Consider the following 115343-nt stretch of genomic DNA (forward strand, 5'->3'; position numbering starts at 1 on the left):
AAAAATACTTTCAAGTGATTACTTTTCACCCAAAACTGCACTTTAACCTCGTTTTATGCTGCTTTAATAAACAGAAATGGGCCAAAGGCCCATTTCTGTTGCTTGCGTCAATTATTGATGGGCGACGATAACGCCGTCCTCGACATCCATTTCTATGGTTTTGCCCGGAACCAGCGCACCAGACAGGATCTGCTGAGCCAGCGGGTTTTCTATCTGCTGCTGAATAGCGCGTTTCAGCGGCCTTGCCCCATAGACCGGGTCATAACCATTTTCGCCCAGTTTCTTCAGCGCCTCTTCGGAGATATGCAGAGCATAGCCACGATCTTCCAGTCGCTGATACAGGCGAGCCAGCTGGATGCGGGCAATAGAAGCAATATGCTGTTCACCCAGCGGATGGAACACCACCAGCTCATCAATACGGTTGATAAACTCCGGACGGAAGTTCTGACTGACGACTGACAGCACCATCTCTTTCATATCGCCGTAGCTCAACGCACCGAAGCGCTCCTGGATTAAGTCTGAACCCAGGTTCGAGGTCATTATCACGACCGTATTACGGAAGTCGACCGTTCTGCCCTGCCCGTCAGTAAGACGACCATCGTCCAGCACCTGCAGCAGGATGTTAAACACATCCGGATGCGCCTTCTCTACCTCATCCAGCAGGATGACAGAATAAGGGCGACGGCGAACCGCCTCAGTCAGATAACCGCCTTCTTCATATCCGACATAGCCAGGAGGAGCCCCGACAAGACGCGATACCGAATGTTTTTCCATAAATTCGGACATGTCGATACGCACCATCGCGTCGTCACTGTCGAACATAAAGTTAGCCAGCGCTTTACAGAGCTCTGTTTTACCCACCCCCGTCGGGCCGAGGAACAGGAATGACCCAATCGGGCGGTTAGGATCGGCCAGTCCGGCACGGCTGCGGCGAATCGCATTCGATACCGCTTCCACCGCTTCATTCTGCCCAATCACCCGGGTGTGCAGCTCCTCCTCCATACGCAGTAGTTTGTCGCGCTCACCTTCCATCATCCGGTCGACAGGGATCCCAGTCCAGCGCGCCAGCACACCGGCAATCTCGACGTCCGTTACGCGGTTACGCAGCAGTCGCATCGTCTTGCCTTCATTCTGCGTGGCAGCCGCCAGCTGTTTTTCCAGCTCCGGAATTTTTCCGTACTGCAGCTCAGACATCTGCCCGAGATCGCCCTGACGACGCGCCTGTTCCATTGCCAGCTTCGCCTGCTCCAGCTCGGCTTTAATATGCTGGGTGCCAGACAGTTCCGCTTTTTCTGCTTTCCACTCTTCTTCCAGCTCAGAGTATTCACGCTCTTTCTGGTTCAGTTCGGTTTCCAGCATCTCCAGCCGTTTGATACTCGCATCGTCAGACTCTTTCTTCAGCGCCTGCTGTTCCAGCTTCAGCTGAATAATACGACGCTCTAATCTGTCCAGTGATTCCGGCTTCGAGTCAATCTGCATACGAATGCTGGACGCGGCCTCATCAATCAGGTCAATCGCCTTGTCCGGTAACTTACGGTCGGCAATGTAGCGGTGAGAGAGCGTCGCCGCCGCCACAATCGCCGGGTCAGTGATCTGCACATGGTGATGCAGCTCATAACGTTCTTTTAAGCCACGCAGGATCGCGATGGTATCTTCCACAGTCGGTTCAGCAACGAAGACCTTTTGGAAACGCCGCTCCAGCGCAGCATCCTTCTCTATATACTGACGATACTCATCCAGCGTGGTCGCGCCCACACAGTGCAGCTCTCCTCGCGCCAGCGCTGGCTTCAGCATATTACCGGCATCCATTGCCCCATCGGCCTTACCTGCACCGACCATTGTATGCAGCTCGTCAATAAACAGAATGACGTTGCCTTCCTGCTTAGACAGGTCGCTCAGCACCCCTTTCAGGCGCTCTTCAAATTCACCGCGATATTTCGCCCCGGCGACCAGCGCCCCCATATCAAGCGCCAGCACACGACGGCCTTTCAGCCCTTCAGGCACTTCTCCGTTGATGATGCGCTGCGCGAGGCCTTCGACAATGGCCGTTTTACCCACGCCAGGCTCACCGATCAGTACCGGGTTGTTTTTAGTACGGCGTTGCAGCACCTGAATGGTACGGCGGATCTCTTCGTCACGCCCGATGACCGGGTCCAGCTTACCCAGCTCCGCCCGTTCAGTCAGATCGATGGTGTATTTTTTCAGTGCCTGCCGCTGATCTTCTGCTCCCTGGTCGTTCACGCTGTCTCCTCCCCGCATCTGCTCAATGGCTTTGCTCAGTTTGTCACTGGTGGCACCGGCAAACTTTAACAGGTCAGCCAGCGAACCACGGGAGTCGAGCGCCGCCAGAACGAACAGTTCTGATGAAATAAAATTATCGCCCCGCTTTTGGGCCAGCTTGTCGCACAGGTTAAGTACCCGCACTAAGTCGGCAGAAGGCTGAACATCGCCATCGCTGCCTTCCACCTGCGGTAAACGGCTCAGGGCCTGTTCAATGCCGGTGCGCAGTGATGCAACGTCAAGGCCTGCGGTCGTGAGTAATGGACGAACGGATCCGCCTTCCTGATTAAGCAGTGCGCTCATCAGATGCAGAGGTTCGATAAATTGGTTGTCGCGGCCAAGAGCCAGTGACTGAGCGTCGGCGAGTGCCAGTTGGAATTTGTTAGTAAGACGATCCAGACGCATAATTTCCCCCTATCAGGTCAAATTGCTACTGGAGATTAAATGAGGTCATCCCTCAAATTTTTCAAGGTTAATGGCCTGACATTTTGGAGAAAAAAACATCAATCCGGACCGTCTTATGGCGCTAGGTTATATCAGCCAGATCAAACTTGCCATACGGCCAGTGACGCCATCGCGTCGGAAGGAGAAAAATTGCTCAGGCTGTGTATAGGTACACTGGCCAGCATCCCAGACGTGACGCACTCCGCAGGCCTGAAGACGATGTTTTGCCAACAGCGATAAATCGGCATAAAACTTTTCACCCGCCGGGCGGAAAGCCACTGAGTCGCCTGGATTTTGTGCGATAAAGGCCTCGCGGACTTCCTGTCCGACCTCAAATGCTTCTGCGCCTATTGCGGGGCCCAGCCAGGCAAAAATCTGTGAGGGAGGGGCAGAAAAAGCATTTAATGTCTCTTCGAGTACCCCATTACACAGCCCCCGCCAGCCGGCATGAGCAGCGGCGACTTCCTGACCGTCCTGGGAACAGAACAATACCGGAAGACAGTCGGCGGTCATCACGGCGCAAACCACACCCGGCGTCCGGCTATAAGCCGCATCCGCCCGCAGTGATGGCGGGACCTTCCAGTCCAGTGTCAGCACCTCTGTGCCATGTACCTGCTCCAGCCACTGCGGCATGGAGGGCAGATCGCCAAGCTCCAGCAGGCGCTGACGGTTGGTCTGCACATGCTGCTCGTCGTCGCCCACGTGCGCGCCGAGGTTGAGGCTGTCCCAGGGAGCCTGGCTTACGCCCCCCTGACGCGTGCTGCTGCACGCTCGCACGCTGGCCGGAACCTGCCAGCCGGGAATAATCAGACTCATTACCAGTCCAGCTGCTCTTTGAACTCTTCGGTATCGGCCTTCAGGGCATTGATCAACTCAACCATGTCCTGAGGCAGAGGCGCATGCCATTCCATCTCAATCCCGGTGATCGGGTGATAGAGACGCAGCATCGTGGCATGTAAAGCCTGACGGTCGAAACCACGCAAAGTGCTGATAAAGGCTTCGGAGGCCCCTTTTGGTGGGCGAGGACGGCCGCCATAAAGCGGGTCACCCACCAGCGGATGATTGATATGCGACATATGCACACGGATCTGGTGCGTACGTCCGGTTTCCAGCCGCAGACGCAGCCGCGTATGGGCACGGAAGTGCTCCATAATACGGTAGTGCGTGGTGGCCGGTTTGCCCATCGGGTGTACTGCCATGTGAGTACGCTTCGTCGAATGGCGGCTGATGGGCTGATCGACCGTACCGCCCGCCGTCATGCGACCAATAGCAACGGCTTCATATTCACGGGTAAACTCGCGCAGCTGCAGCGACTCCACCAGGTGCGTCTGAGCCGGCACCGTTTTTGCCACTACCATCAGGCCCGTGGTGTCTTTATCCAGACGGTGCACAATACCGGCACGAGGCACATCGGCAATCGCCGGGAAATGGTGCAGCAGTGCATTCAGCACCGTGCCGTCAGGATTACCGGCCCCCGGATGTACGACCAGGTCGCGCGGTTTATTGATCACCAGAATATCGTCATCTTCGTAGACGATATTCAGGGCAATGTCCTGGGCTTCCCAGCGGGCTTCTTCATCAATTTCCGCATCGAGAGTAATTTGCTCACCGCCGAGCACTGTTTCTTTCGGTTTGTCGATTATTGCACCATTGACGGTGATGCGGCGGTCGAGGATCCATTCTTTTATGCGAGAACGGGAATAATCAGGGAACAATTCGGCCAAAGCCTGATCTAACCGTTGTCCGAGTTGCGATTCGGATACCGTTGCATTGAGTTTTACTTGTTGTGCCATAAATAAACAGCTTCTTCGTTAACGTTGGGTTTTCACGGCGATGCCGTTTAATATAATGTGCTATCGTACCTGGTCACTACCGGAAGCTTAACGGACAGCTTCCTGAATAACACTCTGAGGATAAGCAAATCGTCATGACGCGTATGAAATATCTGGTGGCTGCAGCCACGTTGAGCCTGGCATTAGCTGGATGTTCCGGCTCCAAGGATGTGGTGCCTGACAGCCCGCCTTCCGAGATCTATGCCACTGCCCAGCAAAAACTGCAGGACGGTAACTTTAAAGGAGCAATAACGCAACTGGAAGCGCTCGATAACCGCTATCCATTCGGCCCTTACTCCCAGCAAGTTCAGCTAGACCTGATCTACGCTTACTATAAAAATGCCGATTTGCCACTGGCGCAAGCCGCCATTGACCGCTTTATGCGTCTGAATCCTACGCATCCAAACGTGGACTACGTAATCTATATGCGTGGTCTGACGGATATGGCGCTGGATGACAGTGCACTGCAGGGCTTTTTTGGTATAGACCGTTCAGACCGCGATCCCACCCATGCGCGTGATGCCTTTAAAGACTTCTCGCAGCTGCTGCGTGGCTATCCAAACAGCCAGTATGCGACGGATGCACGCAAACGCCTGGTGTTCCTGAAAGATCGTCTGGCGAAATACGAACTGTCTGTGGCGGAATTCTACACTAAACGTGAGGCATATGTCGCTGTGGTTAACCGCGTGGAACAAATGCTGAAAGATTACCCGGATACACAGGCTACACGAAACGCACTGCCACTGATGGAAAATGCTTACCGTCAGCTGCAGTTAAATGCTGAGGCCGATCGCGTGGCAAAAATCATCGCCGCCAATCAGGCTTAAGTCTGAAGTCATAAAAAAGGCAGCCTGCGGGCTGCCTTTTTTTGGCCTGGAAACGGATGTGGCCCTCCATTTCCAGTCAGTTCAACCGGTCAACAATGCCATTGAAAACGCCCCCCGACAACCCTCAGAGTCCGATTTATCCTTCCGCCTCACACTTTTCTTGTCCTTGACAAAAAGTGACAAAATAACGTGATTTTGATCACACTTTTTTACCCTTTTCGCGGTATGCTGGGTTCACCAAGACGGAAATGACAGAGAGGTAAGCACTATGGTTCTGAACATTACCAGTAAGCAAATGGACATCACTCCGGCTATCCGCCAACATGTCGAAGACCGTCTCGCCAAGCTTGAAAAGTGGCAAACTCATCTGATTAACCCGCACATCGTTCTGTCAAAAGAGCCGAAAGAATTTGTTGCCGATGCCAACATTAACACGCCAAACGGCCCGCTGGTCGCCAGCGCCAAGCATGAAGATATGTACACGGCAATCAACGATCTGATTAACAAACTGGAACGTCAGCTGAACAAGGTTCAGCATAAGGGTGAAGCGCGTCGCGCCTCTGCCAGTGTTAAAGATCTCAGTGTGGTTGAAACTGACGAAGAGTAATCTGCTAAAACAGTGATAACGCGCCTCAGGGCGCGTTTTTTATTGACAGAATGAAATTGCAGCGGTTACTTTATCCCCTCTGACATCATGGATAGCCTAATGAAACAATCTTCGTTTTTCTTCGCATTCTTTTTTACCTTCTTTACCTTCCCCTGACCGGGAGGCTATTCGTCGTGTAAGAAGCAATGCGAAGACGAACAATAAAGCCTCCCCAGCGGGAGGCTTTTTTTTTAGCCACATCTGACAGGTAGCAAATATGAATCCCGAAAATCCTTTGCTGGCTCTGCGCGGTAAGATCAGCGCACTGGACGAAGAGCTGTTGTCACTGCTGGCTCGCCGCCGCGCACTGGCCGTTGAAGTTGCCGAGGCCAAAATGGCCACGCATCGCCCCGTACGCGACATCGACCGGGAACGAGACCTGCTTGAACACCTGATCACGCTGGGTAAAAGCCACAAGCTGGATGCACATTACATCACACGTCTCTTTCAACTAATCATTGAAGACTCCGTGCTGACGCAGCAGGCGCTGCTGCAAAAGCATCTGAACAACACCAACCCTCACTCCGCGCGTATCGCCTTCCTCGGGCCAAAAGGCTCGTATTCGCATCTGGCCTCACGTCACTACGCTGCACGCCATTTTGATAATTTTATTGAGAGTGGCTGCCTGAAGTTTCACGATATCTTTAATCAGGTAGAAACCGGGCTGGCAGACTATGCCGTATTACCCGTAGAGAACACGACTTCGGGATCGATAAACGATGTCTATGACCTGCTGCAGCACACCAGCCTGTCCATTGTCGGCGAGATCACCCTGCCTATCGATCACTGTGTGCTGGTCACCGGTCAAACCACGCTGCAGGAGATTGAAACGGTGTACAGCCATCCGCAGCCGTTCCAGCAGTGCAGCCAGTTTATTAACCGCTACCCGCACTGGAAAATTGAGTACACCGAAAGTACCGCCGCTGCGATGGAAAGAGTGGCGGCGATGAATTCACCGAAGGTGGCCGCACTGGGCAGCGAAGCAGGCGGTGAACTGTACGGTTTGCAGGTGCTGGAACGCAATCTGGCCAATCAGCGTCAGAATATTACCCGCTTCATCGTGCTGGCGCGCAAGCCGGTTGAGGTGTCATTGCAGGTTCCGGCGAAAACCACGCTGATTATGGCCACAGGTCAGCAGGCAGGTGCGCTGGTTGAGGCCCTGCTGGTACTGCGTAAGCACAACCTGACCATGAGTAAACTGGAATCACGTCCGATTAACGGCAATCCGTGGCAGGAGATGTTCTATATCGATTTCCAGGGCAACCTGAATACCGAAGACGTGCAGCAGGCGCTGCGTGAACTGACGCCAATGACCCGTTCCCTCAAAGTACTCGGCTGCTATCCCAGCGAGAATGTTGTCGCAGTCGATCCGCAGTAAGTTTTGTCCGCCAGTGCTTTAACGCTGGCGGTTTTCGCCTTTCCCGCAGAGAAATATTTACGCTGATGCACCTATCGCTATATCATTAGATATATAACGATACTCGGGCAACGCTTATGACCCCCCTCACCCGCTTTTATCCTGCATTACTCCTTAGCGTCTTTATGACCTTTTCCGTCCAGGCTTCCAGGCAGGTGACCGACCAGCTGGGCAGGCAGGTAGCCCTTCCCGATCGGGTCGATCGGGTCGTGGTTCTGCAACATCAGACGTTAAACCTGCTGGTAGAGCTGAATGCGACAGATAAGATAGTGGGTATCCTCAGCAACTGGAAACAACAGCTTGGCGATGACTATAGCCGGCTGGTCCCCGAACTCAATACCCTGCCCACGCTGGGCGATCTTACTCATGTGGATCTGGAAAAGCTGGTAGCCCTGCATCCCCAGGTGGTCTTTGTCACCAATTATGCCCCACAGGAGATGATCGATCAGATCCAGAGCCTGGGCATCGCGGTGGTTGCCATCTCTCTGCGCAGCGATACGCAACAGGCGAGACAGCTCAACCCACAGCTGAAAAACGAAGAGCAAGCCTATAATGAGGGTCTTGCGCAGGGCATTCGTCTGATCGGGGACGTGGTGGGTCAGCAACCGCAGGCAGAAAAACTGATTACCGCCACGTTCAGCCAGCGCCAGCAGGTAGCCCGCCGGCTGCAGGATATCCCCGGCAAAGCACGCGTTCGCGTGTATATGGCCAACCCTGACCTGACGACCTACGGTACCGGTAAATATACCGGTCTGATGATGGCGCATGCTGGCGCGATCAACGTCGCCGCCGCCACGGTCAAAGGCTATAAGCAGGTTTCCATGGAGCAGATTCTGGCATGGAACCCACAGGTCATTTTTGTGCAGGATCGCTATCCACGGGTGATTGACGAGATCGCACAGCAGCCCGCCTGGCAGGCCGTGGATGCCGTTAAAAACCATCGGGTTTATCTGATGCCGGAATATGCTAAGGCCTGGGGATATCCGATGCCGGAAGCCATGGCACTGGGTGAACTGTGGATGGCGAAGAAACTCTATCCGGCGAGATTTGCCGATATTGATATGCAGCAGCAGGCAGACCAGTGGTATCAGCGTTTTTACCGCACACACTATCGCGGCGGCAACTGATGCCCCCTTTACAGGTGCTGGCAGCAGGCAGCCTGCGTGACGTCTGGCCTGCCATCATCAGTGCGTTCCAGCATCATTATCCGGCGGGCATCGTGACGCAGTTTGGTCCGGCAGGTTTACTGCGCCAGCGCATTGAACGGGGTGAACAATGCGATCTTTTCGTCTCCGCCAGCATGATGCACCCGCTGGCGCTAAAGCGGGCCGGGCGGGCACAGGATGTCGGAGTATGTTGCCACAATCTGTTGTGCCTGAGCGTTTCTCACCGCATCCCTCCCGCCCCCTGGCTCGAACTGCTGGGCAACCCGGCGCTGCGCATTGCAACCTCAACGCCGGGATGCGATCCGTGCGGTGATTATACCTGGCTGCTGTTCGATCGTATTGAGCGGCAATATGCCACACTGGGTGAACAGTTAAAGCAACGGGCACTGACGCTTGTTGGGGGAGAAAAGTCATCGCCCGTCCCGCCGGGTAAACGGGCGTCACAGTGGATCATTCAGTCGGGCCAGGCAGATATTTTTATTGGCTATCAAAGCTATGCGCAGATGCTGCAGGCAGCAGACGGCATCAGCACCGTGTTCATCCCTGCTGAATGGCAGACGCGGGCTGACTATGGTTATGCCGTGTGCCGCCCTGCCGGGAAAAAACTGGCCGAGATGTTGTTAACGCATGCGGGGCAAAAGATTTTCGTCGCGGCGGGATTTGGTGCTGTCACGGGCTGACCTTCTGTTTGGGTCAGCCCGTGACAGCTGGGCATACATAACACTTATGCTCTGCTGTCGTTTGCCTGGCGCAGCAGCGTACGGCTTTCTGCCTGGAAACGTTGAGCATGGTCACCAAACCAGTGCTCCACACGGCGGAAGCTGTCGATAAACGCCTGCTTATCGCCCTGCTCAAGCAGCTTAATCGCCTCACCAAAGCGCTGATAGTAGCGTTTGATCAGCGCCAGATTATTTTCTGACGACATGATGATATCCGCATACAGCTGAGGATCCTGTGCAAACAGCCGTCCGACCATTGCCAGCTCCAGCCGGTAGATCGGTGACGAGAGTGCCAGCAGCTGATCGAGCTGTACATTTTCCTCCGCCAGATGCAGGCCATAAGCGAAAGTCGCGAAATGACGCAGCGCCTGAATAAACGCCATGTTCTGATCGTGCTCCACTGCGCTGATGCGGTGCAGGCGTGCGCCCCACACCTGAATCTGCTCCAGGAACCACTGATAGGCTTCCGGCTGACGCCCATCGCACCACACCACAACCTGCTTTGCCAGGCTGCCGCTATCCGGACCGAACATCGGATGTAATCCCAGAACAGGTCCGGCGTGAGCCGCCAGCATCGCCTGCAGCGGTTTGTTTTTTACCGATGCCAGATCAACCAGAATACAGTCCTGCGGCAGCGGCGGCAGCTGACCGATCACCTGCTCGGTCAGATGGATTGGCACACTGATAATCACCATACCCGCGTTGGACAGCATCGCTTCCGCGTTATCCCAGTCCCCTTTATCGAGGATCTGCACCTGATAACCGGACAGCGTGAGCATCTTTTCAAAGAGGCGTCCCATCTGTCCTTTACCGCCTACAATCACCACCGGACGCAGTTCAGGACAAAGCGTTTTAAAGCCTTTATCATTTTCGCTGGTGTAGGATTCCCGCATCACGCGGCGCAGCACATCCTCAATGAGATCCGGGGGGACACCCAGCTTTTCAGCCTCTGCCCGGCGCGATGCCAGCATAGTAGCCTCACGCTCAGGGACGTAAATCGGTAATCCGTAGCGGCTTTTGACTTCGCCCACTTCGGCCACCAGCGCCAGCCGTTTTGCCAGCAGGTCCAGCAGCGCTTTGTCCACTACATCGATTTGATCGCGTAGTGCGGTCAGTTCAGCCACCATAACTCATTAACCCTCTTGCGACAGACGCGCCGCCAGTACCCCGGTCAAATCCTGATGAATATCACGCAGCAGGTGTTCAGTCGTTTCCCAGTTGATGCACGCATCGGTCACGGAAACGCCGTAGCGCATATCACTACGCGGCTGCTCGGAAGACTGGTTGCCTTCGTGGATATTGCTTTCCAGCATCAGGCCAATAATGGAACGGTTACCATCTTTGATCTGCGCTACGGCAGACTCAGCCACGCCGGACTGGCGACGGAAATCTTTGTTAGAATTGCCATGACTGCAATCTATCATCAAGGAAGGACGGAGTCCCGCCTGCTGCATCTCTTTTTCACACTGCGCCACATCGTTCGGGCCGTAATTCGGGCTTTTCCCACCGCGAAGGATCACGTGTCCGTCCGGATTACCCTGTGTTTGCAGCAGGCATACCTGCCCTGCCTGGTTAATCCCCACAAAACGGTGCGGCATTGCTGCTGCGCGCATCGCGTTGATCGCGGTGCCCAGGCTGCCATCGGTACCGTTTTTGAAGCCCACCGGCATAGACAGACCGGAAGCCATTTCACGGTGTGTCTGCGATTCCGTTGTCCGCGCACCAATCGCTGACCAGCTGAACAGGTCGCCAAGGTATTGCGGGCTGTTAGGATCCAGCGCCTCTGTAGCCAGGGGCAGTCCCATTTCGACCAGGTTCAACAGTAGCTGACGCGCCATATGCAGACCGGCTTCCATATCGAAGGTGTTATCCATATGTGGATCGTTGATCAGCCCTTTCCAGCCCACCGTCGTCCGTGGCTTTTCAAAATAGACGCGCATCACGATGTAAAGCTGATCGTCAACCTGGTCCGCAAGGGCTTTTAAATCGCGGGCATAAGCGAGCGCGGCCTCAGGATCGTGAATTGAGCAGGGACCGCAGACCACCAGCAGACGATGGTCTTTACCGCTGATAATGTCAGAAATGGTCTGGCGTGAAGCGGCAATCTGCCCTTCCAGTACGCTGTTCAACGGAAACTGTTTTTTCAGCTCTTCCGGAGTAATCAGAATCTGTTCGTCAGCGATATGAACGTTATTCAGCGCATCTTTTTGCATGATCGTTATCCTGGGTGATTCGTTTGAAAGGGATCCTCATTGAGGTTGCTGATAACTGTACCAGAATACGTACATAACACAATCATACGTTGTACACATTTATTACCACCAAAATTTACAACCGATAAAATATCGATTAATTACATAAAAAACATGTATATAATAAAAAATAACACAACAACATCATAAGCAAAAGTGTAAACATATAATTACACTTAATATCACCTCTGGCTTCACTTACCCAGTTAGCACTGCCTGAAGTGCCGGAACGATCTATAATTCCGGCCTGTGAACTGCCACCGGAGAGAGCAATGGAAATCATCGTACGACCTTTTGAACATGCCGATGCCGTGCCCTTTGCTCACGCCGTGCAGGAATCCGTGGAAAGTCTGAAACCCTGGATGGTCTGGGCCCATGAGGATTATACCCCGGACGAAGCCCGTCGGTGGTTCAGCTACACGCACTGGCAGCGTCGTCAGGGGGTCGCCAGTGAGTCAGGCCTGTTTGCCGGAGATGGCCATCTGTTGGGCGGGGTAGGTCTGCGCTACAGTACGGGGCCAGGCATTCCGGCCGCACTGGGCTATTGGGTACGCAGCAGCGAACAGCGTAAAGGCATTGCCCGTCAGGCTGTGCGGCAGATCGCTGAAGAAGCCTTTAAACAGCCTGACATCGATGTTATCGAAATTCTGGCGGCAGAGAGTAATATCGCCAGTCGTGCGGTGGCCACCAGCGTTGGCGCAGAGCTGGCGGCCCTTCGTTACGGCCTGATTGTATTAGACAGCGGGCCGGTCAATACCGCCATCTACCGGCTTCAGCGCCCGCATCAGGGTTCCCAGTGACTGGCGCTGCTGTCCGCTGGCATCGATATTCTCCGCAGACAGCCACCGGGTGAGCGCCTGGTTAACCGCCGGCCATTCGCTGTCGATGATAGAAAACCAGTGGGAATCCCGTGAACGTCCCTTACGCACCATCACCTGACGGAAGGTTCCCTCGTAAGTAAAGCCGAGACGGAGTGCCGCCTGCCGCGAAGGCGCATTGAGAGCATCACACTTCCATTCACAGCGGCGATAGCCAAGGGTAAAGGTATTATTGAGCATCAGCCACAGGGCCTCGGTGCCTGTTACCGTGCGTTTCATCAGGGGAGACCAGGTCACTCCGCCGATCTCCAGCGATCCATTGGCCGGATCAATCCGTAAATACGACACCAGCCCAACCGGTTTATTGCGCTTTGCACAGATAATGGTAAAGGTCACAAACCCGGGCTCTGCCGCACGCTGACTGAGCCAGACCTGAAAGGCAGGCAGTGAGGCGGGACGGTCTTCCGTCAGCCATGTCCAGTCACTGTCGTCGGGTGCAGAGGCAAAGGCGGTATACAGATCTTCGCCGTGTCGTGCGGTATCAAGAGGTTCCAGCCGGCAATAAAGCCCGACCATCATGGTAGCTTGCGGGACAGGAACAGGCTGCCAGTAAGGCAATGGCTCGCCGACGGGTTGGCCGTACTGATTGGTTCTCTGCGTCACATCGTTCTCCTTGCAGTGGCAATTTTCCAGCATACGAATAACGCTGGCGTCTTGCCAGCATTGCCGCAGTGCAGTAGCATCCTTTTTTACCTGCACAGGACATACCCATGGTTCGTTTAGCTCTGGTTGGTGACTACCGCGCCGATGCCGTTTCGCATCAGGCCATCCCTAAAGCCATCACGCTTGCTGCACATTTCCTAAACCTTGATGTCACGCCACACTGGCTGCCGACCGCAGCGATTACCGACCGTCACGCTTTGCTGGATTATGATGCTTTCTGGCTGATCCCCGGCAGCCCTTATAACAATGATGACGGGGCCTTCCTTACCCTTCGCTACGCCCGTGAAAACAATATCCCGTTTCTGGGCTCCTGTGGCGGGTTCCAGTACGCCATTGTGGAATATGCACGCAATGTGATGGGCTGGAGCGATGCCGGACATGCTGAAACTGACAGCGGTGGCCGCCTGGTGATTGCGCCATTAACCTGTTCACTGGTTGAAAAAAACGGCGATATCGTCATTGAGCCGGACACGCTGCTGGCGCGGGCTTACGGAAGGACGGAGATCAGTGAAGGATATCACTGTAACTATGGGGTGAATGCGGATTTTGTGGCCGACCTTAAACGTTATCCGCTGCGGATCACCGCTTACGATCGGGAGGGGGATGTCCGGGCAGTTGAACTGCCAGATCACAAATTTTATGCTGCCACCCTGTTCCAGTCCGAACGGGCTGCCTTACGCAACGAACTTTCCCCGCTGGTCGTCGAACTGCTCCGCGCCGCTAGCTAATCATCCCGCTCGCCGGCGTATCCGGTCAGCCAGCGAACGGCATGACAACGTCAGCGTCAGGGAGCGCTGATAACCACCGCGACCCGACGGTTTTCCGCACGGCCCTGCGAGGTCTTATTGCTTTGCACCGGATCACGGGCACCCAGGCCGCGCGTGGTGATATTGCTGCGCGGCACGCCGGCCCCGCTGGCCCATGCATCGGCCACCGCATTGGCCCGCTTCAGCGAAAGTGCCTCATTGTACTTCTCGTCACCATAGTTATCGGTATGGCCATCAAGACGGGCATGATGCAGGCCACTGGCAGACAGCATTTTTGCCATGTGCTGAACGGTTGCCACACTTTCCGGCGTCAGTTCAGCCTTGTTTTTACCAAACAGAATTTTTTCCGAGATCCCCAGCATCCACCCCTCCGGGACTTCGGTAAAGCCCTGGGCGCGCATAGCGCTGATCTGATCTGCCGTAAATTTACCCGGCGGCGCAGTCTGGCACCCCGCCAGCACCAGCGCCAACAGCACGCCGGCCATCATGCGTAATATCTTCATCGTCTTTCTCCTGATTCTTATTAGCCAGCCGCACGCTGATGGTGCTGCTGTTTTTCCAGATACATGCTGCGATCGGCTGCGTCCATAATGTCTTCTGCCGTTGCCGCCTGACTGGCCACCGCGTAACCAATACTTAACGTCATATCGACAGACTCACCGGAGTTAAGAACGATTGGCTCGTCCATCCGCATATTGATGGTATCAATCACCTTCTCTATATCCTCATGGTGATTCACCTCATCGAGGATCATGGCAAACTCATCTCCACCAAAGCGGCATACCAGATAGGTATTAGCCGCGCACTCAAGCAGCCGCCCTGCTATCGCCATCAACACTTCATCCCCGGCAGCGTGCCCCCAGGTGTCGTTGATGTCTTTGAAATTATCGCCATCCATAAACAGCAGTGCGGTATGCGTTTTGCGCTCACTGTCACTGAGCACGCTGTCCAGCGCGCTGCGGAAAGCTGAGCGATTTGCCAATCCGGTAAGGGGGTCGTGTAACGCACGTTTCAGCAGTGAGTCGCGCTCCTTTTTCTCACGCCGCTGCCATTTTTCAATCTCATTTAACAGGCTGTTAAAATCCTCACCAAAAACGTGCAGCTCATCGATTTTTGACGGGGGAACCCGTTGAGAGAAATTACGCGTCGCACGAATGTCATGCACCACGCCCGTCATGTTTCTTAGGGCGGCGATAAGGCCACTGAACAGATGACGGGTCAGCAGAAATGCCACTACCGAGGCGAGCAGCAGGCAGAGGGTCAGTACGCTTAGGGAACGATAAACAAAATCGGTCACGGTGGCGTCTTCTCCGGTCAGCGTGATAGTGCCGATTTCCGCCCCGTTATGCAGGATCGGTTGCTGAACGGGTTTCGGGAACAGCCAGCCAGAGACCAGCCGGGCCAGCGGATCGGCACGCAGCGAGTGCTCATTATCCTGCCCCCAGTGCGCCAGTACCTTACCTTTACTGTCTGCCACAATAGCCGAAGAGAACTGTCCCTGCTTACCCAGTTCCACCAGCGTTTCCATCGCCGCGTTGCCATCACCAAAGACGACCGCAGCTTCCAGACTGTGGCTGACGGTGTAGGCCAGCAGCTGCAGGTTCTTGTCGGCGTACTGGCGAAACGACAGCATTGAGGTGGCAGAGATGAACAGCCACGCGACAATCATCGTCGTCACTGCGCTGATCACGCTGATACGTGCCAGCATTTTACGAAAGCTGGGCCTGCTCTTCTCTGCTGAAAATTTATCCATGTCTTTCACTCCCTGAAGAGGCCAGCATTAATACATCGGGATGCACCCGAACGCCGCTTCGACCCAGTGAGTCGAGATTGACCGAGAAACTGACGCGGTGGTTAATAAACTTGAGGCAGAATGCGCTACCGACTGCGCAATCAGGGGTTTGTTCGGCAATGGTCAGCAGGGGACGTGGCTGATAGCTGTTAATCAGTTCAACCTGCTGATGTGAGGATTCACGACCAAAATAGAGGACATCACACTGTGAGGTCAGCGCCTGCTGAACATCATCGACCTGAACCGCATTCCATACAGCGGGGGGATGCTGGACAGAGGCGCTGATCAGCACTGAAGCATAGTGAGCGGAACGGAAAACACATAACCGGGGTAAGCCGTTCAGGTGGGGCCAGCGGGTATAACTGATCATCCCCGCTACCGTCTGGCGTACGTCAGACGCAGAAGCCCCCTCTGGCTTTACAGACGACATTTCACTTCTTAGCGGTAAACTGATGACACCCAGCAGGATCGACAGTAGCAGTACATATCTTTTCGCCATGAAACCTCTGCAGCCCCGGCCCCCACTCTGGCCCTGTCATCCGGGTATTCCCTCTCTTAAGTTAAGAAATATCCTAACATCCTGTGAAACATTCGTCATCATGTTGAAAAAAGTAATAATGCCGGCCTCATGGCCAGCCCCGCCTTATCGCTATTGATGCAGGTCGTTAGCCGCTGACATTCAACGGCGTGATCGCCCGACGCTGACGCCGTTCAAAATACATTGAGATGATACCGCCGGTAACCACCAGACCTGCGCCAATTATGGTGGCAGACTCCGGCAGCGTATCCCAGAACAGATAACCGATAAACACTGACCAGAGCAGCGTACTGTAGTCAAACGGGGCCAGCAGGGAGGCATCTGCGTATTTCAGGCTCAGCGTCAGTAATATCTGGGTGATGCCGCCTAACAGGCCACAGCCCAGCAGTAACAGCAGTTGCCTGCCACTGGGTACTGACCAGCCGAACCACAGCGTGAGCAACGAGGTCAGCGTGGTGGTGATAGCAAACCAGAAGGCAATAGCCCCCGGCTTTTCAATACCGTTGAGATAGCGTATCTGGATGGAGGCTGTGGCAATACAGACTGCTGCCATCAGGGCCAGCACCATGCCCAGCGTCGACAGCCAGCTTATCGTGGTGAAAGCCCCCCCGGAAGAAAAGAACAGCTGGCCGGACAGCATCACCAGGATCCCCGCAAACCCGGCGATTACCGCGACCCAGCGGTGATATTTAACTTTCTCCCGCAGAAAGATCGCCGCCATGATGACGGTAAACAGTGGAGCCGCATAGTTGATTGCCGTGACGTCGGTCAGGGAGATATAGATCAGGGCCAGATAGCTAAAGTACAGCCCGCCCGTCCCCGCCAGCCCGCGTATAAAATGTCCTTTTACGTTACGCGTGCGGATGCCGTCCAGAATATTCCCCTGGCACCACAGCCAGATAAACAGCGGGATGAGTGCCACGAAGGAACGAAAGAAGATCACTTCTCCGACCGGAATACCGCCATCAAGTCCTTTGACACAGGCCATCATCAGCGTTGAGGTCAGGGCACCGGCAATTTTCATCGACACGCCGGTGGAAGGGCTGGGCGAAGAACGCATAGCAAAAAGAACTCCTGGAAAGAGAGGGATGACTCAAACATACGCGGATTTTGTTTTAGATCAGCTTAAAAATCAGCGGCAAACGGCTTTTAATTTTTTTTAGCGGCAGGCAGGAGGCAGGATGTGTCATTCAGGTATGCTGTCGGCCAAAAAAGGATAAAAAAAGGGGCCGACCTGCTGGTCAGCCCCTTTATTGCTATTAACTATCAGATGTCGCTTAAGCGCCCAGACGTTCTTTGATACGTGCAGACTTACCAGTACGCTCACGCAGGTAGTACAGTTTGGCTTTACGCACAGCACCACGACGTTTCACAGTAATCGTGTCGATTACCGGGGAGTGAGTCTGGAATACACGCTCTACGCCTTCGCCGTTAGAAATTTTGCGAACAGTGAATGCAGAGTGCAGACCGCGGTTACGAATAGCGATAACCACGCCCTCGAATGCCTGCAGACGCTTTTTAGCACCTTCAACGACCCATACTTTCACTTCCACGGAATCACCCGGACGGAATGAAGGTACGTCCTGTTTCAACTGTTCTTGTTCGATCTGCTTAATAATGTTGCTCATAATTAAATCTCTTATCCTGGGTAAACTGATAGTTAAGGTGAACTAAGCGCTATGGCCGTTCAACCGTATCATCGTTTTGTTGCCTGGGTGTGTTCCCGTTGGAACTCAGCCAGCAACTTTGCTTGCTCTTCAGTCAGAGCCAGGTTTTCCAGAAGTTCAGGTCTTCTAAGCCAGGTACGGCCCAGCGACTGTTTCAGGCGCCACCGGCGAATATCAGCATGGTTGCCCGACAGTAAAACTGGCGGTACTTCCATCCCTTCTAACACTTCAGGGCGGGTGTAGTGGGGGCAATCCAGCAAACCGTCAGAAAATGAATCTTCTTCGGCTGAGGCCTGTTTTCCCAGTACCCCCGGAATAAACCGGGATACTGAGTCAATCAGCGTCATCGCTGGCAGCTCGCCACCGCTGAGTACGTAATCTCCAATCGACCATTCTTCATCGATTTCGGTTTTGATTACACGCTCATCAATCCCTTCATAGCGACCACAGACCAGAATTAACTTCTGGTGGGTCGCCAGCTCACAAACCCCATCTTGATCGAGTTTGCGCCCCTGAGGTGACAGATAAATCACCCGGGCCCCTTCTCCTGCCGCCGCTTTTGCTGCGTGGATGGCATCCCGTAAGGGTTGAACCATCATTAACATTCCCGGTCCGCCGCCGTAAGGACGTTCATCCACGGTACGGTGCCGGTCATGAGCGAAGTCACGAGGACTCCAGCTCTGAATGTTGAGCAGGCCATTTTTTACTGCCCGACCAGTTACTCCGTATTCGGTAATTGCGCGAAACATTTCAGGAAACAGGCTGATTATGCCAATCCACATACTTTGCGCCGGAGTATTACCGTTTTGTTCGGAGCTCAAAAACCAGGATCCCAATCTACTTTAATGGTACGAGTAGTGAGATCGACATTCTTGATAACCTGTTCATCGAGGAACGGAATTAGCCGCTCCTGCGCACCAAATGCATCCTTCAGGTTTGCCTTCACGACGAGAACGTCGTTCGAACCGGTTTCCATCATATCGATGACTTTACCCAGTTCGTAACCTTCAGTGGTCACCACCTGGCAGCCCATAAGGTCTTTCCAGTAGTAGTCACCGCTATCCAGTTCCGGCAGTTGCTCTGAGCCCACGACAATTTCGCAATTCGTCAGCAGACCCGCAGCATCACGATCGTCAATGCCTTTGACTTTGATGATCATGTCCTGATTGTGGCGCTTCCAGCCTTCCAGCTCGACAAGCTGCCATTGACCCGCCCGCTGGATAAACCACGGCTGATAGTCAAAAATGCTTTCGGCGTCTTCGGTGGAGGAAAACACTTTGAGCCAACCACGAATACCGTAAGCCGAGCCCATCTTCCCCAGAATTAACGGGTTAGCGGGAGGCTGCGAGGTGAGTTGCTTGCTCATGTTGACCACCGTGACAGATTAAGCTGCTTTCTTAGCTTGTTTGATCAGCGCATTAACGCGATCAGACAGAGTAGCGCCCTGGCCAACCCAGTGCTCAATGCGGTCCAGATCCAGACGCAGTGGTTCAGCCTGACCTGAAGCGATCGGGTTGAAGAAACCAACGCGCTCGATGAAGCGACCGTTGCGAGCATTACGGCTGTCGGTTACGACTACCTGATAAAACGGACGCTTTTTAGCGCCGTGACGTGCCAAACGAATTGTTACCATAACATCCTCTTTAGTTAATAAAACAGCCGGGCCCCATTGAGGGAACGGGGCCCGGATGCAATATAAAAAGCCCGAAAATTTTACTCATTTTGGCGCAAAAAGCAATCTAATTCGCCTGAGTGGTTTTCCGGCTGGCTTAACGGCCTGGGAAGCCCGGCGGCATCATACCTTTCATACCGCGCATCATCTTCGCCATACCGCCCTTCTTCATCTTCTTCATCATGCGCTGCATGTCGTCGAACTGCTTCAATAAGCGGTTAACGTCCTGCACCTGCATACCTGAACCTGTGGCAATGCGGCGCTTGCGGGAGCCTTTGATAATCTCAGGTTTTTCGCGCTCTTTACGCGTCATTGAGTTAATCATCGCTTCCATTCGCACCAGCACTTTGTCATCCATCTGCGATTTAACGTTATCCGGCAGTTGCCCCATGCCCGGCAGTTTGCCCATCAGGCTGGCCATACCGCCCATGTTACGCATCTGCTTCAGCTGGTCGAGGAAGTCGTTCAGATCGAAGCCATCCCCCTTCTTCAGCTTGCTGGCCAGCTTTTCTGCCTGAGCACGGTCGACCTTGCTTTCGATATCTTCAATCAGCGACAGCATGTCGCCCATGCCAAGGATACGCGAGGCAATACGGTCCGGATAGAACGGTTCGAGGGCTTCGGTCTTTTCACCGACACCCATAAATTTAATCGGCTTACCGGTAATATGACGAATCGACAGCGCTGCACCACCACGGGCATCACCGTCAACCTTGGTCAGAACCACCCCTGTCAGCGGCAGCGCTTCATTGAACGCTTTCGCCGTATTGGCGGCATCCTGCCCCGTCATGGCATCGACCACAAACAGCGTTTCCACCGGATTAATCGCGGCGTGAATCTGTTTGATCTCGTCCATCATCGCTTCATCAACGTGCAGTCGACCGGCGGTATCCACCAGCAGCACATCGTAGAATTTCAGCTTCGCCTGTTGCAGCGCGCTTTTAACGATATCGACCGGCTTCTGGCTGAGGTCTGACGGACAAAAATCAACCCCTACCTGCTCGGCCAGGGTTTCCAGCTGTTTAATCGCCGCCGGGCGATAGACGTCGGCGGACACCACCAGCACTTTTTTCTTGTGCTTTTCACGCAGGAATTTCCCCAGTTTGCCGACGCTGGTAGTTTTACCCGCCCCCTGCAAACCGGCCATCAGCACCACGGCTGGCGGCTGAGCGGCCAGGTTCAGAGTGTTGTTCTCTTCCCCCATCGCGGCAACCAGCTCGTTTTTGACGATCTTGACGAACTCCTGACCTGGGGTCAGACTTTTGTTTACTTCATGACCCACTGCGCGTTCTTTAACGCGCCCAATGAAGTCACGAACGACCGGCAGCGCAACGTCTGCTTCCAGCAACGCCATGCGAACTTCGCGCAGCGTGTCTTTAATATTGTCTTCTGTCAGACGCCCGCGGCCACTGATATTGCGCAGGCTCTGCGACAGTCTGTCGGTTAAATTATCAAACATCGTCTCTCGCTCAACGTAATGAGAGGCCGCCTCAGCGACACAATGGCGCGGATTATAACATAGAGATGGCGGGATCTCAGCCATATGCGATGAGATCGTTTGGAGCCAGCAGCCGCTGGCGCTATACTGACTTTTTTCTCATCTGGTCTGTACCTGACGAAATCTATGTCTGTCATTGCGATTCTGGCGCTACTTGCCTACTCATTCAGCCTTGCACTTATCGTTCCCAGCCTGCTGCGGAAAAACAGCACCTGGCGTCGACTGGCGGTTCTGTCTGCCGTTGTGGCCCTGGTGTGCCATGCGGTGGCGCTGGAACAGCGTATTTTTGGACCGGACGGCGGGCAAAATCTGAGCCTGCTTAACATCGGTTCGCTGGTAAGTCTGCTGATTTGCGCCATTATGACCATCGTTGCCTCGCGCAACCGTGGCTGGATATTGTTACCTGTCGTTTACAGTTTTGCACTGATCAATCTGGCTTTTGCCACGTTCGTACCGAATGCTTTTATCACGCACCTGGAAACCACGCCGGGTATGATGGTGCATATTGGCCTTGCGCTCTTTGCTTATGCCACGCTGATTATTGCCGCGCTGTACGCCTTACAGCTTGCCTGGATTGACTGGCTGTTGAAGAATAAGAAGCTGGCGTTCAACAACGATATCCCTCCGCTGATGACCATTGAACGTAAAATGTTCCATATCACGCAGATAGGCGTCGTACTGCTGACGCTGGTGCTCTGTACCGGCCTGTTCTATATGCAGGATCTGTTCAGTCGTGAGAATATCGACAAAGCCGTGCTCTCTATTCTGGCCTGGTTCCTCTACATTGTGCTGCTGTGGGGCCACTACCATGAAGGCTGGCGCGGTCGCCGCGTGGTGTGGTTTAACTGTGGCGGTGCCTTTTTACTGACCATGGCCTATTTCGGTAGCCGCATGTTGCAGCATTTTCTTTCCTCCTGATTGACCACCACAAGGACCTCCCTTGGAACACGTTTCAACCACGACCCTCATCGTTACGCTGGTCATTATGATTTTGGTGTCAGCGTACTTCTCCGGTTCAGAAACCGGCATGATGACCCTCAATCGCTATAAACTGCGCCACCAGGCCAAAAATGGCGACCGTGCCGCCCGTCGTGTCGAAAAATTACTGCGTCGTCCTGACCGCCTGATTAGCCTGGTGCTGATTGGTAATAACCTGGTCAACATCCTGGCTTCCGCGCTGGGGACCATTGTCGGAATGCGTTTGTATGGCGATGCCGGCGTGGCGATTGCTACCGGCATTCTGACCTTCCTCGTACTGGTGTTCGCTGAGGTACTGCCGAAAACAATTGCCGCACTCTACCCGGAGAAAGTGGCCTTCCCCAGCAGTTTCCTGCTGGGACCGCTGCAGGTGGTGATGATGCCACTTGTGTGGTTGCTGAACACCATTACCCGCATGCTGATGCGCATGGTAGGGATTAGAAGCGATGGCGCAGCCAGTGCCGCATTGAGCAAAGAGGAGCTACGTACGATTGTTTACGAGTCGCGCTCACTGATGTCACGCCGTAATCAGGATATGCTGCTGTCCGTGCTCGACCTGGAAAAAGTCAACGTTGATGACATCATGGTGCCGCGTAACGAAATTGTCGGCATCAACATCAACGACGACTGGAAGTCTATTGTGCGCCAGTTAACTCACTCCCCACACGGCCGCATTGTGCTTTACCGTGACTCTCTCGACAATGCCATGAGTATGCTGCGCGTGCGCGAAGCCTATCGCCTGATGACCGAGAAAAAAGAGTTCACCAAAGAGGTGATGCTGCGGGCGGCAGATGAGATTTACTTCGTGCCTGAAGGGACACCGCTTAACGTGCAACTGGTTAAATTCCAGCGCAATAAGGAAAAAGTGGGCCTGGTGATCGACGAATACGGTGATATTAAAGGGCTGGTAACCATTGAAGATATTCTGGAAGAGATTGTCGGTGATTTTACGACTTCAATGTCCCCTTCGCTGGCTGAAGAGGTGATGCCGCAGAATGACGGTTCGGTGTTAATTGAAGGCAGCGCTAACGTGCGTGAGCTGAACAAAGCCTTTAACTGGACGCTGCCGGAAGAAGAAGCCCGCACCATTAACGGTATGATTCTGGAAGCGTTACAGGATATCCCGCTGGCCAACACCACGGTGCAAATCGATCATTACGCCGTCGACATTCTCGACGTGCAGGACAACATGATTAAGCAGGTTCGCATCACCCCGCAGACGTCGCTGAAGGAATCAGTGGGGTCGTAAGCGGAAAGTGTTCAGAAGGTTAAAAAAAGGCCGGCCCCTGCATACCGTCGGGGCCGGCCTTTTTTCGATCAACCAGACACATCAACTAGATGTGCAGCTCTTTCAGCTTCTCTTTCGGCAGCGCCAGTTCATCGTTACGGTTAACGCGAATGTCGTTGTCGATGATGTTGCGCGCGATATCCTGCGCTTCATCCAGTGAATGCATTTCGCAGGTCCCACACTGATAAATATTCAGCTCGGGGATATCACTCTGGTTTTTTACCTTCAGCACGTCAGCCATCGCGGCCTTCCATGCTTTTGCCACACGCTGCTCGTCCGGCGTACCAATCAGGCTCATATAGAAACCGGTACGGCAGCCCATTGGGGAGATATCAATGATTTCCACGCCGTCACCATTCAGGTGATCGCGCATAAAGCCTGCGAACAGATGCTCCAGCGTATGGATACCACGCTCGGTCAGGATCTCGATATTCGGGCGGCAGAAACGCAGATCGAATACGGTGATGGTATCACCAGCAGGGGTCTTCATGGTTTTGGCTACGCGCACAGCGGGAGCGGCCATGATGGTGTGATCGACGGTAAAGCTATCCAGCAATGGCATACTTGTTACCTCAACTAATGAATTTATTTTTGAACCGATGAAACTTTTTCAAACTCTGTACGTCTGAATATATGAAAGACGCGCATTTGTTATCATCATCTCATCCCTGACAACAGAGATGTAATTTGGGCCACAGTAATGTGGCCTTTTTCTTTTGTGCCGCTTAACGCTTACCTTGCAAAAAGGTTTCCAGGTCAAGCGTATCACTTTCTTCGATATCCTGCTGACTCACCTTAGAACGCTGCGCTTCATCGCTAAACTGCTGTTCCGTCAGCACCTCATAAGACTCTTCGCTTAACTGAGCACGATACTGTTCTGCCAGCGCCAGACCGGCACCACCGATGCCGTTCTCTTTCAGCGTCTGCAGGAATCGCGCAGAGTAGGTCAGGTCGGGATCGTCAAATGACGCCACGAGACGGTCACACACGTCCTGATAATGGTGTTCATCGCTCTGGCTGTCGAGCGTTTCCGCCACACGGCGCAGATCGCTGAACAGGGCCTTGCCCACATCCACCAGCAGATGCTGAGCTTCTTCACATCCCATGCCGATGGTCTGGCCTGGCTTGCGTCCTTCAAGGATCACCCGGTTCCAGTTCTTACGCGTACAGGCCAGCTCTGCACTGTTCATCTCCGGGGCATCCGCCAGCGTACACCAGATCAGGAACAGGTCGAGGAAGCGTACCTGATTGGCATCGACACCAATCGGAGAAAACGGATTAATATCCAGTGAGCGAACTTCGATATATTCAATGCCCCCACGCTGTAACGCGTCAGAAGGCGCTTCCCCGGAACGGGTGACACGCTTGGGCCGGATAGGTGCGTACAGCTCATTCTCAATCTGCAGCACATTCGTATTCAACTGTAACCAGTTCCCCAGCTCATCTTTGACGCCCATTGCCGCAAACTCTTCAGAAGGCGTTTTAATCGCCGCTTTCAGACCGGTAATGTAGTCAGGAAGATTATTGAAGGTAATGCCGAGGTTGCTCTGGGATTTATTGGTATACCCAAGGTCGCTGAGACGTAACGAGGTGGCATAAGGCAGTGATAACATTCCCTTATCGCTACGTTCAAACGGCAGTGCGCTCTCCTTGCCCTGCAGGAAAGAGGAGCAGATGGCCGGAGACGCGCCGAACAGATAAGGGATCACCCAGCCAAAACGATAATAGTTGCGGATCAGGCGCAGATAGCCATCTGAAATGGCCTCTTTACCGCTCTCAGCGTCTTTGACCCCTGCCCACGCCTGCCAGAAAGAGAGCGGAAGCGAGAAGTTGTAGTGTACGCCAGAGATAATCTGCATCAGTGCGCCATAACGGTTTTTCAGCCCCTGGCGATACAACGTCTTCATCTGACCGATATTGGAACGGCCATACTGTGCCAGTTCGATATCCTGATTGGGATCGATCATGCACGGCATGCTCATCGGCCACATACGCTCCTCCCCCAGTTCACGGGCAACGTGGCGGTGGATATCGCGTAAAAATGCCAGCAGATGATCAATATCCTGATCGACCGGTGTGATAAATTCCAGCAGTGCTTCTGCAAAGTCAGTGGTAATCCACTTATGGGTCAAAGCGGAACCAAGAGAAGCCGGGTGTCCGGTAGTGGCAAGGTGCCCATCCGGCATAACGCGCAGCGTTTCGCGCTCTATACCGCGACCAATACCTTTAAGTGCGTCAGGATGAGCTTCCAGCCAGGAAAGCGCCTGTGATACGTCCGGGATCAAATTGACCTCCCGCTCAGAGAAAAATTTATTATTGTTCAGCATAATGTTAATCGCAGCGCCGCCTTAAAGCGAATCAATGCCACCATTCCATGCCCTGTAGTGTTGCGGCTGCCAGCAGCACATAACGCAAGGTTTTACCGATAGCGAGAAAGATCACCGTCGGTAGCCAGGCGAAACGCAGCCAGCCAGCAAGAACGCACAGCAGGTCACCCAACACGGGTAACCAGCTAAAAAGCAGCGCAGCAGGCCCGAATCGGTGCAGCCACGCCGTTGCTGTGTTGTGCCATCGCCCCTGACTTTTTACGGGAAGCAGGCGACCCACTATGATGTTGGTCACACCGCCCAGCGTATTCCCCAGCGCGGCAATCAGGACAACCAAACTGACAGAAACCTTTCCTGCCAGCAGTAATCCCACCAGTAAGGCTTCTGAACTGCCAGGCAATAACGTGGCACTCAGAAAACTACTGGCAAACATCGAACCGTAAGCGAGCCATTCACTCACAGCCGTCTGACATCCACGGCATCCATGCCGGCTGCGCAGGCGGCCTGAAGACCATAGTCAGCATCCTCGAACACCACACAGCGTGCAGGCGTTACGCCGATTAACTCAGCGCAACGCAGGAATGTATCAGGTTCTGGCTTATGACGTTTAACATCATCTGCTGCGACAATGGCATCAAAATAACTGAGGAGCCCAAGGTGCTGTAACAGTCCGACGGCCACTGAATGCTCACTGCCGGTGCCCACCGCCATCGGGCGACGCCCTTTGTACGCTCTGACCACTTCCACCAGCGGGAGCGGCTGCACGCTGTCATACAGCATGGTTTTGAGCAGCGCCGTTTTTTCTTCCGCCAGCCGGTAAGGATCAAGATCGCTTTGATGGCGGTTGATGATCACCTGGGCGATATGCCATGTGGGTGAACCATTTAAGCCCACCATGGCCGCTTCATCGAAGTTCATGCCGTATTTTTCCAGCACCTGATGCCAGGCTTTTCGGTGTGTAGGTTCAGTATCCAGGATGGTGCCATCCATATCGAAGATCAAACCGTCGTAAGCATCGTACATTCATGCATCCATCCTGATCACGGAACGATTACTTTAGCGTAAAGCACCCACATTGTCGCTGCCGGGATGGATCAGCAAATGCCTTGAAATATAGAGGGATTTTGATTATCAGATAAATGCGTGGGATAAAGCGCAGGAAAATTTGCTTTAAAATGATCATTCTTAAGGAGGATGTGCAGAAAACAAGCGAAGAGAATAAGGGGACGAGGGGGAAGTCAGGAAGATGATTCGGCTTCGCCTTACGCGGAAGTCACGTCGCGAAAGCGCTTATTCTTCCTTAGTGCTGGCGGTAAGACAGCTACACAGTGGCCACTCAAAGAGACGTTCACTTGTCAGAATATGGTGCATCCAGGAGGATTCGAACCTCCGACCGCTCGGTTCGTAGCCGAGTACTCTATCCAGCTGAGCTATGGATGCAGGGGTCAAGCATGTTGATTTTACAGACTTCAGAAGCAGGCCACTACAGAGTAGCCTGCCACTTTTCAGAATAGGGCGCATCCAGAAGGATGATTCGGCTTCGCATCACCCTGACGGGCTGTCGCGAGCGACATTATCCTCCTTTGTGCTGGCAGTAAAACACCTACAACATGCCAACGCAAAGAGACGTCCACTTTTCAGAATATGGTGCATCCAGGAGGATTCGAACCTCCGACCGCTCGGTTCGTAGCCGAGTACTCTATCCAGCTGAGCTATGGATGCAAAGGTAAAACGACGCAGTTTTCTGCGGGGTAACACTATCGGGGGAGATAAAGCGACAAACCTGAGGAGATACTGAAGAAAATCACGACCACTCATTAAGAAATGATGTAACCGGGAAGATCATTCGGCTATGACTTAAACCTGATGAGCATCGTGGTTTTCCTTTGCGCTGGCGAAAAACTTTATAACATGCCAGTACACAGGATTTTCACTCTTTAATAAAATGGTGCATCCAGGAGGATTCGAACCTCCGACCGCTCGGTTCGTAGCCGAGTACTCTATCCAGCTGAGCTATGGATGCATTGCTACTTCTTGTATAACGCAGTGTGCTGACTACTCACCGTGATGCAGGGCTGCTAACGCTGCACCAGTACTTCCCAATATTAAAGCCGCACTAAGCCGCTTTAAAAAATGTGGTGCATCCAGGAGGATTCGAACCTCCGACCGCTCGGTTCGTAGCCGAGTACTCTATCCAGCTGAGCTATGGATGCAAAATGGCGGTGAGGCGGGGATTCGAACCCCGGATGCAGCTTTTGACCGCATACTCCCTTAGCAGGGGAGCGCCTTCAGCCTCTCGGCCACCTCACCACTAGCACTCTTTCGAGTTGTGCTTCAGAACGTTGTATCTGCTCATCGGCACTGCGTGGCGCACATATTACTTTCTGGGCGTTGTAAGTCAAACAATTTCTCCCCCTTTTTTCATCACTCGTGTCTGATTGCACAAAAGCCACGCAAACCGGCCATTTTGACGACAAAAAGAGTGATTTATCAACAAAGAAAGCAGCCACAGAGAGAGCGATCACGCACGGATAAAAACAGCAGAGGAGAAAAAACAGGTAATAAAAAACGCGAAGAAGAAGGCGAAGGATAAGGAAAACAACAAAAGGGACGGGGAAAGCGAAAACCGGTAGCGCCTCGCTACTGGAGCGAGGCGCTGGATCCGTTAGTAACTTGTTTGCTGAGTCTTTTCGGCCTGAATGCGCTGATAGATCTCTTCGCGATGCACCGACACTTCTTTAGGGGCGTTCACACCAATACGTACCTGGTTACCTTTAACACCCAGCACAGTTACAGTCACCTCATCACCGATCATGAGGGTTTCACCAACTCGACGAGTTAGAATAAGCATTCTTTGCTCCTTGAAAGATTAAAAGAGTCGGGTTAAGTGCTTCCCGGCATTATCCATCGTATAACGCTAAATGTAGCCTATGACAAATACACCCGTTGTGCACCTGCATACCAATACATTCTGCTGATACTTAGTTTAGCCGAAAACCAGATCATCAACCTGACTTTATGATTACAGGGGTGTATCACTTGAAAAGACGCCCGGACATGCAGCCCTGAGCGTCTTCCCGGCAATACCTTTTTATAGTGTTACAGTTTTGCAGCCACCCATGCCTCAACGCCAGCCAGTGCAGCAGGCAGCGCCTGTGCGTCTGTACCGCCAGCCTGAGCCATATCCGGTCGACCGCCACCCTTACCACCGACCTGCTGGGCCAGTTCGCCCACCAGCTCGCCCGCTTTTACGCGGTCGGTCAGGTCTTTAGTCACCCCGGCAATCAGGGATACTTTGCCATCAGCGACTGTCGCCAGCACGATAACTGCAGAACCAAGCTGGTTTTTCAGGTCATCGACCATCGTACGCAGCATCTTCGGTTCAACATTGCTCAGTTCGCTGACCAGCAGCCTGGTGCCTTTCAGCGCAATGGCTTTACTACTCAGTGATGCACTCTCTTGCGCAGCCTGCTGATCTTTCAGCTGCTGCAATTCTTTTTCCAGCCCGCGCGCATGGTCAATCAACGCCCGCACTTTCTCATTCAGATTACTGTTGTTGGCTTTCACCAGGTGAGCAATATCCAGTAACTGCTCATTCTGACTGTATACCTGTGCCAGTGCGCCCTCTCCGGTCACCGCTTCAATACGGCGTACGCCTGCGGCAGTACCCGACTCAGAGGTGATGCGGAACAGGCCGATATCGCCCGTACGGGAGGCGTGAACGCCACCGCACAGTTCGGTTGAGAAGTCCCCCATGCCGACAACGCGCACGTGGTCATCGTACTTCTCCCCAAACAGTGCCATCGCCCCGTGTGCCTTCGCGGCTTCCAGTTCCATGATATTGGTTTCGACCGGCAGATTGCGACGGATCTGTGCGTTAACGATCTCTTCAACCTGGCGGATCTCCTGTGGCTTCATCGCTTCAAAATGCGAGAAGTCAAAACGCAGGTATTTGTCGTTAACCAGAGAGCCTTTCTGCGCAACGTGATCGCCCAACACCTGTCGCAACGCGGCGTGCAGGAGATGCGTCGCAGAGTGATTGAGGCGAATACGAGCGCGACGTGCTTCGTTAACCTGCGCCGCAAGGCGGTCGCCCACGCGAAGCTGGCCCGATGTCAGGGTACCAATGTGACCGATCGCCTGAGCATACTTCTGCGTGTCATTCACGGTGAAAGTGGCCCCCTGCTCGCTTTTCAGCTCACCGGTATCGCCCACCTGACCACCGGACTCACCGTAGAACGGTGTCTCATCGAGAACGATAACCCCTTCCTGGCCGGCGCTGATCGCCTCCGCTGCCTGGCCATCAACGAAAATAGCAGTCACAGCGGCATTCAGCGCCAGTTCTTCATAGCCTTTGAAGGCTGAGGCCTGGTCAATGCGGATCACATTGTTGTAATCCGTACCGAAGCCGCTGGCATTTCGCGCACGCTGACGCTGCTGCTCCATCGCCTGCTCAAAGCCCGCTTCATCAATTTTCAGATTACGCTCACGGCAAACGTCCGCCGTCAGGTCGGCCGGGAAACCGAAAGTATCGTACAGGCGGAAAACAGTTTCACCATCCAGGGTATCGCCCTGCAGGTTCTCCAGCTCTTCATCCAGCAGCGCCAGACCACGCTCAAGCGTTTTCGCAAACTGCTCTTCTTCACTTTTCAGGATCTGCTCAACCTGCGCCTGCTGACGCTGCAGATCTTCCCCCGCAGCACCCATCACGGCAATCAGCGGAGCGACCAGTTTGTAGAAGAATGTGCCTTCTGCGCCCAGCATGTTGCCATGGCGAACCGCACGGCGAATGATGCGGCGCAGCACATAACCGCGGTTTTCATTCGACGGGATCACTCCATCCGCAATCAGGAAAGCACAGGAACGGATATGGTCGGCAATCACCCGCAGGGATTTATTGCTCAGGTCAGTTGCGCCCGTCACCTCAGCGACCGATGTGATCAACCGCGCAAACAGGTCGATTTCATAGTTGGAGTTCACATGCTGCAGAACGGCACTGATACGCTCCAGCCCCATCCCGGTATCCACGGACGGCTTCGGCAGCGGCAGCATGGTACCGTCTGACTGACGGTTGAACTGCATAAAGACGATATTCCAGATCTCGATATAGCGATCGCCATCTTCTTCCGGGCTACCCGGAGGGCCACCCCAGATATGGTCGCCATGGTCGAAGAAGATCTCGGAGCACGGGCCGCATGGGCCGGTATCACCCATCTGCCAGAAGTTGTCAGAGGCGTACGCGCCACCTTTGTTGTCACCGATGCGGATAATACGTTCGCGCGGTACGCCGATCTCGTTTTCCCAGATGCCGTACGCTTCATCATCGGTCTCGTAAACCGTGACCCACAGTTTCTCTTTTGGCAGGCCGAACCACGCCGGGCTGGTCAGCAGTTCCCAGGCAAAGCCGATCGCTTCTTTCTTGAAGTAATCACCAAAGCTGAAGTTACCCAGCATTTCAAAGAAAGTATGGTGGCGGGCGGTGTAGCCGACGTTTTCAAGATCGTTGTGCTTCCCACCGGCGCGCACGCAGCGCTGCGAGGTCGTGGCACGCGAGTAACTGCGTTTATCCTGACCGAGGAAAACATCTTTAAACTGGTTCATCCCGGCGTTGGTAAATAACAGCGTCGGGTCATTGTTAGGGACGAGGGAGCTACTGGCTACAACCTGATGTCCCTTGCTCTGGAAAAAGTCGAGAAACGCTTGACGAATCTCCGCAGTGCTCTTGCTCATATTTGTCCTGGAATCACGCTAACGAACGTTTCGTGGGTCATGTTACGCCGGATCGGCTTCTGCCTGCGGCGACACACGAACAAAAAGTGGTGAATAAGATAAATTTTCTTCAGAGGGAAGTAAAATCCCATCGACGATCAATCATCAAAATTCTCGAAAATGGCGCGGATATCCTCCATAAAGAAGCCTTTAGCCATCAGAAATCGCTGCACTTTGGCTTTTTCCTTCCATTCCGTGGGCAGTGGCAGTCCAAACTTACGTTCTGCCCGCGCAAATGCTTCCTTTTGCCAGTCAATTTCAGCAGCAAACAGCGCATTATCAATCAGCGTTTTATCAATACCCTTCTGCCCCAGTTCCATACGAATGCGCTGTGGCCCATAGCCTTTACGACTGCGTCCGGCTACGTAGCGCTCTGCAAAGCGCGTATCATCCAGCCAGTTGTGCTGATAGCACCACTCAACAACGCGATCGATCTCTTCAGGGGCCAGCGGTTCCGGCTGCGCGTCGGGTTTAGCCGCCTGCTGTTTCGCGAACTGGGCGGCGCGTTCACTGGAAATCTGCAGCTTACGGCGAAACTCTGCTTCACTGTGATCGCGCATGGCAAGAATACGCATTGCCCGCTCCAGCAGTTTTGCATGCCGGGTTCGTTCAGTGGATTCTGACATAATGATTCATCCGCGTTCAGTCTAAGTAACAGAGAGTCAGGGTAACGCCTGATGGCGATGCTTGCGAGGAAAAAGCGTAGAAAGGAGAGGATAATGGGCGGGTTCAGTCATCTGATACAGACTATTCTGGAATGTCATAAAAAAAGGGAATCGCTTTGGCGATTCCCTTTTTATGTCGCGAACAGAACGCTGTCCGTCCGGCGAGTAACGATTAGATATCTTCGTTAACTTCACTATCGGCTTCATGCGGAGCCGGAACAAAATCAGGCTTATCGTCCGGGCTGTTCAACAGCATTTCACGCAGTTTTGCTTCGATTTCGTTAGCGATAGCCGGGTTCTCTTTCAGGAAGTTACCTGAGTTGGCTTTACCCTGACCAATCTTGTCACCGTTATAGCTGTACCAGGCACCGGCTTTTTCGATCAGCTTGTGCTTCACGCCCAGGTCGACCAGCTCACCGTAAACGTTGATACCTTCGCCGTACATGATCTGGAACTCAGCCTGTTTAAACGGTGCTGCGATTTTGTTTTTCACCACTTTAACGCGGGTTTCGCTACCCACCACTTCATCACCCTCTTTGATCGCGCCGATGCGGCGAATATCCAGACGGACAGAAGCGTAGAATTTCAGAGCGTTACCACCGGTAGTGGTTTCCGGGTTACCGAACATCACGCCAATTTTCATACGGATCTGGTTGATAAAGATCAGCAGCGTACCGGAGTTCTTCAGGTTACCGGCCAGCTTACGCATCGCCTGGCTCATCATACGTGCCGCAAGGCCCATATGAGAGTCACCGATTTCACCTTCGATTTCTGCTTTTGGTGTCAACGCCGCTACGGAGTCGACGATGATGACGTCAACCGCACCGGAACGGGCCAGCGCATCACAGATTTCCAGCGCCTGCTCACCGGTATCCGGCTGAGAACACAGCAAGTTATCGATATCCACGCCCAGTTTTTTAGCGTAGACCGGGTCCAGAGCATGCTCGGCATCGATAAATGCACAGGTTTTCCCTTTACGCTGTGCAGAAGCGATAACCTGCAGCGTCAGGGTGGTTTTACCGGAAGACTCCGGGCCATAGATTTCAACGATACGGCCCATTGGTAAACCACCGGCACCCAGCGCGATATCCAGTGATAAAGAACCGGTTGAGATGGTTTCCACATCCATGGTGCGGTCTTCACCCAGGCGCATGATGGAGCCTTTACCAAACTGCTTTTCAATCTGGCCCAGCGCTGCTGCCAGTGCTTTTTGCTTGTTTTCGTCGATAGCCATTTTTACTCCTAATCATGCGGGTAAAGCACACATAGATGCTGCTTCGTCTCTAAAATATGCGCTGATTATACTGTATGCTCATACAGTATCAAGTTTAATTTTTGAGAAAGTGATCGAGCAGGGTTTGCAGCGCCCAGGCCGTGGCCTGACGGCGTACGGCCTCGCGGTCACCGCTGAAGCGCTGCACCAGGGTCAGTGCTTCACCGCTTTCTGCGGCAAATCCAAACCAGACGGTGCCGACGGGTTTTCCCTCGCTGCCGCCATCCGGCCCGGCAATGCCGCTGACCGAGATCGCATACTGCGCACCGGCTTCACGCAGCGCGCCCAGCGCCATCTCACGCACCACCTCTTCACTCACCGCCCCGAAGTGGGCCAGTGAGGCATCCGACACCCCGATCATCTGCTGCTTGGCATCATTGCTGTAGGTCACAAAGCCGCGCTGAAACCAGGCCGAACTGCCGGCAACATCCGTCAGCACTTTTGCAATCCAGCCCCCGGTGCAGGACTCGGCAGTGGTTACGCAGGCCTGATGGGCCCGCAGACGTTCACCCACGCGCATGCTCAACTGCAGTAATTCGTAATCGGTCATATGGCTCTCCCCTTACCGATGTTCCAGAGCAAAAGAGTAGCACTTTTCACTGGTTCAGACGGCGTCAAAAGCCGTTTTTGCGGCCTGTCATGGCGATTTTCCGTCAGACTTTCTCTGCCACCATAAATAAACGCGGGAAGGCCAGCAGCAGGTTGCCATCCTGCCGTCGCGGATACGCCAGTGCGATCTCTGCCAGATAGTCTGTCAGCCATACAGCCTGTTCAGCCTCATCCAGCGCGGCGAGATAGGGGCGCAACCCGGTCGCCCGCAGCCAGTCAATAATGGCCTGCGGCGAGGGCATGACATGATAGTAGGTGGTCCGCCAGATATCGACCCGGCAGCCTGCGGCTGTCAGCAGGTCATAGTACTGTTCTGTTGACAGCAGAGACGCACGCGACGACGCCTTCGGGTCGATTTTACCACGCCACTCAGGACGCTGTGCCACGTTACGCATCAGACGATGGCTCGGCTCATCAAGGTTATCCGGCATCTGAATGGCCAGTACGCCACCGGTAGCAAGCTGAGATGCCAGGCGGGGTAGCAGGACCGGATGATCGTTCAGCCACTGCAGAGAGGCATTAGCGAAGATCACCTCCTGAGGGGGAGTCGCCAGCCAGTGACGAATATCCGCCTCGTGAAACCCACAGTCCGGCAGACGCGCACGAGCCTGTTCGAGCATCGCCCGCGAACTGTCCAGCCCGGTAATCTGCGCCTCAGGCCAGCGCCGGTGAAGTAATTCGGTACTGTTACCCGGGCCACAGCCAAGGTCGGTAACGTAAGAAGGGGAAGGACATGTGATGCGCTGGAGAAGTTCCTGCGCCGGGCGTGTGCGTTCGGCTTCGAACTGACGGTAAAGATCGGGATTCCAGTCTTTCATTATTCCTCGCTCAGATAAGCAGTGGCAGCCCGATCTCCTGTAAACCTGGCTGCCCCGGCGATAAATAACACTCTGGCTGCAACAATCCAGACGCGATTTAACGCGCCTGCTTCACGGCCAGCCCCAGCTGCCACACGGCCATCGCATAATGATTGCTGTGGTTATAGCGGGTGATAGCGTAGAAATTAGGCAGCCCGTACCAGTACTTATAGCTCTTACCCATATCAAACTTCAGCAGGCTGACCTGCTGATTGTGATCCAGCGGGATAACCGGTGACAGTCCGGCTGCGGCCAGTTGGCCTGCGGTGTAGCGGGTTTTAAAGCCGCTCTCCAGCCCCGGAGCCTGGCCAGTGGCCTCTACCGCTACGGTTCCGTTGGTCAGCCAGCCGTGTGCCTGGAAATAGTGCGCCACGCTGCCAATCGCATCCACCGGATCCCACAGATTAATATGTCCGTCACCGTTGAAGTCCACAGCATACTGTTTAAACGCCGATGGCATAAACTGGCCGTAACCCATTGCCCCGGCAAATGAGCCGCGCAGATCGAGCGGATCATCATCTTCTTCACGGGCCATCAACAGGAAGGTTTCCAGCTCACCGCTGAAGTACTCAGCGCGGCGCGGATAGTTAAATGACAGCGTCGCCAGCGCATCAAGAATGCGTGTTTTGCCCATTACGCGGCCCCAGCGGGTTTCCACGCCGATAATACCCACAATAATTTCCGGCGGTACGCCATAGGTTTTTTCCGCACGCTGCAGCGCATCCTGGTACTGATTCCAGAATGCCACGCCGTTCTGTACGTTATCCGGGGTAATAAACTTACTGCGATAACGGATCCATGCGCCGTTAGGGCCGGTCGGGCCCTGAGCCGTCGTCGACGGGGCCTGGCGATCCATCAGGCGGACAATCCAGTCGAGATTTTTCGCCTGCGCCAGCACATTATGCAGCTGGTCGCGTTCAAAACCGTGCTTTTGCACCATTTTGTCGATAAATGCATTGGCCGCCGGGTTATTGGCGAAATCGCCCCCCAGTACCGTACCGCTGTGCGACGGTTCCAGCAGGAACCCGCCGTTGCCTTTAAACGGATTGCCATGCGGTTCAGCCGGCGCCGACTTCGGCTGGCTGCTACAGGCGGTGAGTAATGCGAGGACAGGGAGGAACAAAGCCAGATAACGCATCAGATATCCATATAACCGTTTAAATTTTTCAGAAACAGATGGTAAAGCATTGATGGTGAGGAGTTAAGCGGATTTACTAAAAGTGAGGAAGGATAGCCATGAAAATCCCCTCTGCCTGACGCGAGAGGGGACGGGGGCACTGAATTATCGTTTGTAGTAGATTTCACCCTGCTTCGCCTGCAGAATTTTGCCGTCAGCATTGGTGATCAGCACATAGTTACCGCCCATGTAGGTCCAGTGACTGTCGGCTTCCGGAGCGGGCAGATGGCGCACCTTCCACTGCACAATTTCATATTTTTTGCTGCGGTAGAGATCGGGCACCACGTCACCAATAGCAAAACGCTTAAAGTCAGCGAAGAAGTATTGCAGATCGTAAGGATCGGCAGGGTTAGCCTGCGGGGCAGCAGCCTGAGGATCCTGCGCCAGTGAGTTCTGACTTTCCGGGGTCTGAACGGCAGGCGCCTGCACTTCATGGGCCGCATCTGCGCTCTGCTCACCTTCCGCCCAGGCGGCAGGGACACAGGATAACGCCGCAGCCGAGAAGAGCGCTGAACAGAATACCACTTTCAACTTACGCATATTTTCTCCAAAATTTAGGCTATCTGGCAGCGATCCGCTGCAAAATCAACGTACATCAATACGACGATAATCAACAATAAGCCGGTTCCATTCACGCCCGGTAAGTCTTAGAGGGCCTGAGGATGAGATGGTTCCGGCACAGTTACCTGAGATAATAAGATGATGTAGCTAAGGGATTGAAGGAATTATTGTTAATAAACATGACCTGCGCTCCCTTCCCCCCTGTTCCGGCTATTTTGGCTGACGCTGTACCTCGCGCCAGACCTTCAGTGCCAGCACCACCAGCCCACCCGCACCGATAATCAACAGCGCCCAGAGCAGCCCTTTCTGCCAGAGTGCGCTTTTTTCTGTTTCAGAGGTCGCGGTTAAACGTTCCCGGCCCCCCAGCGTCTGTATTCCCTCCTGACCGGCATCAGGCAGGCTCAACCATGGATGGGTCTCCTGCGGTATCAGCTGATCCAGACTGATCGCCTGTGTTCCGGCGTTCTTATTGCCCCAGACCAGCATATAAGGTGCGCTGCCCTGCGCGTTAAACACCAGCTTACGCACTTCACGTTCCGCACTTACCAGCGGTGGCGTTCCGCTCCACTGCTGGTGAACCCCTTTTACGCGTATGGCCTGGATTAACGTGCCCTGAAGAATAAGCGGCGCGGAGGCGTTTTCTCCCAGGCTGTAGACCACCTGGTCAGCCAGCGGCTGCCAGACACCCTCCGCGGTGCTGCGATACGCTATCTGCAGCGGTAATACGGCATTAGTCTGGGCGGGCGTAATCTTCAGTCGGATCAGAGGCTGGGGAGTGGGCCAGCTGTATTCCGCTTCGCTTGCTGAGACAGCCTTAACTGACGGCGTCAGACTGATAAAGTGCTGAACCGGGTTTGCCACGGCCTCAATGCCCGTGACGGCACTGAGGTTAAGATTCTCCGGCTGGGCATCATCCTTAAATACCAGCATCAGATAGCGCGAGCGAAGGCCCCGTTCGACGTTGAAATCGACCGTATCCAGCAACAGTCTGCTGTCCCCGGAGGTCAAATCCATCAGCGGAGTGTCATCCGTCACGGCCTCCCAGTCTTTCAAATCGCTGCTGTAGAATACACTGATCCGCGCCTGCCAGTTCTGCGGCAAACGTTCCCAGGTCAGTTTCAATCCACTCAACCTGGGGGAAATGCCCTCCTCCTCCTGCGGTACTTCCAGCAGCAGGCTGCGGCCCAGCGGTTTTTCCCCCTCAACGGGCAGCGTAACCTCAATGCCGCTGGCCGATTTCAGGGTTACCTGTGCACCTTCGCTTGTCTGACGCGGCTGGCTGGCCATGGGAAAAACACGCAATGGCCAGCTCTTCGTTTTGTTTTCGCTTATCTCCGTTGAATAGAGGGCAAAAGGCACCGTTACTCCCTGACTGTTAAACACCCGCAGGTCACGCATATCGGGCCAGGCCGTTTGCTGATAGACCTCTTCCGGCAGTTTTACCCGGTAAAAGGGCTCTGCCCCCGGGGTCATCAACGGCAGGCCGTAAGCATAATCCTTTGGCACCTCGTTCGCGTTCGCTGCTGCGCCGGCCGTCAGACATAGCGTAACCAGCAATAAGGCCTGGCTTAATTTATTGTTCATCTTTTCCCTCAGTGGCGGTGACCGCCTCTTTTTGATGTCCGTTTTTCGGCGGCAGCGGCGAGAAATATCCGGCAATCAGTACCAGAACCGCCACGCCAATAAAGCCCACCGCACGCGCCAGCCCTCCGCCGTGTGCGCTGTCCACCAGCATCAGTTTAATAATGACCACCACAAGCAGGGCTGCGCCCCCGAACCAGGCCTGACGATGGCGGTAGCGGGTTGACCACAGCATCGTCAGCAGTGCAGTCAGCATCCACAGAAGCGTAAAGGTCGTCTGCACCAGGCGCGACGACCAGAGCGCATCGGCCTGCCAGGCGATCCCGGCGTAGTACGACAGAATGCGCATCACCAGACCATTGCCCCACCAGAACAGCAGCGCAATCGCGCCAAGACGCAGGGCAAGATCGCCACCGGGCAGGGCTGCCGCAAACTGCCCGCGCAGTTGCCGGCCCCAGAATAGCAGGGCAAACATCAGCATCAGAGCCCCTTCTTCCAGGGGATTGATCAGCGGCAGGTAGCGCCAGTCGATCATCACACCATCGTGCAGATTACCCAGCAGCAGCACGATCAGTGCACAGGGTGCCAGCGGCAACAGCCCGAGCGACGGATACAACCGCGGGAAAGCCGCGAACGGCCACAGGCCACGGCGCAGCGCCCACAGCGTCAGCAGGATAATGGCTGCAATAAACACCATCAGCGCAGACATGCGCCATTCGTCCATGCCCCATGGCAGCGTATCCGTCACACGCCAGACCTCGGCCCAGGTGGACAACAGCATCCAGAACAGGGATAAATGCAGCCCCTTCTCCAGGTAGGCCGGTCTGACTCTGCCCTGTTCCCGTTTCAACAAGCGGTAAGCCGCGCCCAGCACCGGCAGCCAGACCAGATTCATCCAGCCTGCTGCCAGCAGGGCGTTATCGATCAGCTGCTGATACAGCAGGGCAAGCAGCATGGCGATCCATAGCAGCCACGGCAGGTATCCGAGATCCGTCCAGGCAAGACGGCGACTGGCCTGATGCCACACCAGCGCAGAGAGGGTGATCAGTGCCAACAGCACAAACAGGAGATCCGTGTCATAAAGTGGGCTGGCGGAGACCGCACCACACAGCGCGGCCAGCCAGAACAGCGTGCCGCCACCCAGCAGCGTGCGTGACACCATCAGGTTAACGCTGCGCCACAGCCAGGCCGCCCCCAGCCATGTCAGGGCCAGTACGGCAAAAATCAGGCTGAATGAGAGTGAGGTGATACCGTTATAGCTGGCCATCAGCGCAGAACCCAGCGCCAGCAGCAGCAGTCCGGTACCGCTGTAGCTGACACGCGACTGCCGCTGAGTATGGCCCAGCCACAAAATGCCCAGCCCTTCCAGCGCCCAGGCCATTGACGTCCACTGTGCGGAGAGCGCCAGCGGGATCGCCAGGGTAGTAAACACGGCCCCCAGCGCCAGACCCGCCACCGCCAGCTGGCGCCCCAGTGACGGGTAGCGACGCAGCCCGACCCATGCCAGCAACAGATATGCCAGGCCAAAGCCCAGCGCAGAAAACGCCGGTCCAAACGCCCAGTGCTGCGTAATGTGATACTGCATGCCAAAACCGATCAGCGGAGGGCCGAAGAGCAGCACACCATCGATGACCTTTTCCCCCTTCACCTGACCGCGCAGCGAGAGTCCCAGCGACAGCACGCCGAAAATGACGATATTGGCGATGAGAAACAGCTGGCAGCTCAGATAATACTCTGGCTGATAGCCGTTGAGCCCCCAGAGGCCCGCCACCCCAAAGGAGAAGGCAAAGCCCAGCAGGTTGAGCGGACGCCACGGCTGCCAGACGGTGATGGCCAGAATACCGAGCGACAGCAGCAGATAATAAGAGAAGAGCGCAATGTGACTGCCGCCTCCGGTCGACAGCAGGAGGGGGGAGAGATAGCCGCCAATGCTGGCCAGCATCGCCAGGCTCAGGGCTCGCTGCAGGACGGCAAGTCCGACACTGGCCGCACAGATCACCAGCATCAGGGCAAACGCCAGCAGATGCGGCAACAGGGCATAAAGCCGGAAAGCGCCAAACACAGTGATATAAAGTGCGCCGACTGCCCCGCCCTGCAAAATTAATGCATAGAGCGACTGTTTAGCCCTCAGCCGCCAGCCCAGTCCCAGCATTGCCAGACTGGCCAGTGCCGCTCCGGCCAGGCGCAGCTCAATCGGCAGCATATCGCGCTCAACCGTATATTTCAGCAGATACGCCAGACCGAAGAACATCAGCAGCACGCCAAGCTTCGCCAGCGGGTTACCCTTCATAAACCAGGCCAGCAGGCCAGACAGCAGACCGGTGAACATATCAGGCTGCGGCTTAACTCGCGGCGGCGGCGCAGCGGTTGCCGGTGCAGAAGCAGGCGCCTTTACTGTCGCCGGAGCAGGCTGTGTGCTGAGGCTGACGGCTGGCGCAGCGGTTAACACTTCCGGAGCGCGGGTCCTGTCCGTCCGTTCACTGGCCGCGTTCTCACTGCCTGCGGACCGCGTTTCGCCCCGCTGCCATTTTGCCAGCTGTTGCTGCAGGGTGAGCACGGTCTTTTTAAGCTGCGTCAGCTCGCGTTCATTACGCTTACTGCGTGACAATGCAATAAAGATCATGACCGGCATCACCACCAGCACCAGTATGGCTATCAACCCGGCTGCTATCAGAAGATCATCCATGCCAACGTCCCGTAGGTAAAATAAGAGTTACATATTGACATGAAATCTCATAAACCACTGCAAAATTCAGCGGAGCTGCCCTGAGCGCAGAAAAAAATCTTCTCCCGGGGAAATTAACGCCTTATTACATGACACTGGCAATCCGCAGCCGCAATGACACGCCACCTCCCCCTGTAATGATTACCTCACAGTCCCTGGTCACTCTCGCTGAGTTCAAAAGGGATCTGGGAAATGACGATTTCTTTCCATATTATTTTAATTATAAGACGAAACTGTTAAAATGCGCGGCGAGAAATAAAACCGCTATCCTTATTAACACTTCGGGAATTAATGATAACTTTCTGGAAAATGAAGTTGAAAAATCATGAGTTAATAAGTTAAAAAAGGCAAGCCATTACCATGAAACCTTAACCGATATGAATATTACTGCAATTAAAAAAGGACGTTAAAGCGTAGTATTACGTTCACTTTTCGCAACATTGATTAAACACTCTTTAGCGATCTAAAAACCCTGATGAACACTGACTATAATCCGTAGAATTAAAAAGTCACCACAATGCGACATCAGCAATACGTGGCGCATTAACCACTGAAGAGCGGGGAATCAATTTAAATCATCAGGGATATCCCTGACAGAAACAGACACAAAAACACCGTGCTATTTTTAAAAAAATAAGATGCAGTAAAAACTCAATCTCAGGAGTGGGAATGAGCTATCAGGATGATTACAACAACAGGCATTTTTCTGATTATGGATATTCACAGGAACGCCATTTTGATCAAAACAACCTTACTATTGTTACCAGGATGTCTTCTCTCGACGTCTGTCTGCGCCCTGTCTCTTCAGGAATCATTAATTGCAGCAAACAGTTATAACGCCGAAATGAAAGCGGCCCGAAGTCTGCATGCAGCAGTACAGCAGAAGAAGTATCAGGGATTTGCGGGGCTGTTGCCGGTAGTCACGCTTCAGGGGGGATGGAATAAGACCGACCAGCCGGATGCGACTTATTCTGCCGGGGTCACCCGCCACAATTACAGCGTTAATCTTACCCAACCCATTATTGATGTTGCTAAGTATGCCTCCTGGCGAAAAAGCCTGGTCATCAGCAATGCGGCAGATGTTAAGCTGCTGCTTTCTCAGCAAAAATTAATTTCAGATGTGACAACAGCATTTTACAATGTTGACTATCAGCGCAATGTGTTGCAGACCAACCAGAGAATTCTGACCGCCTTTGCTGCCAGGCTCAAACAGGTTCAGAAGGCACTGGCATTAGGCGATAGCACAAGACTGGATGAAGATGAAGCACAGGCTAACTATGACACAGCTGTCGCTGATAAATTGTCCTCAGAGAACGATCTCGACGATGCCTATATCGCCTTTCATCAGTTAACAGGGTTAGATGCCGAAGGTATTCCCGACAAAAGCCTGAGCTGCGTCAGCGTGAAAGTACCGTTGAAAACAGAGCAGATCGCACGTGATGCGGTATCAAATAATCTGGATGTCCTGGCTGCGATTCAGACGCAGAAAGGCAGTGAAGTCGATATTATTTCCAGCTCATCGAATTATCTCCCGGTAGTCACTTTTCAGGCCAGTTACGGTAAAAACTGGAACCGTGCTGAAAATGCAAACTTCCTCGACTCATTATTTGGCACTACATCTAAAACCGATAACACCGTCGTAGGTGTCAATGTATCCATTCCTATATTTTCAGGAGGCAGCCAGATATCTCAAAGCATAGAGGCCGCGCACCGCTTTGAAGAAAGTAAAGATCTCGTAACAGAAGCGCGCCGTAAAGCGGCACAGCAGGCTCTGCAGGCGGTATCCGGAGTGAAGAGCAGTCAGTCGCGAATTAAAGCCTATGAACGGGCGATTATTTCCGCCAGGAAACGCCTCTCCTCGACACAATATGGACGGGAAATCGGCCAGCGCACGCTGATCGACGAGTTCAATGCAGAGAAAGATTATTACCAGGCGATTCAGCAACTGGCTCAGGCCCGTAACAACCTCATCCAGTCCATCGTCAAATTAAAGTCAGCCACCGGTGCGCTGGATTATGCCGCGATGGAAAGCTTCAACTGCAGGGAGCCCTTCATCATCAACAGGGATATTACTTATGAATAATGACTTATTTCGCCAGGAAGCGCTGGAGGCGAAAAAGACCAAAGTACTGGGTTCGGTGGCACTTTATTGTCCACCGTTTCGCTGGCTGATTATCACCCTGGTGTGTGCCTTAGTCGCAGTGCTCATTACGTTTTGCATTTTTGGCAGCTATACCAAACGTGAAACGGCTAAAGGTGTGCTGGTACCGGAAAATGGCATGATGACCATTACTGCCATGACGGCAGGCACGGTCATTACCCTTCCCGCCCATGAGGGCGATCGTTTAGAAAAAGGCGCCCAGGTCGCCTCCATCTCATCGGAAATCTCCACACGATTTGGTCAGACACGTGAAGCCATCGCCCGCCAGTTGGATCTGCAGCAAGAGGGGCTGAAACAGCAGTTAAGCAATCTTGAGCAATTAAATGCGGAAACCCTGAAATCGTTGCAGGAAAAAGCAAGTCTTTTACAGCAGCAGTCCGTGGAACTGGACACGATTTACCGACAGCGCACAGAGCAGATAGGGCTGGCAAAAAAACAGCTGGATAAAGCCAGAGCGATGCGTGCGGAAGGCTATGCGTCGAATACTGAGGTCGAGAAGCAGCAGAACGACATGCTGGATGCCAGCGTGCGTCTTCAGGATGTGGCACGACAGAGGATTGATGTCCGACAGCAGCTGTCGCAGGCACGCCAACAGCTGCGCGAACAGCCCATCACCTACTCCCAGCAAAAGAACGATATTCAACAAAAACTTTCGGAAATTGCGCAATCGATGATGGAAAACGAGTCGCGCCGATCGGTCGATCTCCGCACGCCTGAAAGGGGCACGGTCAGTGCCGTGCTGGTCAAGCAAGGGCAGATTGTTTCCGCCGGCCAAACGCTGGCCATCATCTTGCCTGACAATGCGCATTTACAGGCTCGCATCATGTTAAGCAGTCGGGCGGTGGGCTTTATCCGTCCCGGCCAGCGAGTCGTACTGCGCTATCAGTCTTTCCCGTGGCAAACATTTGGTCAGCAATACGGCACAGTGAAGGACATTTCCACGTCGGCGCTGTCACCCCAGGAAATATCCACCATCACTGGTGACAGTCAGGTCCAGGAGCCGATGTACCAGGTCAAGGTCGCCGTCGATCACCAGACAGTGCAGGCATATGGCAAAGAAGTCAGCCTGAGGGCCGGTAGTGGCCTGGAAGCCGATTTTATTGTCGACAAACGCCGCATTTATCAATGGGTTCTTGAACCGCTCAATGCGCTGGGCAAGATGACATCAATATAATTATTAATTATCAGGTTTATCATGGATTTATTTCACAAACTTCATTTGTCATTTCGCCCTAAGCTATCGGTACTGCGTCAGACACAGGCGGCGGAGTGTGGGCTGACCTGCGTCGGGATGATTGCCAGCTATTACGGTCATCAGATTGACATGGTGTCATTACGCCAGCGATTTCCAGCATCGCTGAAAGGCAGCACACTGGCTGATGTGATGTCTGTTGCACAGAGTCTGGGCATGGGTAGCCGTGCATTGCGTCTTGACCTGGATGAGTTGCATCAACTCTCGATGCCCTGTGTTTTGCACTGGGAAATGAACCATTTTGTCGTCCTGAAACGCATTGAAAAAAACAAACTTATTATTCACGACCCCGCTCGCGGGGTACGTAAAGTCCCCATGGATGAAGTCTCAACTTCTTTTACAGGAATAGCGCTGGAGCTCTTTCCGGCAGCAACATTTGAGAAGAAAAACGAAAAGAAAAGCATTTCGATGCTCAACCTAATCCGCAACGTTTCCGGGATTGGTTCAGCCTTCTTTCAGGTGGCATGTTTATCTCTGGCGCTGGAATTTTTCGGCATCATTACACCGTTTTATATGCAGTGGGTTATCGATCAGGTTCTGGTCTCTACGGATCGTGAACTGCTTACGCTACTCGGGGTGTCCTTTATCTGCATCACGCTCTTTCAGAATCTGGTTTCGGCTTTGCGCAGTTGGGTGACTACGTGGTTTTCCAGTCTGTTAAGCGTACAGTGGTCAAGTAACCTTTGTGCACACTTGCTTGGGCTGCCAATGCACTATTTTGAGGAGCGTCACGTTGGAGATATTTTGTCTCGCTTTGGCTCCCTCTCGAATATTCAAAGCACGCTAACAGGCCGGTTTATCTCCTCCATCTTCGATGGCGTGATGGCGCTGGTCACTCTGGGCGTGATTTTTACCTACAACGCCACTCTTACCTTTGTGGTCATAGGCCTGTTCCTGCTGTATGCCTTGATACGCTGGATTTCCTTTGAGCCTTTCCGTAGCGCCAATGAAGATCAACTGATGGCGTCAGCCGTTGTGCAGTCGCAACTGCTGGAATCTATCCGCGGTGTACAGGCGATAAAGCTTAACAATAAACAGGATTTACGCGTCTCCACTTATACCAATGAAACAGTGGAATCGACCAATAAGGGAATTAGCATACAAAAACTCTCCATTGGCTTCAGCACGTTACAGGCCAGTATTTCAGGTATCGGTAAAATTGTGCTGATATGGCTGGCCGCTATACAGGTGCTGGATGGCAACTTCACCAGCGGTATGCTGGTGGCGTTCATCTCTTTTTCTGACCAGTTTATCTCGCGTTCTGGTGGGCTCATTAACGCGTTAATTGATTTTCGAATGCTTCGTCTGCACGGCGAACGTCTCGCTGATATCGTGCTGACCGAAAAAGAACCGAACATGGCAAGTAACGTCGCCCTGCCGGATAAAGAGGGGTCGATGAGTCTGGATATTAACGCGCTTACTTTTCGTTATTCCAGCACGGATGCTGATATTTTCACTGACTTCAATCTGGCGATTAAAGCCGGTGAATCAGTGGCCATCATTGGCCCATCCGGGCAGGGGAAAACCACGCTGGCAAAATTATTATTAGGCTTACTTAAACCCGTCGCGGGGACGATTTGCGTTAATGGTATTGATCATACGCAGCTCGGTATGGCCCATTACCGCGATCTGATTGGCAGCGTGATGCAAAACGACATGCTTTTCGCCGGCTCGATAATGGATAATATCAGCTTTTTTGACGCTGACCTCGACAGAGAGCAGGTCGAGCGGGCCGCTCGTGTAGCACAAATTCACGGTGACATTATGTCCATGCCGATGGGATATAACAGTATGGTCGGTGACATGGGGTCATCACTGTCCGGTGGGCAAATACAGCGCGTCATCCTCGCTCGTGCACTCTACCGCAACCCACGCATTTTAATCCTGGATGAGGCCACAAGTCATCTTGACGTTGCCAGAGAAAGCGCTATCAATACAGCGATAAAACAGATGAATATCACTCGCATCATTATTGCACACAGACCCGAAACAATCCTGAGTGCAGACAGGATCATGAATATCAACCGCCAGGGTGCCACAGTGATCACAAAGGAGGATTTTATGCATGTGATGGCGGCTTCCCAGCCTGTCTTGCAAATCAATTAATCTTACCCGTGCTGCCCATTCTGTGGGCAGATATGACTCCATCGAATGAATTCCAATGCCATCTGATTTTTGAAAAAAATGCAGTCCAAAGCTGGAGGATGCCAGATATGGCCTTATCCACTCTGCATCGCCTCTGGCAGGCTACGGCAAGCGAAGTTTGCGCAGCGTCTTCAACTTTTACCTGTGACAGAGGATTGCCCGCTGAGATAATATAGCGGCAGAAAAATGTCCTGATGCCCGTCGCGCTACATCCACGCGTAAGACTCGGTTTTCACCCATGTCAGCCTTATCCTTGCCGCTATGCTGCACTGTGCAGCAACCTTAAGAGGGCAAGGGTTTTCAATGGATTGGAGCATTCAACCCTATGAACAACACCGAAAACTATTCGTCACACACGCCCATGATGCAGCAGTATCTGCGCCTCAAGGCAGATCATCCTGAGATCCTCCTGTTCTATCGCATGGGGGATTTTTATGAGCTGTTCTACGATGATGCGAAACGCGCCTCTCAGTTACTTGAGATCTCCCTGACCAAACGCGGGGCCTCGGCCGGAGAGCCCATTCCCATGGCGGGCGTGCCTTACCATTCGCTGGAAAACTACCTGGCAAAGCTGGTACAGCTGGGCGAGTCGGTGGCGATCTGCGAACAGATTGGTGACCCTGCCTTAAGTAAAGGGCCGGTCGAGCGCAAAGTTGTTCGTATCGTCACCCCCGGCACCATCAGCGATGAAGCGCTGCTGAATGAGCGTCAGGACAATCTGCTGGCGGCCATCTGGCAGAGCCCGCGCGGCTTTGGTTATGCGACGCTGGATATCAGCTCCGGGCGTTTTCGTCTGGCAGAACCGACAGACCAGGAAACCATGGCCGCCGAACTGCAGCGGACTAATCCGGCTGAACTGCTCTACCCGGAAGACTTCGCCGCCATGGCGCTGATTGAAAATCGTCGCGGCCTGCGCCGCCGTCCGCTGTGGGAATACGAGCTGGACACTGCCCGCCAGCAGCTGAACCTGCAGTTCGCCACCCGCGACCTCAGCGGCTTTGGCGTCGAACAGGCTCATCATGCCCTGCGTGCGGCAGGCTGCCTGCTACAGTACGTCAAAGATACCCAGCGCACCTCGCTGCCGCATATCCGGGCGCTGACCATGGAGCGCCAGCAGGATGGCATTATCATGGACGCGGCCACTCGTCGTAATCTGGAGATCACCCAGAATCTCTCCGGGGGTATTGAAAACACGCTGGCCTCGGTGCTGGATAAAACCGTTACGCCGATGGGCAGCAGGATGCTGAAACGCTGGCTGCACATGCCGGTACGTGATACGCAGGTCATCACCCGCCGCCAGGAAAGCATCAGCGCCTTGCAGGATCTTCATGAGTCACTGACGCCGCTGCTACGTCAGGTGGGCGACCTTGAGCGTATCCTCGCTCGTCTGGCACTGCGTACCGCCCGCCCGCGCGATCTGGCGCGCATGCGCCACGCATTCCAGCAGTTGCCGCTGCTGAACGGTGAGCTGGAAGGAAATCAGACTGCGCATCTGCAAACCCTGCGCGGACAGATGGGCGAATTCACCGAACTGCGTGAGCTGCTGGAGCGTGCCATTATTGAAACGCCGCCGGTGCTGGTGCGTGACGGTGGCGTCATCGCCCCCGGCTATAACGCCGAGCTGGACGAGTGGCGGGCGCTGGCTGACGGGGCCACTGATTATCTCGATCGCCTGGAAATCCGCGAACGCGAAAAGCTGGGTCTGGATACCCTGAAGGTCGGCTTTAACGGCGTACATGGCTATTACATCCAGGTCAGCCGTGGACAGAGCCATCTGGTGCCGATCCATTACGTGCGCCGCCAGACCCTGAAAAATGCCGAACGCTATATTATCCCCGAGCTGAAAGAGTACGAAGACAAGGTGCTGACCTCGAAAGGCAAGGCCCTGTCGCTGGAAAAAGCCTTATACGAGCAGCTGTTCGACATGCTGTTACCACATCTGGCGGCCCTGCAGGAAAGTGCGGCGGCGCTGGCAGAACTGGATGTGCTGAGTAACCTGGCCGAACGCGCCTGGACGCTGAACTACAGCTGCCCGACGTTAAGCGATAAAGCGGGGATTAAACTGACGGGTGGACGCCATCCGGTGGTCGAGCAGGTACTGAAAGAACCCTTTATCGCCAATCCTCTGTCACTGTCACCGCAGCGCCGGATGCTGATTGTCACCGGCCCGAACATGGGCGGTAAAAGTACCTATATGCGTCAGGCAGCCCTGATCACCCTGATGGCCTATATCGGCAGTTTCGTCCCGGCGACCCAGGCGGTGATTGGCCCCATAGACCGCATCTTTACCCGCGTTGGCGCGGCCGACGATCTGGCCTCCGGGCGCTCAACCTTTATGGTTGAGATGACCGAAACCGCCAATATTCTGCATAACGCTACCGAGTTCAGCCTGGTGCTGATGGATGAGATTGGCCGGGGTACGTCAACCTATGATGGCCTGTCGCTGGCCTGGGCCTGTGCCGAAAGCCTGGCCAGCCGTATCAAGGCGATGACGCTGTTCGCTACGCACTATTTCGAGCTGACCACGCTGCCCGAACAGATTGAAGGCGTGGCGAACGTGCATCTGGATGCAGTGGAGCACGGCGATACCATCGCCTTTATGCACAGCGTACAGGACGGCGCAGCGAGTAAAAGCTACGGCCTGGCCGTGGCCGCGCTGGCCGGCGTGCCAAAAGACGTGATTAAACGGGCGCGTCAGAAACTGAAAGAGCTGGAAGCGTTGTCGGGCAGCGCGGCGGCCACGAAAGCGGATGGTTCGCAGCTACCGCTGCTGGTGGAGGAAACCTCCCCGGCGATGGAAGCCCTGGAGGCACTGGATCCGGACTCCCTGTCCCCGCGTCAGGCGCTGGAATGGATTTACCGGTTGAAATCACTGGCATAAACAGCGGGCCGATCGTCATACGATCGGCCCTTATTCTGAGGGCGGACCGGCTGTTCCGGTTCGCCCCCGCTTTACAGATTAACGACGGTTACGTACCAGCTGATAGCGACGGGTCAGGTATTCGACCGGTGCGCTCCAGATATGTACCAGCCGGCAGAACGGGAACAGCAGGAACAGCGTCATTCCCAGCACCATATGCAGACGGAAGATAATCGCCACACCGTCAAGATGTGCCGATGCCCCGCCCTGGAACGTCACAATACTCTGCGCCCATCCGGCCAGCTTCAGCATTTCACTGCCATCCAGATGCTGCGCTGAGAACAGGATAGTCGTCAGCCCCAGAGCCGCCTGCAGCACCAGCAACGTCAGGATAAGGATATCGGCAAAGCTGCTGGTCGCCCGCACCCGTTCATTGGTCAGACGACGCTTCAGCAGCAGAGCACCGCCAATCAGCGTCATGGCGCCAAACACCCCGCCGGCTCCCATCGCCAGCAGCTGCTTTTCGCCAGCCGACAGGAAAGGCTCATACACCCAGTGCGGCGTGAGCAGGCCGACGAAATGCCCCAGCAGAATGCCAATGATGCCGATATGAAACAGGTTCGACGCCAGGCGCATCCCTTTTTTACTTAACATCTGACTTGAACCTGCCCGCCAGCTGTACTGCCCGTAGTCATAGCGCAGCCAGCTCCCAACGAGAAATACCGTCCCGGCCAGATAGGGGTAAATATCAAAGAAGAAACGATTCAAAAACTCCATGATTTACTCTCCTTTCGCCGCCATGGTTAATGCTGAAACATCAAGATACTGCGGCATCACTGCCGCAGCCGGATGCGGTTTCTGCGCGGACTCACATCCGCCACCGCCTGGGTTCATCTGCGCGATAAAGGCCACCTGCTCTTCCTCCCAGACGGCATCCAGAGCCGCGGGAGTATCATCGCGCGCTTCCTGAGCCACCTGCGTCTGAAGCGACTGCGGGTCGGCACTGCTGCCGGACAGCGCAAGCAGCAGCGGGAAAAGCGGCGCATAGTCACTCTGCCGCTGCGCCAGACGGGCTGCCAGCAGCGCCAGAATCGGCGCAATATCCTGTAGCCCACGCCGGATGCGGGCCAGGTCGCCCTGCGCCAGATACTCCAGATAAAGCGGTAGAAAATCAGGCAGCTCTTTGGCGTTCAGTTCAAGACCATCGGCACGATACTGTGCCAGCAGATCCACCATCGCCTGACCGCGATCGCGCGACTCGCCGTGCACATGTTCAAAAAGCAGCAGTGACGTCGCCCGGCCGCGATCGAACAGCTCGCTGTATTCCGCCTGTCTGTCCAGCAAAGGCCGGGCAGCGGCCTGCTGAATAAACTGCGCCAGGAACTGGTGCTGGTGTGCATCCAGTTCATCAGCCTCCGCCAGGGCAGCTATCACCTCTTCCTGGTGGTCAACGAAGTCCTGCTGAGGATAGTCCAGCAGACGTGCAATGATGCGCAGCGCAATCATGAGTTTTTCTCCGCGTCCGGCACCGTTTTCTTCGAAACGTCGATGGCATCTATACGTCGGCTGTTGAACAGGTTGAACTTGCCGTCACTGCCATGGCAACCATCGCCAAAGCTGAAGCCGCAGCCTTTGCTTTCCGGGAACGCTTCACGCGCCATTTCACGGTGGCTGCTCGGGATCACAAAGCGATCTTCATAGTTGGCAATCGCCAGGTAGCGATACATCTCCTGTGCCTGTGCTTCCGTCAGCCCGACCTGCTCCAGCGCACGCACGTCATGAACGCCGTCCACCGTTTCAGCACGCTTGTAGTGACGCATGGCCATCAGACGATTCAGGGCCTGCAGTACCGGGGCGGTATCCCCGGCCGTCAGCAGGTTGGCCAGGTATTGCACCGGGATACGCAGGCTCTCCACATCCGGCAGCACGCCGCTGTGGGCAAGCATACCGGCATCCGATACTGACTGGATCGGAGACAACGGCGGCACGTACCACACCATCGGCAGCGTGCGATATTCAGGATGCAGCGGCAGCGCCAGCTTCCAGTCCATTGCCATTTTGTACACCGGGGACTGCTGTGCAGCATCAATCACGCTCTGCGGTATGCCATCCTTCAGCGCCTGCGTAATCACCTGCGGATCGTGCGGATCAAGGAAGACATCCAGCTGGCTCTGATAGAGATCTTTTTCGTTCTCTACCGCCGCCGCCTGTTCAATACGGTCGGCGTCATACAGCAGCACGCCGAGGTAACGAATACGCCCGACGCAGGTTTCTGAGCACACCGTCGGCTGGCCAGCTTCAATGCGCGGATAACAGAAAATACATTTTTCTGACTTGCCGCTTTTCCAGTTGAAGTAGATTTTTTTGTACGGGCAGCCGGTAATACACATCCGCCAGCCGCGGCACTTGTCCTGGTCGATCAGCACGATGCCATCTTCAGCACGCTTGTAGATCGCCCCACTCGGGCAGGTCGCCACGCAGGTTGGGTTCAGACAGTGTTCACACAGACGCGGCAGATACATCATGAAGGTGTTTTCGAACTGTCCGTACATCTCCTTCTGCATATGATCGAAGTTTTTATCCTCAGAGCGCTTTGAGAATTCGCCGCCGAGGATCTCTTCCCAGTTCGGGCCTTTTTCGATCTTTTTCATACGCTGCCCGGTGATCAGCGATCGCGGACGGGCAATGGGCTGATGCTTGCCGGCAGGGGCGTTATGCAGATGCTGATAGTCAAAGTCGAACGGCTCATAATAATCGTCAAGCCCGGGTACATCAGGGTTAGCGAAGATTTTAGACAGAACGCCGACACGGTTACCCATGCGAGGCACCAGCCTGCCGTTGATCTTACGGATCCACCCGCCCTTCCACTTTTCCTGATCTTCCCACGCGTTAGGGAAACCGACACCGGGTTTACTTTCCACGTTGTTAAACCAGGCGTACTCCATACCTTCACGGCTGGTCCAGACGTTTTTACAGGTTACCGAGCAGGTGTGGCAGCCGATACATTTGTCGAGATTCAGAACCATTCCGACCTGAGAGCGAATTTTCATTGGCCTTTCTCCTGCTGGCTTCCCTGGCAATCGTCGTTGCCTTCGCCATCTAACCAGTTAATGTTATTCATTTTTCTCACCACAACGAACTCATCCCGGTTGGAACCGACCGTACCGTAATAGTTGAAGCTGTAAGCCAGTTGCGCATAGCCGCCAATCATATGCGTCGGTTTAGGACACACACGCGTTACCGAGTTATGGATACCTCCACGCTGGCTGGTGATTTCTGAGCCCGGGATATTCACAATGCGCTCCTGCGCGTGGTACATCATCGTCATCCCCGCCGGTACGCGCTGGCTGACAACCGCACGGGCGGTCAGTGCGCCATTGGCGTTAAATGCCTCGATCCAGTCGTTATCTTCAATGCCCAGCACCCTGGCATCCTCTTCACTCAGCCAGACAATCGGCCCACCGCGTGACAGCGTCAGCATTAACAGGTTGTCACTGTAGGTTGAGTGGATCCCCCACTTCTGATGCGGCGTGAGGAAGTTCAGCGCCATCTCCGGATTGCCGTTCGGCTTTTTGTTCAACAGCGGCTGTACCGTGCGGGTATCGATAGGCGGACGGTACACCAGCAGGCTTTCCCCGAAATCACGCATCCACTGATGATCCTGGTAAAGCTGCTGACGGCCGCTAAGGGTACGCCACGGGATCAGCTCATGCACATTGGTGTAACCGGCGTTGTAAGAGACGTGCTCATCTTCCAGGCCAGACCAGGTCGGGCTGGAGATGATTTTGCGCGGCTGCGCCTGAATATCGCGGAAGCGGATCTTTTCATCCTCTTTATTCAGCGCCAGATGGGTGTGATCGCGCCCGGTAAACTCACCCAGCGCCTGCCAGGCTTTAACCGCGACCTGACCATTGGTCTCCGGTGCCAGCGACAGGATCACCTCAGCGGCATCAATCGCACTGTTGATATTTGGGCGACCGGCCGCCGGCCCCTCAGTTTTGACGTAGTTCAGTTTTTTCAGGAAATCGATTTCAGTCTGGGTGTTCCAGCCGATCCCTTTTCCGCCGTTACCCAGCGTGTCCAGCAGCGGCCCCAGCGAGGTAAAGCGCTCCCAGGTGGCCGGGTAGTCACGCTCAACCATCATAATATGCGGTGCCGTTTTCCCCGGGATCAGGTCGCACTCACCCCGGTGCCAGTCCTTAACGTCGAACGGCTGTCCCAGTTCAGCGGCGGAGTCATGCTGGATCGGCTGCAATACCACGTCCGTCTCTTTACCTAAATGCCCCACGCAGAGCTCAGAGAACGTTTTGGCAATCCCCTTATAAATTTCCCAGTCGCTGCGCGATTCCCAGGCCGGGTCAACCGCCGCCGACAGCGGGTGAATAAACGGATGCATATCCGAGGTATTCATGTCGTCTTTTTCATACCAGGTCGCCGTCGGCAGAACGATATCCGAATAGAGACAGGTACTGGACATGCGGAAATCGAGGGTGACGACCAGATCGAGTTTCCCTTCTCCCGGGTTGTCCTGCCACTCCACTTCCTGGGGTTTGACCCCACCCTGCTGACCCAGATCGCCGCCCTGCACGCCGCTTTCGGTCCCCAGCAGATACTTCAACAGATACTCATGCCCCTTACCGGAGGAGCCGAGCAGGTTGGAGCGCCAGACAAACAGATTACGCGGGAAGTTTTCCTGGCTGTCAGGCTGTTCTGCGGCAAAACGCAGGCTGCCATCCTTCAGACCGTCCACGGTAAAGGCCAGTGGTGTCTTGCCAGCCGCCTCTGCCTGGGCGGCAAGGTGCAGCGGGTTGGTATTCAGCTGTGGTGCAGAAGGCAACCACCCCATTCTCTCTGAGCGCACGTTAAAGTCGATCAGGCTGCCGCCGTAGCGTGACTTATCGGCCAGCGGTGACAGCAGCTCATCGGTGCGCAGCGTTTCATAGCGCCACTGGCTGGAGTGGTTATAGAAGAATGAGGTGCCGTTCATCTGGCGCGGCGGACGCTGCCAGTCAAGGCCAAATGCCAGGGGTAACCAGCCCGTTTGCGGACGGAGTTTTTCCTGCCCGACATAGTGTGCCCAGCCACCGCCGCTCTGACCGACGCAGCCGCAGAACACCAGCATGTTGATCAGACCACGGTAGTTCATATCCATGTGATACCAGTGGTTAAGACCGGCACCGACAATAATCATCGAACGACCACGTGTTTTTTCTGCCGTTTCCGCAAACTCGCGCGCAATCCGCACGATGTTCTGCCGCGGTACGCCGGTGATCTGTTCAGCCCAGGCCGGGGAGTAGGCTTTCACTTCATCAAAGCTGGCCGCACAGTTCGCATCATCCAGCCCGCGTTCAATCCCGTAGTTAGCCAGCGTCAGGTCGTACACGCTGGTGACCAGAGCAACAGAACCATCCGCCAGTTGCAGGCGTTTGACCGGCAGTTTGTGCAGCAGGATTTCGTCCAGTTGAACGCTCTTGAAGTTAGGGTTATCTATCGCGCCAAAGTAAGGGAATCCGACGTCGGCGATATCATCATGCTGCCCCAGCAGACTGAGTTGCAGCTCCACTTCCTGCTGATTTTTCCCTTCACGCTGCTCAAGGTTCCATTTGCCTTTTTCACCCCAGCGGTAGCCAATGGAGCCCTGCGGCGCAACCAGTTCGCCATTCTGCTGGTTAATGGCGATGGTCTTCCACTGCGGATTATTTTCCTGACCTAAGCCGTCCACCAGATCGCTGGCGCGCAGCATCCGGCCGGCGGCATAGTACCCGCCCTCACGCTGTTCCAGCAGAACCAGCATTGGCATATCGGTGTACTGGCGCACATAGTTGCGGAAATACTCCACCTCACGCTGCTGGTGGAACTCCGTCAGGATCACATGCCCGAAGGCCAGCGCCAGTGCGCTGTCAGTCCCCTGTTTCGGACTCAGCCACTGATCGCACAATTTGGCGATTTCAGCATAGTCCGGGGTCACCGCCACGGTTTTCGTCCCTTTGTAACGGACTTCAGTGAAGAAGTGCGCATCCGGTGTACGGGTCTGCGGCACGTTACTGCCCCAGGCGATGATATAGGCAGAGTTATACCAGTCGGCGGATTCCGGGACGTCGGTCTGCTCACCCCAGGTCATCGGTGAAGCGGGCGGCAGGTCACAGTACCAGTCATAGAAGCTGAGACAGGTTCCCCCAATCAGCGAAAGATAACGGGAACCCGCTGCATAGGAGACCATCGACATCGCCGGGATCGGTGAAAATCCAATAATGCGGTCAGGCCCGAATGCCTTCGCCGTATAGATATTGGCTGAGGCGATCAGTTCATTCACTTCCTGCCAGTCGGAGCGCACGAAACCACCGCGCCCGCGCGCTTCTTTGTAGCTTTTTGCCTGCTCGGGGTTTTCGACTATCGACTGCCACGCCAGCACCGGGTCACTGTGCTGCGCTTTTGCGGCGCGCCACAGGCTGATTAAACGCTTACGCACCAGCGGATATTTCAGGCGATTTGCGCTGTATAAATACCACGAGTAGCTGGCACCACGCGGGCAGCCGCGCGGCTCATGGTTAGGTAAATCCGGACGGGTACGCGGATAGTCCGTCTGCTGGGTTTCCCAGGTCACCAGACCATTTTTGACGTAAATTTTCCAGCTACAGGATCCCGTGCAGTTCACACCGTGAGTGGAGCGCACAATTTTGTCATGCTGCCAGCGGCTGCGATAACCATCCTCCCAGTCGCGGTTGGTATTCAGCGTCTGTCCGTGCTGGCCAGAAAAGGGTTCGCCGAGTTGTTTGAAATAACGTAACCGATCAAGAAACTTGCTCATTCGACATGCTCCAAAAAAACTAAAAGGGTTCGCGCACTTATTTCATTTTTTTTCGGCCGTAAACCAGCCAGGTAATCGCGATGCAAATCACATAAAACAGCAGGAAGACTTTCATTGCCCCGGCGGGTGAACCACTCAGTGACAGGGACATGCCGAAGGTCTGTGGAATAAAGAAGCCGCCGAGCGCACCGATCGCGGAAATAAAGCCCAGCGCAGCGCTGGTGTCGGTGACGGCCTCGCGCTGCGCGGCTTCATCGCTTCCGCCTGCAGCTTTAACCCGATCTACCGTGATTTTGCGGAAAATGACGGCGATCATCTGGAAGGTCGATCCACTGCCTAATCCCGCCGCGAAGAACAACACCATAAACACACCGTAAAACGCGATAAATGACCCCGACTGACCCTCTCCCGGTAGCGTCAGGAACAGCAGCGCAGTGAAAACCGCCATCAGCACGAAGGTGAACAGGGAAACGCGCACACCCCCGAGGCGATCGGACAGCATACCGCCAGCCGAACGCGCCAGCGCGCCAATAAACGGCCCGAAGAAGGCATAATGCATAATGACCACGTCGGGGAACTGCGTTTTGGACAGCATGGCGAAACCGGCAGAGAAGCCGATAAAGGAACCGAATGTGGCAAGATAGAGCAGCGAAAGGATCCAGAGATGACCGCGCTTCAGCACCGGCAGCTGCTGACGTAAAGAACTTTTCGCCGCGGCCAGATCGTTCATACCGAACCAGGCCGCCAGCGTGGCAATTACCAGCAGCGGCACCCACATCCAGGCGGCATTCTCCAGCCACGGCCCGTTTTCTGCATGAGCAGAAGGTCCGGTAAACCAGGTAAACATCGCGACTGAAATAGCGAGGGGGGCAAACAACTGCATCACGCTGACGCCAAGGTTGCCTAAGCCGCCGTTAATACCCAGCGCGCCACCCTGACGGGCTTTTGGGAAGAAGAAGCTGATATTACCCATGCTGGAGGCGAAATTAGCGCCGGCAAAACCACACAGCAGTGAAATAATCACAAAAACTGCAAAAGGCGTGGCCGGGTTCTGCACAGCGAACCCCAGCCAGATGCAGGGCACGAGCATCAGTGCAGTACTGAATGCCGTCCAGCGACGCCCACCAAACACAGGCACCACAAAGGAGTAAGGCACACGCAGAATAGCCCCGGATACGGACGGGAGTGCCGTCAGCAGGAACAGCTGGTCGGTGGAGAAGTTAAACCCGACCTTATTAAGATTGACGGCAACGGCGCTGAATAACATCCAGACGCAGAAGGCCAGCAACAGACAAAAAACGGATATCCACAGATTGCGGCTGGCAATCCGTTTGCCCGTTTGTTGCCAGAACGCGGTATTTTCAGGCTGCCAGTCCTGGATTACCGCACTATTTTCTTTCCCTGAAGATGAGTTAATTTTCGACATAATTTTCTCAATGACTGTGTAATAACCAGCCTATCCTGAACACCTCCTGCACGGTCTGACTTGACGTGTATCAACCCAGCGGCAGGTGGCACCCAGGCCTCAGGGAGGGGGTACTTCCTAAGTGCGAGTAAAAACCATTAAAATAAACAAGGTAATTCAGTAACTTGAGTTCGTTTTTTTTGCAGGGATAAAGCGGCAGGCTGGGGGTGACTATTCGGTACTACCACAAAATAGGTATGGGCATAACGCCCTGAATCAGTGACAATCCGCGGGTTCAACTTCACCTTGAAAGACGGTATTCCCATCAGCAGGAAGAGAGGATGACAACACAGCTTACGCAGGTACTCTCCACGGAACCGGCCAGTGTTTTATTAATTGACGACCATCCGATGATCCGCAACGGCCTTAAACAGCTTATCGGTCTTGACGCGCGGCTGAAGGTAGTCGCTGAGGCCAGCAATGGTGTGGATGGCGTCAGGCTGGCGGAACAGCATGAGGTTGACCTGATCCTCCTCGATCTGAATATGCCTGGAATGAATGGGCTGGAGACGCTGGAACAACTGAGGGCCACAGATGCCTGCGGCCATATTGTTGTGTTCAGTGTTTCAGACTATGAAGATGATGTGATTAATGCGTTGAAACGCGGAGCCGATGGCTATCTGCTGAAAGATATGGAGCCAGAGGCGCTACTGGAATGCCTGCACCGGGCTGCGGCCGGTGAGCTGGTACTCAGTGACACCCTCCCGCCCGTCCTGGCGGCCAGCCTCCGGCAGCAGCGAACGCCGGTACAGACCGGCACCCCCGAATTCACGACGCGGGAACGGGACGTCCTCAGGCTGATTGCACAGGGGATGAGTAATAAACTTATCGCCCGTCGTTTAGGCATCAGCGAGAGCACGGTGAAAGTACATGTTAAGCATCTGCTGAAAAAGCTGCAGATGAAATCACGCGTTGAAGCCGCAGTATGGGCCCTGCAGTGCGGTGAGGTTGGAAGCTGATTGCAGGCAAAAAAAAACGGTGACCGAAGTCACCGTCTCTGGCATTACTTTTCATCAGGCCGTTGCACGCGGTACCGCACAACAGGATCCGCGTTATTTATTCGCGAAACAGCGCTTCAATATTCAATCCCTGAGCCTGCAGAATCTCACGCAGGCGGCGCAATCCTTCAACCTGAATCTGACGAACACGCTCACGGGTCAGGCCAATTTCACGACCCACATCTTCTAATGTGGCTGCTTCATGTCATCGTCCTGCGTGGTATCTTCCGGGCCGTTATCTTTATCATCGGCCAGGATGTCCAGCAGCGCTTTCTCGGAATCACCGCCCAGTGGCGTATCAACCGAAGTAATGCGTTCGTTGAGGCGCAGCATCCGGCTGACATCATCAACAGGCTTATCTAACTGTTCGGCTATCTCTTCCGCACTCGGCTCATGATCGAGCTTGTGGGAAAGTTCACGCGCGGTACGCAGATAAACATTCAGTTCTTTCACGATATGAATCGGCAGGCGGATGGTACGGGTTTGATTCATAATCGCCCGTTCAATCGTCTGACGAATCCACCATGTGGCATACGTTGAGAAGCGGAACCCTCTTTCCGGGTCAAACTTCTCGACGGCGCGGATCAAGCCGAGGTTACCTTCTTCAATCAGGTCAAGCAGTGCCAGACCACGATTGCTGTAACGACGGGCAATCTTCACGACCAGACGCAGGTTACTTTCGATCATGCGGCGACGCGATGGCACGTCACCACGGAGTGCACGACGAGCAAAGAAAACTTCTTCCTCAGCCGTAAGCAATGGAGAGTAACCAATCTCCCCTAAGTAGAGCTGGGTTGCATCCAGTACGCGCTGGGTTGCGCCCTGTGATAACAGCTCTTCTTCTGCTAAGTCGTTATCACCAGGTTCATTTCCGACAAGTGCCTTCTCGTCAAAAACCTCAGCTCCGTTTTCGTCGAATTCCGCGTCTTCATTTAAATCATTAACTTTCAGCGTATTCTGGCTCATAAGCGGCTCCTACCCGTGATCTCAGGGCAGAACACCAGGGTTCTGCCGGATTAACGTTGCGGTAAATAACGCAACGGATTTACGGATTTCCCCTTGTAACGAATTTCAAAGTGCAATCTAACCGAACTCGTGCCGGTACTACCCATTGTGGCAATCTTCTGGCCCGCTTTAACTTCTTGTTGTTCACGGACCAGCATGGAATCGTTATGGGCATACGCACTCAGGTAGTCATCATTATGTTTGATGATAATCAAATTACCGTAACCGCGCAGAGCGTTACCGGCATACACCACACGACCAGAGGCGGTGGAGATGACGGACTGACCGCGCGAGCCCGCAATATCGATCCCTTTATTGCCCCCTTCGGAAGCAGAGAAGTTATCGATAATTTTACCGTCTGTCGGCCAACGCCAGCTGCCCACGGGCGTGGTGCTGTCTGTTGTACTACTCACGGTCGGGGCGGTAACCGGAACTGTTGTCGTTGCAGCAGTTTTCCCGGACGAAGGCAGCATTTTGCCCTCACTTGGTGTACCTGAATCCTCAGAATACGTAATTACCGGTTGGTGTGCAACCGTTCCGGCAGTCATTTGTGAGCCAGAGGATGCCGTTGTCATTCCCCCTGCGTTCGCATCTGCCGCCGTGACCGCATTACCGCCGGTAATCGGGGTGCCGGAACCATTAGCCACCTGTAATTGCTGGCCAACATTGAGCCCGTAAGGCGCCGCGACATTATTGCGCTGGGCCAAATCACGGAAATCGTTGCCGGTAATCCAGGCAATATAGAAGAGTGTATCACCGCGTTTAACCGTATAGGTGTCTCCGCCATAGCTACCTTTCGGAATATTCCCATAGCTGCGGTTGTACACAATTCGACCATTTTCAGTCACGACATTTTGATTCTGGCCCGCTGAGGATGAAGCCACCATCCCTCCGCCTGAGGCAGGTGGACGCGCAGAAGGCACTAAGCCGCTGTTGCCGCCACCGCCATTGCTGACCATACCTGCGTTACCGGCATTTCCGGCATTTCCGGTATTGCTGCTCATCATGCCGGCATCATTTCCGCCAACTGAGCTGATGGGGGCTTGCGCGTTGTCGCTGCTGGAACAGCCTGCCAGCCAAAATCCTACTAATGAAACGGCCGCAAGACGGCGTAACTTAAATACTGGGCTTCCCGTGCTCATTTAATCCCCCATAACGGCAACACTTTGACGAAAAAAAACTTCATAACAGCAGCACGACTGACGGCAACCGGGCCCGCATGTGCAAATTCAGTCAGATACTAGCAATATCAATGGCAGGGTGCCACGAAACAGTTGTATAGAAATATCCTGGTTGTGGCTCTCAGGCGAGATCCCCCTGCACCAGCGGGACAAAACGGACGGGTTCAACCGTGTCAATAATGAACTCATCACCTTTGCGGCGAATGCGCTGCAGCACCTGGTGCTCTTCTCCTACCGGCAGCACCATCACCCCCCCCTCATCAAGCTGTGACATCAGGGCCTGCGGGATTTCTGGCGGTGCCGCGGTGACGATGATCGCGTCAAACGGCCCCCGTGACGGCCAGCCCAGCCAGCCATCACCGTGCCGGGTCGAGACATTATGCAGGTCGAGCTGCTTCAGACGACGCTTAGCCTGCCACTGTAAGCCTTTGATCCGCTCTACCGAACAGACGTGCCCGACCAGATGCGCCAGTATGGCGGTCTGATAACCGGAGCCGGTACCGATTTCCAGCACACGTGATGTCGGCGTGAGCGCCAGCAGCGAGGTCATTTTTGCCACCATGTAAGGCTGGGAGATGGTCTGCCCGGAACCAATCGGCAGCGCCATATTTTCCCAGGCTTTATGCTCAAAAGCCTCATCAACAAAGCGCTCACGCGGCACCTCTTCAATGGCCTTCAGCAAACGCTCGTCATCAATACCCTGCTGGCGCAGCTGTGCCAGCAACGTCTCTATACGCCCACTCACCATTCGCGGTTGACCTCAACGCTGTCTAACCAGGAAGAGACGACCTCCTGTGCGGCATGAGCAGTCAGGTCAACATGCAAAGCGGTCACGGACACATAGCCTTCATCAATGGCGGCAAAATCGGTATCCGGGCCGGCATCCAGCTTTTCACCCGGTGGGCCAATCCAGTACATCGTATTACCGCGCGGATCCTGCTGCGGGATGGCCTGATCGCTGGGATGGCGGCTGCCACAACGGGTAACGCGAATACCTTTGATTTGGTCGAGCGGCAGGTCCGGCACATTAATATTGAGAATACGCCCCGTACGCAGCGGTTCGCGCTGCAATGCTTTCAGGATTGAGCAGGTAACGGCGGCCGCAGTGTCATAGTGCAGATGCCCGTTGAGAGAGACCGCCAGCGCCGGTAGTCCCAGATGTCGCCCTTCCATAGCAGCGGCCACCGTACCAGAATAAATCACATCATCACCCAGATTAGGGCCAGCATTAATTCCTGAAACCACAATATCGGGCTTAGGCCGCATCAGGGTATTAACGCCCAGATAGACGCAGTCGGTTGGCGTACCCATCTCGACCGCTATATCACCATTGGGATAATTAAAGGTTCGCAGGGGGGTTTCCAGCGTCAGGGAGTTCGATGCCCCGCTACGATTACGGTCCGGAGCAACCAGCTGCACTTCGGCAAATTCACGTAGCGCTTTTGCCAGCGTCTGAATGCCTGGCGCGTGGATACCGTCATCGTTACTCAGCAAAATGCGCATTGTCACCTAACCTGTTGATAAATTTGATCACCTTTCCCGGCAGATCTTGCCGAAAAACCGGGGAGAGGTGTGGCTGAAAACATTTTAGCTGGATGCACGAGGGAGTGGTAGGTGTAAATATCTGGTAAGCCGAAGGATGATGGACGGTTCCTGCCACCTGCCCCGGTCATTTTTCGCCATGGTCATTCCCCAGCAGCTGTAAAAATTGCTGCTGTGAGTTCAGCAGCTGGCGCAGCGTCAGGCACTGATAATCATACCCATAACGCGCTGCAACGGTGGCAATGATCCCGGCCAGCACCGGATAGTGGCGGTGACACCAGTGTGGAAACAGATGGTGCGTCAGATGGAGATTCATCCCCCCCAGCCAGTAGCCCAGCCAGCGTGGCCGGGTCAGCCAGTCGCAGGTCGTGGCGAACAGATGGCTATAGCGACTGTGCGGCAGTTTGCCCTGTTCCGTGGGCAGGTAGCTGTTCCCTTTTGCCCAGTGCGTTCCGAGGATCAGCATGACAAACACCAGCGAAGCCATCATCTGACAGGCCAGATAGACCAGCACAAGGGTACCGATCCCCAGTGACGGCGGCAGCAGCCAGAACGGCAGCGCCAGCACCAGTAAAAAATGGCCCAGTTTAACCAGTAAAAATGCGGCCCAGCCCTTCGCGCCCTGCAGGCGCATTTTGGCACCGACACGCGTCTGACCGGCGCGATCCAGCCAGTCAAACAACCAGATGTAATAGGGGAACGTCAGCGCCGCGACCAGCGGCCAGTAATAGCGCTGATAACGCATTAACGGCCGCAGACGCTGAAAACGTGACTGCCGCAGGATGCCGTTCTCTTCCATATCCGGGTCATAGCCCATGACATTATTCCCGGCATGATGCATCAGCACGTGGCGAACCCGCCAGCACTCCGGATCCAGTCCGAGCGGAATAGCCGCCAGCACGCTAAGCCAGCGGTTGGCGGCCCGCGACCGGAAAAACGCCTGATGCGACGCGTCATGGACCACGTTGATTGCCAGCAGCATAGCAAAGACACTGACACCAAACTGACAGGCGGCCCAGCCCAGCCAGTGCGTCTGTTGCAGCCCCAGCCCGCCACAGGCGGCAGCCAGCAGCGCCAACAGTACCACTTTGGCGATCATCCCGCCGTCGGCGAAGCGGTGCTCACCGTGAGCATCAAGCCAGTTCTGCGTGGCGCGGGTCAGCTCACGGTGAAACTGCAGGTTCTCACGGGCAAAACGCAGCGGTGGAGGCGTCATCGCATCGCCTCCGGCTCACCCATGCGGCGCAGAAATACCTGCTGGCGCCGCAGCAGTTCACGATAGCTAATACAGCGGTACTGCATGCCGTGCTCTGCGGCCAGCCGGGCGATAATCGCCGCCAGCCGGGGATAATGCCGGTGATGCCAGCCCGGGAACAGATGGTGCGTCAGGTGCAGATTCAGCCCGCCGGTAAAATGCCCCAGCCAGGCGGGGGCGGGCAGCCAGTCGCAGGCGGTGGCAAAGTTATGGCGATACCAGCCCTGCGGCAGCGTACCGTCCGGCCCCACCTCATAAAATTCCGTCTCGGCCCAGTGCGTCCCCAGCAGCAGGAATACAACAAACAGGGACGCCACCATCTGGCTGCATAACCAGGCCACCAGCACCACGCCCATGCCAACCCCCTGCTGCTCTGCCGCCCACAGCGGGACAGCCAGCACCAGCAGTAAATGCAGCACCTTAAAGCCGCAGAAGAACAGCCAGCCGCGAGCGCCCGGCATTATGCGTCGCTCTGCCAGCGGCGTTTTTCCACAGCGATCTGCCCAGTCAAACACCCAGGTCAGATAGGGTAACGACAGCGCGGCAATCAGCGGCCAGTAAAGATGCTGCCAGCGCATCCAGGGCCGCCAGCGCTGATAAGGTGTTTGCCGGAAGAAGCCATTCTCCTCGGTATCCAGATCGTAATGTTCAATGTTGGCGTAAGCGTGATGAAAATGGACGTGCCGCACGCGCCAGTAGTCCGGATCCAGCCCGAGCGGCAGCGTCACTACCCGGCTGATAAGACGATTAAGCCGGGGCGAACGGCTGAAGACCCCGTGACTGGCATCGTGATTAACGTTGATGTTGAGCAGCATCGCCATCAGCATAAACAGCATATAGCAGATAAAAAAACCGCTCTGGCTGGACTGAAACAGGCTGAGAAGATAACAGGAGACACAGAGTCCCAGCAGCAGCCCGGCCTTCAGCCACTGCCGGCCTCCGGCAAAGCGATGATCCTGATGCGACGACAGATACTGATGTGCCTCGCGCTGCAATGCCCGGTGGAACGCCTGTTCCCCGTCCGGCGGATAGCGCAGCGGCGGGAGTGAATCAGCCATGTTTCACCTCCGCTTGCAGCGCCTGACGCCCCCAGCCCAGCGCCAGCACCATGCTGTGCAGCGCCACCAGCATGGCTGCGAAAAGCCAGGGTTCAACGGTTTCCCGACACAGCGCAAACCAGAAGGGACAGGCCAGCCCGACCGTCAGCCAGAGTAAGGGGCTCCAGCGCCGCCCTTCTGACAGGCCTCCCAGCGCTACAGCCCCCAGCGCCAGCAGCATAAACAGCGTCACCTGCTCGCCGCTGATGTTCTGGTAACCGTAGCCGTAAATCCACACATAGCTGGCCACCAGCACAAACAGCAGCAGCATGCCGCTGATCAGCGCCCGCGCACGACAGTGGAACGTGGCCGCACCGTTCACCGGCGAAAACGGCAGCTTAAGCAGACGGAACAGCGGCCGGTTGCTGGCCCAGAAGGGATTTTGCGATGCCCGTTCCCCCGCAGTGCCAAAACGGTATTCTGTTTCCGGCAGGCGGGCAAAGGTACCAAACAGCTTGTCCCAGAAAATAAAGCTGCCACCGAAGTTCTTGTCAGAATACGCACGGTCGCAGACGTGATGCACCCGGTGATGGTTTGGCGTCACCAGTACCGACTCCAGCCAGCCCAGCTTCGGGGTCAGCGCATTATGGTTAAACAACTGCACGGTGTAGTGGAAAATAGAGACGGTAACAAAGACCGACAGCGGCACGCCCGCTACCGCCAGCAGCAGGAAGAAGGGGATCGATGTCAGAGAAGAGTACCAGGAGTTACGCACCCCAAGCGACAGATTGAAGTGCTCTCCCTGATGATGCACCACGTGTACCGCCCACAGCAGGCTGAATCGATGATGCAGGCGGTGCAGCCAGTAAAAAGCAAAATCCCAGGCCAGTAGCGCAAACAGCCACAGTCCCCAGGTAGGCAGCGCGTCCAGCCAGTGCTGGCTGAAATGCAGGGCAACATAGCCATAGCAGGTGACTTCCAGCCCGCGGAAGAGCCACAGCATGATGTGGCCGGAGTTGAGGTTAAAGACCACATCATGCCACTGCACCTGTTGTCTGTCCTGACGGTGCAGCACCAGCGCCTCTCCCATGACCAGCAACACCATGGCCACAATTGGCAGTACCAGCTCGCTCATCGCTGCTCTCTCCGTACAAAAGTAAACGCCTGTGCGGCACGCTGGCAGATCCCGCCGCAGAGTAACGCCACGCCAGCGCCGCTCACCAGGTCAATAAACAGGTGACGGCGCAGTTGCAGTATCGATACGGCAATCAGCGCGCCCCACAATAACAGTAGTGCACTGCGCGCAGGCCGGTCCTGACGGTAGAGTGCCCATACCGCCAGCAACGACAGCGCCATATGCAGCGACGGCAAACAGTTCTGCGTCGAATCGGCGGCAGCCAGCTTCGCCAGCAGCTGTGAACTCAGCCCCAGGCCGCCGTCGTGCGGGTAGACCAGCGTGGTCGGCCACAGCAGATAGACAGCACCGCACACCAGCGCCGTCAGGATCATCGAGGCTGTCAGCCAGCGCAGTTTTTCCCTCCGGCAGAACAGATACCCGGCTGGGATCAACAGGAAAAACGAGAGGTAAAGCCAGATCGCATCGGGACTGAAAGGGATCATACGGTCAATGAGACCCGCATGCATCACCGTTCCTGGCCCCTGCCAGCGATCGCTGAAGGTATAAATCACCCCCACGCTGCCCCAGCCCACCAGCATCGCCAGTAAGCGATGTAACCATGTCATACCGCCTCTCCCTTCAGGCGGATAATCCGCCGCCGCTTGCGGTCAAACTGCGGCATCATCGGCTGCACGCTCAGCTCCCAGCGTAACGACGCCGTGGCGATGCCCTGCTGTGCAAACAGCGCAATCAGCGCCTGCTGGCAGGCAATAAGTTGCTGTTCACTGGCATCGCTGATCAGCTGCAGACTCTGCTCTCCCGACTGCACCAGCCGGTAATCACTGGTCAGTGGCAGCGTGCGGGCAATAGCCCGGCTACACACATCGGCAAACACCCCCTGCTCCCCGCCCTTCAGGTTACGCAGCAGAAGCTGGTCATCGCGCCGCCCTTCGATGGCGTCCAGTACGCGGGTCGGCCGCCCACAGGGGCAGGGATCGGCAGCGGCCACCAGCACGTCGTCCAGACGATAGCGGATGACCGGCTGCGTACGTCGGGTAAAGTCGGTGATGACAGGCGTAAATCGGCGCTCGTCAATCCACTCCGGTTCAACGTGTATAAACTCTTCATTAAGATGCAGGCGACCGTGGGAGCAGGTGGCCGCAAGAAATCCTTCGGTGGCCTGATAGACCTCAGCCACATCACCGAACACCTCCGTCAACAGCTGTCGATCCTGAGGCTCCAGCACTTCTGCTACCGAGATCACCCGCCTGACCTTCAGCACCAGCTCTCCGCGCTGTACCGCCAGCGCCAGCGCGCGCAATACCTGCGCCGGGGCCACAATAATCGTCGGCGAAAACTGAGGCAGCGTCTGCAAATGATGCTCAAACGCGGCAAACAGGTCGAAAAATGCCAGACTCAGCCAGCGGGTATTCACACTGTGATACAGATGATTATCCGCGCGCAGGAACAGCGCCACCCGCTCGCCGGAGAGCAGCCCGCGCGGCAGCATTTTTGCCAGCATGCCCCCCGCCCAGATACGCTGCTCCTGTGGGCTGACAACGAACACGCCGCGACGTCCCGAGGTTCCGGACGATAAGCCAACGCTGAAGCGCCCGACTTTCGGCGCAAAATCCCGCTCCCGTTCGCTTTTCAGGGCACACGCAAGCAGCGCGTCAACCGACAGCCCGGCAGTATTCATCCGATCAAAGTCCGCCATCATCAGGGCTTTATCACAGACAGGCCAGGCCGACAGCGGCAGTGACTGATACGGGGCATAAAACGGGCTTTTTGCCATCACCCGTCGTGCAAAGCGCCGGAGCTGCCTCGCCTGCCAGTGTTCCAGCGCAGCGCGGTCGGGGAACGACAGCCTGCGGGCGCGAAAATAGTGCCACAGCATTCTTACCGGGATCATAAGTCCCCCTCATGACACAGGAGAATACGCACCTTACCACCACGCCACAGCTGGTTCAGCCGGTTAAGGGTGGCGTAATAGGCGACGCTGTCATCCATGATCAGGCTGGCCAGCCGGGAAGGACCGCGCAGCTTCTGATAGTTATCCGGACACCAGGCCGCATCACTGGCCAACAGTGTCCAGCCGTCATCCTGGCGCACAAACGCGCCCAGATGTCCGGCGGCGTGCCCCGGCAGGGAAACCAGCAGAATTTCGCCGTGACTGCCAGGCAGCTCCCATCCCTGCTCAAAAGGGTGGAGATCGGCGGGTAATGTCACCACCGGAAAGCGCTCCACAAACTGCACTCTCGCGTCAAAATCAGACGGGATCAGCCCCGGCACAAAAGCCTTTTTTACCGCCCGGAATCCTCGCAGCGGGCGGGTTTTCTGCCAGCCATCCCCAGAACAAATCAACGGTACGCCCGGAAAATCATGCAGCCCGGCAATATGGTCGCCGTGAAAATGAGAAATAATCAGTCCCTGCATATCGCCGGGCTGATACCCGGCCTGGCCCAGCTGTGCCACCAGCGCCTGCTGCGGCGAGAAATACACTGGCGTCAGTTGCTGATACAGGCGGAAAATGCCCTGACGGGTATGGTCGATAAAGTGGCTGGCATAACCGGTATCCCACAGCCAGCGGCGGTTATTTGCCTCCAGCAGCCAGGCCCGGGCGGGGAAGCGGCAGACGCGCAGTCCGGCCCCGCGCAGCGCCATGCAGCCACGGTGCGTGCAGTAACCTACCTCGAACGTTGTCAGCTTAGCCATGGGTGCCGACTCCCTGCTGCCGCCACCATGCACCGGTGAGCGCAATCGCCTCGTCCATGGAATAGTGCGGGCGATAGCCCAGTTCGTCGATTGCCCGCCGCTGGCTGAGTGTCATGTCCACGCTGACGGCCCCCACGCTGTAGCGGGTCAGCATCGGTTCCCGCCGCGTCAGTAGCGCCACCCCCTCCATCAGCGTCGCCACGCCATACAGCAGACCGACGGGCAGTGAGCGGATCGCGCAGGCCAGACCCAGTTGCTGATTGAGCAGCGGGTACAGTGCCTCTGCCAACGTGACCGGCTGCTGGTTAGTGATGTTATACACGGCCCCGGAGGCAAGGCCGGGGACATCGCTGGCCAGCCACATCGCCTGCACGACGTTGAGCACGAATGTCAGATCGAGCAGCGCCTGGCCGCCCCTGGGGAGGCGCAGGATGCCGTTGTCACGCCGCAGCTGGGCCAGCAGCCGTGGCACAATGACCCGGTCGTGAGCGCCAAATATGGCACGGGGCCGGAGCATGACAAAGGTGGTCGCGGGATAGTTGGCTACCCGCTGCAACACCACCTGCTCGGCGGCATATTTGCTGGCGGCGTAGTGGTTGGCAAAGTGCCGGGCGCGAAAGTGCTCCTCAATCTGCAACTGAGGAGAATAATCAAAGTAGAGGGAGGGCGTGGAGATGTGAATAAATCGCTTCACCCCCCGCTGCCCGGCGGCGGCCGTCAGGCGTTCCGTGGCGATAACATTCGCCTGCCAGAATGCTTCACGCCGCCCCCAGGGCGACGATTTGGCGGCGCAGTGCCAGACCGTTTCCGCATCACCTATCAGCGCTGCGCATTCGGCTGCCGTCGCAACAGACAGATCAAGCGCCGTAAAAACCGCACCCGCCTGTCTGAGCTGTTCCCCCACGCTGCGATCGCGTCCGGTGGCATAGACCGTATGTCCGGCGGCAAGTAACCACTCAACGGCATTGCGTCCCAGTCCGCTGGTCGCGCCCGTCACCAGCACCTTCACGGCAGCAGAACCATGCCGCCCAGGGTCAGGCCGGCGGCGGTGCCTATCAGCATCACCGGCCCTTTATCAAAGCGATCGCTGACGATTGCCTCATGCAGGGCGCTGGGGATCGATGCGGCCACCTGATTGCCGCGATAGCGATAGATATCGATCAGCGCGTCGCTGCTGACGTTTAGCCGTTTCCGCATGTGTTCCAGCGACAGGTGGCTGGCCTGATGCGGCACCACGGTGGCCACCTGCGCCAGGGTCAGCCCGGCCATGCCCAGCAACCGCGCCAGGTAATCTTCAATCAGCCCGGATGCCTGGCGGAACAGTTTTTTACCCTGCATGTGGAACAGAAAGTCGCTGTCGGACATGCCGGCACGCGGATTACGGCGTGTGCCTCCGGCGCGGATCTCGCAGAGTTCACTGCCGTCCGGCCAGCTTTCCATCAGGCAGGCGAGAATACCGCTCTGTCCGTCACCGCGTTCAACGATAGCGCAGGCGGCACCGTCCCCGAAGATCAGGGACGACTCCTCATGTTCCCAGTCGATACCGCGCGAGGCCAGTTCCGCAGAGACAATGGCAATCCGCCGGTAGGCACCGCAGTTCACCAGGCCGCCCGCCACCTGCAGGGCAGAAACGAAGCTGACGCAGCTACTGTTAATATCAAATACCGCCGTGCCTGGCGTCAGGCGCGACAGCTTCAGCACCTGAATGGCGCTGCAGGGCAGTGCCTGCACCGCAATGGCGGAAGCAAATATCAGCAGGTCAATACTGTCAGGGTTGATATCCCGCGCACGCAGTGCGGCGTCAAGCGCATCGGCCCCCAGCTGCGCCTGGCACGCCTGATGGTCGGCGTGAAAGCGATGGGTAATCCCGGAACGTTTCTCAACATAGCCGGGCCGGAATCCCAGACGCTCGTCGAGCATCGCGGACGTCACACAGCCGGGTGGCAACGCCACGCCGCTGGCCATTATCTTCAGAGGTACAAAAGCCGTTGTGCGCTCCGGCACAGGCTGATGGGGCTTATTCATCCGTATTCCCATTAACAAAACTGTAAAATTATTGCGCATTGTAACCAAAGTGCGGAACACCGCAAATTGTCAGCAATTGAAGGGGGACGAAGCGGGGAAATACAGAGTGAACTGGCTGACTTAAGGGAGTAAAACAGCAGAGCCTGCTGGGATAGCAGGCTCTGTCACTGGGGCAGATGAAAAAACTACTCGTCAACCTCAGCCGCACTGCCCTGGGTCAGCAGCAGTTCGCGCACCACGCTGGTGGCAAAGCTGCCTGCTGGCAGCCAGAAGGACATCTCCAGCGTGACGTCATCCTGCCAGTTCCACTGCAAATCGCGGGGGATAACCAGCATGGCGCGGCGTGCGGCTTCCACGCGTTCACGATCCATCAGGGCAATCAGCGCACCTTCACCTGACAGGCTGTTTTGCTCAAAGGCCAGTGCTTCATCACGCGTACCCCACTCGCCGCTGCCAGGCAGCGGTGCGGTGATACGCAGTTCACTGGCATCAACACGCTGTTGTAAGGTATCCCGTTCCGCCGCCTCTGCCACAAACCAGCTGCCGCGTCCGGTTAACTGCAGAGCATCGCCCGGCAGGACCCGGGTCAGGGAGCCCTGCTGCGCCAGACGGTCACTCACCACCTGATTAAACATCGCGCTTCGCGCGGCAGAGAGAATGAAACTGCGTTTATTGCGCTCGCGCACGCGGATTTCATCGGCGGCCCAGCGTTGCGCCATTGTCAGGTTATTACCTTCGTGGCCAAAACGCTGGCTGCCAAAATAGTTGGGCACACCGTCACGGGCAATCAGTTGCAGGCGCTGTTCCACCGCATCACGGTCAGAAATCTGGCGCAGTACCAGCGTGAAAGCATTGCCCTGTAGTGCACCGGTCCGCAATTTACGGCGATGGCGGGCGCTTTCCAGCACCTCGACGCCAGTCAATTCAAATGCGGTCAGATCTGGCGTGATTTTGCCCGGTATGCGCAGGCAGAACCACTGTTCGGTCACCGCGTGGCGATCCTTCATCCCGGCAAAACTGACGTCACGTGGATGAATACCGACAAATTTGGCCAGCGCCTCTGCGACAAAGCGGGTATTGCAGCCATTTTTGCGGATGCGTACCAGCAGCTGTTCACCCTCTCCGTCCGGCGCGTAGCCGAGATCTTCAATGACTCTGAAGTCTTCAGCACTGGCCTTCAGCACGCCGCTGGCCACCGGCTGACCGTGCAGCCAGCCCTGTTTGCTTAAATCCATGCGTTACGCCTTTATCAGCAGAGCAACGGCTTCACAGGCAATGCCTTCGCCGCGCCCGGTAAACCCGAGTTTCTCAGTGGTCGTCGCTTTCACGTTGACGTCATCCATATGAATACCGAGATCTTCCGCAATATTGATGCGCATCTGTGGCGAATGGGGCAGCATCTTCGGGGCCTGAGCAATGATCGTGACATCAACGTTACCCACGCGATAGCCTTTTTTAGCAATCTGACGCAGGGCTTCCCGCAGCAGTTCACGGCTGTCTGCGCCTTTATAGGCCTCATCGGTGTCCGGGAACAGTTTGCCGATATCGCCCAGGGCGGCCGCCCCCAGCAACGCATCCGTCAGCGCGTGCAGCGCAACGTCGCCGTCGGAGTGTGCCAGCAGACCTTTCTCGTAAGGAATACGCACGCCACCAATAATCAGCGGGCCTTCGCCGCCAAAGGCATGTACATCAAAACCGTGACCGATACGCATTATGTGTTCTCCTAACTCTGTATTTGGGTCAGATAAAATTGCGCCAGCGCCAGGTCTTCCGGTCGCGTCACCTTCAGGTTATCACTGCGGCCACTGACCAGCTCAGGATGGTAACCGCAATACTCCAGCGCCGAAGCCTCATCAGTGATGGTCGCGCCGTCGTTCAGCGCGCGCAGCAGACAGTCGCGCAGCAGCGCCAGCGGGAAAAGTTGTGGTGTCAGCGCGTGCCACAGGGCTTCACGCTCGACGGTATGCCCGATATCACTGCGGCCAGCAACAGCACGCTTCATGGTATCACGCACCGGCGCGGCAAGAATGCCGCCCACTTTGCTGGTGGCCGTCAGCGCCAGCAGCCGGGTCAAATCACTCAGATGCAGACAGGGGCGCGCAGCGTCATGCACCAGCACCCACTCGGCTCCTTTTGCCGCCTGCAGTCCGGCCAGCACTGAATCCGCCCGCAGGCCGCCACCGGTGACCGTGCTCACGCGCGTATCGTGCGCCAGCGGTAACTGGCAAAAATACGCATCTTCCGGGCTGAGGGCCACAATGACCCGGCTGATGGCCGGATGGGCCAGCAGGGCATCAATGCTGTGTTCCAGAATCGTTTTACTGCCAATGGTGAGGTATTGTTTGGGGCGCTCAGAGAGCATACGGCTGCCGATCCCCGCAGCGGGGACAACAGCGATAATCTCCGGAAAGGACACGGCGCTATTCATGATAGTAATGACGGATGCTCATGGTAATGGCTACTGACGGGTGGTTCGCTGCTGTGCGTTTCGTTTATTTTGGTCCGGCACAAGGCGATAGAAAGTCTCGCCGGGTTTAATCATCCCCAGCTCATTGCGTGCGCGTTCCTCGATCGCTTCCGAACCGCCGTTTAAGTCGTCGATTTCGGCAAAAAGCTGATCGTTTCGCGCTTTAAGCTTGGCGTTATTGGCCTGTTGCACAGCAACATCCTCATTAACGCGTGTGTAATCATGAATGCCGTTCTTGCCCAGCCAGAGCGAATACTGCAGCCAGCCGAGAAGTACAAGTAACAGCAACGTAAGTTTTCCCATCCCCGCCCCCTGAAAAACGGCTCAATCATCCCATAACTTTTAGTACGACTCCACTCTGCCGGTGAAATAGAACCACTTTCTCAGAATAAGGTGCGAATACGCGCTAAAAAACAGCAGGATCGGGGTCCATTGACGCCCCGCATCGATAGATTTTGTAACGTTGCGACGTAATTATAAATATTAACCCAGCCGTTACCAGCCCGTCAGCAGCGTAAACAGCAGCCAGAACAGGGCGACGACCACCAGCACCGTTGCCAGTCCCGCCCAGACAAGGCGCTCCCGCAACAACACAGTGGCAACAATACCCACGATGACCGATACCGGTAAGAGTGCAAGGAAGAAGGGCCAGGTATAGAGGAAGAAGAATAACGTGTTAGAGCCGTAAAGCAGGAACGGAATCGCCAGTGCGACCCACCAGGAAACAAAGCCCATTACGCCACCGGGAACAGCCCATGAAGGCTCTTCCCGATCGCGCTCGTCTTTACGTGCCAGCATGGGGGTGACGTTATGCATAAATATCCCGTTGACGCTCAGGCGGAGGAACAGGAGCGGCCCACCGCCGGGTAACCGTCCGTTTGAACGGACGTTAGCCGAAGCTCTCAGGGTTTGATAATATCCCGCTGACGCAGCAGGTCTAATATCTGGGTGGTTAAATGTGTTACTAATTGTTCGCCATCCAGATGAATATCGGCGGCTTCAGGTGCCTCATACACAGCATCAATACCAGTGAAATTGCGCAACTCCCCGGCACGGGCCTTTTTATACAGCCCTTTCGGATCGCGTGCTTCACAGATGGCCAGCGGCGTATCGACGAAGACTTCAATAAAACGCCCTTCTCCAACCCTTTCACGTACGCTCTGCCGCTCGGCACGGTGAGGCGAGATAAAGGCCGTCAGAACCACCAGACCGGCATCGATCATCAGCTTCGCCACTTCGCCCACGCGACGGATATTTTCTTTGCGATCGGCATCACTGAAGCCGAGATCCCGGCATAAACCATGTCGCACGTTATCCCCGTCCAGCAGATAGCTGCTAACGCCAGCCCGGTGCAGCGCCTGCTCCAGCGCGCCGGCTACCGTGGATTTACCGGAACCTGACAGCCCGGTAAACCACAGCACCACACCCTGATGACCATGCTGCTGTTCGCGCTGCTCGCGGCTGACCGGATGCGCGTGCCACACCACATTCTCATCATGCTGCGCCATCTTACTGACCACCCAGCAGGTCGCGGACATTCCAGTGCGGGAAGTGACGACGCACCAACGCATTCAGCTCAAGCTCAAAGGCGCTGAACTCGCCAGGAACGGGCTGCGCCTCGTCCAGCGGCTGGCGGATCATACCCGCGCCGACGGTGACGTTGCTCAGGCGATCGATAAAGATCATCCCGCCGGTGACCGGGTTCTGCTGATAGGGATCGAGCACCATCGGTTCATCGAAGATCAGATCCACCAGCCCGATGCCGTTCAGCGGCAATGCCTCTACGTCATGCTGCGTCAGATTGTTGATCTCAACCTGATGGCGGATACGTTCCACACGCGCCCGGGTTTTCTTGCCAGCGATTTTAATATCGAAGCTCTGCCCGGGTACCAGGGGCTTTTCCGCCATCCAGACCACATCGACAGCAGCAGCCTGCACGGGCGTGAGATCGGCATCGGCGGCAACCAGCAGATCGCCCCGACTGATATCAATTTCATCTTTCAGCACCAGGGTAATCGCTTCACCGGCCACAGCCTGCTGCAGGTCTCCGTCGAAAGTCACAATACGCGCCACAGCGGACTCAACGCCTGAAGGGAGCACTTTTACCCGCTGGCCGACTTGTACCACGCCGGACGCCAGCGTACCGGCATACCCCCGGAAGTCGAGGTTAGGGCGGTTAACATACTGCACCGGGAAGCGCATGGGCTGCTGTTCAACCACGCGCTGCACATCAACGGTTTCCAGCACATCCAGCAGCGTCGGGCCGCTGTACCAGGACATCGCGGCACTCGGGGATGCGACGTTTTCGCCTTCCAGCGCCGACAGCGGGACAAAGCGAATATCCAGATCGCCCGGCAGCTGTCCGGCAAAGTCCAGATAGTCCTGTTTGATCTGCTCGAAGGTCTCCTGGCTGTAGTCCACCAGATCCATCTTATTGATCGCCACGATCAGATGCTTAATGCCCAGCAAGGTCGAGATAAAGCTGTGGCGGCGGGTTTGATCCAGCACGCCTTTACGCGCATCGATCAACAGGATCGCCAGATCGCAGGTGGAGGCACCGGTGGCCATATTCCGGGTGTACTGCTCGTGCCCCGGGGTATCCGCAATAATAAATTTGCGCTTCTCGGTGGAGAAGTAACGGTACGCCACATCGATGGTGATGCCCTGCTCACGTTCGGCCTGTAAACCGTCCACCAGCAGCGCGAGATCCAGCTTTTCCCCCTGAGTACCATGACGTTTACTGTCGTTGTGCAGGGAAGAGAGCTGATCTTCATAAATCTGGCGCGTGTCGTGCAGCAGGCGACCAATCAGCGTACTTTTACCATCGTCGACGCTGCCGCAGGTCAGGAAACGCAGCAGGCTTTTGTGCTGCTGCGTATGCAGCCACGCTTCCACGCCGCCCTGGTCGGCAATCTGTTGTGCAATTACTGTATTCATGACGATTCCTTAAAAGTAGCCCTGGCGTTTTTTCAGCTCCATTGAGCCGGCCTGATCGCGGTCGATCATGCGACCCTGGCGCTCACTGGTGGTGGACACCAGCATCTCTTCGATGATCCCTGGCAGCGTTTGCGCTTCAGACTCAACCGCGCCGGTCAGCGGCCAGCAGCCCAGGGTACGGAAGCGCACCATGCGTTGCTCGATCACTTCGCCCGGCTGCAGATCGATGCGGTCATCGTCGATCATCATCAGCATGCCGTCACGCTCCAGCACCGGGCGTTCAGCGGCCAGGTACAACGGAACAATCTCGATGTTTTCCAGGAAGATGTACTGCCAGATATCCAGCTCGGTCCAGTTAGAAAGCGGGAATACACGGATACTCTCGCCTTTATTGATCTGGCCGTTGTAGTTATGCCATAGCTCCGGGCGCTGGTTTTTAGGATCCCAGCGGTGGAAGCGGTCGCGGAATGAGTAAATACGCTCTTTAGCACGTGATTTCTCTTCATCGCGACGTGCGCCGCCGAAAGCGGCATCAAAACCGTATTTATTCAGCGCCTGCTTCAGCCCCTCGGTTTTCATAATATCCGTGTGCTTGGCACTGCCGTGTACAAACGGGTTGATGCCCATTGCCACGCCTTCCGGGTTACGGTGAACCAGCAGCTCCGCGCCAATATTTTTCACCATACGATCGCGGAACTCGTACATTTCGCGGAATTTCCAGCCGGTATCAACATGCAGCAGCGGAAACGGCAGGGTTCCCGGATAGAACGCCTTACGCGCCAGGTGCAGCATCACCGATGAGTCTTTTCCGATGGAGTACATCATCACCGGGTTACCGAATTCTGCCGCCACTTCGCGGATAATATGGATGCTTTCCGCCTCCAGTTGACGCAGATGAGTGAGTCGTTTCTGATCCATATCTTTTCCTCAAGCCAAATTCACAACAGGAGACTCTCGTCTGTCCTGCTGCGCTGAATGTTGGAACCATGCCAACTCCTGATGGAGATTGACCACTTCGCCAATCACTAACAGCGCCGGCGTTGGGGCGTTTCGTGCCAGTTCTTCAAGTTGGTCTAATGTACCGATCAGCACCTGCTGATCCTGGCGGGTACCACGGCCAATCACCGCTGCCGGCGTGGCCGGATCGCGCCCATGCGCCATCAGCTGACTGGCAATGTCGCCTGCCGCCATGGTGCCCATATAGATAGCCAGCGTCTGACGCGCCCGGGCCAGCGATGGCCAGTCCGTTCCCTGCCCATCTGCGCGGCAGTGCCCGGTGACAAACAGGACGCTCTGAGCATGATCGCGATGTGTCAGCGGAATCCCCGCGTAGGCCGTCGCCCCGGAAGCGGCAGTGACCCCTGGTACCACCTGGAAAGGGATGCCTGCCGCTACCGCAGCCTGAAGCTCTTCCCCACCCCGTCCGAAAATAAACGGGTCGCCGCCTTTCAGGCGCACCACACGTTTGCCTTTTTTCGCCAGCGTCACCAGCATCTGGTTGATCTCTTCCTGCGGTACGCTGTGAGCATTAGCCCGCTTGCCCACACAGATGCGGTCGGCATCACGGCGTACCAGATCCAGAATCTCATCGCTGACCAGGTGGTCATAAAGCACGACATCGGCCAGTTGCATCACCTGCAGGCCCCGCAGCGTCAGCAGTCCACTGTCTCCGGGTCCGGCACCAACGAGGATAATCTCACCCTGCGGGGCTTCCGGGTCGGTTAGCTGCTGGTCGAGGGTACGTTTGGCCCCTTCTACGTTGCCGGAGGCCACCTGATTGGCAAATAAACCGTTAAACGCTTTTTCCCAGAAACGACGGCGATCGGTCATTTTGTTAAAGCGGGCTTTGACCTTCCCACGCCACTGCCCGGCAATCTCAGCCATCTGCCCAAGGTTAGCCGGCAGTAGCGATTCCAGTTTTTCACGCAGCAGGCGCGCCAGCACCGGCGCCGTTCCGCTGGAGGAGATCGCCACCACCAGCGGGGAGCGATCGACAATAGAAGGAAAGATAAAGGAGCATTTCGGCTGATCATCGACCACGTTGGCCAGCAGATGGCGTTCAGTGGCGTCCAGATAGACCTGGCCGTTAAGGTCGCCATCATCGGTGGCGGCAATCACCAGGAACACCGTATCCAGCTGCGCAGGCTGATAATCCTTCGCCAGCCATTCAATGCTGTCATTGTCGTGCAGTGCGGCGAGCTCCTCACACAGATGGTGTGAAACGACCTGCACGCGGGCACCGGCACGGCGCAACAGTTCGATTTTGCGTGCAGCGACATCGCCACCGCCAACAACCAGCACCGGCTTGTGTCTGATGTCGGCAAAAAGAGGGAGATAATCCACGGGAACCCTGTCTATATCACTATTGTTAAAGGGACTATACGTCCCGCCCTTGAAGCTTATGAAATTACTAATTGGAATGAGTAGTTACTGAATGGAATAACGACCCGGTAAAGCTGCGAACAAAATGTGCTTAACGGATGATATTTCGCACCTTTCAGAGAGAATGAAATTGTCTAAAACGCGTCATGATTTCATACTGTCTGCGCAAAAAAATTCGCACATTTCGTTACAGGATAACGAATTAAGGAACCTTCCATGTTGACCCTTATGCGCCTGGGGGCGTTGGCAGCCATTTTTATTTGCGGCATCAGTCTGTCCGCGAATGCCGCCAGCATGAAGACCGGTAGCATTGCCGAACAGCAGCTACGCCATATTGCCACCTATTTTCCCGGCCGCATGGCAGGCAGCCCGGCCGATATGCTGACTGCCGACTATCTGCAGCAGCAGTTTACCGCACTCGGCTATCAGACAAACCAGCGTCGTTTCACCACCCGCTATGCTTATCAGCATCAGGCAGGCGACCAGACGTGGCGTAACGTCAATGCCACCTCGGTCATTGCCGCACGCGAGGGAAAGGTTGCGCAGCAGATTGTGATTGTCGCTCACAGCGACAGTTGGACACCGCATAACGATAACGAAACGCAGCTTAACCTCGGCGGTCTGACCAATCAGGGGGTTGACGATAACGCCTCAGGGCTGGGCGTCATGCTGGAGCTGGCACAGCGTCTCAGCACGCAGCCGCTGCATTACAGCCTGCGCTTCGTGGCCCTGAGCGGCGAAGAGATCGGACTGCAGGGCAGCGAAGATTATGTGTCACGCATGACTCCCGAAGAGAAACACAATACGCTGCTGGTCATTAATCTCGACAGTCTGGTTGTGGGCAGTCACCTTACTTTTATTAGCGGCCGTCAAACACCGAAGGCCGTGGCCCGCCAGACGCGCGATCGCGCCCGGTCGCTGGCGCGTCACCAGGGGATCAGCGCGACGACACAGACCGCGCAAGATGAAGGGCCTTTTGACCGCGCCGGTTTTCCGCTGTTATTGGTCAGGGCCAGCGATGCGCCCGGCGGCAAGCTGTCGCGCCCGGTCGCGCTGCATTTCCCGCTGGCCCTGCGTCACCAGGCACAGCGCGATAATCTGGCTTATATTGATCACTGGTTACCTGGCCGCATCACCCGCCGCGCCCATGATTCTGTCGCCGTGCTGCTGCCGCTGATCCGTGAACTGGCTAACCCTTAATCTCTGGAGTCATCCATGTACATTGTTTTTCTCACCTACACCCGCCCGATGGAAGAGGTGGAAGCCCTGCTGGAGCCACACGTGGCGTGGCTCAATCGTTACTTTACCGCCGGGGCGTTTATCAGCGCCGGGCGTAAAGATCCGCGCACCGGAGGGATGATCATGGTGAAAGAGATGGACAGGAAACAGCTGGATGCCATTCTGGCGGAAGACCCCTTCCAGCAGGTCGCCAGCTACGAGGTGACAAAAGTGAATATCACCCGCTCCGCCAATAAGTTTGCCGCACTGACCGGGATCTGAGGTTTATCATGCCTGCGGCAGTCATGGCAGAGGTCACCACTGACAGACAAAGAAACCATCCTGCCTGCGAATAAGTAAATACCAACAAGGAAGTCATATGTTTAAAAAGGATGTTTGTGGTTGGGCAGGCATTTTGCTGGGCAGTATCGCCCTGCTGCTGGTCATCACCCACTTTATGGCCGGTCCTTTTGCTCCCCGCCCTTCACTGGAAAGCATTGTAGCAACGAAAACGCTGGCAATTAAGCATGCGGCCTTAGACGCCCTGCACGGTAAGCCGCTGGTTGAAAAAGCAAAAAGTGTCGGCTGGAATATTGACCGCATACTGTCGATTATTAGCGCAATGATGGGGGCGGGTGCGGTGATCCTTGGCATCATTGGCTGGGCACGTAAGGAAGAACATCGTGTCGCAGCTGCCGCCGGGCTTCTGGGGCTGACGACGATTGCCTTTCAGCCTGCCATGGCTATCGTTGCCGCCATTATTCTGGCGGTGCTTATTGCAGGCGTCCTGCAAGGCCTGCTGGGATAACGAACGCGGGAATATGTGCCGATTTAATGACCGACCGAAACAAAAGGTCGGCCACTACGTAAATTTACTCGTGCAATCCGCACTCGCGCTTCAGGCCAAAGAAGCGGGTCTCTTCCTCTGCCATGCCCGGTTCCCATTTACGCGTCGTGTGCGTATCCCCCACCGAGAGATAGCCCTGCTCCCACAGCGGATGGTAGCTCAGACCGTGTTGCTGCAGATACTGATATACCTGACGGTTGTCCCAGTCGATGATCGGCAACAGCTTGAAGACGCCCTTCTTGATCGCCAGCACTGGCAGATGCGCGCGGCTACCTGACTGGTCGCGGCGCAGCCCGGCAAACCACGTCTGCGCTTTCAGCGTCGCCAGCGCACGGTTCATCGGCTCAACCTTATTAATCTGGTTGTAGCGCTCAATGCCCTCCACGCCCTGTTCCCACAGCTTGCCATAGCGTGCTTCCTGCCAGGCCGGGCTGTGCGCTGCGCGGAACACCTGAAGATTAAGATCCAGCTTCTCCGTCAGCTGATCAATAAACTGATAGGTTTCCGGGAACAGATAGCCCGTATCGGTCAGGATCACCGGAATATCCGGCTTCTGGCGTGCCACCAGATGCAGACTGACCGCTGCCTGAATACCAAAACTGGAGGTCAGCACGGCTTCACCCGGCAGATTTTCCAGCCCCCAGATCACCCGATCCTCGGCGGAAAGTTTATCCAGCATATTATTGATTTCAGCGAGCGCCATGATGCGCTCCACCTTTGGTAAGTCGTTCAGTGCAGTGAGATCGAGAACGGCCATATTACACCTCCATCATTCCCAGAAATCGCGGGCCGGATCGAGTACCGGTCTGATAATACCGGTACGGATGGTGAAATCACCGAAGCCTTCATTTGCTTCGCGCTCTTTCGCCCAGCGGCCAATCAGTTCGTCCAGGGTCGCCAAGATCTGCTCTTCATTGATGTTTTCGCTGTACATCCGCGGGATGCGTGTGCCGATGCGGTTACCTCCAAGATGGAGGTTATAACGCCCCGGAGCCTTGCCCACCAGCCCCACCTCAGCCAGCAGTGCACGGCCACAGCCGTTCGGGCAGCCGGTGACGCGCAGGACAATGTGCTCATCTCCCACCCCGTGGGCGGTCATGATGCCCTCCACACGCGTGACAAATTCCGGCAGGAAGCGTTCGGCTTCGGCCATCGCCAGCGGGCAGGTAGGGAAGGACACGCAGGCCATGGAGTTTTCGCGCTGGTGACTGACGTTTTCCATCAGACCATGCGACACCGCCAGCTGTTCGATGACCTCTTTTTCAGACTCCGGCACGCCCGCAACAATCAGGTTCTGATTGGCCGTTAAGCGGAAGTCGCCCTGATGGATTTTGGCAATTTCAGCCAGACCGGTTTTCAGCGGCCGGCCCGGATAGTCCAGCAGTCGGCCATTCTCAATAAACAGCGTCAGGTGCCATTTATTATCAATGCCTTTAACCCAGCCAAAGCGATCGCCACGGGTAGTAAATTCATACGGACGGGTTGGTTCAAAGGTGATGCCGGCACGGCGCTCCACTTCCGCCTTAAAGACATCCGGCCCCACCCGTTCCAGCGTGTATTTCGTTTTAGCATTTTTACGGTCAGTACGGTTGCCCCAGTCACGCTGGGTCGTCACGACTGCGGTGGCCACATCCAGGATCTTATCAACTGGCAAATAACCAAATTCAGACGCCGTGCGCGCATAGGTCGCTTTATTACCGTGGTCGATCGACAGGCCACCGCCCACCAGCAGGTTAAAGCCGACCAGCCTGCCGTTCTCAGCAATGGCGATAAAGTTCAGGTCATTGGCGTGCAGATCGACATCGTTATGCGGCGGCACCACTACGGTCGTTTTAAATTTACGCGGCAGGTAAGTTTCACCGAGGATCGGCTCGACATCGGTGGTAGCGACCTTTTCCTGGTCCAGCCAGATTTCAGCATAAGCACGGGTCTGCGGCAGCAGGTGCTCAGAGAGTTTTTTTGCCCACTCATACGCTTCCTGATGCAGTTCAGACTCAATCGGGTTTGAGCTGCAGAGCACGTTACGGTTAACGTCGTTCGCCGTCGCCAGCGCATCCAGCCCCACTTCATGCAGCATCTGGTGCGCCGGTTTCACGTTACCTTTCAGAATGCCGTGAAACTGGAAGGTCTGGCGGTTGGTCAGACGGATACTGCCGTAAATGGTGTTATCGGCGGCGAACTTATCAATGGCCAGCCACTGCGTCGGCGTGATGATCCCGCCCGGCAGACGGCAGCGCAGCATCATCGCATGGCGCGCCTCCAGCTTCTGCTCTGCACGTTCAGCACGAATGTCGCGGTCATCCTGCTGGTACATACCGTGAAAACGGATCAGCAGGAAGTTATCGCCGTTAAAGCCGCCGGTCAGCCCGTCATGCAGGTCTTCGGCAATGCCACCGCGCAGATAGTTACTCTCTTTTTTCAGGCGCTCGGCGTCGACCAGCTTCCCTTCAACGACCAGCGGCCCTGGGTATTTTTCATTGCTCATTAGTACACATCTCGCTGATAACGGCGCTCAATGCGCAGCTCACTTAAAAACTCATCGGCCGATTCGATGTCCATTGCACCAAATTCAGCTACCACTTCCAGTAATGCCTGTTCAACATCTTTTGCCATGCGATTGGCATCGCCGCAGACATAGATGTGGGCACCCTCTTCTATCCAGCGCCACAGCTCCGCCCCTTTTGCGCGAATTTTATCCTGCACGTAAATTTTGTGTTTCTGGTCACGCGACCAGGCCAAATCGATATGCGTCAGCAGGCCGTCTTTGACATAGCGCTGCCACTCCACCTGGTAAAGAAAATCTTCGGTAAAGTGCGGGTTACCGAAGAACAGCCAGTTTTTACCACCGGCACCGTCGCTGTCACGCTGCTGCATAAAAGCGCGGAACGGTGCAATACCAGTACCCGGGCCAATCATAATCACTGGCGTATCCGGACTGGCAGGCAGGCGGAAGTTATCATTATGTTCAATGAAGATGCGCACCCCGTCATCCTCCTGCAGCCGGTCGGCCAGATAGCTGGAAGCGCCTCCTGCACGGGCTCGGCCTTCAATCTCGTAGCGCACCGCCCCCACGGTGATATGGACTTCGGTTTCATTTTCCGCCTGCGAAGAAGCGATAGAATATAGACGTGGCGTCAGCGGGCGCAGCAGCCCGGTGAGCTGTTCCGCGTTCAGTTCCGTAGGGGCATAACGCACCATATCCACAATAGGGGTGTTCTGCGCATACTGTTGCAGTCTGGCTTTCTCTTCCGTCTCCGCCAGCAGCGCTTCATTACGGGAAAGCCTGGCATAATGTTCAACAATCTGCGGCGTATTGACCGTCAGTTCGTAATGTTTTTGCAGCGCTTCCGTCAGTGGCAGCGTGATCCCGTCAACGGACACGGGCTCATCGCCTTTCAGCCACAGCAGTTCCAGCAGCTCTTTTACCAACAGGGGGTCGTTCTCATACCATACGCCCAGGGCATCTCCCGGCTGATAGCGCAGTCCAGAATCACCAAGATCAATTTCAATATGCCGCACATCTTTATCGGAATCGCGGCCGGTAATTTTCTGGTTAACGGCAAAACTGGCGGTCAGGGGCGCTTCTTTGCTGTAAGGGCTGCTGTGGATCTCATTCACGCTCCCCGTCACGGCGGCAGTCACCTGGAGGGCGCTGGCATCCGGCACACGGGCTTTCAGCACCGCAACGATCTGTTTGCGCCAGTCTTCCGCCTGCGCGGCATACTCCACGTCGGCATCAACGCGCTCCAGCAGACGCTCACCGCCCAGTTCCGCCAGCTTGCTGTCGAAATCTTTACTGGCCTGGCTGAAGAATTCGTAAGAGGTGTCCCCCAGACCAAACACCGCAAATGCGCAGCCGTCCATTTTCGGTGCTTTTTTCGACATCAGGAATTTATGCAGCGCCACAGCTTCTTCCGGTGGCTCGCCCTCACCCTGCGTGGAGGTCACCACCACCAGCAGTTTTTCCTGACCGATCTGCTTAAATTTGTAATCACCGGCATTGACCAGGTTAACGTTCAGCTTTTCGCTCAGCAGGTCGTCGCGCAGCTGTTCAGCCAGGCGGCGTGCATTTCCGGTCTGCGAGGCAGAAAGAAGCGTAATCGCAGGCACCTCAACCGCCGGTGCGCTGGTGACCGTCGCACCCGGCGCCTGATTGACCATGCCCCAGAAGTAACCGGAAAGCCACGCCAGCTGAGTAGGTGAATAATCACCGGTGGCTGCCTGCAAGCGGGCAAGCTGTTCCGGATTAAGGGGAAGCATGTTGGGGGGTGCCTGAGTCGTCATTTCGTTGAAAAGTCCAAGGTCGGAAATCTATTAACAACAGGGTAAGGGCAAGCATAATAACCCTTAAATAAGGGTTGGAAATAATAAATAACCAAAATGACTAAGCGGTTTTATGGGTAACGGTTAGCGACAAAACAGATTGATTATTATTTTATTTTTCAATGGATTACAAACCACACCGTTCTCAGGTGTTTCCGGTTATGTCGTTCAGCCGGGAAACGGGTGCGAAAAAAGCGGTTTTCCGGTATCCTGCGGCGGTTTTATTGATGAAGACTGAGACTGTCACTATGGCTACTACGCTGTTTAAAGATTTTCAATTCGAAGCCGCACACCACCTGCCGAATGTGCCGGAAGGGCACAAATGCGGACGCCTGCACGGGCACTCCTTTATGGTTCGTCTGGAAATTACTGGCGAAGTGGATGCGCATACCGGCTGGGTGATGGACTTTTCCGAGATCAAAGCGGCTTTTAAGCCGATCTACGATCGTCTGGATCACTACTATCTCAATGATATTCCTGGCCTTGAGAACCCAACCAGCGAAGTGCTGGCTGCATGGATCTGGCAGCAGATGAAGCCAGTACTGCCGCTGTTAAGCGCTGTACTGGTAAAAGAAACCTGCACTGCCGGTTGCGTTTATCGCGGATAATGACAAGAAGGCTCGCTGCGCTCGCGGGCCTTTTTCTTTCTCTTTTTTGCCATTATCACTGGGGGGTAAAAAACATATTCCATTCGAATCTATAGTAGCACCGCAAGATATAAGCGTCTTTTTCTGCCCCGTGATAATCTCTCGCCATAAAATAAAATAGCAGTAATCGTGTCTCAGGACAGGTGTAACATGCCCCCATGGTTAAGTCTGGCAATTGATTCATTCTGGCCGATGCTGTATGCCGGCGTCACCTTCACTATTCCATTAACGCTTATTTCATTTGCGCTGGGTTTATCGCTGGGCTTTATTGTGGCCCTGGCAAGATTATATGGCCCGAAGCCATTACAGTACATTGTTCGCTTTTATGTCTGGCTTATTCGCGGCACCCCGTTACTGGTACAGCTTTTCCTTATTTTCTATGCCCTGCCCGGGGTGGGTATAACGCTGGATGCCTTCCCGGCAGCCGTTATTGGCTTTACCCTGAATATCGGGGCCTATACCTCCGAAGTGATACGCGCCACGCTGCTCTCGGTGCCGAAAGGCCAGTGGGAAGCCGCACACTCGATCAGCATGAGCTGGGCCCAGGCACTGCGTCGTATCATTATCCCTCAGGCGGCGCGGATTGCCGTTCCGCCGCTGTCCAACACCTTTATTTCACTGGTAAAAGACACGTCGCTGGCCTCGGTGATTACCGTCCCTGAAATGTTTCTGGCGGCACAGCGTATTGCAGCGGTGACCTATCAGCCCTTAATCCTGTATACCGAAGCCGCCATTATTTATTTACTGATCAGCTCGGTATTATCGGCGTTACAGACCCGACTGGAAAATAAGCTCGCCAATAATGGCGCAGTAAAGGTAAGAGATAATGATAAAATTATCCAACATTGATAAACAGTTCGATGGCAATCCGGTCTTAAAAAAGATTAACCTGACCATTAATGAAGGCAGCGTCACCGCCCTCATCGGCCCTTCCGGCAGTGGCAAGAGCACCTTATTGCGCTGCATTAATTTGCTGGAAATCCCCCAGGCGGGGGAGCTGACTATCGGCCATGAGCACCTCGTTTTTACCGGCAGCGCCCGCCCGGGCCGTAAAGATATTCGCCGTATCTGCCAGCAAACCGGCATGGTATTTCAAAACTTTCAGCTGTTTCCTCATCTGACGGTGATAGAAAACATTATGGAAGGTCTGGTCACTGTCCATAAGCAGCCCGTTCAGCAGGCGCGGCAGCGGGCAGAAGCCCTGCTGGAAAAGGTGGGGATGGGCCATAAACGCGATGCCCTGCCCGGCACGCTGTCAGGGGGTCAACAACAGCGTGTGGCCATTGCCCGGGCGCTGGCCCCCTCGCCTAAAGTGCTGCTGTGTGATGAACCGACCTCGGCGCTGGATCCCGAACTGTCGCTGGAAGTGGTGGCGGTACTGAAACAGCTGGCGAAAGAGGGAATGACCATGCTGATGGCCACCCACGACCTGCGGCTGGCGGCAAATATTGCCAATAACGTGGTGTTTCTGGAAGCGGGCGAGATCGTCGAGACGGGCACCTCCCGTGACCTGTTTACCCGTGCAGAAAAGCCCCGAACCAAAGCGTTTATTTCCACCCTGACAGACACCCTGCCCGATTCATGGGAAATATAATTAAAGACCTCATCACAGACTGCATTCAGGAGTTATGACATGAAAAAGATAGCCACACTGTTATTCGCCGGACTGATTCAGCTCGGTTTTTCTTCTGCCGCACTGGCAGAGAACGATCTGGCAAAAATCCAGTCGGCAGGCGTGCTGAAAATCGGCACGGAGGGCACCTACCCACCGTTTACCTTCCACGATGCATCCGGGGCACTGACCGGTTTTGATGTCGATATCGGTCGTGAAGTCGCAAAGCGTCTGAACGTTAAAGCGGAGTTTGTTGAAGGTAAATGGGACGGACTGATTGCCGGGCTGGATGCTAAACGCTACGAGGCAGTCATTAATCAGGTTTCCATCACCCCGGAGCGCCAGCAGAAATTTGATTTCTCTGCGCCGTATATTGCGTCTAAAGGCGTGCTGATTGTGCGCAGTGATAACGACACTATTAAGACCTTCGCGGATTTGAAAGGGAAAAAATCTGCCCACACGCTGACCAGCAACTATGCTCAGCTGGCCCGCAGTTATGGTGCGGAGATCGTCGGGACGGATGGCTTTAACCAGTCGGTCGATCTGGTGGCCAGCGGCCGCGCAGATGCGACAATTAACGATAACCTGTCATACCTCGACTTCAAAAAGCACAAGCCAGAGGCAAAAGTCAAAATTGCTGCCACCCAGAGTGATGCCGAACATTCCGGTATTCTGCTGCGCAAAGGTAACCCGGAGCTGAAGGCCGCCATTGATAAGGCGCTGACCGAAATGAAAAATGACGGCACCTATCAGCGTATTTCCCAGCACTACTTTGCCGCTGACGTTTCGAAATAATCGCTGTTATCCCTCCGCAGGGCGTTCCCCTGCGGAGTCCTCTCCGCCCGGTCAGGTTTCCTTGCTGTCAGAGGGCCGTACCGCTCAGTAATTGTCCCGCGTCTTCTGATCCAAACCACTCCACCAGAAAATCCAGCAGGGCGCGCAGGCGCGCTGACTGATACTGACGGGAGGCATAAATAGCATACACCCCTAGTTCATCCAGCTGGTAATCGGGCAGGAGCGCCACCAGTTCACCGCGGGCAAGAAACGGCTGCGCGCTGTACACCGGCTGCATGGCGATACCAGCTCCAGCCAGCGTCGCCGCCAGCAGCATCACCGAATCATTACCACTCAGATTGCCACTGACGGCCACCGCCTCCTTCTCCTGACGACGGGTAAAGTGCCACAGGCTTTTACCAAAGTGCGAGTAGGCCAGACAGTTGTGATGTACCAGATCCTGCGGCACCACCGGGATCCCCGCCAGCGCCAGATAGGCTGGTGCCGCACAGATTACCGACCGGCAGCGGTGCAGCGGTCGGGCAATCAGGTTCGGCTCCAACTGGGCTGTGATGCGCAGGGCCAGATCGATGCGCTCTTCCACCAGGTTAACCCGCTGATTACTGATGTGCAGGTCGATACGCACCAGGGGGTAACGCCGCTGGAAGGCGGTCAGCGCCACCATCAGCACGCTCTGGCCCAGCGACAGCGAGCAGGACACCCGCAGCAGACCGGACAGCGCTTCACCTTCCGGCTGGTTACTGAGCTCAATTTCCGCGGCCAGCGCCATCATCTGCTGGCAGCGGGCCAGCGCATGTTCTCCGGCCGGCGTCAGGCTCAGGCGTCGCGTGCTGCGGTGCAGCAGGCGCGCGCCGGCCCAGCTCTCCATCTGGCTGAGATAGCGCGTGACCATCGCGCGTGAGATATCCAGCGTGTCCGCCGCCGCCGACAGGCTGCCGCGCTGCACGATGGTGATAAAAACCTTCGCCGCCGTGATGCGATCCATAATCTGTCCGTTATATGCAACAATCTGTTGCCTGATAGTCGGTTTATCTGCTGAATTTTGCAACCTACACTGTTCTCTTTCCCGTAATCAGGTAGCTCATCATGAAAACCCGTCTGACGTTACTGCTGGCCCTGACCGCCAGCACACCGCTGTATGCCGCTGAAACGCTGAAGCTGGAGGTCTATAACCCGGGCGAAGCCAGCATGTTTGCCGTCTCCAGCGAAATAATCTCCGGCCCGCATGAGGTGGTGCTGATCGATGCCCAGTTCCAGCGCAATGACGCTGAAGCCCTGGTGAAACGCATCAAAGCCACCGGCAAGCGGCTGACCACGGTGTTTATCAGCCAGTCCGATCCGGACTTTTACTTTGGCCTGGAGACCATTAAGCAGGCATTCCCGCAGGCTAAAATTATCGCCACGGCGGCCACGGTCGATCTGATTAAGCAATCGAAAAACGGTAAGCTGGCGTTCTGGGGCCCGAAAATGGGCGCGAATGCGCCACAGTCGCTGGTGGTGCCTGACGTGTTAACCGGCAACAGTTTCCGGGTCGATGGTGAAACCATTGAGGTGAAAGGCATTGACGGCCCGCAGCCGCAGAATACGTATTTGTGGGTGCCCGCACTGAAAACGGTGATGGGCGGCGTGGTGGTGTATGGCAATAATATCCACGTCTGGATGGCCGATGCCCAGACGCCTGCTGAACGTTCTGCCTGGCAGCAGAAGCTGGAAGCGATTCAGGCCCTGAAGCCCGCGCGCGTGGTGCCGGGCCATTTCCTGCCGGGCGCAGCCGAGACGCTGGCATCGGTTAACTTCACCCAACAGTATCTGAAAACCGCTGAAACCGTGCTGGCGGAGAGTCAGGATGCAGCCAGCTATACGGCGGCGATGAAGACCCGGTATCCGGCACTGAAGGAAGCCTCAAGTCTGGAACTGAGTGCAAAAGTGCTGAAAGGGGAGATGAAGTGGCCGCAGTAAGCGGATAACAGGGCGTAGCGGGTCGGCCTTTTTCTGGCCGCCCCGCTACCCTTGACCTCAGGCGATATTCAGGTATTTATGCGTCTGCATCGACAGCCGCCAGTTGCGCGCGATACAGGTTTCAATACAGAGCTTCGTCGCATCCGCCTTCTGGCTGATGGGCTGCAGCGCGATAATCCGCGCTTTGTCATCACTCAGTGTTGCCAGTAAAGTATCCAGCGCGTCCACGTCACGCTGGCGCGCCACCGGATGCTTGACCTCATCTGCCCGCACCAGCGCCTGATTCAGCACGTCATAGCCGCCACGCATGTTCACCTTGGGCGACACGGTCACCCACGTTTCCGGCGTACAGCGCACCTCATGAGTGCCGCTGGTTTCGATCTGGCAGCCGAAACCCTCTTGCTCAAGGGCGGCGGTCAGCGGCGTCAGATCGTGAATGCAGGGCTCACCGCCGGTGATCACAATATGCTTTGCCGTCCAGCCGTGCTGGCGGATCACACCGATTAACGCCTGCGCATCGGCCGCTCCCCAGGCATCCGTTTCCACGGTTTTCAGCAGGATATCTCCCAGCGATGTCTCCCGATCGGCCAGCTTATCCCAGGTATGCTTGGTATCACACCAGCTGCAGCCCACCGGGCATCCCTGCAGGCGGATAAAAATTGCCGGAACGCCGGTATAAAGACCTTCGCCCTGCAACGTCTGGAACATTTCATTTATCGGGTACTGCATTTACATCTCGACTGGTGGCTAAAATACGGGCGCAGATTATGGCAGATTGACAGAAGAAGACCAAACAAAGCGTGCCTGTGATTGTACTGAGGTTGACCGCCGCCCTGAAAAGGCGACGGTCAGACAGGGCTAGAACGTTTCCCAGTGGCCCTCACTCTGCACAGTGATATTACGCGGTGCGGCCAGGCGCGGCGTTTTCAACGCCGGTGCGACATGACGGATCGCTGCGGCGTTCTGTGAACCGATTTTAAACACCGCCACTGCCTGAGACAGCAGGCTGGCCTGCTCTTCCAGCGACGCGGATGCTGCCGCTGATTCCTGCACCAGCGCGGCATTCTGCTGGGTGACCCGATCCATTTCGGTCACTGCAAGGCCAATCTGGTCGATACCCCGGCTCTGTTCGTCCGAGGCAGAGGAAATCTCCCCCATGATATCGGTGACACGGACCACCGCACTGACGATGTCCGTCATGGTGTCCCCCGCCGTCGCGACCTGCTGCGAACCGGCGTCAACGCGGTTAACGGAGTCCTCGATCAGCGTTTTGATCTCTTTGGCGGCCTGCGCGCTGCGCTGGGCAAGGTTGCGAACCTCCCCGGCGACCACGGCAAAACCGCGCCCCTGCTCACCGGCCCGTGCCGCTTCCACAGCCGCATTCAGCGCCAGGATGTTGGTCTGGAAGGCGATACCGTCGATCACGCTGGTGATATCGGCAATCTTCTTCGAGCTGCCGGCGATCTCCTGCATGGTTTTCACCACCCCGTCGACCACACGGCCTCCTTTCGCCGCCGTCTCAGAGGCATTTTTGGCCAGCTGGGACGCCTGACGGGCATTTTCTGCGTTCTGCTTCACGGTGGCCGTCAACTCTTCCATACTCGCCGCCGTTTGCTCCAGAGAGGCGGCCTGCTGCTCGGTACGGGAAGAGAGGTCATTATTACCCTGCGAAATTTCACTGGCTCCGGTGTAGATGGCATTGGAACTGTCGCGCACGTTACCCACAGTGGCGACGAGCGACTGCTGCATCTGCGTCAGGTTACTGGCCAGCAGCCCCATTTCACTGCGTCCATCCACCACCAGGGTTTCAGAAAGGTCACCGGCGGCGATGCGCTGAATATGCACCAGCAGCTGTTTCAGCGGCGTCAGCAGGACGCGTTTGATCACTACCCAGACCGAAGCAACCAGCACCAGCAGCACCAGAATAATCGCGCCCAGCGTCCATACCATATGGCTGTAGCCTTCGTGATTATCCGTGACCCCGACCGCCAGCAGCTTGCTGTTCTGCTCACGCCAGCCGTCATAATTTTTTTCCAGGTCGTCCTGCGCTTTCTGCGCTTCCAGATTACCGTAGGCCTCGTAGTTATTCGCGCCCAGGAACTGGATAGACTGCTTCATGGTGTCATACATCAGCTGATAGCTGCTGACGATAGCCTCATCCAGTGCCGGATTTTGCCCGTCGACCGTAGGATAACTTTTATAGCGGGCAAAATGCTGCCCGGCGTCGTCCAGCGTTTCCGTCGCCTGACCCAGCAGCTTTTCTATTGCCGCCATGGAAGCGGGATCGGTCTGCTTTTTCAGGATACGGATTGCGACCCGGTTGATGGTTACACGTGTTTTGACCAGCGTCTGCCAGGCATCACTCAGTTGCCCCTGCTGTTCGGTCAAAATACTGGCGCGGGTGAAGTTGGCCTTGTCCTGGCTGATGGCATTAAAGGAGAGCGCGCTGGAGACGAGCAATAACGCGCTGAAAACGATCAGCATGATAACGATGCTGGTGACAACTTTTATATTTTTAAGCATGGTGCGCACTCTGTCATGGGGTTAGCCCGGTAACAGCTAATATCGGTACAAAGTGCACTTTACTTTAAATAATTACAAAACCCCGCGGGCGGCCCTTTGCTGGCCGCCCGCGTGGATAAGCTACATAAATCCGTTCTCGTGCATCTGCATCATCGCCTGCTTCGCCACGTCCTTCGCCCCGCTGAGGGTGAAGTGCCCGTAGTCATTCGACGTCGGGTGGCCGTCAGACGCCAGGCCACGGCAGACGTTCCCCGGACAGACTATCGAATAAACCGAGATATAAGGCGTCCCCTGCTGCGCCATCGCCGCATGCAGTTGGGCATCGGTTCCCCTGACCTCTTTTTTAATCGAAGACGCCACCAAATCTTTGCGCCCGTCCGTCTGGTACGCCAGCAGATCTGGCAGCGCCTCGGTGTATTCCACGGTAGGCCCCATCACGATGATATTGTCAGAGCGGGATTTAAGATGGTCGAGGGTGGCGCGCAGCGGAGCGATATCCTCCGGCGCCCAGCGTGCCGAAATAATAATGCCGTCAATGTGATGCGCAGGGATCCACTCATCGTAGACGTAGTCGACCAGCTTCGTGCAGGGATTACGCAGGTCCTGTTTGTAGAGCGGCTTACAGCCCGCTGAGGTGGCCTGGATGACGTTCACCCCCTCGCCCGCAGCCAGACTGACGGCACGCCACAGGTGGGCGGCATGGCTGTCGCCGATCATTACGTAGTTCTTCGCCGTGCTGGAGGTCTTCAGACAGAACTCACGGTTAAAAGGCTTATCCTCTTCGTTCTTTCCATCCACAAAGCACTGGCCCCGGCGGTACTGGTAGTCAAACTCCGGCATTTTGCTGTATTCGGAATACTGTGCCAGCGCCAGCGCTTCCGCAGAAAACTGCCCGGAGCTGTTACTGATATGCCCTTTATACACCGCACCGCTGGCCATCACTGCCAGACCAATAACCGATGCCGTCACAATACGCCCCGGCGATACCCAGGCAAGACGGTAACGGAAGGGGATCTCGATCAGATAGCGAGAGGCAACGGCAAGACCAAAGGTTAAGGCCAGGATCACCAGCTCGCGTACACCGGGTTCGATATTAAAGAACATGCGGGAGTAGACAATAATCGGCCAGTGCCACAGATACAGGCAGTAGGAGATCATACCGATGTACACCACCGGCTTCAGCGCCAGCAGACGCGAGACCACCGACTGCTGGCCTGCGAGGATAATCAGGAAGCTGCCGAGGCAGGGATAGAGCGCATTCCACGCCGGGAATGGCAGAGTGGTATCCAGCCACAGGAAGCCAAACAGAATCAGCCCAAGCCCGGCCAGACTCATGCCGTGTTTCAGCGCGGCACTGTAATGGGCGGTTTTCGCCTCCAGCCCGGCGATAGCAATAATCCCACCAAGCGCCAGCTCCCACGCACGGGTTGGCAGCATATAGAAGGTAAAGGTTGGCTTGCGCGTTACGCCGTAAATACTCAGCAGCAGCGATCCGGCAATCACCAGCAGCATCACCTGCGTGGTGCGGCGGCGGAAGAGCCGGATCACCAGCAGCAGCACGACCGGGAAGAGAATATAGAACTGTTCCTCTACCGCCAGCGACCAGGTGTGCAGCAGCGGTTTCAGGTCGGCCGGCCCGTCAAAGTAGCCCGTGGTCTTCCAGAAAAAGATATTGGACGCAGAAAGCAGCGCCGCCAGCGCGCTGTTACTCAGATCGGTGAACTGCGCAGGCAACAGATGGTAGTAGCCAAAGATCATTGTCGCCAGCAGCACCACAAACAGCGGCGGCAGAATACGCAGGCAGCGGCGCTTATAGAAATCCAGCCAGGAGAAGTTGTCGCTGATAGCACTGTTATAAATAATGCCGCAGATCAGATAGCCGGAAATAACAAAGAAGATATCCACGCCGGTAAACCCACCGGGTATCCCCCCGATCCCCATGTGGTAAGCGATAACGGGTAGCACGGCGAGTGCGCGAAGCCCGTCAACATCAGCACGGTATTTCATATTTCCTGATCCTGATTACAAATAGTGACCAGGAATTTACACAAAATAACCGCATAAAACGCCCCGTAACAGATAACCAGGATTTTTCCGCATCAGACAAAATTCAGTTAACACTTTGAAAAATAAAAATAAACAAAAAAAAGCCCCGTCCGGAGACGGGGCTTTTCAGATTATCCTCAGCCTGATAAACGGCTCAGAATAACAGCAGCTTACTGACCTTTAACTTCTTTCAGGCCATTGAACGGCGCACGGTTGCCCAGCGCTTCTTCAATACGGATCAGCTGGTTGTACTTAGCAACACGGTCAGAACGGCTCATCGAACCGGTTTTAATCTGGCCCGCTGCAGTACCTACCGCCAGGTCAGCGATAGTGGCATCTTCGGTTTCGCCTGAACGGTGAGAGATCACCGCAGTGTAGCCCGCGTCTTTTGCCATTTTGATCGCAGCCAGGGTTTCGGTCAGAGAACCGATCTGGTTGAATTTGATCAGGATGGAGTTAGCGATGCCTTTATCGATACCTTCTTTCAGGATCTTGGTGTTGGTAACGAACAGGTCGTCGCCCACCAGCTGGATTTTGTCGCCCAGCACTTCGGTCTGGTATTTGAAGCCAGCCCAGTCAGATTCGTCCAGACCGTCTTCGATAGAGACGATTGGGTACTGTTTGGTCAGGTCTTCCAGGAAGTGAGTGAACTCTTCAGAAGTGAAGGCTTTGTTGCCTTCGCCAGCCAGCACATATTTGCCGTCTTTGTAGAATTCAGAGGCTGCACAGTCCATCGCCAGGGTGATGTCTTTACCCAGAACGTAGCCCGCTTCTTTTACCGCTTCAGCGATAACAGCCAGTGCTTCGGCGTTAGAACCCAGGTTTGGCGCGTAGCCACCTTCGTCACCAACCGCAGTACCCATACCTTTAGACTTCAGCACTTTTGCCAGGGTGTGGAAAACTTCAGAACCCATGCGAACCGCTTCTTTCAGCGTTTTCGCGCCAACAGGCTGGATCATGAATTCCTGGATATCGACGTTGTTGTCTGCGTGCTCGCCGCCGTTGATGATGTTCATCATTGGCAGTGGCATAGAGAACTTGCCTGGGGTGCCGTTCAGTTCAGCGATGTGCTCGTACAGTGGCATGCCTTTCGCTGCCGCAGCAGCTTTCGCCGCCGCCAGAGAAACGGCCAGGATGGCGTTAGCACCAAACTGAGATTTGTTCTCTGTACCGTCCAGATCGATCATGATTTTATCGATGTTGGCCTGGTCTTTCGCGTCTTTACCGGTGACCGCATCAGCGATTGGACCGTTAACCGCAGCAACCGCTTTGGTCACGCCTTTACCCAGGAAACGAGATTTGTCACCGTCACGCAGTTCCAGCGCTTCGCGGGAACCGGTAGAAGCCCCTGATGGTGCTGCTGCCAGACCAACAAAGCCACCTTCCAGGTGCACTTCAGCTTCAACGGTCGGATTTCCACGGGAGTCGATGATTTCACGACCGATGACTTTTACGATTTTGGACATTAGTTTTTCCTCAGTACAAGTTAGCTTAAACTTAGACGCACCTCTTGAAGCCTTACGATTTCAAGAGGTTATGAAAACACTTATTTTGCCAAACGCTTCTGGTACTCACTGGCGGCTTTAACAAAGCCACTGAACAGCGGGTGCCCGTCTCGAGGTGTTGAGGTGAATTCCGGATGGAACTGACACGCAACAAACCAGGGGTGGTCAGGAAGCTCAATGATCTCCACCAGCTGGTCATCCCCTGAGCGGCCTGCAACACGTAATCCAGCCGCTTCAATCTGCTTCAATAGCATATTGTTGACTTCATAACGATGACGGTGACGCTCAACAATAGTGTCAGAGCCGTACAGCTTCTGCACCAGGCTGTTTTCGGTCAGCTGGCACTGCTGGCTGCCCAGACGCATGGTTCCACCCAGATCGCTCTGCTCAGAACGCTGCTCAACGTTGCCGTCTTCATCACGCCATTCAGTAATCAGCGCGACAACCGGGTACTTACAGTCAGGGACAAACTCAGTCGAGTTCGCACCCGGCATGTTCGCCACGTTACGGGCAAACTCCATCAACGCCACCTGCATTCCCAGGCAGATGCCCAGGTAAGGGATGTTATTTTCACGGGCGTACTGCGCGGTCATCAGTTTGCCTTCTACGCCGCGATAGCCGAAACCGCCAGGAATAAGGATAGCATCCAGATTCTTCAGCACTTCAACACCACGGGTTTCGACATCCTGAGAGTCAATAAGTTTGATATTCACAGTAACGCGATTTTTCAGGCCACCGTGCTTCAGGGCTTCAATCACTGATTTGTAGGCATCCGGCAGCTCGACATATTTGCCGACCATACCAATGTTAACTTCACCACCCGGGTTAGCTTCTTCATAAATCACCTGCTCCCACTCGGCCAGATTGGCTTCCGGGGCGTTCAGGTTGAAGCGCTTGCAGATGTAGTCATCCAGGCCCTGCGATTTCAACATGCCTGGGATTTTATAAATGGAGTCGACGTCTTTCAGCGAGATAACCGCTTTTTCAGGCACGTTACAGAACAGCGCTATTTTCGCACGCTCATTTGCCGGAACGGCACGGTCTGAACGGCAAATCAGCACATCCGGCTGAATACCGATAGAAAGCAGTTCTTTAACGGAGTGCTGAGTAGGCTTGGTTTTGACTTCGCCCGCTGCTGCCATGTACGGCACCAGCGTCAGGTGCATGTAGATCGTGTGCTCACGGCCCACGTCTACCGCCATCTGGCGGATCGCCTCAAGGAACGGCAGGGATTCGATGTCACCTACGGTGCCACCAATTTCTACCAGCACCACATCGTGGCCTTCGCCGCCTTCGATGATGCGTTCTTTGATTGCATTGGTAATGTGTGGGATCACCTGAATAGTCGCGCCCAGGTAGTCACCGCGACGTTCTTTGCGCAGCACTTCTGAGTAGATTCGACCGGTGGTGAAGTTGTTACGGCGGCTCATCTTAGTCCGGATGAAACGCTCATAGTGGCCAAGATCCAGATCGGTCTCCGCCCCGTCATCGGTGACGAAGACTTCACCGTGCTGGGTGGGACTCATGGTACCTGGATCCACGTTAATGTACGGGTCCAGCTTCATGATAGTCACGTTAAGACCACGTGCTTCAAGGATAGCGGCCAGGGAAGCTGCGGCAATGCCTTTACCCAGAGAGGAAACGACCCCGCCGGTCACAAATATATAGTTCGTTGTCATGCTGAACCTGAGAATGTAGGTTTAAAGACGATGGAATGGATAACCAGGACGGGAAAATAGTATACCCGAAACACCCCGTGGCGACAATTGATCGTTTCCGGTTGTGTGCTTCCCACCGCATTTACCACCCTGAGATTACCGGAATATGCGCCCCAGGAGGTTGATGCACGTCACACTTTTGTTGAATCGTGTCAGCCTGTTATTCCTGAGATTTGACCACCTGCCATGCGGCTTCCATCTCTTCAAGCGTGGCCTGCTGCATCGTCATCCCCTGCGCGGCGATAATCTGTTCAACCTGACGGAAGCGGCGTTCAAACTTGGTGTTGGCTTTTTGCAGCGCAGTTTCCGCTTTACTGCCGAGGTGGCGTGACAGGTTTACCGTCGCGAAGAGCAGGTCACCGATCTCCTCTTCCAACTTGTCCTGGTCTATCACCGCCTGTTGCGCTTCGTGCATCACTTCATCGATCTCTTCATGCACTTTGTCCAGCACCGGGCCAAGAGTCGTCCAGTCGAAACCGACGTTGCTGCAGCGCTTCTGAATTTTATGCGCGCGCATCAGCGCCGGTAACGCCTGCGGAATATCATCCAGCGCAGAATGCTGGGCTTTACCGGCCCGCTCGTCGCTTTTGATCTGCTCCCAGTTCACCAGCACCTCAGCGCTGCCGCTGACCTGAGCGTCGGCAAAAATGTGCGGATGACGGCGTTCGAGTTTGTCGCTGATGGCGTTGCAGATATCATCAAAGTTAAAGCGCCCCTCTTCCTGTGCCATCTGGGCATAGAACACCACCTGGAACAGCAGATCCCCAAGTTCTCCGCGCAGATCGTCGAAGTCAGCGCGGTTAATCGCATCGATGACTTCATAAGTTTCTTCAAGGGTATAAGGGGCGATGGAAGCAAAGGTCTGCTGGCGATCCCACGGGCAACCGCTTTCCGGATCGCGCAGGGTTTTCATGATGCCCAGCAGGCGATCGAGAGAAGTCATAATTTAATCCATTTAAGTCTTTTTTGTTTGGCAGGCCTGATGGGGTTTTACAACAGGCCACGTCGTGGCGTTACTGGCGCAGGCCGTTTGTTCACCGCCAGCGCGCAATTCCCCTGGTCATCTACACGAGTATGTGACCAGGGGTGAGCACTGCCGGAGGACAACATGGCAGATCAGTGTAATCGTCTGGCGTCGATGATGTCCGGCACCTGGTTGAGCCGGGCAATCACCCGTCCCAGCACCTGCTGGTTGTATATCTCAATATCCATATCGATGGTGGCCAGCTGCTTCTTCGTATCGCTGTGGCTGGACACCCCCAGCACGTTAACCTTTTCATTGGCCAGTATGGTGGTGATATCACGCAGCAGCCCGCTGCGATCGTTGGCGGTGACGCGCACCACCAGCGAATAACCGCTGGAATAAGTCTCTCCCCAGACTGCATCGACGATACGTTCCGGCGCGTGTGATATCAGGTCAGCCAGCTGGTCACAGTCGGCGCGGTGGATGGAGATACCGCGCCCCTGGGTGATAAACCCGGTGATATCGTCACCGGGGATAGGCTGGCAGCAGCGGGCAATATGGTGCATCAGATTACCGACACCTTCCACCACCACGCGGCCACTCTCTTTACTGCGCGGCACGCTGTTCGAGGTTTTCTGCGTCAGCTTCTGCAACGCCTCGCGATCCTCTTCCTCGGCGCTGGGCTTATTCAGCTTCGACTGCAGGAAGTTGCTCATCTGATTCAGACGAATATCGCCGCCACCAATGGCCGCCAGCAGTTCGTCCAGGGAATTGAAGTTGTAGCGCGGCAGCAGCAGCTTTTCAGCATCTTTCAGATTGATATCGAGGTGATCCAGCTCGCTGTCGAGGATCTGGCGTCCGGCGATGATGTTCTTGTCCCGATCCTGCTTACGGAACCAGGCATGAACCTTGGAGCGCCCCCGGCTGGTGGTAACATACCCCAGATTCGGGTTAAGCCAGTCGCGGCTCGGGTTCGGCTGCTTCTGGGTAATAATGTCGATCTGGTCACCCATCTGCAGCTGATAGGTGAACGGCACGATGCGCCCGCCAATCTTGGCACCGATGCAGCGATGGCCAATATCGCTGTGGATATGGTAAGCAAAATCCAGCGGCGTGGAGCCGGCCGGCAGATCGACCACGTCGCCTTTCGGGGTAAACACATAGACCCGATCGTCAAATACCTGACTGCGCACCTCGTCGAGCATCTCGCCGGAGTCCGCCATCTCTTCCTGCCACGTGATCAGCTTACGCAGCCAGGCAATGCGCCCTTCGTGACCGGAAGCACCGCGCGCACTGCCGCCCGCTGTCGCGCCCTCTTTGTATTTCCAGTGCGCGGCCACGCCCAGCTCGGCATCCTCATGCATCTGACGGGTGCGGATCTGAATTTCAACGGTTTTGCCTTTCGGCCCCAGTACCACGGTATGAATGGACTGATAGCCGTTAGGTTTAGGATTGGCGACGTAGTCGTCGAACTCGCTCGGCAGATGGCGATAAAGCGTGTGGACAATACCCAGCGCGCCATAACAGTCCTGCAGGCGTTCGGCCACGATACGCACCGCACGCACGTCAAACAACTCGTCAAAGGCCAGGGATTTTTTCTGCATCTTGCGCCAGATGCTGTAGATATGTTTCGGGCGGCCATAGACTTCGGCTTTCACGCCCTCTTTCACAATCTCGGTGCGCAGTGACTGCACGAAGGTATCAATATAGTCTTCACGGTCAATGCGGCGCTCGTGCAGCAGTTTGGCAATGCGCTTGTATTCGTCCGGATGCAGATAGCGGAAGCAGAAGTCTTCCAGCTCCCATTTTAACTGGCCGATGCCTAGACGGTTTGCCAGGGGAGCATAGATATTGGTGCACTCTTTGGCTGCCAGTACGCGCTCATCTTCCGGTGCGTCTTTCACTTCACGCAGGTGCGCAATACGCTCCGCCAGCTTGATCACCACGCAGCGGAAATCTTCCACCATCGCCAGCAGCATCCGGCGTACATTATCGACCTGCTCTGAGGCCATCGAATCATTATGGGTGGCTTTTAACTGACGGATGGCATCCATATCACGCACGCCGTGCACCAGCGAGACGATAGCTTTACCGTGCTGCTCCTCCAGCAGTGCTTCACTGACCACGCCCGCATCGGCCAGCGGGAACAGCAATGAGGCGCAAAGCGTTTCGCAGTCCATACTGAGCATCGACAGGATTTCCACCATCTCAACGCCGCGCCACAGCAGCAGTGCAGCATCGGGGTGGCCCTGGGTGGTGGCTTCACAGTAGCGCCAGGTTTCGGCCAGTCGTTCACATGACTGCTGGTTGGAGATCCCCAGACTGGTGATCCATTGGTCGAGTGCAAACTCGCCAGCCGTGTTCAGATGTGCACTTCTTACCGCAACCATATCCTCTCCTGGCATCGCCTCTGTTCAGGGGCTTATTTTCGGCTAAACACGCCATGGACACCGCCTGCCGACAGGTTCCCCCCCGACGCACAGCCGCATCCGTTCCTGTAGGTAGCCGGACCGCAGTCATACCTGACTGTCCCGGGTTCGTGTCGTGACATTATACGCAGCCTTGGCCGCTAATGCTGCACTGCCAGCAATACCTGCGACATTTTCGGCCCATATTTTCCCGATAATGGGATAAAACTTCCAATACTAATCACACAGCCGTCCCCGATCAGCGGGTGGCTGCCGTCATAGCTTAGGCTTATGCGAAAATTGTTCCAGTTTTTGCAGTAAATAGTCCCTGATATTCAAAAATATCGCATAAATCTGCACCTGCCCACAGCCGGCTGGCCCACAATACGGGCGCAGTCTGGAGAATTCTGCCGGTGAAATCCGTGACAATCATAGCATCACGGACAAAATGCCTTAAGTGCGGGCCTCATCATGGAGCAACGGCCCTCTTTTTACCGCACGCATTTGGTCATTGTTTCTTTGATGTTCACACGTCATCATTATCAGCAGAAATAATCGGACATCGCCTGCCGGCGAACCGGTTATTGCCCGTACAGACCTTCATGCCATGGGAACGGCACAGCGCGAATCGCCGCCTACAGGGAATACTATGACCAAATACAGCCTGCGGGCGCGAATGATGATCTTGATTCTGGCTCCGACGCTGATGATCGGGCTGCTGCTCTCGACCTTTTTCGTGGTTAACCGTTACAACGAACTGCAGAGCCAGCTGACCGATGCCGGAGTCAATATTATCGAACCCCTGGCTGTCTCCAGTGAATATGGCATGACCTTTCACAGCCGTGAGTCAGTGCGTCAGCTGGTCAGCCTGCTGCACCGCCGCCATTCCGATATTGTGCGGGCAATTTCTGTTTTCGATGACCAGAATCAGCTGTTTGTTACCTCAAACTATCACCAGACACCGGATCTGCTTCGCCTGCCTGATAACACCCCATTAACGATGCGCTTTATGAAGGAACGCCACGGTAACTCGGTGATTCTGCGCACGCCGATTTTGTCTGAAACCTACTACCCGGATGAATCCCCGGGCCAGGACGCCAAACCCACCGGTAACCCCCTCGGATACGTTGCCATTGAGCTGGATTTACAGTCAGTCCGGCTTCAGCAGTATAAAGAAGTGTTTATCTCCACCCTGCTGCTGCTGCTGTGCCTGTGTATTGCCATGGTGTTTGCCTACCGCCTGATGCGCGATGTCACCGGGCCGATTCGCAACATGGTCAGCACCGTTGACCGCATCCGCCGTGGTCAGCTCGACAGTCGCGTAGAAGGTCATATGCTCGGTGAGCTGGACGTGCTGAAGAATGGTATCAACTCGATGGCCATGTCTCTCACCGCGTACCATGAAGAGATGCAGCAAAATATCGACCAGGCCACCTCCGATCTGCGTGAGACACTGGAGCAGATGGAGATCCAGAACGTCGAGCTGGATCTGGCGAAAAAACGCGCTCAGGAGGCGGCACGCATTAAATCAGAGTTCCTCGCCAATATGTCGCATGAGCTGCGTACACCATTAAACGGGGTAATCGGCTTTACCCGCCAGACGCTGAAAACCATGCTGAACTCCACTCAGCGCGACTACCTGCATACCATTGAACGCTCGGCGAACAATTTGTTGAGTATCATCAATGATGTTCTCGACTTTTCGAAGCTGGAAGCCGGGAAGCTGGTTCTGGAAACCATCCCTTTCCCGCTGCGCGCCACCCTGGATGAGGTTGTCGTGCTGCTGGCGCAGTCAGCGCATGAAAAAGGGCTGGAACTGACGCTGAACATTCAGGGAGACGTTCCGGATAATGCCATTGGCGATCCACTGCGTATGCAGCAAATCATCGTCAACCTGCTGGGTAATGCGATCAAATTTACCGAACGCGGCAATATCGATATTCGCGTGGAAAAGCGCGCGCTGAGCAACAATCGCATGGAGCTGGAGGTGCAGATCCATGACAGCGGCATCGGCATTTCCGAAAAGCAGCAGTCACAGCTGTTCCAGGCCTTCCGCCAGGCAGATGCCAGCATTTCTCGCCGCCATGGCGGGACCGGCCTGGGGCTGGTGATCACCCAGAAACTGGTCAATGAAATGGGCGGGGAAATCTCCTTCCACAGCCGCCTTAACCACGGTTCCACCTTCTGGTTCCACGTGAATCTGGCACTTAACCCTAATGCTGCCAGCGATCCACGCGTGATGGACTGTATTGAAGGGCAGCACATGGCCTATGTCGAGCCAAACGAGACGGCGGCGAAAGCCCTGCTGGATATGCTGGCAGCGACACCAATGAAAATCAGCTACAGTCCGACGCTCAGCGCCCTTCCGGACGAACACTATGACGTGCTGCTGATGGGGCTGCCGGTGGCCGATGCGCAAAATCTGGAGATGAGCAGTGAACAGTTGCAGCCCATTCTGCAACGGGCAAGCAGCGTGATTATGGCACTGCCCTTCCAGATGCAGGTCTTCGCTGAGGAGCTGAAAGCACGCGGCGTAACCGCCTGTCTGATTAAGCCGATATCCATGACCCGCCTGATCCCATTACTGGTCGATCATCATCGTCGTGATACCCTGCCCTTACCTGAACGTCCCCGTCTGCCGTTACGCGTGATGGCGGTAGACGATAACCCGGCTAACCTCAAGCTGATTGGTGCCCTGCTGGAAGAGCAGGTGGCAGAGATCGTCCTGTGCGACAGCGGTGAAGGGGCGATCACTCAGGCACGTCAGCAGCATCTGGATATTATCCTGATGGATATTCAGATGCCGGAGATCGACGGTATCCGCGCCAGTGAAGCCATACGTACCCTGCCCCAGCACGCCAATACGCCGATTGTTGCCGTGACGGCACATGCCATGGACGGTGAACGTGAACAGCTGATTAAAGCGGGAATGAATGATTATCTGGCTAAACCGATCGATGAACAAAAACTCAGCCGTTTGCTCGCCCGATATACGCCCGGCGGGCAGCGGGCAATACCGAAAATCATTGAGGTCCCCGCCTCCCTCGACTGGCCGCTGGCACTGCGTCAGGCCGCGAATAAGCCCGATCTGGCCCGCGATCTGTTACAGATGCTGGTAGATTTCCTGCCGGAAGTGCAGGGGCTGGTTGAGCAATATATGGCAGAGGATAATCCGGATGCCCTGAGCGATATCATTCATAAACTGCATGGCAGCGCCAGCTACAGCGGTGTGCCCCGAATGAAACAGCTCTGTCTGCAACTGGAGCAGAGCCTGCGCAACAGCAGAGACCTGACGCTGGTCGAACCGGAGCTTTTCGAGCTGTTGGATGAGATGCAAAACGTGGCGCAGTTGGCGAAAGAACGCCTGAAGCTGTAAGGCCTGTGACGGTGAGGCGTGCCTCACCGTCACAGACAGAAAACCCGGGGGATGGTTATCTTTAACCGAGGAGTTTCGCCCATTGCTCTACCCAGGGGGAGGTCACCTCTTCCGGCTCCGGGTTCTCCGTGGCATCAACCAGCAGCATCTCTCCGACGCGAACCGCTTGCTGATCCTGCAGCAGCTCTGCAAACTTTTTCCCTCCACCGCAAAACGCGTCATAACTGCTGTCACCCAGCGCAATGATGCCGTAACGCAGAGTCGGCTGATAACCGAGCTTTTCTTTGATGCCGTTGTACAGCGAGACAATGCAGTCCGGCAGATCGCCCTGGCCGGTGGTTGAAGTGATCACCAGCGCGACCTTCTCGGCATAGCGCTGCCACTCTTCCAGCGTGGGATCCTCAAAAATCTTTACCTGATGGCCTGCGGCCACCAGCAGGGGTTCCGCTTCTTCCGCCACTAACAGGGCGTTACCGTAAACGGTACCGACAAAAATGCCTACCTCAGCCATGCTTTTTCTCCATTGTTGATGCTGATTATTATTCACTATCCTGCGGGCGTTGCGTCGCGAACTCAACCCGCGGCACGTCAGGAAGGCAGTGCTGCCAGCCGAACCGGAACATCGCCGTTTGCCAGACGTCATCCAGCCCTGCATGGATCCGCAGGGGGTCACCCGTGACCGGATGTTTCAGTGAAAGCTCGCTGGCGTGCAGCATCAGACGATTCATCCCAAAGTTCGCTGCCGCAGCCCGGTTCTGCTTAAGATCACCGTGGGCGCTGTCACCGATGATGGGGTGACGCAGATGAGTCATATGTCGCCGGAGCTGATGCTTGCGTCCGGATTCAGGCTTCATCTCCATCAGCGAATAGCGCGATGTTGGGTACGGACCGGCCGGGAAAGGCTGCTCGACCGTGGCCAGCCCGCGCCAGTGGGTAACGGCTGGCTGCGGCGCTTTTTCCGGCTGGCTGAATTTATCCGCAATTTTATCCAGCTCTTCGGTCAGGGCATAGTCCAGCCTGTCCTCGCCTTCCAGCCAGCCACGCACCACGGCATGGTAGGTTTTTTGCAGCTGGTGCTGCTCAAACTGCTGAGAAAGCAGGCGCGCCACTTCGCTGGACAGCGCCATCAGCAGTACGCCGGAGGTAGGTCTGTCCAGACGGTGTACGGTAAACACATGCTGTGCAATCTGGTCGCGCACCGTCTGCATCACAAACTGCGTTTCATGGCGATCCAGCCAGCTGCGGTGTACCAGCCAGCCGGAGGGTTTATTGACCGCCACCAGCCACTGATCCTGGTAAATAATCTCCAGCATCAGTTGGGCGACTCGAACAGCTGGTCAAGTGCATTTAAACAGTGCAGCAGTTGGGCACGCTCCGGGATTTCTCCCTCAAGCCAGACTTCATAATAAGGGGCGATGGCCAGTGAAACCGGTAATGCGGCCCCGGCATCAAGCAGTGCCTGCATACGCGGCAAAAACACCCACTGCAGCCACTGCAGTGGCGTCATGGTATCCACACAGAAAGGCTCCGTGCTGGCAAACGCTTCACTATTGGGGGCGACCGCCTGCCAGAGACCGGCGGTTTTAAGCTGCGTTTCAATCGCCAGCAATCGTTCCTGAACCTGCTGTTCACGCATCATGAGCAACCTCCTGATTAGGCTTCGGGGATAATGAGCGCAAAGCATATCACTGGCACTGCGCAGGGCAAAAATTTCAACAAAAAAAAGGGGCACTGTGTTAACAGTGCCCCTGGTTCGTTTGCAGCGCTCCAGCTACCTTTATGCTCCCTGCTCATCCTTGAAAACTATTCCTGTGCTCTCCTGAGCTAAGCATCATCCTGATGCAAGTCCTTTGACATCCCTGCCAACCAAACCATCCTGTTCGGTTCACATTCTCCTTCCTGGAGGTGTCCCTTACCTCATCCTGAGGTGTCCTCGCTTCTTCCCGAAGCCTTTCCCTGATACATCATCCAGACGGGTCCGTCTCATTCCATGAGTGACATCATCATGATGTCTGTTCCAGTCCTGCGCATCCTTTGCGTTGGGTGCTATTCTGCCCGATCAGCATAAGCAAACAAGACACCCTGTCGTGCTTTTTAAGCGTCTTACACGCCAATATCAGCAACCGGTCTCATAACGTTATGATCTACAATATTTTTACAAAATGAACGAATGCGATATCTGCAAGAATCGTAGCGATCTCTCACAGTGTTTGTGAGAGATATCGCACACAAGGAATGGCTTAAATCTGATCAACGCTCACTAAGAGGTTGTAAAAGAATAAGAAATTTCTTAAGAGAGGGGGTGATGACTTCACGTTTTGTCGTACCTAACTGCTCAATAATGACTTCGCCGCTGATGTTACACACCGACACCACTTCGAGTTCAGACTCTGTTGTGGCAATAAAGGTTGTGGGGGAGTGTTTAAGACGACGCTTCATCACCAGATGCCCGATCAGGTTTTCCTGCACACGGACAAAGTCGTCTTCACTCCACACCTGTACAAGAGACACACGCCGTCCGGCAAAAGTTCCCTTCATGTCACCAGAAAATTGCGTGGTATAGAAGCCCGCTATCGATGGTTGCAGTCTCAGATCGAGCGCCCGTTCAACCGCATCAAGATTTTTGGCCAGCGTAAAGGGCTGCGGCTGCCACCAGACCTCATCCTCGTGCGCAGCAACAATGCAGGGAGAAGGTATGCCGTGCAGTTCTGTACTGGCCGGGGCATGGCCATGATGTTGCTGCCAGAGTTCGCAGTAGCGATGACTAAAATCGCGTAATGCCTGGGAGGTTTCTTCGATCATTATTTTTTCACTCTTTGCTTGCTGAGTTACACTGACAGCCTGATGTACTTGTCACGCTCTTCGCGCACTGACAGTACCCGAACGTATCCACACATCTGCCACGGCGGGTGCATTAAGGTAACACAAGGTAACACCATGTCTTCATACGAGCATCATCAGGCACTGGAAGGCCTGAGCCTGGGGAAACCCACAGAATATCACGATCACTACCAGCCGGAACTGTTGCAGGCCGTGCCGCGCAGCCTTAACCGCGAGCCGCTGGGGTTGTATCCCGAAAATCTGCCGTTCAGCGGTGCAGATATCTGGACGCTGTATGAGCTCTCCTGGCTCAACAGCAAGGGACTGCCGCAGGTCGCGATAGGGGAAGTTACGCTGGATGCCGGCAGTGTGAATCTCATTGAGTCAAAAAGCTTCAAACTTTATCTGAACAGCTTTAATCAGACTTCATTTGCCAACTGGGGAGAGGTCCGTCAGACACTGGAACGTGACCTCAGCGCCTGTGCCCAGGGCAAGGTGAGCGTGGCACTGTTCCGCCTGCAGGAAATCGAAGGGCAGCCTGTTGGCCGCTTTAGCGGCGAATGCATTGATGAACAGGACATTACGATTGATAACTATGCGTTCAGTGCTGACTATCTGCGTGATGCCACGACCCCTGAACGGGTAGAAGAGCAACTGGTGAGCCATCTGCTGAAATCGAACTGCCTGATCACCAACCAGCCTGACTGGGGCTCCGTACAAATCAGCTATCGCGGCCCCCGTATTCGCCGTGAAGCGCTGCTGCGATATCTGGTCTCTTTCCGCAATCATAATGAGTTTCACGAACAGTGTGTTGAACGTATTTTCAACGACATTCAGCATTACTGCCAGCCGGAAAGCCTGACAGTCTATGCGCGCTACACGCGGCGGGGTGGGCTGGATATCAACCCGTGGCGTACGAATGATACTTTTGTGGCAAGTCGCTCACGTCTGGTTCGTCAGTAATTCTGTCCTGCCGCACGTTAACCTGTTGTTAAATATCACTGGAAAACGCTACTCTGACAGCGGACAGCGATACGTCGCCCCCAACGCGCGGCGAACCTGCCCACCCGATCCGATGCCTGTAAGGGCAAATCTTCGCTTTCGGTCAGGTCGCGATATTGCTTAAGGATATCTTTTCTCTGCGACCGCGAGGCCGTGGAGTCACTGCACACCCGGCGGGTGTAAAGGAGTTCACTTGATTACACATGTCAGCCCACTCGGCTCAATGGATCTGCTCTCTCAGCTTGAAGTCGATATGCTGAAACGCACGGCCAGCAGCGACCTCTATCAGCTCTTTCGTAACTGCTCACTGGCCGTGCTCAACTCCGGCAGCCAGACCGACAGCAGCCATGAACTGCTCTCACGCTTTGAAAATTTTGACATTAACGTGCTGCGCCGCGAGCGGGGCGTGAAACTGGAACTGATTAATCCGCCAGAAGAAGCCTTTGTGGACGGACGGATTATTCGTGCGCTGCAGGCTAACCTGTTTGCCGTACTGCGCGACATTCTCTTCCTGAACGGGAAAATTGATAACGCCGGGCGTTTTCAGCAGTTTGAAACAGAAGACCCGGTGCATATCACTAACCTGGTGTTCTCTATCCTGCGAAATGCCCGCGCCCTGCATGTGGGTGAGGAGCCGAACACCGTGGTGTGCTGGGGAGGCCACTCCATCAACGCCATTGAATACCAGTACTGCCGGAGCGTGGGCTCCCAGCTGGGCCTGCGCGAACTGAACATCTGTACCGGCTGTGGGCCGGGGGTGATGGAAGCACCAATGAAAGGCGCGGCAGTGGGTCACGCCCAGCAGCGCTACCGGGACAGCCGCTTTATCGGCCTGACAGAGCCCTCGATCATTGCTGCCGAGCCGCCCAATCCGCTGGTCAATGAACTGATCATCATGCCGGACATTGAAAAACGTCTGGAAGCCTTTGTGCGCATCGCTCACGGCATCATTATCTTCCCGGGCGGTGTGGGCACGGCGGAAGAGCTGCTGTATCTGCTGGGTATTATGATGAACCCACACAATCACGACCAGGTACTGCCGCTGATCCTGACCGGCCCGAAAGAAAGCGCTGATTACTTCCGCGTGCTGGACGAGTTTATCGTCAACACGCTGGGCGATGAGGCGCGCAGGCACTACACCATCATTATTGATGATGCGGCAGAAGTGGCGCGGGTAATGAAAAAAGCCATGCCGAAGGTCAAAGAGTACCGTCGCGAAACCGGCGATGCCTACAGCTTTAACTGGGCACTGCGTATTGCCCCCGATCTGCAAATGCCGTTTATGCCGAGCCATGAGAATATGGCGAACCTTAATCTCTCACCTGACCAGCCGGCCGAACAGCTGGCAGCCGCTCTGCGGCGCGCATTCTCCGGCATCGTGGCGGGAAATGTAAAGGATGTTGGCATCCAGGCCATTAAAGAGAAAGGGCCCTATAAACTGCACGGCGATCCGGAAATCATGCGACGCATGGACGATCTGCTGCAAGGCTTCGTTGCCCAGCATCGTATGAAACTGCCGGGCAGCGCTTATATCCCCTGCTACGAAATCATTAAGTAAAAGAGCGGCCTGCGGGCCGCTCAGGGTTATCTGATGATACATCTGTTAATTATCGATGCGCTGAATCTGATTCGGCGCATTCACGCCGTCCAGGGCTCTCCCTGCCAGGATACCTGTCTGAATGCCCTGCAACAGCTGTTGCTGCACACCCGCCCCACCCACGCCGTGGCCGTCTTCGATGATGACGATCGCAGCGACAGCTGGCGTCACCGACTGTTGCCGGATTATAAAGCGGGCCGTTCCCCGATGCCGGATACGCTGCGTGATGAGATGCCGCTGTTACGCAAGGCGTTTGCCAGCATCGGCATCGCCAGCTGGCATTCTGAGGGCGATGAGGCTGACGACCTGGCGGCGACCCTGGCCAGCAAGGTGGCCGCCGCAGGCCATCAGGCAACGATTGTCTCTACCGATAAGGGCTACTGTCAGCTCCTGGCACCGACGATACAAATCCGCGATTACTTTCAGAAGCGCTGGCTGGATGTGCCTTTTATTGCCGCAGAGTTTGGCGTGTCCCCCGCGCAGCTGCCCGATTACTGGGGGCTGGCCGGCATCAGCAGCAGCAAGATCCCCGGCGTGGCAGGCATTGGCGGCAAAAGCGCCAGCCAGCTGCTGCAACAGTTCGGCACGCTGACAGCGCTCTATCAGCAGTTGGATCAGGTGCCGGAAAAATGGCGTAAAAAACTGGCAGAACACCAGCAGATGGCTGAGATTTGCCGTCAGGTGGCCACGCTGAAAACCGATTTAGTGCTGGAAGGGAACCTGAAGGATTTACGCCTGCCATAAATAGCAGGCAAAGCAGACATACTGTCCGGTCTGCGGGCCGATCGGATCCACGATCGGCCCGGCAACGCAGCGAATGTTAGCGCTCGTCGCGACGACCCGGTGCGGCACTCCAGATACGACGGATATGCACCGTCACTTCTTCACGGTCATGGTAAAGCTGGCGCGCCTGAATCTGGGCATTGATCCCATTCTCTTTCAATTTTTCGTCGATCATCGCCAGATTCTGTGACACTTCTTCGTAGCGTTTTTTCATCGGCAGCTTGAGGTTGAAGATCGCCTCTCGGCACCAGCCATTGACCAGCCAGTCGGCCATAAGATTCGCCACGCGGATGGGTTTTTCCACCATATCGCAGACCACCCAGTAGTTATTGCTGCGTGTTGGCCGGTATTTGAAACCGTCTTCACGCTGGTGGAACACCTGTCCGGTATCCATCAGGCTGGGCGCCATGGGTCCGTTATCGACTGCATTCACCATCATGCTGCGCTGCACCAGCTGATAGGTCCAGCCGCCAGGGCACGCGCCGAGATCGACGGCCCACATGCCGCTGGCCAGACGTTCATCCCACTCATCGGCAGGGATAAAGACATGGAAAGCCTCTTCCAGCTTCAGGGTTGAACGGCTTGGTGCATCGGAAGGAAACTTAAGACGGGGGATGCCCATAAACAGCGCTGAGTTATTCTCCGGCAGCGAATAGCCCACATAGCAACAGCCGGACGCAATAAAGAACACGTGAACCACCGGGCGCTTATTGCTTTCATAGTTAAGGAGGATCCCCTGTTTCCGCAGGCTGGCACGCAGCGGTACGGTAAACTTGCGGCAGAACTTGAGCAGCTCTTTGCTGGCATTGGTATCTGGTACCTCAACGCGCAAATCGCCGCCCTTCTCCACCACACCGGTCAGCATGCCCGCCACCGGCGAGATGCGATCTTCCGTTGGCAGGTCGCGCAACAGTTCGCCGACCACGATCATCTGACGGGAAAAGATCAGCTCACTGAACGGCAGCGTATTAAGCAGCTTTTCTGCTTCGCCCTGCTGGTAGCACTCGAAAAGCACGTAAGCCGAGTCGTCTTTAACCCGGGCAAAGCCATACACTTCACGCTCAGCGGCCTTGGCCGTAATTTCGGCGGCACACTCTTTCTCAAAACCCTGACGGCAATACAGTAAAATCTTATTCATGGCGTTCTGCCCTTTTTTTCAGACGCAGTGCGCCAACCAACATCAAAACCCAACCCAGCAGGAAGCAGGTGCCACCAATCGGAGTGATATACACCCACAGCTTCAGGTGCGACAACGCCAGACAATAAAGACTGCCGCTGAACAATACGGTACCGAGAGCCAGAAACGCGCTACTCCAGTAAAACCAGATATTGGCCCGACGCAGCATCGCTGTCGCCAGACCCAGTATCGCCAGGGTATGAAACCCCTGATATTCCAGCCCGGTTTTCATCCAGGCCATTTCTGCGCTTCCGAGCGACTTACTTAACACGTGGGCACCAAACGCCCCCAGCATCACGTAGAAAAATCCACTGATGGCGGCAAAAATTAGCATTGCACGACTGGACATGACCTCATCCTCTTTCGGGGCAGGGAGGCGTGCCGCCTGCTGCCCGTTCTTCTTCCCTGCCGCGTATCGGCGGGGGCCGTTCAATCAGTGATCGTAGCGAAAGCGAAATTTTTCTTGTTCGCTGGCCGCTTTTGCCAGGATCCACTGGCGGAAGGCCGCTATTTTACCCAGTTCTGCCTGACTGTCATGACAAACCAGATAAAAAGCATTTTTACTGACTAACACGTCATTAAAAGGACACACCAGCCTGCCGGCTTCGATTTCACTCTCTGCCATCACATTATTGGCCAGCGCCACCCCCTGACCGTGGATCGCCGCCTGCAGGACCATCGCACTGTGGCTGAAAATCGGTCCCTGCTGCACATTGATACTGTTAAGGCCCAACTGACGGGTATACGCCTGCCAGTCACGGCGTGAGGCATCATGCAGCAGCGTATGCCCTGCCAGCGCAGCGGGTGAGGTCAGAGGGCGTTCCCCGGTTAACAGCAGCGGTGAGCAGACGGGCAGCAGATACTCCGCATAAAGTTTCTCTACGCGCAGACCTGGCCAGTTGCCTCGCCCGTAGAAGATGGCCACATCGACATCATCGGCCAGTTTCTCTTCATCACGATCCACCGCCTGGATACGCACATCGATTCCCGGATAAGCTGAGTTAAAGCTGGTCAGCCGGGGAACCAGCCATTGAATAGCAAAACTGGGCAGCAAACTGACCGTCAGTGCCCCTTTCGCACTGCGGGCCTGCAGCTTGCGCGTGGCGTCATTCAGCGCGGTGAAAATCTCTTTAATATCGAGATAATAACTTTGCCCTTCTTCGGTCAGCAACAGAGACCGGTTACGGCGGCGGAACAGCTTCAGGCCCAGAAAGTCCTCCAGTGACTTAATCTGGTGGCTGACGGCGGCCTGGGTAACGAACAGTTCTTCTGCAGCTTTGGTAAAGCTGAGATGACGCGCTGCAGCATCAAAAACACGCAGCGCATTTAAAGGTGGTAAACGTTTCGACATGGTAGAGGGGTACTTTTCATCACAGCAAGATGTTGCTCTGTTACACAGAGTTACGTATTAGTTTTTTTTATCCGAGGCATTATAAATTGTCCGTTGAGGAACTACCAGCAAATACCTATAGTTGCGGCACTTCCTGAGCCGGAACGAAAAGCGCATTAAAATTTGGTGTTAACTCGCGGAATTTTGAGGGGCTTTTGGCTTGTGTCGTGATGTTGTGTTTGCATTTGACCTGACGATTTTCAGGTCTGGTAGCCTGGCTACCTTTTATTCCTGTAGATTTACCCTGTCTGTCCATATTGATTTTTAATAGCACCGCCAAGCGCGGTGCTTTTTTTTATCTGGAATTTACTGTCCCGCTTCGACCATCTCTTTGACATCTGAGCGGTTGATCTGCTGTTTTGTCCCGTTGGCATCTTTGTAGCTGATCATCCCGGTTTCATCGTCTACCATAGGCTTGCCGTCGGCAACGATCGTCCGTCCATCATTGGTGTGCATAACGTAATTGCTTGAACAGGCCGCCAGCGTGAACGTCATGGCACAGGCAGCGATTACAGCAGCTAACTTTTTCATTTTTATTTCTCCATTTTGAGACAGGAAATACCCGAAGCACTGTCGGAATCGTGGCCAAAAACACATTAAAAAAGCCTACTGAACAGTGCGTATCATTGCGGGCAAACAGGTAAAGCAGTCATAATTCAGCATAACGCGCTTTTTCAGCTTTGCCAGAAATCCTCAGTCATTTCAGTTTGGTCCTAAAAAGCACGCCCCATTCCACAGGAACGCGCAAAAAGTATGACATCATTTAATCCATCGCTGTTTCGTCAGCAGTTTCCCGCCCTGAACGAGGGATCCTGCTATCTTGACAGTGCAGCGACCGCGCTGAAACCACAGAGCGTCATCGACGCGACGGAACAGTTTTATCGTCTGAGCGCCGGTACGGTTCACCGCAGCCAGTATGCCGCTGCACAGCACCTGACCGACCGTTTTGAACACGCGCGCGCACAGGTTGCGGAACTGCTAAATGCCGCAGACCGTCACAGCATCGTCTGGACGAAAGGCACCACCGAGGCCATTAACCTCGTGGCGCAAAGCTGGCTGCGTCCGCGCCTGCGGCCAGGGGATGAGATTGTGGTCAGCGAAGCAGAACACCATGCTAACCTCGTGCCGTGGCTGATGGTGGCAGAGCAGACGGGGGCCCGCGTCGTGAAGTGGCCCATTGGGCAGGATCGCCTGCCGGATCTGCACCTGCTCCCGGATCTGCTCAATGCCCGAACCCGCCTGGTGGCCATCGGACAGATGTCCAACGTCACCGGCGGCTGTCCTGATCTGAAACAGATTATCGATCTGGCCCATGCCTGCGGGGCAAAAGTGATGGTGGATGGCGCGCAGGGCGTGGTTCATTGTCCCCCGGACGTACAGGCGCTGAATATTGATTTTTACGCTTTTTCTGGCCATAAACTGTATGGACCAATGGGGATCGGTGTCCTGTATGGCCAGGCTGAACGGCTGGCAGAAATGGCGCCGTGGCAGGGCGGCGGCAAAATGATCAGCCGCGTGGACTTCGATGGATTTACTCCCCAGGCCGTCCCCTGGTGCTTCGAGGCCGGTACGCCGAACGTGGCCGGTGTGATTGGCCTGAGCGCCGCGCTGGAGTGGTTAAGCCATGTGGATGTCACCGCCGCCGAGCGCTGGAGCTGTGAGCTGGCCTCCCAGGCGGAAGCCCGTCTGTCACTGCTGCCAGGTTTCCGCAGCTACCGTGCCAGCCACTCCAGCCTGCTGGCATTTGATATTGCCGGCGTCCATCACAGCGATGTGGTGATGCTGCTGGCTGGCAGCGGTATTGCCGTTCGCGCGGGTCAGCACTGCGCCCAGCCGCTGCTGGCCGCATTGGGCGTCAGCGGTACGCTACGCGCCTCATTCGCGCCTTATAACACCCCGGAAGACGTGGACGCGCTGGTCGCGGCCATGACCACCGCCCTGACCTTACTGGCTGATTAATCATGACTTTATCCCCTGTCGCGCCGCACCCTTTTGGCATCACGATAACCCCCGACGCTCTGCGGGCGCAATTTTCCCACTTCAGGCAGTGGGAAGATCGCTACCGCCAGCTTATCCTGCTGGGCAAACAACTGCCCCCGCTGCCCGAGGCAATGAAAAGCGCCGCTATTGAATTAAGCGGCTGTGAAAACCGTGTCTGGCTGGGCCATCAGCTGATGGAAGACGGCCGGCTGCATTTCTTTGGTGACAGCGAAGGACGTATTGTTCGCGGGCTGCTGGCAGTACTGTTAACGGCGGTAGAGGGCAAAACCGCCGCCCGGCTGCAGCAGGAAGATCCGCTGGCGCTGTTTGCCGCACTGGGTTTAATGGAACAGCTTAGCGCCTCACGCAGCGCAGGCTTACAGGCGATGGCGGCAGCGGTCATGCGGGCTGCCACCGGTTAAGAGAGGGGGTC

At 55.4% G+C, this 115343-nt stretch carries 102 protein-coding genes, 5 tRNA genes, 1 pseudogene and 1 other annotated feature; of the genes and pseudogenes, 29 read left to right on the plus strand and 79 right to left on the minus strand.

Annotation, left to right across the window (positions count from 1 at the left end):
• Positions 1-111 precede the first annotated feature (111 nt).
• From clpB to rluD, 3 genes are all read right to left on the minus strand, one after another.
• Positions 112-2685 (minus strand): ATP-dependent chaperone ClpB, encoded by a 2574-nt coding sequence (gene clpB, locus EPE01S_RS08130; RefSeq protein ID WP_062744145.1) that lies wholly within the window; start codon positions 2683-2685, stop codon positions 112-114.
• A gap of 126 nt (positions 2686-2811) precedes the next feature.
• On the minus strand, positions 2812-3540 hold the full coding sequence (gene yfiH / locus EPE01S_RS08135) for a purine nucleoside phosphorylase YfiH (protein ID WP_062744146.1): 729 nt from the start codon (positions 3538-3540) through the stop codon (positions 2812-2814).
• On the minus strand, positions 3540-4517 hold the full coding sequence (gene rluD, locus EPE01S_RS08140) for a 23S rRNA pseudouridine(1911/1915/1917) synthase RluD (RefSeq protein ID WP_062744147.1): 978 nt from the start codon (positions 4515-4517) through the stop codon (positions 3540-3542). Before rluD ends, yfiH begins: the two co-directional genes overlap by 1 nt.
• A gap of 134 nt (positions 4518-4651) precedes the next feature.
• On the opposite strand from rluD, the gene bamD reads away from it, so the two are divergent.
• The 6 genes from bamD to EPE01S_RS08165 all read left to right on the plus strand — a co-directional run bounded on the left by bamD (position 4652) and on the right by EPE01S_RS08165 (position 9292).
• Positions 4652-5383, plus strand: a complete 732-nt coding sequence (gene bamD / locus EPE01S_RS08145; RefSeq protein ID WP_062744148.1) for an outer membrane protein assembly factor BamD — start codon at positions 4652-4654, stop codon at positions 5381-5383.
• Positions 5384-5651: 268 nt separating this feature from the next.
• Complete coding sequence (raiA, locus tag EPE01S_RS08150; protein WP_062744149.1) at positions 5652-5990, plus strand: ribosome-associated translation inhibitor RaiA; 339 nt, start codon at positions 5652-5654, stop codon at positions 5988-5990.
• Between the two features lie 98 nt (positions 5991-6088).
• Positions 6089-6222, plus strand: a sequence feature (Phe leader region).
• A complete protein-coding gene (gene pheL / locus EPE01S_RS24065; protein WP_369522458.1) occupies positions 6090-6146 on the plus strand; it encodes a pheA operon leader peptide PheL in 57 nt (18 codons plus the stop codon). (Overlaps the previous feature by 57 nt.)
• Before the next feature lie 24 nt (positions 6223-6246).
• Positions 6247-7407, plus strand: coding sequence for a bifunctional chorismate mutase/prephenate dehydratase (gene pheA, locus EPE01S_RS08155; protein ID WP_062744150.1), 1161 nt, complete (start codon positions 6247-6249; stop codon positions 7405-7407).
• A 116-nt stretch (positions 7408-7523) separates the two neighbouring features.
• A complete protein-coding gene (locus EPE01S_RS08160) occupies positions 7524-8573 on the plus strand; it encodes an ABC transporter substrate-binding protein (RefSeq protein ID WP_084344178.1) in 1050 nt (349 codons plus the stop codon).
• On the plus strand, positions 8573-9292 hold the full coding sequence (locus tag EPE01S_RS08165) for a substrate-binding domain-containing protein (protein WP_062744151.1): 720 nt from the start codon (positions 8573-8575) through the stop codon (positions 9290-9292). Before EPE01S_RS08160 ends, EPE01S_RS08165 begins: the two co-directional genes overlap by 1 nt.
• A 44-nt stretch (positions 9293-9336) precedes the next feature.
• Here the strand turns inward: EPE01S_RS08165 and tyrA are convergent, their stop codons facing one another.
• Positions 9337-10458 (minus strand): bifunctional chorismate mutase/prephenate dehydrogenase, encoded by a 1122-nt coding sequence (tyrA, locus tag EPE01S_RS08170; RefSeq protein ID WP_062744152.1) that lies wholly within the window; start codon positions 10456-10458, stop codon positions 9337-9339.
• Between the two features lie 6 nt (positions 10459-10464).
• Positions 10465-11544 carry a 3-deoxy-7-phosphoheptulonate synthase gene (locus EPE01S_RS08175; protein WP_062744153.1) on the minus strand — a complete coding sequence of 360 codons (1080 nt, stop codon included), beginning with the start codon at positions 11542-11544 and terminating at the stop codon, positions 10465-10467.
• 311 nt (positions 11545-11855) lie between these two features.
• On the opposite strand from EPE01S_RS08175, the gene EPE01S_RS08180 reads away from it, so the two are divergent.
• Positions 11856-12383 carry a GNAT family N-acetyltransferase gene (locus tag EPE01S_RS08180; protein ID WP_062744154.1) on the plus strand — a complete coding sequence of 176 codons (528 nt, stop codon included), beginning with the start codon at positions 11856-11858 and terminating at the stop codon, positions 12381-12383.
• On the opposite strand, the gene EPE01S_RS08185 is transcribed toward EPE01S_RS08180, so the two are convergent.
• Positions 12318-13064 carry a GNAT family N-acetyltransferase gene (locus tag EPE01S_RS08185; protein ID WP_084344179.1) on the minus strand — a complete coding sequence of 249 codons (747 nt, stop codon included), beginning with the start codon at positions 13062-13064 and terminating at the stop codon, positions 12318-12320. The two genes, EPE01S_RS08180 and EPE01S_RS08185, sit on opposite strands and share 66 nt — an antisense overlap.
• Before the next feature lie 107 nt (positions 13065-13171).
• Between EPE01S_RS08185 and EPE01S_RS08190 the strand changes: the two genes are divergently transcribed.
• Complete coding sequence (locus tag EPE01S_RS08190; protein ID WP_062744155.1) at positions 13172-13852, plus strand: CTP synthase C-terminal region-related (seleno)protein; 681 nt, start codon at positions 13172-13174, stop codon at positions 13850-13852.
• Between the two features lie 56 nt (positions 13853-13908).
• Here EPE01S_RS08190 and EPE01S_RS08195 read toward each other — a convergent pair whose 3' ends face one another.
• The 9 genes from EPE01S_RS08195 to ffh all read right to left on the minus strand — a co-directional run bounded on the left by EPE01S_RS08195 (position 13909) and on the right by ffh (position 21019).
• Positions 13909-14394: an OmpA family protein gene (locus tag EPE01S_RS08195; RefSeq protein WP_062744156.1), complete on the minus strand. Its 486-nt coding sequence runs from the start codon at positions 14392-14394 to the stop codon at positions 13909-13911.
• 20 nt (positions 14395-14414) lie between these two features.
• Entirely contained in the window at positions 14415-15644 is a 1230-nt protein-coding gene (dgcN, locus tag EPE01S_RS08200) for a diguanylate cyclase DgcN/YfiN (protein WP_062744157.1), read from the minus strand.
• The gene (yfiR, locus tag EPE01S_RS08205) at positions 15637-16182 is read right to left on the minus strand and encodes a regulatory sequestration protein YfiR (RefSeq protein ID WP_062744158.1); all 546 of its coding nucleotides are present in this window, start codon (positions 16180-16182) and stop codon (positions 15637-15639) included. Before yfiR ends, dgcN begins: the two co-directional genes overlap by 8 nt.
• Positions 16183-16348: 166 nt before the next feature.
• Positions 16349-17281, minus strand: a complete 933-nt coding sequence (locus tag EPE01S_RS08210; RefSeq protein ID WP_062744159.1) for a DMT family transporter — start codon at positions 17279-17281, stop codon at positions 16349-16351.
• A 217-nt stretch (positions 17282-17498) separates the two neighbouring features.
• Positions 17499-17849: a 50S ribosomal protein L19 gene (gene rplS / locus EPE01S_RS08215; RefSeq protein WP_062744160.1), complete on the minus strand. Its 351-nt coding sequence runs from the start codon at positions 17847-17849 to the stop codon at positions 17499-17501.
• A 68-nt stretch (positions 17850-17917) separates the two neighbouring features.
• Positions 17918-18670 carry a tRNA (guanosine(37)-N1)-methyltransferase TrmD gene (gene trmD / locus EPE01S_RS08220; protein WP_118663369.1) on the minus strand — a complete coding sequence of 251 codons (753 nt, stop codon included), beginning with the start codon at positions 18668-18670 and terminating at the stop codon, positions 17918-17920.
• A gap of 35 nt (positions 18671-18705) precedes the next feature.
• Positions 18706-19254, minus strand: coding sequence for a ribosome maturation factor RimM (gene rimM, locus EPE01S_RS08225; protein WP_062744161.1), 549 nt, complete (start codon positions 19252-19254; stop codon positions 18706-18708).
• A gap of 18 nt (positions 19255-19272) precedes the next feature.
• Positions 19273-19521 (minus strand): 30S ribosomal protein S16, encoded by a 249-nt coding sequence (gene rpsP, locus EPE01S_RS08230; protein WP_004155935.1) that lies wholly within the window; start codon positions 19519-19521, stop codon positions 19273-19275.
• Between the two features lie 136 nt (positions 19522-19657).
• On the minus strand, positions 19658-21019 hold the full coding sequence (ffh, locus tag EPE01S_RS08235) for a signal recognition particle protein (RefSeq protein WP_062744162.1): 1362 nt from the start codon (positions 21017-21019) through the stop codon (positions 19658-19660).
• Between the two features lie 165 nt (positions 21020-21184).
• Here ffh and EPE01S_RS08240 point away from each other — a divergent pair, with 165 nt between their 5' ends.
• Both EPE01S_RS08240 and EPE01S_RS08245 read left to right on the plus strand, forming a co-directional pair.
• Positions 21185-21976 (plus strand): cytochrome C assembly family protein, encoded by a 792-nt coding sequence (locus EPE01S_RS08240; RefSeq protein WP_062744163.1) that lies wholly within the window; start codon positions 21185-21187, stop codon positions 21974-21976.
• Positions 21977-21998: 22 nt separating this feature from the next.
• Complete coding sequence (locus EPE01S_RS08245; protein ID WP_062744164.1) at positions 21999-23285, plus strand: HlyC/CorC family transporter; 1287 nt, start codon at positions 21999-22001, stop codon at positions 23283-23285.
• Between the two features lie 85 nt (positions 23286-23370).
• Here EPE01S_RS08245 and luxS read toward each other — a convergent pair whose 3' ends face one another.
• From luxS to EPE01S_RS08340, 19 genes are all read right to left on the minus strand, one after another.
• Positions 23371-23886 carry an S-ribosylhomocysteine lyase gene (gene luxS, locus EPE01S_RS08250; RefSeq protein WP_062744165.1) on the minus strand — a complete coding sequence of 172 codons (516 nt, stop codon included), beginning with the start codon at positions 23884-23886 and terminating at the stop codon, positions 23371-23373.
• A 163-nt stretch (positions 23887-24049) separates the two neighbouring features.
• Positions 24050-25651, minus strand: a complete 1602-nt coding sequence (gene gshA / locus EPE01S_RS08255) for a glutamate--cysteine ligase (protein WP_174522414.1) — start codon at positions 25649-25651, stop codon at positions 24050-24052.
• A 31-nt stretch (positions 25652-25682) separates the two neighbouring features.
• A complete protein-coding gene (locus tag EPE01S_RS08260; RefSeq protein WP_062744166.1) occupies positions 25683-26111 on the minus strand; it encodes a YqaA family protein in 429 nt (142 codons plus the stop codon).
• A complete protein-coding gene (yqaB, locus tag EPE01S_RS08265) occupies positions 26108-26674 on the minus strand; it encodes a fructose-1-phosphate/6-phosphogluconate phosphatase (protein ID WP_062744167.1) in 567 nt (188 codons plus the stop codon). Before yqaB ends, EPE01S_RS08260 begins: the two co-directional genes overlap by 4 nt.
• A 340-nt stretch (positions 26675-27014) precedes the next feature.
• A tRNA-Arg gene (locus EPE01S_RS08270) sits at positions 27015-27091 on the minus strand.
• A 205-nt stretch (positions 27092-27296) separates the two neighbouring features.
• Positions 27297-27373 (minus strand) — tRNA-Arg (locus EPE01S_RS08275).
• 224 nt (positions 27374-27597) lie between these two features.
• Positions 27598-27674: transfer RNA gene (locus EPE01S_RS08280), tRNA-Arg, on the minus strand.
• A 113-nt stretch (positions 27675-27787) separates the two neighbouring features.
• Positions 27788-27864: transfer RNA gene (locus tag EPE01S_RS08285), tRNA-Arg, on the minus strand.
• A 4-nt stretch (positions 27865-27868) separates the two neighbouring features.
• Positions 27869-27961: transfer RNA gene (locus tag EPE01S_RS08290), tRNA-Ser, on the minus strand.
• A gap of 355 nt (positions 27962-28316) precedes the next feature.
• On the minus strand, positions 28317-28502 hold the full coding sequence (gene csrA / locus EPE01S_RS08295) for a carbon storage regulator CsrA (protein WP_004155916.1): 186 nt from the start codon (positions 28500-28502) through the stop codon (positions 28317-28319).
• A gap of 248 nt (positions 28503-28750) precedes the next feature.
• The gene (gene alaS, locus EPE01S_RS08300; RefSeq protein ID WP_062744168.1) at positions 28751-31381 is read right to left on the minus strand and encodes an alanine--tRNA ligase; all 2631 of its coding nucleotides are present in this window, start codon (positions 31379-31381) and stop codon (positions 28751-28753) included.
• A 137-nt stretch (positions 31382-31518) separates the two neighbouring features.
• Entirely contained in the window at positions 31519-32046 is a 528-nt protein-coding gene (locus EPE01S_RS08305) for a regulatory protein RecX (RefSeq protein WP_062744169.1), read from the minus strand.
• Positions 32047-32257: 211 nt separating this feature from the next.
• Positions 32258-33319, minus strand: a complete 1062-nt coding sequence (gene recA / locus EPE01S_RS08310) for a recombinase RecA (protein WP_062744170.1) — start codon at positions 33317-33319, stop codon at positions 32258-32260.
• A gap of 94 nt (positions 33320-33413) precedes the next feature.
• A complete protein-coding gene (gene pncC, locus EPE01S_RS08315; protein WP_062744171.1) occupies positions 33414-33908 on the minus strand; it encodes a nicotinamide-nucleotide amidase in 495 nt (164 codons plus the stop codon).
• Positions 33909-34011: 103 nt separating this feature from the next.
• Positions 34012-34785: a trans-aconitate 2-methyltransferase gene (gene tam / locus EPE01S_RS08320; protein ID WP_062744172.1), complete on the minus strand. Its 774-nt coding sequence runs from the start codon at positions 34783-34785 to the stop codon at positions 34012-34014.
• Positions 34786-34882: 97 nt separating this feature from the next.
• Positions 34883-35962, minus strand: a complete 1080-nt coding sequence (gene mltB, locus EPE01S_RS08325) for a lytic murein transglycosylase B (RefSeq protein WP_062744173.1) — start codon at positions 35960-35962, stop codon at positions 34883-34885.
• 144 nt (positions 35963-36106) lie between these two features.
• Entirely contained in the window at positions 36107-36541 is a 435-nt protein-coding gene (locus EPE01S_RS08330) for an RcnB family protein (protein WP_062744174.1), read from the minus strand.
• A gap of 231 nt (positions 36542-36772) precedes the next feature.
• A complete protein-coding gene (locus EPE01S_RS08335; protein WP_062744175.1) occupies positions 36773-38146 on the minus strand; it encodes a DUF3999 family protein in 1374 nt (457 codons plus the stop codon).
• Entirely contained in the window at positions 38136-40829 is a 2694-nt protein-coding gene (locus EPE01S_RS08340; RefSeq protein ID WP_062744176.1) for a DUF2339 domain-containing protein, read from the minus strand. Before EPE01S_RS08340 ends, EPE01S_RS08335 begins: the two co-directional genes overlap by 11 nt.
• 721 nt (positions 40830-41550) lie before the next feature.
• On the opposite strand from EPE01S_RS08340, the gene EPE01S_RS08350 reads away from it, so the two are divergent.
• The 4 genes from EPE01S_RS08350 to mutS all read left to right on the plus strand — a co-directional run bounded on the left by EPE01S_RS08350 (position 41551) and on the right by mutS (position 49307).
• The gene (locus tag EPE01S_RS08350; protein WP_255210140.1) at positions 41551-42951 is read left to right on the plus strand and encodes a TolC family outer membrane protein; all 1401 of its coding nucleotides are present in this window, start codon (positions 41551-41553) and stop codon (positions 42949-42951) included.
• Positions 42944-44203 (plus strand): HlyD family secretion protein, encoded by a 1260-nt coding sequence (locus EPE01S_RS08355; RefSeq protein ID WP_062744178.1) that lies wholly within the window; start codon positions 42944-42946, stop codon positions 44201-44203. The genes EPE01S_RS08350 and EPE01S_RS08355 overlap by 8 nt, the downstream gene beginning before the upstream one ends.
• Positions 44204-44224: 21 nt before the next feature.
• A complete protein-coding gene (locus EPE01S_RS08360) occupies positions 44225-46387 on the plus strand; it encodes a peptidase domain-containing ABC transporter (protein ID WP_062744179.1) in 2163 nt (720 codons plus the stop codon).
• A 364-nt stretch (positions 46388-46751) separates the two neighbouring features.
• A complete protein-coding gene (gene mutS, locus EPE01S_RS08365) occupies positions 46752-49307 on the plus strand; it encodes a DNA mismatch repair protein MutS (protein WP_062744180.1) in 2556 nt (851 codons plus the stop codon).
• A gap of 78 nt (positions 49308-49385) precedes the next feature.
• On the opposite strand, the gene narI is transcribed toward mutS, so the two are convergent.
• From narI to EPE01S_RS08390, 5 genes are read right to left on the minus strand one after another with little or no spacing between them, the layout of a single operon-like run.
• Positions 49386-50063 (minus strand): respiratory nitrate reductase subunit gamma, encoded by a 678-nt coding sequence (gene narI / locus EPE01S_RS08370; RefSeq protein WP_062744181.1) that lies wholly within the window; start codon positions 50061-50063, stop codon positions 49386-49388.
• A gap of 3 nt (positions 50064-50066) precedes the next feature.
• On the minus strand, positions 50067-50792 hold the full coding sequence (gene narJ / locus EPE01S_RS08375; protein ID WP_062744182.1) for a nitrate reductase molybdenum cofactor assembly chaperone: 726 nt from the start codon (positions 50790-50792) through the stop codon (positions 50067-50069).
• On the minus strand, positions 50789-52336 hold the full coding sequence (gene narH, locus EPE01S_RS08380; protein WP_062744183.1) for a nitrate reductase subunit beta: 1548 nt from the start codon (positions 52334-52336) through the stop codon (positions 50789-50791). Before narH ends, narJ begins: the two co-directional genes overlap by 4 nt.
• The gene (locus EPE01S_RS08385) at positions 52333-56094 is read right to left on the minus strand and encodes a nitrate reductase subunit alpha (RefSeq protein ID WP_062744184.1); all 3762 of its coding nucleotides are present in this window, start codon (positions 56092-56094) and stop codon (positions 52333-52335) included. Before EPE01S_RS08385 ends, narH begins: the two co-directional genes overlap by 4 nt.
• Before the next feature lie 37 nt (positions 56095-56131).
• The gene (locus EPE01S_RS08390) at positions 56132-57520 is read right to left on the minus strand and encodes a NarK family nitrate/nitrite MFS transporter (protein WP_062744185.1); all 1389 of its coding nucleotides are present in this window, start codon (positions 57518-57520) and stop codon (positions 56132-56134) included.
• Positions 57521-57840: 320 nt separating this feature from the next.
• On the opposite strand from EPE01S_RS08390, the gene narL reads away from it, so the two are divergent.
• Positions 57841-58518 (plus strand): two-component system response regulator NarL, encoded by a 678-nt coding sequence (narL, locus tag EPE01S_RS08395; protein ID WP_062744186.1) that lies wholly within the window; start codon positions 57841-57843, stop codon positions 58516-58518.
• A 97-nt stretch (positions 58519-58615) separates the two neighbouring features.
• On the opposite strand, the pseudogene rpoS reads toward narL, so the two are convergent.
• The 21 genes and pseudogenes from rpoS to cysG form a co-directional block, all read right to left on the minus strand.
• Positions 58616-59523, minus strand: a pseudogene (gene rpoS / locus EPE01S_RS08400) (RNA polymerase sigma factor RpoS).
• 50 nt (positions 59524-59573) lie between these two features.
• Complete coding sequence (gene nlpD / locus EPE01S_RS08405) at positions 59574-60704, minus strand: murein hydrolase activator NlpD (protein ID WP_062744187.1); 1131 nt, start codon at positions 60702-60704, stop codon at positions 59574-59576.
• A 160-nt stretch (positions 60705-60864) separates the two neighbouring features.
• Positions 60865-61491: a protein-L-isoaspartate(D-aspartate) O-methyltransferase gene (locus tag EPE01S_RS08410; RefSeq protein ID WP_062744188.1), complete on the minus strand. Its 627-nt coding sequence runs from the start codon at positions 61489-61491 to the stop codon at positions 60865-60867.
• On the minus strand, positions 61485-62246 hold the full coding sequence (gene surE / locus EPE01S_RS08415; protein ID WP_062744189.1) for a 5'/3'-nucleotidase SurE: 762 nt from the start codon (positions 62244-62246) through the stop codon (positions 61485-61487). The genes EPE01S_RS08410 and surE overlap by 7 nt, the downstream gene beginning before the upstream one ends.
• Before the next feature lie 166 nt (positions 62247-62412).
• Entirely contained in the window at positions 62413-63501 is a 1089-nt protein-coding gene (locus tag EPE01S_RS08420) for a fatty acid desaturase family protein (protein WP_062744190.1), read from the minus strand.
• Complete coding sequence (locus EPE01S_RS08425; RefSeq protein WP_062744191.1) at positions 63498-64598, minus strand: acyl-CoA desaturase; 1101 nt, start codon at positions 64596-64598, stop codon at positions 63498-63500. The genes EPE01S_RS08420 and EPE01S_RS08425 overlap by 4 nt, the downstream gene beginning before the upstream one ends.
• Positions 64591-65712, minus strand: a complete 1122-nt coding sequence (locus EPE01S_RS08430) for a sterol desaturase family protein (protein ID WP_062744192.1) — start codon at positions 65710-65712, stop codon at positions 64591-64593. Before EPE01S_RS08430 ends, EPE01S_RS08425 begins: the two co-directional genes overlap by 8 nt.
• Positions 65709-66320, minus strand: coding sequence for a phosphatase PAP2 family protein (locus EPE01S_RS08435; RefSeq protein WP_062744193.1), 612 nt, complete (start codon positions 66318-66320; stop codon positions 65709-65711). Before EPE01S_RS08435 ends, EPE01S_RS08430 begins: the two co-directional genes overlap by 4 nt.
• The gene (locus EPE01S_RS08440) at positions 66317-67606 is read right to left on the minus strand and encodes a F390 synthetase-related protein (RefSeq protein ID WP_062744194.1); all 1290 of its coding nucleotides are present in this window, start codon (positions 67604-67606) and stop codon (positions 66317-66319) included. The genes EPE01S_RS08435 and EPE01S_RS08440 overlap by 4 nt, the downstream gene beginning before the upstream one ends.
• Positions 67603-68409 carry an MBL fold metallo-hydrolase gene (locus EPE01S_RS08445; RefSeq protein WP_062744195.1) on the minus strand — a complete coding sequence of 269 codons (807 nt, stop codon included), beginning with the start codon at positions 68407-68409 and terminating at the stop codon, positions 67603-67605. The genes EPE01S_RS08440 and EPE01S_RS08445 overlap by 4 nt, the downstream gene beginning before the upstream one ends.
• On the minus strand, positions 68402-69418 hold the full coding sequence (locus EPE01S_RS08450; protein ID WP_062744196.1) for an NAD-dependent epimerase/dehydratase family protein: 1017 nt from the start codon (positions 69416-69418) through the stop codon (positions 68402-68404). The genes EPE01S_RS08445 and EPE01S_RS08450 overlap by 8 nt, the downstream gene beginning before the upstream one ends.
• The gene (locus tag EPE01S_RS08455; RefSeq protein ID WP_062744197.1) at positions 69415-70434 is read right to left on the minus strand and encodes a 3-oxoacyl-[acyl-carrier-protein] synthase III C-terminal domain-containing protein; all 1020 of its coding nucleotides are present in this window, start codon (positions 70432-70434) and stop codon (positions 69415-69417) included. The genes EPE01S_RS08450 and EPE01S_RS08455 overlap by 4 nt, the downstream gene beginning before the upstream one ends.
• 185 nt (positions 70435-70619) lie before the next feature.
• Complete coding sequence (truD, locus tag EPE01S_RS08460) at positions 70620-71669, minus strand: tRNA pseudouridine(13) synthase TruD (protein WP_062744198.1); 1050 nt, start codon at positions 71667-71669, stop codon at positions 70620-70622.
• A gap of 3 nt (positions 71670-71672) precedes the next feature.
• Positions 71673-72146 carry a 2-C-methyl-D-erythritol 2,4-cyclodiphosphate synthase gene (gene ispF / locus EPE01S_RS08465; protein WP_062744199.1) on the minus strand — a complete coding sequence of 158 codons (474 nt, stop codon included), beginning with the start codon at positions 72144-72146 and terminating at the stop codon, positions 71673-71675.
• 11 nt (positions 72147-72157) lie between these two features.
• A complete protein-coding gene (gene ispD / locus EPE01S_RS08470) occupies positions 72158-72862 on the minus strand; it encodes a 2-C-methyl-D-erythritol 4-phosphate cytidylyltransferase (RefSeq protein WP_062744200.1) in 705 nt (234 codons plus the stop codon).
• Positions 72863-72892: 30 nt separating this feature from the next.
• Positions 72893-73204 (minus strand): cell division protein FtsB, encoded by a 312-nt coding sequence (ftsB, locus tag EPE01S_RS08475; protein ID WP_062744201.1) that lies wholly within the window; start codon positions 73202-73204, stop codon positions 72893-72895.
• Positions 73205-73396: 192 nt separating this feature from the next.
• Positions 73397-73717 carry a DUF3561 family protein gene (locus EPE01S_RS08480; protein WP_062744202.1) on the minus strand — a complete coding sequence of 107 codons (321 nt, stop codon included), beginning with the start codon at positions 73715-73717 and terminating at the stop codon, positions 73397-73399.
• 86 nt (positions 73718-73803) lie between these two features.
• Positions 73804-74409 (minus strand): adenylyl-sulfate kinase, encoded by a 606-nt coding sequence (cysC, locus tag EPE01S_RS08485; protein WP_062744203.1) that lies wholly within the window; start codon positions 74407-74409, stop codon positions 73804-73806.
• Position 74410: 1 nt separating this feature from the next.
• Positions 74411-75838 carry a sulfate adenylyltransferase subunit CysN gene (gene cysN, locus EPE01S_RS08490; RefSeq protein WP_062744204.1) on the minus strand — a complete coding sequence of 476 codons (1428 nt, stop codon included), beginning with the start codon at positions 75836-75838 and terminating at the stop codon, positions 74411-74413.
• A gap of 9 nt (positions 75839-75847) precedes the next feature.
• Positions 75848-76756 (minus strand): sulfate adenylyltransferase subunit CysD, encoded by a 909-nt coding sequence (cysD, locus tag EPE01S_RS08495; RefSeq protein ID WP_062744205.1) that lies wholly within the window; start codon positions 76754-76756, stop codon positions 75848-75850.
• 9 nt (positions 76757-76765) lie between these two features.
• Positions 76766-78181 carry a siroheme synthase CysG gene (gene cysG, locus EPE01S_RS08500; protein WP_062744206.1) on the minus strand — a complete coding sequence of 472 codons (1416 nt, stop codon included), beginning with the start codon at positions 78179-78181 and terminating at the stop codon, positions 76766-76768.
• A gap of 255 nt (positions 78182-78436) precedes the next feature.
• Between cysG and EPE01S_RS08505 the strand changes: the two genes are divergently transcribed.
• From EPE01S_RS08505 to yidI, 3 genes are all read left to right on the plus strand, one after another.
• The gene (locus EPE01S_RS08505; RefSeq protein WP_062744207.1) at positions 78437-79420 is read left to right on the plus strand and encodes an aminopeptidase; all 984 of its coding nucleotides are present in this window, start codon (positions 78437-78439) and stop codon (positions 79418-79420) included.
• Between the two features lie 15 nt (positions 79421-79435).
• Positions 79436-79720 (plus strand): YciI family protein, encoded by a 285-nt coding sequence (locus EPE01S_RS08510; protein ID WP_062744208.1) that lies wholly within the window; start codon positions 79436-79438, stop codon positions 79718-79720.
• Positions 79721-79817: 97 nt separating this feature from the next.
• Positions 79818-80246 (plus strand): inner membrane protein YidI, encoded by a 429-nt coding sequence (yidI, locus tag EPE01S_RS08515; RefSeq protein WP_062744209.1) that lies wholly within the window; start codon positions 79818-79820, stop codon positions 80244-80246.
• Positions 80247-80310: 64 nt separating this feature from the next.
• Here the strand turns inward: yidI and EPE01S_RS08520 are convergent, their stop codons facing one another.
• Genes EPE01S_RS08520 through cysJ form a run of 3 tightly spaced genes read right to left on the minus strand, consistent with a single transcriptional unit; the run spans position 80311 to position 84569 of the window.
• Positions 80311-81042, minus strand: a complete 732-nt coding sequence (locus EPE01S_RS08520) for a phosphoadenylyl-sulfate reductase (RefSeq protein WP_062744210.1) — start codon at positions 81040-81042, stop codon at positions 80311-80313.
• Between the two features lie 12 nt (positions 81043-81054).
• Positions 81055-82770 (minus strand): assimilatory sulfite reductase (NADPH) hemoprotein subunit, encoded by a 1716-nt coding sequence (cysI, locus tag EPE01S_RS08525; RefSeq protein ID WP_062744211.1) that lies wholly within the window; start codon positions 82768-82770, stop codon positions 81055-81057.
• Positions 82770-84569 (minus strand): NADPH-dependent assimilatory sulfite reductase flavoprotein subunit, encoded by a 1800-nt coding sequence (cysJ, locus tag EPE01S_RS08530; RefSeq protein ID WP_062744212.1) that lies wholly within the window; start codon positions 84567-84569, stop codon positions 82770-82772. Before cysJ ends, cysI begins: the two co-directional genes overlap by 1 nt.
• Positions 84570-84856: 287 nt before the next feature.
• On the opposite strand from cysJ, the gene queD reads away from it, so the two are divergent.
• The 4 genes from queD to EPE01S_RS08550 all read left to right on the plus strand — a co-directional run bounded on the left by queD (position 84857) and on the right by EPE01S_RS08550 (position 87662).
• Positions 84857-85216, plus strand: a complete 360-nt coding sequence (queD, locus tag EPE01S_RS08535) for a 6-carboxytetrahydropterin synthase QueD (protein WP_062744340.1) — start codon at positions 84857-84859, stop codon at positions 85214-85216.
• Positions 85217-85405: 189 nt separating this feature from the next.
• Entirely contained in the window at positions 85406-86104 is a 699-nt protein-coding gene (locus tag EPE01S_RS08540) for an amino acid ABC transporter permease (protein WP_062744213.1), read from the plus strand.
• Positions 86082-86849, plus strand: coding sequence for an amino acid ABC transporter ATP-binding protein (locus EPE01S_RS08545; RefSeq protein WP_062744214.1), 768 nt, complete (start codon positions 86082-86084; stop codon positions 86847-86849). Before EPE01S_RS08540 ends, EPE01S_RS08545 begins: the two co-directional genes overlap by 23 nt.
• A 39-nt stretch (positions 86850-86888) precedes the next feature.
• Complete coding sequence (locus EPE01S_RS08550; RefSeq protein WP_062744215.1) at positions 86889-87662, plus strand: amino acid ABC transporter substrate-binding protein; 774 nt, start codon at positions 86889-86891, stop codon at positions 87660-87662.
• Between the two features lie 67 nt (positions 87663-87729).
• Here EPE01S_RS08550 and EPE01S_RS08555 read toward each other — a convergent pair whose 3' ends face one another.
• Complete coding sequence (locus EPE01S_RS08555; RefSeq protein WP_062744216.1) at positions 87730-88647, minus strand: LysR family transcriptional regulator; 918 nt, start codon at positions 88645-88647, stop codon at positions 87730-87732.
• Positions 88648-88748: 101 nt separating this feature from the next.
• Here EPE01S_RS08555 and EPE01S_RS08560 point away from each other — a divergent pair, with 101 nt between their 5' ends.
• Positions 88749-89621, plus strand: coding sequence for an MBL fold metallo-hydrolase (locus tag EPE01S_RS08560; protein WP_062744217.1), 873 nt, complete (start codon positions 88749-88751; stop codon positions 89619-89621).
• Positions 89622-89678: 57 nt separating this feature from the next.
• Here EPE01S_RS08560 and queE read toward each other — a convergent pair whose 3' ends face one another.
• The 7 genes from queE to relA all read right to left on the minus strand — a co-directional run bounded on the left by queE (position 89679) and on the right by relA (position 100767).
• Positions 89679-90350 carry a 7-carboxy-7-deazaguanine synthase QueE gene (queE, locus tag EPE01S_RS08565; RefSeq protein WP_062744218.1) on the minus strand — a complete coding sequence of 224 codons (672 nt, stop codon included), beginning with the start codon at positions 90348-90350 and terminating at the stop codon, positions 89679-89681.
• Between the two features lie 129 nt (positions 90351-90479).
• The gene (locus EPE01S_RS08570) at positions 90480-92144 is read right to left on the minus strand and encodes a methyl-accepting chemotaxis protein (protein WP_062744219.1); all 1665 of its coding nucleotides are present in this window, start codon (positions 92142-92144) and stop codon (positions 90480-90482) included.
• Positions 92145-92264: 120 nt separating this feature from the next.
• Positions 92265-94151: an acyltransferase family protein gene (locus EPE01S_RS08575; protein WP_062744220.1), complete on the minus strand. Its 1887-nt coding sequence runs from the start codon at positions 94149-94151 to the stop codon at positions 92265-92267.
• 209 nt (positions 94152-94360) lie between these two features.
• Positions 94361-95656: a phosphopyruvate hydratase gene (gene eno / locus EPE01S_RS08580; RefSeq protein ID WP_062744221.1), complete on the minus strand. Its 1296-nt coding sequence runs from the start codon at positions 95654-95656 to the stop codon at positions 94361-94363.
• A gap of 80 nt (positions 95657-95736) precedes the next feature.
• On the minus strand, positions 95737-97374 hold the full coding sequence (gene pyrG / locus EPE01S_RS08585; protein ID WP_062744222.1) for a glutamine hydrolyzing CTP synthase: 1638 nt from the start codon (positions 97372-97374) through the stop codon (positions 95737-95739).
• Between the two features lie 199 nt (positions 97375-97573).
• Positions 97574-98356, minus strand: a complete 783-nt coding sequence (gene mazG, locus EPE01S_RS08590) for a nucleoside triphosphate pyrophosphohydrolase (RefSeq protein ID WP_062744223.1) — start codon at positions 98354-98356, stop codon at positions 97574-97576.
• Positions 98357-98529: 173 nt separating this feature from the next.
• Complete coding sequence (relA, locus tag EPE01S_RS08595) at positions 98530-100767, minus strand: GTP diphosphokinase (protein WP_062744224.1); 2238 nt, start codon at positions 100765-100767, stop codon at positions 98530-98532.
• A gap of 667 nt (positions 100768-101434) precedes the next feature.
• Between relA and barA the strand changes: the two genes are divergently transcribed.
• The gene (gene barA / locus EPE01S_RS08600; protein WP_062744225.1) at positions 101435-104161 is read left to right on the plus strand and encodes a two-component sensor histidine kinase BarA; all 2727 of its coding nucleotides are present in this window, start codon (positions 101435-101437) and stop codon (positions 104159-104161) included.
• 61 nt (positions 104162-104222) lie between these two features.
• On the opposite strand, the gene EPE01S_RS08605 is transcribed toward barA, so the two are convergent.
• The 4 genes from EPE01S_RS08605 to syd all read right to left on the minus strand — a co-directional run bounded on the left by EPE01S_RS08605 (position 104223) and on the right by syd (position 106963).
• Complete coding sequence (locus EPE01S_RS08605) at positions 104223-104672, minus strand: flavodoxin (RefSeq protein ID WP_062744226.1); 450 nt, start codon at positions 104670-104672, stop codon at positions 104223-104225.
• A 28-nt stretch (positions 104673-104700) separates the two neighbouring features.
• On the minus strand, positions 104701-105474 hold the full coding sequence (gene truC, locus EPE01S_RS08610) for a tRNA pseudouridine(65) synthase TruC (protein WP_062744227.1): 774 nt from the start codon (positions 105472-105474) through the stop codon (positions 104701-104703).
• Positions 105474-105800: a YqcC family protein gene (locus tag EPE01S_RS08615; protein WP_062744228.1), complete on the minus strand. Its 327-nt coding sequence runs from the start codon at positions 105798-105800 to the stop codon at positions 105474-105476. The genes truC and EPE01S_RS08615 overlap by 1 nt, the downstream gene beginning before the upstream one ends.
• Positions 105801-106411: 611 nt before the next feature.
• Complete coding sequence (gene syd / locus EPE01S_RS08620; protein ID WP_062744229.1) at positions 106412-106963, minus strand: SecY-interacting protein; 552 nt, start codon at positions 106961-106963, stop codon at positions 106412-106414.
• Positions 106964-107098: 135 nt separating this feature from the next.
• On the opposite strand from syd, the gene queF reads away from it, so the two are divergent.
• The 3 genes from queF to xni all read left to right on the plus strand — a co-directional run bounded on the left by queF (position 107099) and on the right by xni (position 110324).
• Positions 107099-107944, plus strand: coding sequence for an NADPH-dependent 7-cyano-7-deazaguanine reductase QueF (queF, locus tag EPE01S_RS08625; protein ID WP_062744230.1), 846 nt, complete (start codon positions 107099-107101; stop codon positions 107942-107944).
• A gap of 232 nt (positions 107945-108176) precedes the next feature.
• Positions 108177-109541 carry a nucleotide 5'-monophosphate nucleosidase PpnN gene (gene ppnN, locus EPE01S_RS08630; protein WP_062744231.1) on the plus strand — a complete coding sequence of 455 codons (1365 nt, stop codon included), beginning with the start codon at positions 108177-108179 and terminating at the stop codon, positions 109539-109541.
• Between the two features lie 33 nt (positions 109542-109574).
• Positions 109575-110324: a flap endonuclease Xni gene (gene xni / locus EPE01S_RS08635; RefSeq protein ID WP_062744232.1), complete on the plus strand. Its 750-nt coding sequence runs from the start codon at positions 109575-109577 to the stop codon at positions 110322-110324.
• Between the two features lie 76 nt (positions 110325-110400).
• On the opposite strand, the gene rlmM is transcribed toward xni, so the two are convergent.
• The 4 genes from rlmM to EPE01S_RS08655 form a co-directional block, all read right to left on the minus strand.
• Positions 110401-111501, minus strand: a complete 1101-nt coding sequence (gene rlmM / locus EPE01S_RS08640; protein ID WP_062744233.1) for a 23S rRNA (cytidine(2498)-2'-O)-methyltransferase RlmM — start codon at positions 111499-111501, stop codon at positions 110401-110403.
• Positions 111494-111889 (minus strand): DUF423 domain-containing protein, encoded by a 396-nt coding sequence (locus EPE01S_RS08645; RefSeq protein ID WP_062744234.1) that lies wholly within the window; start codon positions 111887-111889, stop codon positions 111494-111496. The genes rlmM and EPE01S_RS08645 overlap by 8 nt, the downstream gene beginning before the upstream one ends.
• Positions 111890-111973: 84 nt before the next feature.
• On the minus strand, positions 111974-112891 hold the full coding sequence (locus EPE01S_RS08650) for a transcriptional regulator GcvA (protein ID WP_062744235.1): 918 nt from the start codon (positions 112889-112891) through the stop codon (positions 111974-111976).
• Positions 112892-113236: 345 nt separating this feature from the next.
• Positions 113237-113461 carry a YgdI/YgdR family lipoprotein gene (locus EPE01S_RS08655; protein ID WP_062744236.1) on the minus strand — a complete coding sequence of 75 codons (225 nt, stop codon included), beginning with the start codon at positions 113459-113461 and terminating at the stop codon, positions 113237-113239.
• A 222-nt stretch (positions 113462-113683) separates the two neighbouring features.
• Between EPE01S_RS08655 and csdA the strand changes: the two genes are divergently transcribed.
• Together csdA and csdE are read left to right on the plus strand one after the other, a co-directional pair.
• Entirely contained in the window at positions 113684-114889 is a 1206-nt protein-coding gene (csdA, locus tag EPE01S_RS08660) for a cysteine desulfurase CsdA (RefSeq protein ID WP_062744237.1), read from the plus strand.
• Positions 114890-114891: 2 nt separating this feature from the next.
• On the plus strand, positions 114892-115332 hold the full coding sequence (csdE, locus tag EPE01S_RS08665; protein ID WP_062744238.1) for a cysteine desulfurase sulfur acceptor subunit CsdE: 441 nt from the start codon (positions 114892-114894) through the stop codon (positions 115330-115332).
• The last annotated feature ends 11 nt before the right edge of the window (positions 115333-115343 follow it).

It is taken from the genome of Erwinia persicina NBRC 102418, from assembly GCF_001571305.1.
GTDB classification, from domain to species: domain Bacteria; phylum Pseudomonadota; class Gammaproteobacteria; order Enterobacterales; family Enterobacteriaceae; genus Erwinia; species Erwinia persicina.

Coding starts and splice junctions, on each gene's coding strand:
- bamD (WP_062744148.1), top strand. CDS start 4,652: ATGACGCGTATGAAATATCTGGTGGCTGCAGCCACGTTGAGCCTGGCA.
- EPE01S_RS08645 (WP_062744234.1), bottom strand. CDS start 111,889: ATGTCCAGTCGTGCAATGCTAATTTTTGCCGCCATCAGTGGATTTTTC.
- narI (WP_062744181.1), bottom strand. CDS start 50,063: ATGGAGTTTTTGAATCGTTTCTTCTTTGATATTTACCCCTATCTGGCC.
- EPE01S_RS08605 (WP_062744226.1), bottom strand. CDS start 104,672: ATGGCTGAGGTAGGCATTTTTGTCGGTACCGTTTACGGTAACGCCCTG.
- truC (WP_062744227.1), bottom strand. CDS start 105,474: ATGCTGGAGATTATTTACCAGGATCAGTGGCTGGTGGCGGTCAATAAA.
- csdE (WP_062744238.1), top strand. CDS start 114,892: ATGACTTTATCCCCTGTCGCGCCGCACCCTTTTGGCATCACGATAACC.
- syd (WP_062744229.1), bottom strand. CDS start 106,963: ATGATCGAAGAAACCTCCCAGGCATTACGCGATTTTAGTCATCGCTAC.
- EPE01S_RS08560 (WP_062744217.1), top strand. CDS start 88,749: ATGAAAACCCGTCTGACGTTACTGCTGGCCCTGACCGCCAGCACACCG.
- EPE01S_RS08175 (WP_062744153.1), bottom strand. CDS start 11,544: ATGCAAAAAGATGCGCTGAATAACGTTCATATCGCTGACGAACAGATT.
- tyrA (WP_062744152.1), bottom strand. CDS start 10,458: ATGGTGGCTGAACTGACCGCACTACGCGATCAAATCGATGTAGTGGAC.
- narH (WP_062744183.1), bottom strand. CDS start 52,336: ATGAAAATTCGCTCTCAGGTCGGAATGGTTCTGAATCTCGACAAATGT.
- yfiR (WP_062744158.1), bottom strand. CDS start 16,182: ATGGCGAAAAGATATGTACTGCTACTGTCGATCCTGCTGGGTGTCATC.
- ispD (WP_062744200.1), bottom strand. CDS start 72,862: ATGAATAGCGCCGTGTCCTTTCCGGAGATTATCGCTGTTGTCCCCGCT.
- cysD (WP_062744205.1), bottom strand. CDS start 76,756: ATGGATCAGAAACGACTCACTCATCTGCGTCAACTGGAGGCGGAAAGC.
- EPE01S_RS08420 (WP_062744190.1), bottom strand. CDS start 63,501: ATGACGCCTCCACCGCTGCGTTTTGCCCGTGAGAACCTGCAGTTTCAC.
- pyrG (WP_062744222.1), bottom strand. CDS start 97,374: ATGACAACGAACTATATATTTGTGACCGGCGGGGTCGTTTCCTCTCTG.
- EPE01S_RS08575 (WP_062744220.1), bottom strand. CDS start 94,151: ATGAAATACCGTGCTGATGTTGACGGGCTTCGCGCACTCGCCGTGCTA.
- EPE01S_RS08545 (WP_062744214.1), top strand. CDS start 86,082: ATGATAAAATTATCCAACATTGATAAACAGTTCGATGGCAATCCGGTC.
- EPE01S_RS08165 (WP_062744151.1), top strand. CDS start 8,573: ATGCCCCCTTTACAGGTGCTGGCAGCAGGCAGCCTGCGTGACGTCTGG.
- raiA (WP_062744149.1), top strand. CDS start 5,652: ATGGTTCTGAACATTACCAGTAAGCAAATGGACATCACTCCGGCTATC.
- narJ (WP_062744182.1), bottom strand. CDS start 50,792: ATGATTGCGCTGCGCATCATTGCACGTCTGCTGGACTATCCTCAGCAG.
- EPE01S_RS08390 (WP_062744185.1), bottom strand. CDS start 57,520: ATGTCGAAAATTAACTCATCTTCAGGGAAAGAAAATAGTGCGGTAATC.
- EPE01S_RS08340 (WP_062744176.1), bottom strand. CDS start 40,829: ATGGATGATCTTCTGATAGCAGCCGGGTTGATAGCCATACTGGTGCTG.
- EPE01S_RS08240 (WP_062744163.1), top strand. CDS start 21,185: ATGTCTGTCATTGCGATTCTGGCGCTACTTGCCTACTCATTCAGCCTT.
- queE (WP_062744218.1), bottom strand. CDS start 90,350: ATGCAGTACCCGATAAATGAAATGTTCCAGACGTTGCAGGGCGAAGGT.
- EPE01S_RS08350 (WP_255210140.1), top strand. CDS start 41,551: ATGATTACAACAACAGGCATTTTTCTGATTATGGATATTCACAGGAAC.
- surE (WP_062744189.1), bottom strand. CDS start 62,246: ATGCGCATTTTGCTGAGTAACGATGACGGTATCCACGCGCCAGGCATT.
- EPE01S_RS08195 (WP_062744156.1), bottom strand. CDS start 14,394: ATGAAGATATTACGCATGATGGCCGGCGTGCTGTTGGCGCTGGTGCTG.
- yfiH (WP_062744146.1), bottom strand. CDS start 3,540: ATGAGTCTGATTATTCCCGGCTGGCAGGTTCCGGCCAGCGTGCGAGCG.
- rplS (WP_062744160.1), bottom strand. CDS start 17,849: ATGAGCAACATTATTAAGCAGATCGAACAAGAACAGTTGAAACAGGAC.
- EPE01S_RS08555 (WP_062744216.1), bottom strand. CDS start 88,647: ATGGATCGCATCACGGCGGCGAAGGTTTTTATCACCATCGTGCAGCGC.
- EPE01S_RS08650 (WP_062744235.1), bottom strand. CDS start 112,891: ATGTCGAAACGTTTACCACCTTTAAATGCGCTGCGTGTTTTTGATGCT.
- alaS (WP_062744168.1), bottom strand. CDS start 31,381: ATGAGCAAGAGCACTGCGGAGATTCGTCAAGCGTTTCTCGACTTTTTC.
- yqaB (WP_062744167.1), bottom strand. CDS start 26,674: ATGTACGATGCTTACGACGGTTTGATCTTCGATATGGATGGCACCATC.
- EPE01S_RS08335 (WP_062744175.1), bottom strand. CDS start 38,146: ATGAACAATAAATTAAGCCAGGCCTTATTGCTGGTTACGCTATGTCTG.
- EPE01S_RS08505 (WP_062744207.1), top strand. CDS start 78,437: ATGTTGACCCTTATGCGCCTGGGGGCGTTGGCAGCCATTTTTATTTGC.
- queD (WP_062744340.1), top strand. CDS start 84,857: ATGGCTACTACGCTGTTTAAAGATTTTCAATTCGAAGCCGCACACCAC.
- eno (WP_062744221.1), bottom strand. CDS start 95,656: ATGTCCAAAATCGTAAAAGTCATCGGTCGTGAAATCATCGACTCCCGT.
- EPE01S_RS08480 (WP_062744202.1), bottom strand. CDS start 73,717: ATGCATAACGTCACCCCCATGCTGGCACGTAAAGACGAGCGCGATCGG.
- csrA (WP_004155916.1), bottom strand. CDS start 28,502: ATGCTTATTCTAACTCGTCGAGTTGGTGAAACCCTCATGATCGGTGAT.
- mutS (WP_062744180.1), top strand. CDS start 46,752: ATGAACAACACCGAAAACTATTCGTCACACACGCCCATGATGCAGCAG.
- rluD (WP_062744147.1), bottom strand. CDS start 4,517: ATGGCACAACAAGTAAAACTCAATGCAACGGTATCCGAATCGCAACTC.
- xni (WP_062744232.1), top strand. CDS start 109,575: ATGATACATCTGTTAATTATCGATGCGCTGAATCTGATTCGGCGCATT.
- EPE01S_RS08385 (WP_062744184.1), bottom strand. CDS start 56,094: ATGAGCAAGTTTCTTGATCGGTTACGTTATTTCAAACAACTCGGCGAA.
- EPE01S_RS08210 (WP_062744159.1), bottom strand. CDS start 17,281: ATGCGTTCTTCGCCCAGCCCTTCCACCGGCGTGTCGATGAAAATTGCC.
- rpsP (WP_004155935.1), bottom strand. CDS start 19,521: ATGGTAACAATTCGTTTGGCACGTCACGGCGCTAAAAAGCGTCCGTTT.
- yidI (WP_062744209.1), top strand. CDS start 79,818: ATGTTTAAAAAGGATGTTTGTGGTTGGGCAGGCATTTTGCTGGGCAGT.
- EPE01S_RS08435 (WP_062744193.1), bottom strand. CDS start 66,320: ATGACATGGTTACATCGCTTACTGGCGATGCTGGTGGGCTGGGGCAGC.
- cysN (WP_062744204.1), bottom strand. CDS start 75,838: ATGAATACAGTAATTGCACAACAGATTGCCGACCAGGGCGGCGTGGAA.
- EPE01S_RS08655 (WP_062744236.1), bottom strand. CDS start 113,461: ATGAAAAAGTTAGCTGCTGTAATCGCTGCCTGTGCCATGACGTTCACG.
- luxS (WP_062744165.1), bottom strand. CDS start 23,886: ATGCCATTGCTGGATAGCTTTACCGTCGATCACACCATCATGGCCGCT.
- EPE01S_RS08440 (WP_062744194.1), bottom strand. CDS start 67,606: ATGATCCCGGTAAGAATGCTGTGGCACTATTTTCGCGCCCGCAGGCTG.
- EPE01S_RS08160 (WP_084344178.1), top strand. CDS start 7,524: ATGACCCCCCTCACCCGCTTTTATCCTGCATTACTCCTTAGCGTCTTT.
- clpB (WP_062744145.1), bottom strand. CDS start 2,685: ATGCGTCTGGATCGTCTTACTAACAAATTCCAACTGGCACTCGCCGAC.
- EPE01S_RS08550 (WP_062744215.1), top strand. CDS start 86,889: ATGAAAAAGATAGCCACACTGTTATTCGCCGGACTGATTCAGCTCGGT.
- gshA (WP_174522414.1), bottom strand. CDS start 25,651: ATGCTGAACAATAATAAATTTTTCTCTGAGCGGGAGGTCAATTTGATC.
- ffh (WP_062744162.1), bottom strand. CDS start 21,019: ATGTTTGATAATTTAACCGACAGACTGTCGCAGAGCCTGCGCAATATC.
- dgcN (WP_062744157.1), bottom strand. CDS start 15,644: ATGGATAAATTTTCAGCAGAGAAGAGCAGGCCCAGCTTTCGTAAAATG.
- recA (WP_062744170.1), bottom strand. CDS start 33,319: ATGGCTATCGACGAAAACAAGCAAAAAGCACTGGCAGCAGCGCTGGGC.
- EPE01S_RS08570 (WP_062744219.1), bottom strand. CDS start 92,144: ATGCTTAAAAATATAAAAGTTGTCACCAGCATCGTTATCATGCTGATC.
- cysI (WP_062744211.1), bottom strand. CDS start 82,770: ATGAGCAATGAAAAATACCCAGGGCCGCTGGTCGTTGAAGGGAAGCTG.
- csdA (WP_062744237.1), top strand. CDS start 113,684: ATGACATCATTTAATCCATCGCTGTTTCGTCAGCAGTTTCCCGCCCTG.
- rimM (WP_062744161.1), bottom strand. CDS start 19,254: ATGAGCAAGCAACTCACCTCGCAGCCTCCCGCTAACCCGTTAATTCTG.
- barA (WP_062744225.1), top strand. CDS start 101,435: ATGACCAAATACAGCCTGCGGGCGCGAATGATGATCTTGATTCTGGCT.
- EPE01S_RS08445 (WP_062744195.1), bottom strand. CDS start 68,409: ATGGCTAAGCTGACAACGTTCGAGGTAGGTTACTGCACGCACCGTGGC.
- pheA (WP_062744150.1), top strand. CDS start 6,247: ATGAATCCCGAAAATCCTTTGCTGGCTCTGCGCGGTAAGATCAGCGCA.
- EPE01S_RS08330 (WP_062744174.1), bottom strand. CDS start 36,541: ATGCGTAAGTTGAAAGTGGTATTCTGTTCAGCGCTCTTCTCGGCTGCG.
- rlmM (WP_062744233.1), bottom strand. CDS start 111,501: ATGAATAAGATTTTACTGTATTGCCGTCAGGGTTTTGAGAAAGAGTGT.
- narL (WP_062744186.1), top strand. CDS start 57,841: ATGACAACACAGCTTACGCAGGTACTCTCCACGGAACCGGCCAGTGTT.
- EPE01S_RS08355 (WP_062744178.1), top strand. CDS start 42,944: ATGAATAATGACTTATTTCGCCAGGAAGCGCTGGAGGCGAAAAAGACC.
- EPE01S_RS08190 (WP_062744155.1), top strand. CDS start 13,172: ATGGTTCGTTTAGCTCTGGTTGGTGACTACCGCGCCGATGCCGTTTCG.
- ftsB (WP_062744201.1), bottom strand. CDS start 73,204: ATGGGAAAACTTACGTTGCTGTTACTTGTACTTCTCGGCTGGCTGCAG.
- EPE01S_RS08430 (WP_062744192.1), bottom strand. CDS start 65,712: ATGAGCGAGCTGGTACTGCCAATTGTGGCCATGGTGTTGCTGGTCATG.
- EPE01S_RS08520 (WP_062744210.1), bottom strand. CDS start 81,042: ATGGCCGTTCTCGATCTCACTGCACTGAACGACTTACCAAAGGTGGAG.
- EPE01S_RS08180 (WP_062744154.1), top strand. CDS start 11,856: ATGGAAATCATCGTACGACCTTTTGAACATGCCGATGCCGTGCCCTTT.
- EPE01S_RS08455 (WP_062744197.1), bottom strand. CDS start 70,434: ATGAATAAGCCCCATCAGCCTGTGCCGGAGCGCACAACGGCTTTTGTA.
- cysJ (WP_062744212.1), bottom strand. CDS start 84,569: ATGACGACTCAGGCACCCCCCAACATGCTTCCCCTTAATCCGGAACAG.
- mazG (WP_062744223.1), bottom strand. CDS start 98,356: ATGACTTCTCTCGATCGCCTGCTGGGCATCATGAAAACCCTGCGCGAT.
- nlpD (WP_062744187.1), bottom strand. CDS start 60,704: ATGAGCACGGGAAGCCCAGTATTTAAGTTACGCCGTCTTGCGGCCGTT.
- truD (WP_062744198.1), bottom strand. CDS start 71,669: ATGGATTTAAGCAAACAGGGCTGGCTGCACGGTCAGCCGGTGGCCAGC.
- EPE01S_RS08305 (WP_062744169.1), bottom strand. CDS start 32,046: ATGTCAGAATCCACTGAACGAACCCGGCATGCAAAACTGCTGGAGCGG.
- queF (WP_062744230.1), top strand. CDS start 107,099: ATGTCTTCATACGAGCATCATCAGGCACTGGAAGGCCTGAGCCTGGGG.
- EPE01S_RS08615 (WP_062744228.1), bottom strand. CDS start 105,800: ATGATGCGTGAACAGCAGGTTCAGGAACGATTGCTGGCGATTGAAACG.
- EPE01S_RS08510 (WP_062744208.1), top strand. CDS start 79,436: ATGTACATTGTTTTTCTCACCTACACCCGCCCGATGGAAGAGGTGGAA.
- EPE01S_RS08410 (WP_062744188.1), bottom strand. CDS start 61,491: ATGGTGAGTGGGCGTATAGAGACGTTGCTGGCACAGCTGCGCCAGCAG.
- EPE01S_RS08360 (WP_062744179.1), top strand. CDS start 44,225: ATGGATTTATTTCACAAACTTCATTTGTCATTTCGCCCTAAGCTATCG.
- tam (WP_062744172.1), bottom strand. CDS start 34,785: ATGAAAGACTGGAATCCCGATCTTTACCGTCAGTTCGAAGCCGAACGC.
- trmD (WP_118663369.1), bottom strand. CDS start 18,670: ATGTGGATTGGCATAATCAGCCTGTTTCCTGAAATGTTTCGCGCAATT.
- ispF (WP_062744199.1), bottom strand. CDS start 72,146: ATGCGTATCGGTCACGGTTTTGATGTACATGCCTTTGGCGGCGAAGGC.
- EPE01S_RS08540 (WP_062744213.1), top strand. CDS start 85,406: ATGCCCCCATGGTTAAGTCTGGCAATTGATTCATTCTGGCCGATGCTG.
- pncC (WP_062744171.1), bottom strand. CDS start 33,908: ATGACCGATTACGAATTACTGCAGTTGAGCATGCGCGTGGGTGAACGT.
- cysC (WP_062744203.1), bottom strand. CDS start 74,409: ATGGCGCAGCATGATGAGAATGTGGTGTGGCACGCGCATCCGGTCAGC.
- mltB (WP_062744173.1), bottom strand. CDS start 35,962: ATGCGTTATCTGGCTTTGTTCCTCCCTGTCCTCGCATTACTCACCGCC.
- relA (WP_062744224.1), bottom strand. CDS start 100,767: ATGGTTGCGGTAAGAAGTGCACATCTGAACACGGCTGGCGAGTTTGCA.
- EPE01S_RS08425 (WP_062744191.1), bottom strand. CDS start 64,598: ATGGCTGATTCACTCCCGCCGCTGCGCTATCCGCCGGACGGGGAACAG.